This is a genomic window from Microbacterium sp. NPDC006705 (assembly GCF_044903545.1).
Classification (GTDB): Bacteria; Actinomycetota; Actinomycetes; order Actinomycetales; family Microbacteriaceae; genus Microbacterium; species Microbacterium plantarum.
Window position 1 is genome coordinate 57,672 of the sequence record NZ_JBJDQQ010000001.1, and the last position, 111,121, is coordinate 168,792.

Annotated in this window: 107 protein-coding genes, 2 tRNA genes, 1 pseudogene and 1 riboswitch (2 of these 111 only partly in view); of the genes and pseudogenes, 65 read left to right on the forward strand and 45 right to left on the reverse strand. The window is 70.3% G+C overall.

Going from position 1 to position 111,121, the window contains the following annotated elements; genetic code table 11:
• The 9 genes from ACI2K6_RS00210 to ACI2K6_RS00250 form a co-directional block, all read left to right on the forward strand.
• Positions 1 to 1,110 carry the 3' portion of an NAD(P)/FAD-dependent oxidoreductase gene (locus ACI2K6_RS00210; RefSeq protein WP_274179545.1) on the forward strand. Its footprint begins 297 nt before the window's first position, so 1,110 of the gene's 1,407 nt are visible here — the last part of the coding sequence; the start codon falls outside the window, past its left edge; its stop codon occupies positions 1,108 to 1,110.
• Positions 1,107 to 1,799, forward strand: a complete 693-nt coding sequence (gene hemQ, locus ACI2K6_RS00215; RefSeq protein ID WP_274179544.1) for a hydrogen peroxide-dependent heme synthase — start codon at positions 1,107 to 1,109, stop codon at positions 1,797 to 1,799. Before ACI2K6_RS00210 ends, hemQ begins: the two co-directional genes overlap by 4 nt.
• Entirely contained in the window at positions 1,799 to 3,013 is a 1,215-nt protein-coding gene (locus tag ACI2K6_RS00220; RefSeq protein WP_274179543.1) for a ferrochelatase, read from the forward strand. The genes hemQ and ACI2K6_RS00220 overlap by 1 nt, the downstream gene beginning before the upstream one ends.
• Positions 3,010 to 3,990, forward strand: coding sequence for a hydroxymethylbilane synthase (gene hemC / locus ACI2K6_RS00225; protein WP_274179542.1), 981 nt, complete (start codon positions 3,010 to 3,012; stop codon positions 3,988 to 3,990). Before ACI2K6_RS00220 ends, hemC begins: the two co-directional genes overlap by 4 nt.
• A complete protein-coding gene (locus tag ACI2K6_RS00230; protein ID WP_112617980.1) occupies positions 3,987 to 4,757 on the forward strand; it encodes a uroporphyrinogen-III synthase in 771 nt (256 codons plus the stop codon). The genes hemC and ACI2K6_RS00230 overlap by 4 nt, the downstream gene beginning before the upstream one ends.
• Positions 4,754 to 5,749: a porphobilinogen synthase gene (gene hemB / locus ACI2K6_RS00235; RefSeq protein ID WP_274179541.1), complete on the forward strand. Its 996-nt coding sequence runs from the start codon at positions 4,754 to 4,756 to the stop codon at positions 5,747 to 5,749. Before ACI2K6_RS00230 ends, hemB begins: the two co-directional genes overlap by 4 nt.
• Positions 5,746 to 7,065 (forward strand): glutamate-1-semialdehyde 2,1-aminomutase, encoded by a 1,320-nt coding sequence (gene hemL, locus ACI2K6_RS00240; protein WP_274179540.1) that lies wholly within the window; start codon positions 5,746 to 5,748, stop codon positions 7,063 to 7,065. The genes hemB and hemL overlap by 4 nt, the downstream gene beginning before the upstream one ends.
• 58 nt (positions 7,066 to 7,123) lie before the next feature.
• Positions 7,124 to 7,969 carry a 16S rRNA (adenine(1518)-N(6)/adenine(1519)-N(6))-dimethyltransferase RsmA gene (gene rsmA / locus ACI2K6_RS00245; RefSeq protein WP_274179539.1) on the forward strand — a complete coding sequence of 282 codons (846 nt, stop codon included), beginning with the start codon at positions 7,124 to 7,126 and terminating at the stop codon, positions 7,967 to 7,969.
• 100 nt (positions 7,970 to 8,069) lie between these two features.
• A complete protein-coding gene (locus ACI2K6_RS00250; protein ID WP_274179538.1) occupies positions 8,070 to 8,990 on the forward strand; it encodes a phosphodiesterase in 921 nt (306 codons plus the stop codon).
• Here the strand turns inward: ACI2K6_RS00250 and ACI2K6_RS00255 are convergent.
• On the reverse strand, positions 8,935 to 10,458 hold the full coding sequence (locus tag ACI2K6_RS00255) for a stealth conserved region 3 domain-containing protein (protein WP_323985806.1): 1,524 nt from the start codon (positions 10,456 to 10,458) through the stop codon (positions 8,935 to 8,937). The two genes, ACI2K6_RS00250 and ACI2K6_RS00255, sit on opposite strands and share 56 nt — an antisense overlap.
• A gap of 198 nt (positions 10,459 to 10,656) precedes the next feature.
• Here ACI2K6_RS00255 and ACI2K6_RS00260 point away from each other — a divergent pair, with 198 nt between their 5' ends.
• The 8 genes from ACI2K6_RS00260 (at position 10,657) to ACI2K6_RS00295 (ending at position 17,573) form a co-directional block, all read left to right on the forward strand.
• Complete coding sequence (locus ACI2K6_RS00260; protein WP_404567694.1) at positions 10,657 to 11,727, forward strand: aldo/keto reductase; 1,071 nt, start codon at positions 10,657 to 10,659, stop codon at positions 11,725 to 11,727.
• Positions 11,724 to 12,665, forward strand: a complete 942-nt coding sequence (locus ACI2K6_RS00265; RefSeq protein ID WP_404567695.1) for a 4-(cytidine 5'-diphospho)-2-C-methyl-D-erythritol kinase — start codon at positions 11,724 to 11,726, stop codon at positions 12,663 to 12,665. Before ACI2K6_RS00260 ends, ACI2K6_RS00265 begins: the two co-directional genes overlap by 4 nt.
• On the forward strand, positions 12,662 to 13,975 hold the full coding sequence (locus tag ACI2K6_RS00270; protein ID WP_404567696.1) for a GNAT family N-acetyltransferase: 1,314 nt from the start codon (positions 12,662 to 12,664) through the stop codon (positions 13,973 to 13,975). Before ACI2K6_RS00265 ends, ACI2K6_RS00270 begins: the two co-directional genes overlap by 4 nt.
• A gap of 114 nt (positions 13,976 to 14,089) precedes the next feature.
• Complete coding sequence (locus tag ACI2K6_RS00275) at positions 14,090 to 14,380, forward strand: DUF427 domain-containing protein (protein WP_112617988.1); 291 nt, start codon at positions 14,090 to 14,092, stop codon at positions 14,378 to 14,380.
• Between the two features lie 4 nt (positions 14,381 to 14,384).
• Entirely contained in the window at positions 14,385 to 15,206 is an 822-nt protein-coding gene (locus tag ACI2K6_RS00280) for an ABC transporter ATP-binding protein (RefSeq protein WP_114589291.1), read from the forward strand.
• Between the two features lies 1 nt (position 15,207).
• Positions 15,208 to 15,891 carry an ABC transporter permease gene (locus ACI2K6_RS00285; RefSeq protein WP_282501043.1) on the forward strand — a complete coding sequence of 228 codons (684 nt, stop codon included), beginning with the start codon at positions 15,208 to 15,210 and terminating at the stop codon, positions 15,889 to 15,891.
• On the forward strand, positions 15,888 to 16,601 hold the full coding sequence (locus ACI2K6_RS00290) for an ABC transporter permease (RefSeq protein ID WP_112618041.1): 714 nt from the start codon (positions 15,888 to 15,890) through the stop codon (positions 16,599 to 16,601). The genes ACI2K6_RS00285 and ACI2K6_RS00290 overlap by 4 nt, the downstream gene beginning before the upstream one ends.
• A 54-nt stretch (positions 16,602 to 16,655) precedes the next feature.
• Entirely contained in the window at positions 16,656 to 17,573 is a 918-nt protein-coding gene (locus ACI2K6_RS00295) for an ABC transporter substrate-binding protein (protein WP_404567698.1), read from the forward strand.
• A gap of 57 nt (positions 17,574 to 17,630) precedes the next feature.
• Here the strand turns inward: ACI2K6_RS00295 and ACI2K6_RS00300 are convergent, their stop codons facing one another.
• The gene (locus tag ACI2K6_RS00300; protein ID WP_404567699.1) at positions 17,631 to 19,448 is read right to left on the reverse strand and encodes an ABC-F family ATP-binding cassette domain-containing protein; all 1,818 of its coding nucleotides are present in this window, start codon (positions 19,446 to 19,448) and stop codon (positions 17,631 to 17,633) included.
• A gap of 59 nt (positions 19,449 to 19,507) precedes the next feature.
• Positions 19,508 to 20,026 carry a MarR family winged helix-turn-helix transcriptional regulator gene (locus ACI2K6_RS00305; RefSeq protein ID WP_269266079.1) on the reverse strand — a complete coding sequence of 173 codons (519 nt, stop codon included), beginning with the start codon at positions 20,024 to 20,026 and terminating at the stop codon, positions 19,508 to 19,510.
• Positions 20,027 to 20,125: 99 nt separating this feature from the next.
• Between ACI2K6_RS00305 and ACI2K6_RS00310 the strand changes: the two genes are divergently transcribed.
• The 7 genes from ACI2K6_RS00310 to ACI2K6_RS00340 all read left to right on the forward strand — a co-directional run bounded on the left by ACI2K6_RS00310 (position 20,126) and on the right by ACI2K6_RS00340 (position 28,511).
• Positions 20,126 to 20,197, forward strand: a tRNA-Gln gene (locus tag ACI2K6_RS00310).
• Between the two features lies 1 nt (position 20,198).
• Positions 20,199 to 21,671 (forward strand): bifunctional UDP-N-acetylglucosamine diphosphorylase/glucosamine-1-phosphate N-acetyltransferase GlmU, encoded by a 1,473-nt coding sequence (glmU, locus tag ACI2K6_RS00315; protein WP_274179528.1) that lies wholly within the window; start codon positions 20,199 to 20,201, stop codon positions 21,669 to 21,671.
• Positions 21,646 to 22,680, forward strand: coding sequence for a ribose-phosphate diphosphokinase (locus tag ACI2K6_RS00320; protein ID WP_112617994.1), 1,035 nt, complete (start codon positions 21,646 to 21,648; stop codon positions 22,678 to 22,680). The genes glmU and ACI2K6_RS00320 overlap by 26 nt, the downstream gene beginning before the upstream one ends.
• A gap of 126 nt (positions 22,681 to 22,806) precedes the next feature.
• Positions 22,807 to 25,515, forward strand: a complete 2,709-nt coding sequence (locus ACI2K6_RS00325) for an HAD-IC family P-type ATPase (RefSeq protein ID WP_404567700.1) — start codon at positions 22,807 to 22,809, stop codon at positions 25,513 to 25,515.
• A gap of 88 nt (positions 25,516 to 25,603) precedes the next feature.
• Positions 25,604 to 26,098 (forward strand): FMN-binding protein, encoded by a 495-nt coding sequence (locus ACI2K6_RS00330; protein ID WP_323985799.1) that lies wholly within the window; start codon positions 25,604 to 25,606, stop codon positions 26,096 to 26,098.
• Positions 26,095 to 26,967 carry an FAD:protein FMN transferase gene (locus tag ACI2K6_RS00335; RefSeq protein ID WP_404567701.1) on the forward strand — a complete coding sequence of 291 codons (873 nt, stop codon included), beginning with the start codon at positions 26,095 to 26,097 and terminating at the stop codon, positions 26,965 to 26,967. The genes ACI2K6_RS00330 and ACI2K6_RS00335 overlap by 4 nt, the downstream gene beginning before the upstream one ends.
• Complete coding sequence (locus ACI2K6_RS00340; protein ID WP_274179524.1) at positions 26,964 to 28,511, forward strand: FAD-dependent oxidoreductase; 1,548 nt, start codon at positions 26,964 to 26,966, stop codon at positions 28,509 to 28,511. Before ACI2K6_RS00335 ends, ACI2K6_RS00340 begins: the two co-directional genes overlap by 4 nt.
• Positions 28,512 to 28,562: 51 nt before the next feature.
• Here the strand turns inward: ACI2K6_RS00340 and ACI2K6_RS00345 are convergent, their stop codons facing one another.
• From ACI2K6_RS00345 to ACI2K6_RS00360, 4 genes are all read right to left on the reverse strand, one after another.
• Positions 28,563 to 29,927, reverse strand: coding sequence for an HNH endonuclease (locus ACI2K6_RS00345; protein WP_404567702.1), 1,365 nt, complete (start codon positions 29,925 to 29,927; stop codon positions 28,563 to 28,565).
• A gap of 99 nt (positions 29,928 to 30,026) precedes the next feature.
• Entirely contained in the window at positions 30,027 to 30,446 is a 420-nt protein-coding gene (locus ACI2K6_RS00350) for a hypothetical protein (protein WP_282501039.1), read from the reverse strand.
• Positions 30,443 to 32,026, reverse strand: coding sequence for an ATP-binding protein (locus ACI2K6_RS00355; protein WP_323985794.1), 1,584 nt, complete (start codon positions 32,024 to 32,026; stop codon positions 30,443 to 30,445). Before ACI2K6_RS00355 ends, ACI2K6_RS00350 begins: the two co-directional genes overlap by 4 nt.
• Positions 32,023 to 32,754: a response regulator transcription factor gene (locus tag ACI2K6_RS00360; protein ID WP_274178006.1), complete on the reverse strand. Its 732-nt coding sequence runs from the start codon at positions 32,752 to 32,754 to the stop codon at positions 32,023 to 32,025. Before ACI2K6_RS00360 ends, ACI2K6_RS00355 begins: the two co-directional genes overlap by 4 nt.
• Before the next feature lie 88 nt (positions 32,755 to 32,842).
• Between ACI2K6_RS00360 and ACI2K6_RS00365 the strand changes: the two genes are divergently transcribed.
• On the forward strand, positions 32,843 to 33,856 hold the full coding sequence (locus ACI2K6_RS00365; protein WP_274178005.1) for a magnesium and cobalt transport protein CorA: 1,014 nt from the start codon (positions 32,843 to 32,845) through the stop codon (positions 33,854 to 33,856).
• Positions 33,857 to 33,932: 76 nt separating this feature from the next.
• On the opposite strand, the gene gndA is transcribed toward ACI2K6_RS00365, so the two are convergent.
• Together gndA and eda are read right to left on the reverse strand one after the other, a co-directional pair.
• The gene (gene gndA, locus ACI2K6_RS00370) at positions 33,933 to 35,525 is read right to left on the reverse strand and encodes an NADP-dependent phosphogluconate dehydrogenase (protein WP_274178004.1); all 1,593 of its coding nucleotides are present in this window, start codon (positions 35,523 to 35,525) and stop codon (positions 33,933 to 33,935) included.
• Between the two features lie 69 nt (positions 35,526 to 35,594).
• A complete protein-coding gene (gene eda / locus ACI2K6_RS00375; protein WP_274178003.1) occupies positions 35,595 to 36,257 on the reverse strand; it encodes a bifunctional 4-hydroxy-2-oxoglutarate aldolase/2-dehydro-3-deoxy-phosphogluconate aldolase in 663 nt (220 codons plus the stop codon).
• Between the two features lie 96 nt (positions 36,258 to 36,353).
• Here eda and ACI2K6_RS00380 point away from each other — a divergent pair, with 96 nt between their 5' ends.
• Together ACI2K6_RS00380 and ACI2K6_RS00385 are read left to right on the forward strand one after the other, a co-directional pair.
• Positions 36,354 to 37,796, forward strand: coding sequence for a gluconokinase (locus ACI2K6_RS00380; protein WP_274178002.1), 1,443 nt, complete (start codon positions 36,354 to 36,356; stop codon positions 37,794 to 37,796).
• Between the two features lie 8 nt (positions 37,797 to 37,804).
• Positions 37,805 to 38,761, forward strand: coding sequence for a phosphoglycerate dehydrogenase (locus tag ACI2K6_RS00385; RefSeq protein WP_274178001.1), 957 nt, complete (start codon positions 37,805 to 37,807; stop codon positions 38,759 to 38,761).
• Here ACI2K6_RS00385 and ACI2K6_RS00390 read toward each other — a convergent pair.
• Positions 38,736 to 39,431 carry a FadR/GntR family transcriptional regulator gene (locus tag ACI2K6_RS00390; protein WP_114589581.1) on the reverse strand — a complete coding sequence of 232 codons (696 nt, stop codon included), beginning with the start codon at positions 39,429 to 39,431 and terminating at the stop codon, positions 38,736 to 38,738. The two genes, ACI2K6_RS00385 and ACI2K6_RS00390, sit on opposite strands and share 26 nt — an antisense overlap.
• Before the next feature lie 163 nt (positions 39,432 to 39,594).
• Between ACI2K6_RS00390 and ACI2K6_RS00395 the strand changes: the two genes are divergently transcribed.
• Genes ACI2K6_RS00395 through ACI2K6_RS00405 form a run of 3 tightly spaced genes read left to right on the forward strand, consistent with a single transcriptional unit; the run spans position 39,595 to position 42,820 of the window.
• On the forward strand, positions 39,595 to 40,983 hold the full coding sequence (locus ACI2K6_RS00395; RefSeq protein WP_274178000.1) for a GntP family permease: 1,389 nt from the start codon (positions 39,595 to 39,597) through the stop codon (positions 40,981 to 40,983).
• Between the two features lie 40 nt (positions 40,984 to 41,023).
• Positions 41,024 to 41,791, forward strand: coding sequence for a glucose 1-dehydrogenase (locus ACI2K6_RS00400; protein WP_112618007.1), 768 nt, complete (start codon positions 41,024 to 41,026; stop codon positions 41,789 to 41,791).
• A 15-nt stretch (positions 41,792 to 41,806) separates the two neighbouring features.
• Positions 41,807 to 42,820 (forward strand): zinc-binding dehydrogenase, encoded by a 1,014-nt coding sequence (locus ACI2K6_RS00405; RefSeq protein WP_274177999.1) that lies wholly within the window; start codon positions 41,807 to 41,809, stop codon positions 42,818 to 42,820.
• A gap of 93 nt (positions 42,821 to 42,913) precedes the next feature.
• Here the strand turns inward: ACI2K6_RS00405 and ACI2K6_RS00410 are convergent, their stop codons facing one another.
• The gene (locus tag ACI2K6_RS00410; protein ID WP_274177998.1) at positions 42,914 to 43,036 is read right to left on the reverse strand and encodes a hypothetical protein; all 123 of its coding nucleotides are present in this window, start codon (positions 43,034 to 43,036) and stop codon (positions 42,914 to 42,916) included.
• 213 nt (positions 43,037 to 43,249) lie between these two features.
• On the opposite strand from ACI2K6_RS00410, the gene ACI2K6_RS00415 reads away from it, so the two are divergent.
• From ACI2K6_RS00415 to mfd, 3 genes are all read left to right on the forward strand, one after another.
• On the forward strand, positions 43,250 to 43,888 hold the full coding sequence (locus ACI2K6_RS00415) for a 50S ribosomal protein L25/general stress protein Ctc (protein WP_404567704.1): 639 nt from the start codon (positions 43,250 to 43,252) through the stop codon (positions 43,886 to 43,888).
• Between the two features lie 65 nt (positions 43,889 to 43,953).
• The gene (gene pth / locus ACI2K6_RS00420) at positions 43,954 to 44,535 is read left to right on the forward strand and encodes an aminoacyl-tRNA hydrolase (protein ID WP_274177997.1); all 582 of its coding nucleotides are present in this window, start codon (positions 43,954 to 43,956) and stop codon (positions 44,533 to 44,535) included.
• 58 nt (positions 44,536 to 44,593) lie between these two features.
• Entirely contained in the window at positions 44,594 to 48,190 is a 3,597-nt protein-coding gene (gene mfd / locus ACI2K6_RS00425; protein ID WP_404567705.1) for a transcription-repair coupling factor, read from the forward strand.
• Positions 48,191 to 48,221: 31 nt separating this feature from the next.
• Here the strand turns inward: mfd and ACI2K6_RS00430 are convergent, their stop codons facing one another.
• The 3 genes from ACI2K6_RS00430 to ACI2K6_RS00440 form a co-directional block, all read right to left on the reverse strand.
• A complete protein-coding gene (locus tag ACI2K6_RS00430; protein ID WP_112618011.1) occupies positions 48,222 to 49,661 on the reverse strand; it encodes a basic amino acid/polyamine antiporter in 1,440 nt (479 codons plus the stop codon).
• Between the two features lie 73 nt (positions 49,662 to 49,734).
• Complete coding sequence (gene gdhA, locus ACI2K6_RS00435; RefSeq protein WP_404567706.1) at positions 49,735 to 51,093, reverse strand: NADP-specific glutamate dehydrogenase; 1,359 nt, start codon at positions 51,091 to 51,093, stop codon at positions 49,735 to 49,737.
• Positions 51,094 to 51,171: 78 nt separating this feature from the next.
• Positions 51,172 to 53,844, reverse strand: coding sequence for a phosphoenolpyruvate carboxylase (locus tag ACI2K6_RS00440; protein ID WP_404567707.1), 2,673 nt, complete (start codon positions 53,842 to 53,844; stop codon positions 51,172 to 51,174).
• A gap of 117 nt (positions 53,845 to 53,961) precedes the next feature.
• Between ACI2K6_RS00440 and ACI2K6_RS00445 the strand changes: the two genes are divergently transcribed.
• From ACI2K6_RS00445 to ACI2K6_RS00490, 10 genes and pseudogenes are all read left to right on the forward strand, one after another.
• The gene (locus tag ACI2K6_RS00445) at positions 53,962 to 54,621 is read left to right on the forward strand and encodes a MazG family protein (protein WP_114589577.1); all 660 of its coding nucleotides are present in this window, start codon (positions 53,962 to 53,964) and stop codon (positions 54,619 to 54,621) included.
• 31 nt (positions 54,622 to 54,652) lie between these two features.
• Complete coding sequence (locus ACI2K6_RS00450) at positions 54,653 to 55,909, forward strand: histidine--tRNA ligase (protein ID WP_404568560.1); 1,257 nt, start codon at positions 54,653 to 54,655, stop codon at positions 55,907 to 55,909.
• 280 nt (positions 55,910 to 56,189) lie between these two features.
• Positions 56,190 to 56,729: pseudogene (locus ACI2K6_RS00455) on the forward strand (SGNH/GDSL hydrolase family protein); the annotation flags it as partial.
• Positions 56,730 to 56,825: 96 nt separating this feature from the next.
• The gene (locus ACI2K6_RS00460) at positions 56,826 to 57,503 is read left to right on the forward strand and encodes an O-methyltransferase (RefSeq protein WP_112618045.1); all 678 of its coding nucleotides are present in this window, start codon (positions 56,826 to 56,828) and stop codon (positions 57,501 to 57,503) included.
• Positions 57,504 to 57,601: 98 nt separating this feature from the next.
• A complete protein-coding gene (gene eno / locus ACI2K6_RS00465) occupies positions 57,602 to 58,882 on the forward strand; it encodes a phosphopyruvate hydratase (RefSeq protein WP_274177992.1) in 1,281 nt (426 codons plus the stop codon).
• Positions 58,883 to 58,913: 31 nt separating this feature from the next.
• Complete coding sequence (locus ACI2K6_RS00470; protein WP_240309863.1) at positions 58,914 to 59,384, forward strand: septum formation initiator family protein; 471 nt, start codon at positions 58,914 to 58,916, stop codon at positions 59,382 to 59,384.
• 104 nt (positions 59,385 to 59,488) lie between these two features.
• Positions 59,489 to 59,959: a DUF501 domain-containing protein gene (locus ACI2K6_RS00475; RefSeq protein ID WP_274178046.1), complete on the forward strand. Its 471-nt coding sequence runs from the start codon at positions 59,489 to 59,491 to the stop codon at positions 59,957 to 59,959.
• The gene (locus ACI2K6_RS00480; protein WP_404567710.1) at positions 59,956 to 61,221 is read left to right on the forward strand and encodes a S8 family serine peptidase; all 1,266 of its coding nucleotides are present in this window, start codon (positions 59,956 to 59,958) and stop codon (positions 61,219 to 61,221) included. Before ACI2K6_RS00475 ends, ACI2K6_RS00480 begins: the two co-directional genes overlap by 4 nt.
• A gap of 43 nt (positions 61,222 to 61,264) precedes the next feature.
• Complete coding sequence (locus ACI2K6_RS00485; protein ID WP_112618016.1) at positions 61,265 to 62,701, forward strand: NAD(P)/FAD-dependent oxidoreductase; 1,437 nt, start codon at positions 61,265 to 61,267, stop codon at positions 62,699 to 62,701.
• A 180-nt stretch (positions 62,702 to 62,881) separates the two neighbouring features.
• Positions 62,882 to 62,954 (forward strand) — tRNA-Leu (locus ACI2K6_RS00490).
• Here ACI2K6_RS00490 and ACI2K6_RS00495 read toward each other — a convergent pair.
• Positions 62,914 to 63,822, reverse strand: a complete 909-nt coding sequence (locus ACI2K6_RS00495) for an EamA family transporter (protein WP_274178044.1) — start codon at positions 63,820 to 63,822, stop codon at positions 62,914 to 62,916. The two genes, ACI2K6_RS00490 and ACI2K6_RS00495, sit on opposite strands and share 41 nt — an antisense overlap.
• A gap of 42 nt (positions 63,823 to 63,864) precedes the next feature.
• Between ACI2K6_RS00495 and ACI2K6_RS00500 the strand changes: the two genes are divergently transcribed.
• The 4 genes from ACI2K6_RS00500 to ilvA all read left to right on the forward strand — a co-directional run bounded on the left by ACI2K6_RS00500 (position 63,865) and on the right by ilvA (position 67,458).
• Positions 63,865 to 64,344: a MarR family winged helix-turn-helix transcriptional regulator gene (locus ACI2K6_RS00500; RefSeq protein WP_274177990.1), complete on the forward strand. Its 480-nt coding sequence runs from the start codon at positions 63,865 to 63,867 to the stop codon at positions 64,342 to 64,344.
• Positions 64,345 to 64,422: 78 nt separating this feature from the next.
• A complete protein-coding gene (locus ACI2K6_RS00505) occupies positions 64,423 to 64,989 on the forward strand; it encodes a LemA family protein (protein WP_282501036.1) in 567 nt (188 codons plus the stop codon).
• Positions 64,990 to 65,053: 64 nt separating this feature from the next.
• The gene (locus ACI2K6_RS00510; RefSeq protein WP_112618019.1) at positions 65,054 to 66,235 is read left to right on the forward strand and encodes an AI-2E family transporter; all 1,182 of its coding nucleotides are present in this window, start codon (positions 65,054 to 65,056) and stop codon (positions 66,233 to 66,235) included.
• Positions 66,232 to 67,458, forward strand: a complete 1,227-nt coding sequence (gene ilvA, locus ACI2K6_RS00515; RefSeq protein ID WP_282501035.1) for a threonine ammonia-lyase — start codon at positions 66,232 to 66,234, stop codon at positions 67,456 to 67,458. The genes ACI2K6_RS00510 and ilvA overlap by 4 nt, the downstream gene beginning before the upstream one ends.
• Before the next feature lie 25 nt (positions 67,459 to 67,483).
• On the opposite strand, the gene greA is transcribed toward ilvA, so the two are convergent.
• Together greA and ACI2K6_RS00525 are read right to left on the reverse strand one after the other, a co-directional pair.
• Entirely contained in the window at positions 67,484 to 67,975 is a 492-nt protein-coding gene (gene greA / locus ACI2K6_RS00520) for a transcription elongation factor GreA (RefSeq protein WP_112618021.1), read from the reverse strand.
• Between the two features lie 84 nt (positions 67,976 to 68,059).
• The gene (locus ACI2K6_RS00525) at positions 68,060 to 68,455 is read right to left on the reverse strand and encodes a DUF4307 domain-containing protein (protein ID WP_112618022.1); all 396 of its coding nucleotides are present in this window, start codon (positions 68,453 to 68,455) and stop codon (positions 68,060 to 68,062) included.
• An 80-nt stretch (positions 68,456 to 68,535) separates the two neighbouring features.
• On the opposite strand from ACI2K6_RS00525, the gene ACI2K6_RS00530 reads away from it, so the two are divergent.
• Positions 68,536 to 68,781 (forward strand): hypothetical protein, encoded by a 246-nt coding sequence (locus tag ACI2K6_RS00530; protein ID WP_112618023.1) that lies wholly within the window; start codon positions 68,536 to 68,538, stop codon positions 68,779 to 68,781.
• A 34-nt stretch (positions 68,782 to 68,815) separates the two neighbouring features.
• On the opposite strand, the gene ACI2K6_RS00535 is transcribed toward ACI2K6_RS00530, so the two are convergent.
• Positions 68,816 to 69,508 carry a hemolysin III family protein gene (locus tag ACI2K6_RS00535; protein ID WP_274178043.1) on the reverse strand — a complete coding sequence of 231 codons (693 nt, stop codon included), beginning with the start codon at positions 69,506 to 69,508 and terminating at the stop codon, positions 68,816 to 68,818.
• A gap of 96 nt (positions 69,509 to 69,604) precedes the next feature.
• Here ACI2K6_RS00535 and ACI2K6_RS00540 point away from each other — a divergent pair, with 96 nt between their 5' ends.
• Together ACI2K6_RS00540 and ACI2K6_RS00545 are read left to right on the forward strand one after the other, a co-directional pair.
• The gene (locus ACI2K6_RS00540) at positions 69,605 to 70,381 is read left to right on the forward strand and encodes an isoprenyl transferase (RefSeq protein WP_112618024.1); all 777 of its coding nucleotides are present in this window, start codon (positions 69,605 to 69,607) and stop codon (positions 70,379 to 70,381) included.
• A 192-nt stretch (positions 70,382 to 70,573) separates the two neighbouring features.
• The gene (locus ACI2K6_RS00545) at positions 70,574 to 71,929 is read left to right on the forward strand and encodes a PhoH family protein (protein WP_378718814.1); all 1,356 of its coding nucleotides are present in this window, start codon (positions 70,574 to 70,576) and stop codon (positions 71,927 to 71,929) included.
• 39 nt (positions 71,930 to 71,968) lie between these two features.
• On the opposite strand, the gene ACI2K6_RS00550 is transcribed toward ACI2K6_RS00545, so the two are convergent.
• The 7 genes from ACI2K6_RS00550 to xseA are packed head-to-tail and all read right to left on the reverse strand — an operon-like array spanning position 71,969 to position 77,897.
• Positions 71,969 to 72,622, reverse strand: a complete 654-nt coding sequence (locus ACI2K6_RS00550; protein WP_274177987.1) for a response regulator transcription factor — start codon at positions 72,620 to 72,622, stop codon at positions 71,969 to 71,971.
• A complete protein-coding gene (locus tag ACI2K6_RS00555) occupies positions 72,619 to 73,593 on the reverse strand; it encodes a sensor histidine kinase KdpD (protein ID WP_181574278.1) in 975 nt (324 codons plus the stop codon). Before ACI2K6_RS00555 ends, ACI2K6_RS00550 begins: the two co-directional genes overlap by 4 nt.
• Before the next feature lie 10 nt (positions 73,594 to 73,603).
• A complete protein-coding gene (locus ACI2K6_RS00560) occupies positions 73,604 to 74,998 on the reverse strand; it encodes an aspartate ammonia-lyase (RefSeq protein WP_274177986.1) in 1,395 nt (464 codons plus the stop codon).
• A gap of 29 nt (positions 74,999 to 75,027) precedes the next feature.
• The gene (locus ACI2K6_RS00565; protein ID WP_269266110.1) at positions 75,028 to 75,705 is read right to left on the reverse strand and encodes a carbonic anhydrase; all 678 of its coding nucleotides are present in this window, start codon (positions 75,703 to 75,705) and stop codon (positions 75,028 to 75,030) included.
• Complete coding sequence (locus ACI2K6_RS00570; protein ID WP_282501033.1) at positions 75,702 to 76,343, reverse strand: DUF4245 family protein; 642 nt, start codon at positions 76,341 to 76,343, stop codon at positions 75,702 to 75,704. Before ACI2K6_RS00570 ends, ACI2K6_RS00565 begins: the two co-directional genes overlap by 4 nt.
• Positions 76,343 to 76,576: an exodeoxyribonuclease VII small subunit gene (locus tag ACI2K6_RS00575; protein WP_023950420.1), complete on the reverse strand. Its 234-nt coding sequence runs from the start codon at positions 76,574 to 76,576 to the stop codon at positions 76,343 to 76,345. The genes ACI2K6_RS00570 and ACI2K6_RS00575 overlap by 1 nt, the downstream gene beginning before the upstream one ends.
• 10 nt (positions 76,577 to 76,586) lie before the next feature.
• A complete protein-coding gene (gene xseA, locus ACI2K6_RS00580) occupies positions 76,587 to 77,897 on the reverse strand; it encodes an exodeoxyribonuclease VII large subunit (RefSeq protein WP_404567713.1) in 1,311 nt (436 codons plus the stop codon).
• 58 nt (positions 77,898 to 77,955) lie between these two features.
• Between xseA and ACI2K6_RS00585 the strand changes: the two genes are divergently transcribed.
• A complete protein-coding gene (locus tag ACI2K6_RS00585; protein WP_274177982.1) occupies positions 77,956 to 79,017 on the forward strand; it encodes a 4-hydroxy-3-methylbut-2-enyl diphosphate reductase in 1,062 nt (353 codons plus the stop codon).
• Complete coding sequence (locus ACI2K6_RS00590) at positions 79,014 to 79,595, forward strand: DUF6264 family protein (protein ID WP_112618031.1); 582 nt, start codon at positions 79,014 to 79,016, stop codon at positions 79,593 to 79,595. Before ACI2K6_RS00585 ends, ACI2K6_RS00590 begins: the two co-directional genes overlap by 4 nt.
• A gap of 71 nt (positions 79,596 to 79,666) precedes the next feature.
• On the opposite strand, the gene fbaA is transcribed toward ACI2K6_RS00590, so the two are convergent.
• Positions 79,667 to 80,695 (reverse strand): class II fructose-bisphosphate aldolase, encoded by a 1,029-nt coding sequence (gene fbaA / locus ACI2K6_RS00595; RefSeq protein WP_274177980.1) that lies wholly within the window; start codon positions 80,693 to 80,695, stop codon positions 79,667 to 79,669.
• 210 nt (positions 80,696 to 80,905) lie between these two features.
• Here fbaA and glpX point away from each other — a divergent pair, with 210 nt between their 5' ends.
• Together glpX and ACI2K6_RS00605 are read left to right on the forward strand one after the other, a co-directional pair.
• Complete coding sequence (gene glpX / locus ACI2K6_RS00600; RefSeq protein WP_404567715.1) at positions 80,906 to 81,895, forward strand: class II fructose-bisphosphatase; 990 nt, start codon at positions 80,906 to 80,908, stop codon at positions 81,893 to 81,895.
• Positions 81,896 to 82,025: 130 nt separating this feature from the next.
• Entirely contained in the window at positions 82,026 to 82,208 is a 183-nt protein-coding gene (locus ACI2K6_RS00605) for a UDP-N-acetylmuramyl pentapeptide phosphotransferase (RefSeq protein ID WP_240309861.1), read from the forward strand.
• A gap of 36 nt (positions 82,209 to 82,244) precedes the next feature.
• Here ACI2K6_RS00605 and ACI2K6_RS00610 read toward each other — a convergent pair whose 3' ends face one another.
• Positions 82,245 to 83,492: a DNA recombination protein RmuC gene (locus ACI2K6_RS00610; protein ID WP_282501031.1), complete on the reverse strand. Its 1,248-nt coding sequence runs from the start codon at positions 83,490 to 83,492 to the stop codon at positions 82,245 to 82,247.
• 98 nt (positions 83,493 to 83,590) lie between these two features.
• Here ACI2K6_RS00610 and ACI2K6_RS00615 point away from each other — a divergent pair, with 98 nt between their 5' ends.
• Positions 83,591 to 84,253 (forward strand): DUF6226 family protein, encoded by a 663-nt coding sequence (locus ACI2K6_RS00615; protein ID WP_404567716.1) that lies wholly within the window; start codon positions 83,591 to 83,593, stop codon positions 84,251 to 84,253.
• 252 nt (positions 84,254 to 84,505) lie between these two features.
• On the opposite strand, the gene ACI2K6_RS00620 is transcribed toward ACI2K6_RS00615, so the two are convergent.
• Together ACI2K6_RS00620 and ACI2K6_RS00625 are read right to left on the reverse strand one after the other, a co-directional pair.
• The gene (locus ACI2K6_RS00620) at positions 84,506 to 85,900 is read right to left on the reverse strand and encodes a DUF222 domain-containing protein (protein ID WP_404567717.1); all 1,395 of its coding nucleotides are present in this window, start codon (positions 85,898 to 85,900) and stop codon (positions 84,506 to 84,508) included.
• Between the two features lie 73 nt (positions 85,901 to 85,973).
• A complete protein-coding gene (locus tag ACI2K6_RS00625) occupies positions 85,974 to 86,570 on the reverse strand; it encodes an exonuclease domain-containing protein (RefSeq protein ID WP_404567719.1) in 597 nt (198 codons plus the stop codon).
• Between the two features lie 109 nt (positions 86,571 to 86,679).
• Here ACI2K6_RS00625 and ychF point away from each other — a divergent pair, with 109 nt between their 5' ends.
• The 3 genes from ychF (at position 86,680) to ACI2K6_RS00640 (ending at position 88,893) form a co-directional block, all read left to right on the forward strand.
• Positions 86,680 to 87,759 carry a redox-regulated ATPase YchF gene (gene ychF / locus ACI2K6_RS00630; protein WP_301114852.1) on the forward strand — a complete coding sequence of 360 codons (1,080 nt, stop codon included), beginning with the start codon at positions 86,680 to 86,682 and terminating at the stop codon, positions 87,757 to 87,759.
• Between the two features lie 52 nt (positions 87,760 to 87,811).
• Positions 87,812 to 88,255: a hypothetical protein gene (locus ACI2K6_RS00635; protein WP_323985770.1), complete on the forward strand. Its 444-nt coding sequence runs from the start codon at positions 87,812 to 87,814 to the stop codon at positions 88,253 to 88,255.
• Between the two features lie 98 nt (positions 88,256 to 88,353).
• Positions 88,354 to 88,893: a Dps family protein gene (locus ACI2K6_RS00640; protein ID WP_023950448.1), complete on the forward strand. Its 540-nt coding sequence runs from the start codon at positions 88,354 to 88,356 to the stop codon at positions 88,891 to 88,893.
• A gap of 100 nt (positions 88,894 to 88,993) precedes the next feature.
• Here ACI2K6_RS00640 and ACI2K6_RS00645 read toward each other — a convergent pair whose 3' ends face one another.
• On the reverse strand, positions 88,994 to 90,034 hold the full coding sequence (locus tag ACI2K6_RS00645) for a zinc-dependent alcohol dehydrogenase family protein (RefSeq protein WP_274177971.1): 1,041 nt from the start codon (positions 90,032 to 90,034) through the stop codon (positions 88,994 to 88,996).
• 66 nt (positions 90,035 to 90,100) lie between these two features.
• The gene (locus ACI2K6_RS00650; protein WP_404567721.1) at positions 90,101 to 90,463 is read right to left on the reverse strand and encodes a hypothetical protein; all 363 of its coding nucleotides are present in this window, start codon (positions 90,461 to 90,463) and stop codon (positions 90,101 to 90,103) included.
• 192 nt (positions 90,464 to 90,655) lie between these two features.
• Between ACI2K6_RS00650 and ACI2K6_RS00655 the strand changes: the two genes are divergently transcribed.
• A complete protein-coding gene (locus ACI2K6_RS00655; RefSeq protein WP_114589563.1) occupies positions 90,656 to 90,916 on the forward strand; it encodes a hypothetical protein in 261 nt (86 codons plus the stop codon).
• Between the two features lie 27 nt (positions 90,917 to 90,943).
• Here the strand turns inward: ACI2K6_RS00655 and ACI2K6_RS00660 are convergent, their stop codons facing one another.
• Both ACI2K6_RS00660 and ACI2K6_RS00665 read right to left on the reverse strand, forming a co-directional pair.
• Entirely contained in the window at positions 90,944 to 91,069 is a 126-nt protein-coding gene (locus tag ACI2K6_RS00660; RefSeq protein WP_258524558.1) for a hypothetical protein, read from the reverse strand.
• A gap of 238 nt (positions 91,070 to 91,307) precedes the next feature.
• Positions 91,308 to 91,706 carry a glucose-6-phosphate dehydrogenase gene (locus ACI2K6_RS00665; RefSeq protein ID WP_269266125.1) on the reverse strand — a complete coding sequence of 133 codons (399 nt, stop codon included), beginning with the start codon at positions 91,704 to 91,706 and terminating at the stop codon, positions 91,308 to 91,310.
• Positions 91,707 to 91,873: 167 nt separating this feature from the next.
• On the opposite strand from ACI2K6_RS00665, the gene ACI2K6_RS00670 reads away from it, so the two are divergent.
• Positions 91,874 to 92,788 carry an alcohol dehydrogenase catalytic domain-containing protein gene (locus ACI2K6_RS00670; RefSeq protein WP_282501025.1) on the forward strand — a complete coding sequence of 305 codons (915 nt, stop codon included), beginning with the start codon at positions 91,874 to 91,876 and terminating at the stop codon, positions 92,786 to 92,788.
• 50 nt (positions 92,789 to 92,838) lie between these two features.
• On the opposite strand, the gene ACI2K6_RS00675 is transcribed toward ACI2K6_RS00670, so the two are convergent.
• Positions 92,839 to 93,387, reverse strand: a complete 549-nt coding sequence (locus ACI2K6_RS00675) for a type 1 glutamine amidotransferase domain-containing protein (protein ID WP_112614984.1) — start codon at positions 93,385 to 93,387, stop codon at positions 92,839 to 92,841.
• A gap of 89 nt (positions 93,388 to 93,476) precedes the next feature.
• Here ACI2K6_RS00675 and ACI2K6_RS00680 point away from each other — a divergent pair, with 89 nt between their 5' ends.
• On the forward strand, positions 93,477 to 93,602 hold the full coding sequence (locus tag ACI2K6_RS00680; protein ID WP_258524557.1) for a hypothetical protein: 126 nt from the start codon (positions 93,477 to 93,479) through the stop codon (positions 93,600 to 93,602).
• Positions 93,603 to 93,689: 87 nt separating this feature from the next.
• On the opposite strand, the gene ACI2K6_RS00685 is transcribed toward ACI2K6_RS00680, so the two are convergent.
• The 7 genes from ACI2K6_RS00685 to ACI2K6_RS00715 form a co-directional block, all read right to left on the reverse strand.
• Entirely contained in the window at positions 93,690 to 95,198 is a 1,509-nt protein-coding gene (locus tag ACI2K6_RS00685; RefSeq protein WP_404567724.1) for a DHA2 family efflux MFS transporter permease subunit, read from the reverse strand.
• Positions 95,199 to 95,342: 144 nt separating this feature from the next.
• Positions 95,343 to 96,299: a glycosyltransferase family 2 protein gene (locus ACI2K6_RS00690; protein ID WP_404567726.1), complete on the reverse strand. Its 957-nt coding sequence runs from the start codon at positions 96,297 to 96,299 to the stop codon at positions 95,343 to 95,345.
• Entirely contained in the window at positions 96,296 to 97,426 is a 1,131-nt protein-coding gene (locus ACI2K6_RS00695) for a cysteine desulfurase family protein (protein ID WP_404567727.1), read from the reverse strand. The genes ACI2K6_RS00690 and ACI2K6_RS00695 overlap by 4 nt, the downstream gene beginning before the upstream one ends.
• Positions 97,426 to 98,283, reverse strand: coding sequence for a carboxylating nicotinate-nucleotide diphosphorylase (gene nadC / locus ACI2K6_RS00700; protein ID WP_282502579.1), 858 nt, complete (start codon positions 98,281 to 98,283; stop codon positions 97,426 to 97,428). Before nadC ends, ACI2K6_RS00695 begins: the two co-directional genes overlap by 1 nt.
• Positions 98,283 to 99,860 carry an L-aspartate oxidase gene (gene nadB, locus ACI2K6_RS00705; protein ID WP_404567728.1) on the reverse strand — a complete coding sequence of 526 codons (1,578 nt, stop codon included), beginning with the start codon at positions 99,858 to 99,860 and terminating at the stop codon, positions 98,283 to 98,285. The genes nadC and nadB overlap by 1 nt, the downstream gene beginning before the upstream one ends.
• A complete protein-coding gene (nadA, locus tag ACI2K6_RS00710) occupies positions 99,857 to 101,170 on the reverse strand; it encodes a quinolinate synthase NadA (protein WP_404567729.1) in 1,314 nt (437 codons plus the stop codon). Before nadA ends, nadB begins: the two co-directional genes overlap by 4 nt.
• Before the next feature lie 10 nt (positions 101,171 to 101,180).
• Positions 101,181 to 101,876, reverse strand: coding sequence for an NrtR DNA-binding winged helix domain-containing protein (locus tag ACI2K6_RS00715; RefSeq protein ID WP_323985756.1), 696 nt, complete (start codon positions 101,874 to 101,876; stop codon positions 101,181 to 101,183).
• A gap of 108 nt (positions 101,877 to 101,984) precedes the next feature.
• Here ACI2K6_RS00715 and ACI2K6_RS00720 point away from each other — a divergent pair, with 108 nt between their 5' ends.
• The 4 genes from ACI2K6_RS00720 (at position 101,985) to gcvP (ending at position 107,833) form a co-directional block, all read left to right on the forward strand.
• Positions 101,985 to 103,157 carry a MarP family serine protease gene (locus ACI2K6_RS00720; RefSeq protein ID WP_404567730.1) on the forward strand — a complete coding sequence of 391 codons (1,173 nt, stop codon included), beginning with the start codon at positions 101,985 to 101,987 and terminating at the stop codon, positions 103,155 to 103,157.
• A gap of 75 nt (positions 103,158 to 103,232) precedes the next feature.
• A riboswitch (glycine riboswitch) is annotated at positions 103,233 to 103,324 on the forward strand.
• A gap of 140 nt (positions 103,325 to 103,464) precedes the next feature.
• A complete protein-coding gene (gene gcvT / locus ACI2K6_RS00725) occupies positions 103,465 to 104,577 on the forward strand; it encodes a glycine cleavage system aminomethyltransferase GcvT (RefSeq protein WP_404567732.1) in 1,113 nt (370 codons plus the stop codon).
• Positions 104,574 to 104,957 carry a glycine cleavage system protein GcvH gene (gene gcvH, locus ACI2K6_RS00730; RefSeq protein ID WP_114589552.1) on the forward strand — a complete coding sequence of 128 codons (384 nt, stop codon included), beginning with the start codon at positions 104,574 to 104,576 and terminating at the stop codon, positions 104,955 to 104,957. Before gcvT ends, gcvH begins: the two co-directional genes overlap by 4 nt.
• Complete coding sequence (gene gcvP, locus ACI2K6_RS00735) at positions 104,954 to 107,833, forward strand: aminomethyl-transferring glycine dehydrogenase (RefSeq protein WP_404567733.1); 2,880 nt, start codon at positions 104,954 to 104,956, stop codon at positions 107,831 to 107,833. Before gcvH ends, gcvP begins: the two co-directional genes overlap by 4 nt.
• Positions 107,834 to 107,929: 96 nt before the next feature.
• On the opposite strand, the gene ACI2K6_RS00740 is transcribed toward gcvP, so the two are convergent.
• The 4 genes in view from ACI2K6_RS00740 to ACI2K6_RS00755 are tightly spaced (at most 39 nt apart) and all read right to left on the reverse strand, a layout consistent with a single transcriptional unit that may run on beyond the window.
• Positions 107,930 to 108,685 (reverse strand): CPBP family intramembrane glutamic endopeptidase, encoded by a 756-nt coding sequence (locus ACI2K6_RS00740; protein ID WP_404567734.1) that lies wholly within the window; start codon positions 108,683 to 108,685, stop codon positions 107,930 to 107,932.
• Positions 108,686 to 108,724: 39 nt separating this feature from the next.
• The gene (locus tag ACI2K6_RS00745) at positions 108,725 to 109,273 is read right to left on the reverse strand and encodes an Lrp/AsnC family transcriptional regulator (RefSeq protein ID WP_404567736.1); all 549 of its coding nucleotides are present in this window, start codon (positions 109,271 to 109,273) and stop codon (positions 108,725 to 108,727) included.
• On the reverse strand, positions 109,270 to 110,634 hold the full coding sequence (locus ACI2K6_RS00750; protein WP_404567737.1) for a M20/M25/M40 family metallo-hydrolase: 1,365 nt from the start codon (positions 110,632 to 110,634) through the stop codon (positions 109,270 to 109,272). The genes ACI2K6_RS00745 and ACI2K6_RS00750 overlap by 4 nt, the downstream gene beginning before the upstream one ends.
• Positions 110,635 to 110,636: 2 nt before the next feature.
• Positions 110,637 to 111,121 carry the 3' end of a Xaa-Pro peptidase family protein gene (locus ACI2K6_RS00755; protein WP_274177960.1) on the reverse strand. It continues 676 nt past the right edge of the window, so the window shows 485 of its 1,161 coding nt (coding positions 677-1,161); its start codon lies beyond the right edge, outside the window; the stop codon is at positions 110,637 to 110,639.

A 111,121-nucleotide genomic window follows, 5' to 3' on the forward strand; every position in this document is an offset into this window, starting at 1 on the left:
GGCACCCGGTGGAGCCGTCTGCCGTTGCCGCGACGCACGGTCATCGGCATCCCGGCCGACCCGCTCGCTTCGGATGTGGTCGCGATCATCGGCGACCGCGCGGCCGAGCGGGCCGCCGCCGAGGTGCTCGACGCCCCGATCGACCCGACCGCCTCGCTCGCCGACGTCGTCGAAGAACGCCTCGGCGAAGGCCTCCTCCGTGCTCTCGTGGATCCGCTCTGCCGCAGCATCTACTCGCAGCCGGCCGCGGCCGTTCCGCTCCCGCGTCTTCACCCGAAGATGTGGGCGGCGTTCGAGCGAACCGGATCGTTGCTGGCCGCGGCCGCGGAGGTCGCCCCGAACGCGCCCGGCGGAACCGCTGTGGGCGGGATCTCCGGGGGCATGTGGCGGCTCGCCGACGCCGTCGCGAGCCTCGCCGCCGAGCGAGGCGCGGTGATCCGCACCGGCACCGCGGTCGGCCGGGTCGATTCGGCGCGGGGCTCCGGCGTCACGGTGGCGCTCGCCGACGGCGGGACGATCCGTGCCGAGCACGTCGTCATCGCGACCGGCCCGCGAGGCGCCGCAGCCCTGCTCGGGCAGGACAGCGGCGCCATCGACGCAGCCGCCACGGCGCCGATCCAGCCCGCGGTTCGCCTGCTCACCGCGGCGGTCACCTCCGACGACCTGTCTGCGGAGCCGGTCGGCTCCGGCGTCATCGTCGCTCCTGACGCGCGCACCGCGGCCAAGGCTCTCACCCACATCGACGCGAAGTGGGCCTGGGCCCGGGAAGCGCTGCCCGAGGGAACGCATGTCGTGCGCCTCTCAGCGCGTGCCGACGACACCGCCGGCCTCGACTCCGCCGCAGCCGTTGCCCGCGAGATCTCGCATCTCACCGGTGCGCGCGTCGACCGAAGCGACGTCGGTGAGATCATCACCACCCGCTGGCGCGATGCCGTCGTCCCGGCCGAGTCCGAGGCGTGGACGGCGACGGTGATGGATGCCGCCGCCCGCGGCATCCACGTCACCGGCGCCGTCGCCGCCGGGACCGGACTCGCCTCGGTCATCCCGCACGCCCGCGCGCTGGCCCATGAGCTCTTCGCCGTTCCCTCCGTTCGAAAGGACTCCCGATGACCGAAGAACAGATCCCGCTCGGTTACACCCTCTTCGCGATCCTCGCGGGCCCGCGCCCGCGGCCGCAGACGCCCACCGACGCCGACCTCGCCGAACTCGAGCGCGTCGTCGCCGGACTGCCCGACGCAGGAGTGACGGTGCGTGGCCTGTACGACGTCACCGGCATGCGTGCCGGCGCCGATCTGATGGTCTGGCTGCACACCGCCCCCGGCTCCGACGACGACCCGGCGGCGCTGCAGCGCGCCCTGCGCGAACTTCGGCGGACGGCCGCGCTGGCCGCCTTCGACCTCGAGTGGAGCGCCATGGGCGTGCACCGCGAGGCGGAGTTCAACAAGCGGCACGTTCCCGGTTACCTTCGCGGCGAGCACGCCCGCGACTGGCTCTGCCTCTACCCGTTCGTGCGCAGCTACGAGTGGTACCTGCTGCCCGAGGAGGAGCGCTCGGCGATGCTCGCCCAGCACGGCCGCCGCGGCGCGAAGTTCTCGGACGTCATCGCCAACACCGTCTCGACCTTCGCCCTGAGCGACTACGAGTGGCTCCTGCCCCTCGAGAGCGACGAGCTGATCAGTCTCGTCGACCTCATGCGCGACCTGCGCGCCACCGATGCGCGGCGGCACGTCCGTGAAGAGGTGCCCTTCTACACCGGCCGACGCGTCGAGGTGTCCGAGCTGGCGGAGGTGCTGTCCTGATGAGCGCGAACGAGTTCCGCCCCAAGCCCCCGCGTGCCCAGAGCGCGCCGCCGTGCGCCCCCGGCTGCGCGGTTCCCGCCGCCGGTCCGGCGTCGTGCGGGGGAGCGCCCCACGTGAGCGAGCCCACGTCGTACGACGCGCTCCTCCTCCTCGGCTTCGGTGGCCCCGAGGGCCAGGACGACGTTCTGCCGTTCCTCCGCAACGTCACCGCCGGGCGCGGCATCCCCGACGAGCGCCTCGAAGAGGTCGCGCACCACTACCGCCACTTCGGCGGCGTGTCGCCGATCAACCAGCACAACCGCGAGCTCAAGGCCGCCCTCGAGGCGGAGATCGCCGCGCGCGGCCTCGGGCTGCCGGTGTACTGGGGCAACCGCAACTGGATGCCGTACGTCGACGATGCCCTGCGCGACCTGCACGCCGACGGGCATCGTCGCGTCATCGCGATCGCGACGAGCGCCTACAGCTCCTACTCGTCGTGCCGCCAGTACCGCGAAGACCTGGCCGACGCGATGGAGGCCACCGGACTGGCGGGCGAGGTCGAGATCGATAAGGTCCGGCAGTTCTTCGACCACCCCGGGTTCGTCGCTCCGTTCGTCGACGGCATCCGCGACGGCCTGGCGAAGGTGCGCGAGCGCGGCATCGCCGAGGAGGACATCGAGATCCTCTTCTCGACGCACTCGATCCCGAACTCCGACGCCGACCGTTCCGGCCCGCCCGAGCGCGGCTTCGGCCCCGGTGGCGCGTACGTCGCGCAGCACACCGCTGTCGCGGAGGCGATCGTGGCCGAGCTCGGCACGACGAGCCCGTGGCAGCTGGTGTTCCAGAGCCGGTCGGGCCCGCCGTCCGTGCCGTGGCTCGAGCCCGACATCAACGACGCGATCGCCGAGCTGCCCGCCGCGGGGCGCAAGGCCGTGCTGATCGTGCCGCTCGGGTTCGTCAGCGACCACATGGAGGTGCTCTGGGACCTCGACACCGAGGCGATGGAGACGGCCGAGGAGCACGGGCTGTTCGCGGTGCGCACCGCGTCGCCCAGCACGCACCCGGCCTACGTCGCGGGTCTGGTCGACCTCGTCGAGGAGCGGCTCGAGGGGACGCCCGTCGAGGAGCGTCCCGCGGTGACCTCACTGGGCCCCTGGTACGACGTGTGCCGTCCCGGATGCTGCGAGAACAAGCGCCTGGGCTTCCAGCCGGCGCTCGCGGGGGTGGCGCCGTGACAGCCGGTGCACACGACGTCGACAGGTCCGCGGCGCCGGTGCTCCGTCTCGGGACACGGGCGAGCCTGCTCGCCACGACCCAGTCGCGCCACGTCGCCGACGCGATCACGGATGCAACCGGGATCACCGTCGAGCTCGTCGAGATCACCACTGACGGCGATGTGCTGACCGGCTCGCTCGCGCAGATGGGCGGTACCGGTGTGTTCGCCACCGCCTTGCGCGAGGCGCTGCTGCGGGGCGACTGCGACCTCGTCGTGCACTCGATGAAGGACCTTCCCACCGCGCCCTACCCGGGATTGACCATCGGTGCCGTGCCGCCGCGGGCTCCGCAGCGCGACGTGCTGTGCGGTCCGAGCGAGGAGACGACTCTCGACGGTCTGCCCGAGGGGGCCGTCATCGGCACCGGGTCGCCGCGCCGCGTCGCGCAGGTCCTCCGGCGCCGGCCCGACCTGCGTGTGCGCGACATCCGCGGGAACATCGACACGCGCCTGCGCAAGATGCGCGACGGTGAGTACGACGCGATCGTCCTCGCCGAGGCGGGGCTGCGGCGCATCGAGCGCGACGCGGCGATCGGCGAGGTCTTCGGGCTCGACCAGTGGCCGACATCGGCCGGTCAGGGAGCCCTCGCGGTCGAGATCCGCACGGTCGACCTCGACGGACCGATCGGTCGCGCGGTCGCGCTGATCGACGACGCCGAGTCGTCGTCGCGCGCCCTCCTGGAGCGTGCGGTCCTCCGCCGCCTGGAGGCCGGGTGTGCCGCGCCGGTGGGGATCTCGGTCACCGGGCTCGCGGCCGAGTCCGTCTTCGTCGCCGAGGTCTACGCGCCCGGGGGCGACCGCACGGTGCGCGCCCAGCGTGCCCTGCGCGCCGACCTGACCTCCGAGGGCGAGCGTGAGTCGGTCGCCGCCGATGTCGTCGCCGAGCTGCTGGACGGCGGTGCCGCGGACATCGCCGATCTGCCGGGGACGAGCCGATGACGGGCGGCCTGAAGGGACGCCGCATCCTGATCCCCCGCGGGGGATCCTGGGGCGAGCGCGTGCGCGATGAACTCGAGCGCCGCGGCGCGACCGGCGTGATCGCGCCCCTCATCCAGTCGCGGCCCCCGCGCGATCTCGCCGCCCGCGACGCCGCCTTCACCGCTCTGGCTGCGGGGGAGTACGCCTGGGTCTTCATCACGAGCGCCGCGACCGTCGAGCAGCTCGTCGCCCAACGAGTGAGCATCCCGATCGGAACGCGCATCGCCGCGGTCGGCCGCCCGACTGCGCGCGCCGTGGCCGACGCCGGCTTCGAGGTCGAGTTCGTGCCGGTCGGCACCTCGTCGGCGACCAACATGATCGCGCAGTGGTGCGCCGGACGCTCGCCGCGATCGACGGGGCGCTGTCTCGTGCTCCGCTCCGACCTGGCGATGGCCGTCATCAGCGACGAGCTCGAGCTCCAGGGCTACGAGGTCGACGTCTGCATCGCGTACCGGACGGTCGGGGTCGACCTGACCCCCGAGATCGCCGAGGAGGTGCGCACCGGGAAGATCGACACCGTGCTCCTCACGTCGCTCAGCGTCGGGCGCGAGCTCCGCCGTCAGGTCGGCATCCCCGGGCCCGAGGTGTTCATCGCCTCGATCGGTCCCGGCACCACGCGCGACGCCGAGAAGCTCGGCTACACCGTGCACCACACCGCACACTCGCAGAGCGTCGACGCCCTCATCGCAGAGCTCGACGCGCGACCCGCACCAGAGGATTCCCCATGAGCACCTTCCCCGAGCGGCGCCTGCGCCGCACGCGCCGCACCCCCGCGATGCGCCGCCTGTCGACCGAGCACCACCTCGTCGCCGCGCAGCTGGTGCTGCCGGTCTTCGTGAAGGAGGGCATCGACGAGGCGCTGCCGATCGCCAGCATGCCGGGCGTCATGCAGCATCCGATCGAGGCCATCGCGAGCGTCGTGACGGATGCCGCGGACGCGGGCATCGGCGGGATCATGCTCTTCGGCGTTCCGGCCGTCCGCGACGCCGAGGGATCGGGGGCGGTCGCCGAGGACGGCATCCTCAATCGCGCGATCCGCGTCGCGCGAGACGCCGCTCAGGGACGCATCACGGTGCAGGCCGACCTGTGCCTCGACGAGTTCACCGACCACGGTCATTGCGGGCTGCTCGCGGCCGACGGGTCGGTCGACAACGACGCGACCCTCGAGGTCTACGCGCGGATGGCGCTCGCCCAGGCTCGGGCCGGTGCCGAGGTGCTGGGGCTGTCGGGGATGATGGACGGCCAGGTCGCCGTCATCCGAGCCGCGCTCGACGAGGCCGGTCACAGCGACGTCGCGCTGCTGGCGTACTCAGCGAAATACGCCTCGGCCTATTACGGGCCCTTCCGCGACGCCGTCGAATCGACTCTGCAGGGCGACCGCCGCACGTACCAGCTCGACCCCGCCAACGCGCGTGAGGGGCTGGCCGAGGCGATGCAGGACATCGCCGAGGGCGCCGACTACGTCATGGTCAAGCCCGCGGGCCCCTACCTCGATGTACTCGCGCGCGTCGCGGAAGCCGCCACAGTGCCGGTCTGGGCGTACCAGGTGTCGGGGGAGTACGCGATGATCGAGCTGGCCGCGCGGGCCGGCGCGATCGATCGTGACCGTACGATCGCCGAGTCGCTCGTCGGCATCCGGCGCGCGGGTGCCGATGTGATCCTCACGTACTGGGCCCGCGAGGTGGCGGACTGGATCCGCGCTGGAAAGGACTTCGCATGACCCGCAATGACGAACTGTTCGACCGTGCCCGGGCTGTCATCCCCGGAGGTGTGAACTCCCCGGTCCGCGCCTTCGGCTCGGTGGGGGGCACACCGCGCTTCTACGTTTCCGCGACCGGTCCCTACGTCACCGACGCGGAGGGACGCGACTACGTCGACCTCGTCGCGAGCTGGGGGCCGGCGCTGGTCGGACACGCTCATCCCGAGGTCATCGACGCCGTCGTCGACGCTGCCCGCCGCGGTCTGTCGTTCGGTGCGTCGACCCCCGCCGAGACCGAGCTGGCGGAGGAGATCCGCCGCCGCGTGCCGATCGCGGAGAAGATCCGTCTCGTCTCGACGGGCACGGAAGCGACCATGACCGCCATCCGGCTCGCGCGGGGTGCGACCGGACGTGACCTGCTGGTGAAGTTCTCGGGCCACTATCACGGTCACTCCGACGGGCTCCTCGCTCAGGCCGGCTCGGGACTCGCGACCCTCGCCCTGCCCGGATCGGCGGGCGTCCCCGCTCCGATCGCCGCGCAGACCCTCGTGGTGCCCTACAACGACCGGGTCGCCCTCGAGGCCGTCTTCGCCGAGCATGGCCCGAACATCGCCGCGGTGATCACCGAGGCCGCCGGCGCGAACATGGGGGTCGTCCCGCCCGTGCCCGGCTTCACGACGTTCCTCCGCGAGCTCACGACCCGGCACGGCGCGCTGCTCATCAGCGACGAGGTCCTGACCGGATTCCGCTCCGGACCCTCGGGCTACTGGGGAGTCCTGCGCGAGACGGGCGAAGACGTCGCTCCCGACCTGCTCACCTTCGGCAAGGTCGTCGGAGGTGGTCTTCCGGTCGCGGCGCTGGCGGGACGCGCTGAGATCATGGATCTGCTCGCGCCCCTCGGCCCCGTCTACCAGGCCGGCACGCTCTCGGGGAATCCCGTCGCGGTCGCGGCCGGTCTCGCCACCCTCCGGCTCGCCGACGCCGACGTCTACGCGCGCATCTCGCGAGCGGCCGACACGGTCTCCGTCGCGGCCTCGGCCGCCCTCGATGCGGCCGGTGTGCCGCACATCGTCCAGCGCGCGGGAACGCTCTTCAGCGTCTTCTTTGGCTCGGCGGTGGTCGCAGGCGTCCCCGACTACGAGACGGCGACGGGTCAGGATGCCGGCGCCTACGCGGCCTTCTTCCACGCGATGCTCGACGCGGGGGTGTCGCTTCCCCCCTCGGCGTTCGAGGCGTGGTTCCTCACCGCGGCGCACGACGACGTCGCCCTCGGCCGCATCCTCGAGGCGCTGCCGGGTGCCGCTCGGGCTGCCGCTGCCGCCTCCGCGGACGTATGACCTGCAGCGCCGCGCCGTCCGCCGGGCGACGCGGCGCCGCGCAACTAGGCTGGTCCTCATGCCTGTGACCCTGCTCGGTGCCGCCGAGATCCGCGCCCTCGCGGCCGAACTCGACGTGACGCCGACCAAGAAGCTCGGGCAGAACTTCGTCGTCGACGCCAACACCGTCCGCAAGATCGTGCACGCCGCCCGCGTCCAGCCCGGCGAGCGGGTCGTCGAGATCGGACCCGGTCTGGGGTCGCTGACGCTCGCGATCCTCGAGGCCGGAGCGAGCGTCACAGCGGTCGAGATCGACCACCGCCTCGCCGCGCACCTTCCGGTCACCGCGGCCCGGCACGGCGTCGCCGACGGCGCGCTGACGGTCGTCGACGCCGACGCGCTGCGCGTCACCGAGCTTCCGGGCGATCCGACCGTGCTCGTCGCGAACCTGCCGTACAACGTCAGCGTTCCCGTGCTGCTGCATTTCCTCGAGACCTTCCCGTATCTGCGGCGCGGTGTGGTGATGGTGCAGGCCGAGGTGGCCGAACGCCTCGCCGCTGCGCCCGGGTCGAAGATCTACGGCTCGCCGAGCGCGAAGGCCGCGTGGTACGGATCGTGGCGTCTCGCCGGCACGGTCTCGCGGCAGGTGTTCTGGCCCGTCCCGAACGTCGACAGCCTGCTGGTCGCCTTCGAGCGGGATGCCGAGGCGCGCGGCGACGAAGCCCTCCGCCGCCGCACATTCCAGATCATCGACGCGGCCTTCGGCCAGCGGCGCAAGATGCTCCGCCAGGCGGTCTCGCCGCTGTTCGGCGGAACCGCGGCGACGGCGTCGGCGGCTCTCGAGGCCGTCGGCATCGACCCGACCCTGCGCGGCGAGCAGCTCACGATCGACGATTTCGTGCGGCTCGGGGCATCTGTTCACTGAACGCTCATCAGCGCGTCATCGGGTTCTCCCGAAACATGCCGGTAACATTCGGGACGAGCCGCGAGCGTCGCGGCGAGCATCACCCGACCCGGAAGAGACGATGCGAACCGCCGAGTACCCGGCACCCGAAAGGGTGCTGCTGCACCTGAGCGACACCCACCTGCGAGCCGCCGGCTCCCAGCTCTTCGACCGCGTCGACGCGGCCGCGCACCTGCGCCGGGCCCTCGATGCGATCGAGACGGCCGCCCTTCGCCCCGACGGGATCGTCTTCACCGGCGACCTCGTCGATCTCGGCGAGCGCGGTGCGTACGCCGAGCTGCGCGACCTGGTCGAGCCGTTCGCCGAGCGTCTGGGGACCCGCGTCTTCTGGGTCATGGGCAACCACGACGACCGCGCAGGATTCCGCGAGACGCTGTGGCGCGAGCCCGGTACCGCTGATGCCGCCGATCGCGTCGACGAGATCGACGGGCTTCGGCTCATCACGCTCGACACCAGCGTCCCCGGCGCGCATCACGGCGAAGTGCGCCCCGCGCAGCTGGCGTGGCTGCGCGAGGTGCTGTCGACCCCCGCTCCGCTGGGGTCGATCCTCGCGATGCACCACCCGCCGGTCCCGAGCGTCCTGCCGCTGGCGGCCAGCGTCGAGCTCCGCGACCAGCGCTCGCTCGCGGCTGTGCTTGCGGGTTCGGACGTGCGGGCCATCATCGCGGGCCACCTGCACTATTCGACCTTCGCGACGTTCGCCGGCATCCCGGTCTCGGTGGCGTCCTCGACCTGTTACGCGCAGGACCTCACGGTTCCCGTAGGAGGCACGCGCCCGCAGGACGGCGCGCAGTCGTTCAACTTCGTCCACGTGTACGACGACACGGTCGTGCATTCGGTCGTGCCGGTCGATGCGCCGGCCACCCTCGAGTACACCGACGCGGGCGAGGCTCAGCGGCGGCTTGCCGAGGCCGGGATCGCGCCCGTCAGCGCTTCACGCCGGAGCGCGCCGCCGACGCGTCCCGTGCCCGTCCTTCGCTGACCGCCGGGATCTCCCAGGGCGCGCGGATCGGGAACATCCGCTCCAGCACATCGCGCAGCGATGCGACCCGGATCTCCTCCGGAACCTCGGTCTCGCCGCCGTCGTTCAGGCAGAACATGTCGATGTCGCGACGCTTCGCCAGCCGCTCCATTCCGGCGAGCGAGCGGGCGAGCGTCGTCTGCACGTACCGGGTGCGCGGCACCGATGTCGGCAGCGCGCGCCCCGTGAACATCGCGTAGTAGTGGTAGAGCGAGTTGGTCACGGAGATGTCGGTCGCAGCGCGGAAGCGGGATGCCGCGGTGCGGCGGAAGTCCTCGGGGAACGTCTCCTCGAGCTCCCGCATGACGCTGCGGCGCAGGGGAGCGGCGCAGTGCTCGAGGTCGCGGACGATGACGCGCCCGAAGCGCTCCTGCAACAGGGCTCGGTTGACGCGCAGGCCGTTGTCGTGGCCCGAGCGCTCCAGGCGCGGGTCGCCCGCGCCGATGCGCACGTCGCACTCGACGAACGACGAGATGCCGCCCGGCGAGAAGAAGAGCTCGGGATGCACGGGGCGACCGAAGAACATGTCGTCGTTCGAGTACAGGAAGTGCTCGGCCAGCCCGTCGATGCGGTGCAGCTGGGCCTCGACCGCGTGCGAGTTGTGCGTGGGCAGAGTGGAGGGGTCGGCGAAAAACTCCTCGCTGCGCACGATCGTCACCTTCGGGTGGTCGGCGAGCCATGCGGGCGCGGGGGAGTCCGTCGCGATGAAGATCCGCCGCACCCACGGCGCGTACATGTGCACGCTCCGCAGGGCGTAGCGGAGCTCGTCGACGTGCCGATAGCGGGCCGGACCGTCATCTCCCTCGCCGACGACGTACTCGGAGAGCTGGGCGGCGCGCTGCCGCTGGAACTCGCTCGCCGAGCCGTCGACCCACGAGAACACCATGTCGATGTCGTGGGTGACCTCGCGGGGGTGCGGGTCGAGCATTCCGACCACCGTCTGCCATTCGCGTCCGTACCGCGACCCGCTCACGATGTGCACGTCCTGCGCCGGCGTGATGCGCCGCATGAGCGCATTCGCCTGCGGAGCCTCGACGGCCGTCTCGCCGAACCGCCAGAACTCCACGCGCACGCCGTACTCGTGGTCGTACCGCCGGCCTCCGCCAGCGCTGACGCGGGGGCGGTAGGCCCGGAGCGCGTGGGGTGCGGAATCGGGGATGTCCGCATCGGCCGCGAAAACAGGGGCCGTGCCTTTCGCCTTGAGATACAGCGGCTCGCGCTGACCGAGACTGCGCAGGGTCGCCGCCGTCCTGTGCGCGTCCGCGAGGTCGATCGCGAGCGCGGGCGTGTGGAGATCGTGCCGGATGAGCAGCGTGCGGATGCCGGCGGACTCGAGCGCGTCGGCGATCAGCAGCAGGTCGGCGGTGCGGGCGCCGTCAGGCGTCGTGGTCTCGTGGACGAGGCGCAGGACGCCTTCGTCGAGGATCACGTCGTCGCGGCTCGCGGGCAGATCGATCCAGGGGTTCTCGCGGCGGGGCAGAGCGGAAAGGGCCAGGGTTTCCTCCTCGGGGGATGATGGTCTCGGTAGGCAGACTAGACATTCTCCGTTACATCGGTGTTTCCGCGCACCTCGGAGACTCTGCGCGAATGAGGACGCAGGCGGGTGCGCGCTCGATAGGCTCGGACGGTGACCGCCTCGCCCCGCTTCCCCGCCTCGCGCGGCGGAGACCTGCACCGTCCCTATACCGCAGCCCCCGATCGCTACGAGAGCAGCGGGTACCGCCAGGTCGGGGCCTCCGGGCTGTTCCTGCCGCCGATCTCGCTCGGGCTGTGGTGGAACTTCGGCGACAACATCCCCTTCGACCGTCAGCGCGAGGTGCTGCGCCACGCCTTCGACCGCGGCATCACGCACTTCGATCTCGCCAACAACTACGGGCCGCCCTACGGTTCGGCCGAGACGAACTTCGGACGCATGATGCGCGAGGATTTCGCGCCCTACCGCGACGAGCTGATCATCTCGTCGAAGGCGGGGTACGACATGTGGGACGGCCCCTACGGCAACCACGCTTCACGGAAGTACCTGATCGCGAGCGCCGAGCAGTCGCTGAAGCGGATGAGCGTCGACTACGTCGACATCTTCTACTCGCACCGCGAGGACGACACGACCCCGATCGAGGAGACGGTGGGAGCGCTCGACGCGCTCGTGCGTCAGGGCAAGGCGCTCTACGTCGGGATCTCGTCGTACTCGGCCGAGAACTCCGCTCGAGCCACCGCGGTGGCCCGCGACCTCGGCACGCCGCTGGTGATCCACCAGCCTTCGTACTCCATCCTCAACCGCTGGATCGAGGACGGCCTGACCGACCAGCTGCGCCGAGACGGGATGGGCGCCATCGGCTTCATGCCGCTGCAGCAGGGTCTGCTGACGGGGCGGTATCTCGACGACGGCACGTCCGAGCGGTCGATGCAGCGCTTCTCGCTGCCCGACGACGGGCGGCTGTCGGCGTCGGCACTGGCGGGCCTGCGCGAGCTCGGCGACCTCGCGCGCGATCGTGGGCAGACCCTCGCGCAGCTCGCCATCCGGTGGACGCTGCGTGACCCGGTGGTCGCTTCGGCTCTCATCGGCGCATCGCGCACCGCTCAGCTGGACGAGAACCTGGCGGCGCTCGACGGGCCCGACCTCACCGAGGACGAGCTCGAGCGGATCGACGACATCGCCTCCCGCATCGGCTCGATCTGGGACGGGCCGGACGGCTCATGAGCCTCAGCGCCGTCCCCGACCGCGTGCGTGTGCGGGCTCCCGGCAAGATCAACCTGTTCCTCGACGTCGGGTCCGTCCAGGACGACGGCTACCACGACGTCGCCTCGGTCTATCAAGCCGTCTCGCTGTCCGAGGACCTGGTCGCCACACCGGCGGACGACTTCACCGTGAGCGTCGTCGATGAGGCCGGTGCGCCCGTGCCCGGCGTTCCGCTCGATGATCGCAACCTCGCTCTGCGCGCCGCACGGATGGTGGCACGCGAGGTCGGGTATCTCGGCGGCGTGCACCTGGAGATCTGCAAGGCCGTCCCCGTGGCCGGCGGCATGGGCGGAGGCTCGGCGGATGCCGCCGCCGCCCTCGTGGCCTGCGACGCGTTGTGGGGCGCCGGGCTCACCTCCCCGGCACTGCAGGAGCTGGCAGCGCGACTGGGCGCCGATGTCCCCTTCTCTCTCATGGGCGGCAGTGCCGTCGGGACGGGACGCGGCGATCGCTTGAGCCCGGCGCTGGGGCGGGCCCGCTTCGACTGGGTCGTGGTGATCGACGAAGCCGGACTCTCCACCCCCGAGGTGTACGCGCAGCTCGATCGGCTGCGAGCCGAACGCCGTCCCGACATCGCGCCACGGCCCGAGCCGCCGGAGGTCGACCCGGTCGTCCTGCAGGCCCTGCGTTCGGGTTCCCCCGACCTGCTCGCGGGCGCGTTGCGCAACGATCTGCAGGATGCCGCGTGCGCGCTGCGCCCCGACCTGGGCGAGCTGCTCGATCGCGCCGTCGAGATCGGCGCGCTGGCCGGCCTCGTGTCGGGCTCCGGCCCCACGCTGGCCTTCCTCGCCGCCGACGCCGACGCGGCGCGCGGCATCGAGCAGAACCTGTCCGCGATGGGCCACCGTGCCCGTCACATCTCCGGCCCGGTGACGGGCGCGAAAGTGGTGACCCGATGACCGAGCCCCAGACCTCCTTGCTGAACCGTGACGTCGACGAGGCGTCGCATCGCGCGCTCGCCGAGCGCGGCTTGACGTACCGGACCGTGCCCGCCGGCGAACCGGCGTTCGAGGGCTGGATCCAGGCCGTCTCGCGCGGTTTCCAGGACGGCGAGCGCTCGCCCGAGCAGATCGCCGGCGCACGCGGCAGGAACAGCGGTCGGCGCCTGACCGGCGTGTTCGACGAGAGCGGGCCGATGTCGGAGGTGGCGGTCGGCACGATCGCGTCGTGGCCCTCCGAGCTCACCGTGCCGGGCGGAACGATCCCCGCCGGTGCGATCAGCGCCGTCACCGTCGCGCAGACGCACCGGCGCCGAGGCATCGCGCGGGCGCTCCTGGAGGGCGAGGTGCGCACCGTCGCGGCGGCCGGGCTTCCCATCGCCATGCTCACGGTGACCGAGTCGACGCTCTACGGCCGTTACGGCTTCGCCTCGGCGGCTTCCGCCGCGATCCTCGACATCGACACCCGCCGGGTGCGCTGGGCGGGTCCCACGCCCGACGGGCGCCTCGATTTCATCGATCGGACGGCCGCACGCGACCTCGTGGCGACGCTGCACGAGCGCACGCGTCACCGCACCCCCGGCGACATCGCGCTGCCGCCGGGACACGGCGACCGCTTCACCGGCACCGATCCCGACGAGAAGGACGGGGGAGCGATCCGCTGCGTGCAGTATCGCGACGCCGCGGGCGAGGTGCGCGGCATCCTGACCTACTCGCTCGCGCCTCATGAGCGGGACATCGTCAAGGGCACCGCGAAGGTGACGATCCTCATCGCCGAGACCGACGATGCGTACGCGGCGCTCTGGCGGTTCCTGCTGGAGCTCGACCTGGTGGCCCACGTCCGCGCGGAGCTGTGCTCGGTCGACGAGGCGGTGCTGTGGATGATCGGCGATCGGCGGGCCGCCTCGGTCTCGGTGTTCGACCACCAGTACCTGCGCATCCTCGACGTGCCGGCCGCTCTCCGCGCGCGCACCTACAGCTCCGCGGGGCGCGTGCTGCTGCGCGTGAGCGACCCGCTCGGGATCGCCACCGGCGAGTACCTCCTGACGGTCGATGACGACGGCGAGGGCACGGTGGCGACGGCGGCGGATGCCGATACGGCCGGCGCCGATGTGCTCGAGCTGTCGGTCGTCGAGCTCGCGGCCGTCTATCTCGGCGGTGTGTCGCCCGAGACTCTCGGGCGCGCTGGACGCCTGACCGGCACCGACCTCGCGGCATCCTCGCGCATGTTCGCATCGACGATCGTTCCCCGCGTCGGCCTCTGGTACTGATCGCTCCGCCCGGGCCGGGATGCGCTGTTCTAGTCCATTTCGCGACATGACGCAACACGGCCCGAGTGTCGGCTCCGAACGCTAGCGTGAGAGACCACAACGGAGGGCGGCGCCATGCGTGCACGACTGGGCGACACGATCATCGCCGAAGCCGACGAGAGCGATCTCGTGCGGATCGAGGGCAACTGGTACTTCCCGCCGCGGAGCATCGCTCCGGGCGTCCTGACCGAGAGCGACACCGCGTACACGTGCGCATGGAAGGGTGACGCTCAGTACTTCGACGTCGCCGGTTCCTCGGACAAGGCCTGGTCCTACCCCACGCCGTACCCGACTGCGATCGAGCGCGTCGGCACAGATTTCTCCGGCTACGTCGCATTCGACCGCTCGGTCGTCATCGAGAGCTGAACGCGTGATCGAGTTCCGCGACGTCGTCAAGGAGTTCCCCGACGGCACCCGCGCGGTGCAGGACTTCTCTCTGGTCATCCCCTCGCACAAGACGACCGTCTTCGTCGGATCGTCGGGATGCGGCAAGACGACGCTGCTCCGCATGATCAACCGCATGGTCGAGCCGACCTCCGGAGCCATCGAGATCGACGGCGAGAGCGTCGCGACCGGTTCGCCGGTGCATCTGCGCCGCCGTATCGGATACGTCATGCAGAACTCGGGGCTGCTGCCGCACTTCACCGTCGCCGACAACATCGCCACGGTGCCCGTGCTGACCGGCACGAGCCGGCGTGACGCGCGTCGCCGGGCGCTCGAGCTGATGGAGACGGTCGGTCTCGACACCCGGATGGCCGATCGCTACCCGAGTCAGCTGTCGGGTGGCCAGCAGCAGCGCGTGGGAGTTGCCCGGGGCCTCGCGAACGACCCCAACATCCTCTTGATGGACGAGCCGTTCGGCGCGGTCGACCCCATCGTGCGTGACGAGCTGCAGCAAGAGCTGCTGCGTCTGCAGCGCGAGCTCGGCAAGACCGTCGTCTTCGTCACCCACGACATCGACGAGGCGTTCCTCCTCGGCGACCAGGTCGTGATCCTCGCGGCCGGCGCCCGGAAGCTGCAGGTCGGCTCGCCCAGCGAGATCATCCGCGACCCGGCCGACGAGTTCGTCGCGAGCTTCATCGGCGTCGACCGGGGCAAGCGCGCCCTGCGCGTCGAGCGGACGGCCAACGGCGCGGTTCTCGTCGATTCCGAGGGGCGCACGCAGGGCACCCTGGTCGAAGGCGACGCCTGACGTGTCGTGGATCTGGTCGAATCTCGACCTCATCTTCTCGCTCGCTCTGGATCACATCCGGCAGAGCGTCATCGCGATCGTGCTCGGGTTCGTCCTCTCGGTGCCGCTCGGGTGGGTCGCGTGGCGCTATCGCCTGCTGCGCGGGTGGGTCATCACCCTGACGGGGCTTCTCTACACGATCCCCTCGCTCGCGCTGCTCGTTCTGCTGCCGAGCGCGCTCGGGTACGGCATCCGCACCGAGACGAACCTCATCGTCGGGCTGACGATCTACGCCATCGCGATCCAGACCCGCTCGGTCGCCGACGGCTTCGACTCGGTCGACCCCGGCGTCCGGCAGGCGGCCACGGCCATGGGATACGGCGGGTTCCGTCGTTTCTGGGCGGTCGACCTGCCGCTGTCCGGACCCGTGCTGCTCGCCGGCCTGCGGGTCATGGCCGTCTCGACGGTGTCGCTCGCGACCGTCGGCATCCTCGTCGGCGTCACCAACCTGGGGTATCTCTTCACCAACGGCATCCAGCGCCGCCTGCTCGAAGAGGTGTTCGCCGGCATCGTCGCCGTCGCGATCATCGCGCTCGTCATCGATGCGCTGCTCGTACTGATCGGACGACTCGTGATGCCTTGGGCGCACGCGGGCTCGGCCCGCCGCGATCGTCGCGCGCGCCGCCGACGGGAGGTGACCGCATGAACGTCTTCGTCGACGCGATCGCCTGGATCCTCGACCCCGCCCAGTACACGGGCAGCAACTCGGTGCCGTTCCTGATCGGCCAGCAGCTGTTCTACACCTTCGTCTCGGTCCTGATCGCCGCGCTCATCGCCGTACCGATCGGCTGGGCCATCGGCCACACGGGGAAGGGCCGCGAGTTCGCCGTGGCCGTCTCGGGAGCGGCCCGCGCCATCCCCTCGTTCGGACTGCTGATCCTGCTGATCCTGCTGCTGGGCGTCACCCAGAAGACCGAGGCGGCGTTCATCACGTTCGTCGTGCTGGCGATCCCGCCGCTGCTCGCGGGCGCCTACAGCGGACTGCAGGCGATCGATCGCCGCACGATCGACGCCGCCCGGGCCGTCGGCATGACGGAGTGGCAGATCCTCTGGCGCGTGGAGGTTCCTCTGGGCCTGCCGCTCCTGATCGGCGGACTGCGCTCCGCGGTGCTGCAGGTGGTGGCGACCGTGACGATCGCGGGGTACACCGACCTCGGGGGGCTCGGCTTCCGCATCATCCAGGGCATCGACCTCCGCGCGATCGACCAGGTGCTCGGCGCCGCACTGATCCTCGCGCTGCTCGCCCTCCTGCTCGACGCCGTCTTCGCCCTCCTGCAACGTCTCAGCGCGCCACGCGGTGTGCGCGCCGCCGACGCCCCGCAGCGGAACCGCCGGCCCGTCGCCGCGACCGCCTGACCGACCTTCCCGACCCACAGCACCGAACTCCCGCACCATCGAAAAGAGGAACCCATGTCCCGCTTCACCACCCGCCGCCTGCTGACGGCCGGTGTCGGCGTGCTCGCCGCCACCACCCTGTTCGCCGGATGCGCGAGCTCCGACCCGCTCGCGGAAGGCGGCGGCGAGTCGGCGGCCACCGCCGACGGCACCATCGTCATCGGCTCGCAGGACTACTACTCCAACGAGATCATCGCCGAGATCTACGCCCAGGCGCTCGAGGGCGCAGGCAAGACCGTCGACCGTCAGTTCACGACCGGCCAGCGCGAGGCGTACCTGCCCGAGCTCGAGAGCGGCTCGCTGACGCTGTTCCCGGAGTACACCGGCAACCTGCTGCAGTACTTCGACGAGGACACCACCGCCCGCACCTCCGAGGACGTGTATGCCGCTCTCGCCGACGCGCTCCCCGAGAACCTCACGGTGCTCGACCAGGCGACCGCGAGCGACCAGGACTCGTACACCGTGACGGCGGCGTTCGCCGAGCAGTGGAACCTGACCACGATCGCCGACCTCGCGAACGTCACCGAGCCGCTGACCCTCGGCGGCCCGGCCGAGCTCGAGCAGCGTCCCTACGGCCCGACGGGCCTCGCCGACACCTACGGCATCGAGGTCGGCTTCCAGGCGACCGGCGAGACCACGGTCGACGACCTCGTCGCCGGCACCGTCAACGTCGCGAACGTCTTCACGGCCGACCCGCGCATCCAGACCGACGACCTCGTCGTGCTCGAAGACCCCGAGGGGCTCTTCCTCGCGTCCAACGTCGTCCCGGTCGTCAACAAGGACCTCGCTGGCGAGGTCGAGGACACCATCAACGCCGTCAGCGCGAAGCTCACCCCCGAGGCCCTGGTCGCCCTGAACGTCCAGAGCACGGTCGACAAGCTCGAGCCGGCCGCGATCGCGAAGAAGTTCCTCGAGGACAACGGACTCGTCTGATCCGCAATGAAGCCCCCGGTGCGCACAGCGCCGGGGGCTTCGTCGTGCGGCGCGCACTCAGCCGTCGATGGCCTCGCCGAGCTCGAGCCAGCGTTCCTCGAGGGTCGTCGTCTCGGCGACGAGTTCATCGCGCCGGCGCTGCAGGCTCATGATCCGCTCGAAGTCGTCGTGAGCCTCCGCGAGCTGGGCGTCGACGGCCGCGATCTCGCCCTGGATCTTCTCGAGACGGCGGTCGATCGCCGAGATCTCCTTCTCGGCCGCTCGCCGCTCCGCGCCGCTCAGAGTGGGGGCCGCCGGGCTCGCCGCCCCGCCACCCGATGCCGGAGCGGATGCCGCTGAGGTCGACCCCGTGCGCCCGGGCTGCTCGCGTCGCAGCCGCAGGTACTCGTCGACACCGCCGGGAAGATGTCGCAGCCGCCCGCCGAGGATCGCGTACTGCTGATCGGTCACGCGCTCGAGGAAGTAACGGTCGTGCGAGACGACGATGAGTGTGCCGGCCCACGAGTCGAGCAGGTCCTCGATGGCCGCCAGCATGTCGGTGTCGAGGTCGTTGGTCGGCTCATCGAGGATCAGCACGTTCGGCTGGTCGAGAAGGATGAGCAGCAGCTGGAGACGCCGCTTCTGCCCGCCGGAGAGGTCCTTGACCGGCGTCGAGAGCTGCGCCGAGCTGAACCCCATGCGCTCGAGGAGCTGCCCCGGGGTCAGGTCCTGCGCCTTCGATCCCGAGCCGATCGTGTAGCTCGTCCGCAGATTCGAGATGACGACGCGGACCGGCTGTTCGAGGTGCTCGTCCAGTTCGCTCATGCGCTGGGAGAGGGTCGCGACCTTGACGGTCTTGCCGTGCTTGACGCGTCCCGCGGTCGGCTCGACGGTACCGGAGATGAGCCCGAGGAGCGTCGATTTGCCCGCGCCGTTCACGCCGAGGATGCCGGTGCGCTCGCCCGGCGCGATGCGCCACTCGACCTTCTCGAGCACGACGCGATCGCCGTAGCTGACACCGGCGTCGAGGACGTCGACGACATCCTTACCCAGTCGCGACACCGCGAGCGACTGCAGCGCGACCCGATCGCGGATCTCGGGAACGTCGGCGATCAGCTCGTTCGCCGCGTCGATGCGGAACTTCGGCTTCGATGTGCGGGCGGGGGCGTCGCGGCGCAGCCACGCCAGCTCCTTGCGGGCGAGGTTCTGCCGTCGGGCCTCGATGGCGGCCGCCTGCCGGTCGCGCTCGACCCGCTGCAGGATGTACGCCGCGTAGCCGCCCTCGAACGGTTCGACGATGCGGTCGTGGACCTCCCAGGTCGCGGTGCAGATCTCGTCGAGGAACCAGCGGTCGTGCGTCACGACGAGGAGCGCACCGGAACCGGCCGACCAGCGGCGCTTGAGGTGCTCGGCGAGCCACGAGATGCCCTCGACGTCGAGATGGTTCGTGGGCTCGTCGAGGAAGATGACGTCGTGATCGCCCGCGAGGAGCGCGGCGAGCGAGACGCGACGGCGCTGACCGCCGGAGAGCCCGCGGATCGGACCTTCCCAGTCGAGGTCGCCGAGAAGGCCCGCGATGACGTCGCGCACGCGGGCGTCGCCCGCCCACTCGTGATCGGCGAGGTCGCCGACGACGGCGTCGCGCACCCGGAGGTCGTCGTCGAGGTCGTCGGCCTGCGCCAGGACCCCCACGCGGATGCCACCGCGGACGGTCACCCGGCCGGAGTCGGGCTCGACGAGCCCCGCGAGCATGCGCAGAAGGCTCGACTTGCCGTCGCCGTTGCGGCCCACGATGCCGATGCGGTCGCCCTCGTCGACACCGAGGGAGACCCCGTCGAACACCACTTTGGTCGGATACTCGAGGCGAAGGCCCTCGGCTCCCAGAAGATGCGCCATATTGCTTCCAGGCTAGGCCACGCCCGCGGCGGGGCCGCTGTCAGTCGGAGCGGGATGCGTCAGGGGGACGCCGGCGGGGGAGAGCCGTCGAACCCCAGCGACAGCTTGCGCAGCAGCGACGCCAGGCGGTCCCGGTCGCCCTTCGACAGGCCCGACAGAAGCACGGCTTCCGCGTCGACGAGACGCGTGATGGCCGCATCCACGCGGATGCGTCCGTCGTCGGTGAGGGTCACCAGGACACTGCGCCCGTCGCCCGGATCGGCCTCGCGCCGAACGAGCCGGCGCGCGACGAGCCGGTCGATGCGGTTGGTCATCGTGCCGCTCGAGACGAGGGTCTGCTGCAGCAGCTGCTTCGGGCTCAGCTGGTAGGGCTCGCCCGCGCGGCGCAGGGCCGAGAGCACGTCCCACTCCCACGGCTCGAGATCGCTGCGGCGAAACGCCTCGCGCCGCGCCCGGTCGAGGTGACGCGACAGCCGGTCGACGCGCGAGAGCACCTCGAGGGGGGAGAAGTCGAGGTCGGGGCGCTGCAGCGACCACGCACCGACGATGCGGTCCACCTCGTCGGTCTCGTGTGCCATGGCACCATTATCCCGACCCGCGGGGCGGGACTCAGCCGCGGCGCAGACGCGACCCCGCGCGCTCTGGCAGACTTGTCGGGCTGCACCTGCGTGCGGCGTTCCGCCGTGGTGTAATGGCAGCACGACAGCCTTTGGAGCTGTGAGGTCTAGGTTCGAGTCCTGGCGGCGGAGCATGAGCGACACCCCACTCGACCCCCGTCTCGCTGTCGTGATCCTCGCCGCGGGGCAGGGGACGCGGATGAAGTCGTCCCTCCCGAAGGTGCTGCACCGCATCGGCGGTCGCCCCCTCGTCGGCCATGTGCTCGACACGGCACGCGACCTCGCACCCGCTCACGTGCTCGTCGTCGTCCGGCACGAGCGCGATCGCGTCGCCGAGGCCGTGCTCGGCGTCTCGCCCGAGGTCGTCGTCGTCGACCAGGACGAGATCCCCGGCACCGGCCGGGCCGTCGAGGTCGCTCTCGACCAGCTGCCGGACTTCGACGGTGACGTGCTCGTACTCAGCGCGGACGTTCCCCTTCTCGATGACGCGACGCTCGGCGAGATGCTGCGCACCCATCGTGCATCGGGCGCCGCCGCCACGATGCTGAGCGCACGCCTGAGCGACCCGACCGGTTACGGTCGCGTCATCCGTGACACCGCGGGCAGCGTCGACCGCATCGTCGAGCACAAGGACGCGTCGGATGCCGAGCGCGCCGTCGACGAGGTCAACGCCGGGGTCTACGTCTTCCAGGCAGCGCCGTTGCGCGAGCGGCTCGGCCGCATCAGCATCGCCAACGTGCAGGCCGAGAAGTACCTCACCGATGTCGTCGGCATGCTCCGCAACGACGCGCTCGCGGTCGCCGCGCAGCTCGTCGCGGACGCGAATCTCATCGTCGGCGTCAACGACCGGGTGCAGCTGGCCGAGGCCGCGCGCCTGCTCAACGCCCGCACCGTGCGCCGCTGGCAGCTCGAGGGGGTGACCGTGCAGGACCCCGCCACGACGTGGATCGACGTCACGGCGACGCTGGCCCCCGACGTGACCGTTCTGCCGAACACGCACATCCTGCGTGCCACGGTGATCGCGGAGGGTGCGACGATCGGGCCCGACACCAGCCTCTCGGACTGCGAGGTCGGCGCGGGCGCGACCGTCACGCGGAGCGACGCGACCCTCGCCGTCATCGGGGCCGACGCGACCGTGGGGCCCTTCTCGTACATCCGGCCGGGCACGCAGCTCGGCGAGCGCGGCAAGATCGGCACGTTCGTCGAGACGAAGAACGCCGTCATCGGGGAAGGCAGCAAGGTCCCGCACCTGTCGTACGTCGGCGACGCCGAGATCGGCCGCGGCGTGAACCTGGGGGCGGGTGCCATCACCGCGAACTACGACGACCTCGCCAAGCACCGCACCGTGATCGGCGACGAGGTCCACGCCGGCTCGCACAACGTCTTCGTCGCGCCGGTTAAGATCGGTGAGGGCGCCAAGACGGGCGCCGGAGCGGTCATCCGCAAGGACGTCCCGGCCGGTGCTCTCGCGCTCAGCGTCGCCCCCCAGCGCAATGTCGCAGGGTGGGTCGAGAAGAACAGACCCGGTACTGCAGCCGCCGCAGCAGCGGCACGCGTGCGGTCTTCACAGGAAGCGGACGATGGCTCGCAAGAAGAACACGGTTGACCTCGACGTCTCGCGGGGCATCGCCCCGGGACTGGTCGCCAAGACCAAGAAGCGTCTCGTCGTGGCATCCGGTGGCTCGCACCCCGCGCTGTCGGCCGATGTAGCAACGCAGCTCGGCACGGAGCTCGTCCCGACCGAGCACCGCACCTTCGCATCGGGCGAGATCCTCACCCGCTTCGAGGTGTCGATCCGCGGATGCGACTTCTTCCTGGTGCAATCGTTCGGACCGCCGGTCAACGAGTGGCTCATGGAGACGCTGATCATGCTGGATGCCGCCAAGCGCGCGTCCGCCAAGCGCATCACCGTCGTCGCGCCGTACTACCCCTACTCGCGGCAGGACAAGAAGGGTCGCGGCCGCGAGCCCATCAGCGCGCGTCTCGTCGCCGATCTGTTCAAGACGGCCGGCGCCGACCGCGTGATGAGCGTGGACCTTCACGCCGCGCAGATCCAGGGGTTCTTCGACGGTCCCGTCGACCACCTGTTCGCCAAGCCGGTCCTGCTCGAGCACTTCGAGCGCACGCTGAGCCCGGAGGACCGCGAGAAGCTCACCGTCGTGTCGCCGGACACCGGCCGCGTCCGCGTCGCCGACACCTGGTCCGACAGCCTCGGCGCTCCGCTCGCGATCATCCACAAGCGGCGCGACCCGAACGTCGCCAACCAGGTCACCGTCAACGAGATCGTCGGTGATGTCCGGGGTCGTGTCTGCCTGCTGGTCGACGACATGATCGACACGGGTGGCACGATCGTCAAGGCCGCGCAGGCCCTGAAGAACAACGGCGCCGAGCGCGTCATCGTCGCGGCGACGCACGCCGTCTTCAGTCACCCCGCGGTCGAGCGTCTGCAGGATGCCGCGATCGACGAGGTCGTCGTCACCGACACGATCCCGCTCGGTGACGACAAGCGCTTCCCCGGCCTCACCATCCTCCCGATCGCCCCGCTCCTGGCGCGCGCGATCAAGGAGGTCTTCGAGGACGGCTCTGTCACCAGCATGTTCGACGGCGCCGCCTGACTCGACCTGACCCCGGCAGGGTGACCCCGGCGCTGCATCGAGCGTCGGGCTCGGGACGGGGCCGCACCGGGATCTTCTCCGGCGGCCTCCGGTGTACCGCAAAGCCGCACGCCGTAGGATCGGCCCATGGCTGCCCCTGTCTCCGAGGCGGATCTCGAGTCGCCTCGCTCGTACGCCCGCCCCGTCGACGAGGTCGCCGCGGCGCTCAGAACCAGTGCCGACGGCCTGAGCTCGGATGAAGCAGGGCGGCGCCTCGACGCGGTGGGGCCGAACGTCCTTCCCGAGGCCAAGCGCACGCCCGCGTGGCTGCGGTTCCTCTCGCACTTCAACGACACGCTGATCTACATCCTGCTGGCCGCCGCCGCGATCAAGGCGGTCATGGCGGACTGGCTCGACGTGTGGGTCATCCTCGCCGTCGCCATCATCAACGCGGTGATCGGGTATGCCCAGGAGGGGCGCGCCGAGAAGGCTCTCGCGGGCATCCGCGGCATGCTGTCGTCGGATGCGAGCGTGCGCCGAGACGGCTCGTGGCGGAGTGTGCCCGCCGCCGAGCTCGTGCCCGGCGATGTCGTGCGCCTGTCACCGGGCGATAAGGTTCCGGCCGACCTCCGGCTCGTCCAGGCGAGCCAGCTGCGCATCGACGAGGCGGCGCTGACCGGAGAGTCGGTGCCCGCGTCGAAGCAGACCGACCCTGTCGATGCGGATGCCGGCGTCGGCGACCGCGCGTCGATGGCGTTTTCGGGCACCATCGTGGCTGCGGGTCAGGGGCGCGGCATCGTCACGGGCACCGGCGCACGCACCGAGATCGGCAGGATCCAGGAGCTCGTCGGGGGAGCGGGTTCGCTCGCCACGCCCCTGACCAAGCAGCTCGACGCCTTCGGCAGGATCCTGACCCTGGTCATTCTCGGGATGGCCGCGGCCATGATGCTCATCGGCCGGTTCGCGCACGGGATGCCGTTCGGTGAGCTCGTGTCGGCGACCATCGGCTTCGCGGTGGCGGCGATTCCCGAGGGCCTTCCGGCGCTCGTGACGATCACGCTGGCGATCGGCGTCCAGCAGATGGCCCGCCGTCGGGCCATCACGCGCAAGCTTCCCGCCGTCGAGACGCTGGGTTCGGTGACGACCGTGTGCTCGGACAAGACGGGCACCCTGACGAAGAACGAGATGACGGTTCGCCGCATCATCACCCCGATCGCTCGTTACGAGGTCTCGGGTCTCGGTTACGAGCCCGCGGGGGAGATCACGCGGGCCGACGGCGACGGCGTCTCGGGCACCGACCTCGCTGCCCTGCTGGCGGTCGCCGATCTGTGCAACGACGCCGATGTGGTGGCGGATGACGACGGCTGGAAGCTGGTCGGCGAGCCGACCGAGGGCGCGCTGCGCGTCGTGGCGATGAAGGGTGGACGCGTCGGCAATGCCGAGGGGGTCAAGCGCATCGACGTGTTGCCGTTCGACTCGGCGAACAAGTTCATGGCGACGCTGAACGAGGGCGCAGACGGCTCGCGTGCGCTGCTCGTCAAGGGGGCGCCCGACCGGCTGCTCGATCGTTCGACGCGCCAGCGCGGGGCAGCGGGGTCGGATGAGCTCGACCGCGACTTCTGGGAAGCCGCTGTCGCCGAGCTGAGCGCGGAGGGTCTGCGTGTGCTCGCTGCAGCGCGCAAGCCCTCGCGGCTCGACGAGGTCGCCATCGACGACGTCGACGAGCTCGAGTTCCTCGGGCTCTGGGGCATCGTCGATCCGCCGCGTCCCGAGGCCATCGAGGCCATCGCCGACTGCCACCATGCCGGCATCCGCGTGAAGATGATCACGGGCGACCACGCGGGGACGGCGGTGGCGATCGGCCGCGAGATGGGATTGGTCGCGGACGATGAGCCTCGTGTCCTGACCGGCAGCGAGCTCGAGTCGCTCAGCCAGGAGAAGCTGAAGGATGTCGTCCGCGACGTCGACGTCTACGCGCGCACGAGTCCCGAGCACAAGATCCGCATCGTTCGCGCACTCCAGTCGCATGGTGAAGTCGTCGCGATGACGGGAGACGGCGTCAACGACGCTCCGGCGCTGACGCGAGCCGATGTCGGGGTCGCGATGGGCATCAAGGGCACGGAGGCGACCAAGGAAGCAGCCGAGATCGTACTGGCCGATGACAACTTCGCCACGATCCGCTCGGCCATCCGCGAGGGGCGGCGGATCTACGACAACCTGCGGAAGTCGATCGTCTTCCTGCTTCCCACCAACGGCGCGCAGTCGCTCGTCATCCTCGTCGCGGTGGTGTTCGGGCTCGCTCTTCCCCTCTCGCCGGTGCAGGTGCTGTGGGTCAACATGGTGACCGCCGTGACGCTGTCGCTCGCGCTGGCGTACGAACCGGCGGAGCCGGGGATCATGTCCCGTGCGCCACGAGCGAGCGGAGGATCGATCATCTCGCTGCGCGAGCTGATGTTCGTCCTGGTCGTATCGGTGCTGATCGGGGGCGCGACGCTCGCCGCCTTCGCGATCAGCCGGGCGACGGGCGCAGACCTCGAGGTCGCACGCACCGTGTCGGTGTCCGTGCTGGCGCTCGGGCAGCTGGCGTTCCTCCTGAACTGCCGGTTCCTCACCCGGTCGAGCCTGACCGCGGACGTGCTGCGCGGGAACCGGGTGATCTGGTGGTCGGCTGCGGCCCTGATCGTGCTGCAGCTCATCTACACCTACGTGCCGTTCATGAACGCGCTGTTCGATTCGCGCCCGCTCGCGGTGCAGGACTGGCTGCTTCCGCTCGGATTCGCCATCGCGATCTTCCTGGCGGTGGAGGGGCTGAAGGCGCTGCGGCGATCGCGCGAGCAACTCGATGCAAACGCATAGGAACCGCAGAGGGGAGGCATGGCATCGGGCCGCTAGCGTGAGATCAGCCCACCTCCCCCCGGAGGGGCACGACACAGGAGGACCCGCCATGATCCGCGCCACTGCCGTACCCCGTTCGCTCCGCGTCACCGCTGCGGCGGCATCCGTCGCCGGCCTCGCTCTTCTCGCGGGCTGCGCCGGACAGGCCGACGCCGAGCAGACCGTTTCCGGCTCGACGCCGTCCGCCGACGCGACACCCGCGACCGGATCGACCGGCTCGGCCGGTGGGGCGGGCGCAACCGGCGGCACGTACACGGACGGCACCTACACGGCTGAGGGTACGTACCAGACGCCCGAGGGACCCGAGACGATCACCGTTGAGCTCACGATCGCGTCCGATGCCGTGACCGCTGTCGAGGTCACGGGCGAGCCGACCCGCCGCGAGAGCAAGCAGTACCAGTCGCAGTTCATCGGCGGCATCTCGGATGCGGTCGTCGGCAAGAGCCTCGACGAGGTGAAGGTCGATCGTGTCGCCGGCTCATCGCTCACGAGCGGTGGCTTCAACGCCGCCGTGGAGGAGATCCGTACCGACGCGGCGGCATGATCCCTGCGCCTGTCGCGCCCGGCCGGTGGGACTTCGAGGCCATCGGCACTGCGTGGCGCATCGACAGCGAGGCGCCGGTGCGAGACGCCGATCGTGCGGCCGTCCTGGCGCTGGTCGACGCGTTCGACCGGGACTGGTCGCGGTTCCGCGCGGACTCGACCGTGAGTCGGCTCGCGACGGGTGGGACGGTAGCGGCGCCGCGAGATGCTGAGGCCATGCTCGGGCTGTACGACGAGCTGGCGGATGCCACGGACGGCTCCATCAACCCGCTCGTCGGTGACGCGCTCGCCCGACGCGGCTACGATGCCTCGTACTCGATGCGCGACCGCGGCGCAGCGGCTGCGCCTCAGCGCTGGCGGGAGGTCGTCGACCTCTCCGGAGACAGCCTGACCCTGCACCGTCCCGCCACGATCGACGTCGGCGCCGTCGGAAAGGGGCGCCTCGTCGATCTCGTCCGGGCAGAACTGCGGCAGCGGACCACGGGGTGGCTCGTCGTCGATGCGAGCGGCGACCTCGCGATCGACGGGGTGCAGCAGCGTGTCGCGCTCGAGCACCCGTATGACGGGTCCCGGGCGGTCGGAGTCTGGACGCTTGACGCCGGGGCGCTGTGCGCCTCCGCGACCAACCGTCGAGCGTGGGGCGATGGTCTGCATCACGTTCTCGACGCGCGCACGGGCGAGCCGGTTCGGGAGTACGCAGCGACGTGGGCGGTCGCTTCGGACGCCATGACGGCGGATGCCGTCGCCACAGCCCTCTTCTTCGACGGCGGCCCTCGCTTCGCGGAGCGCAGTGAGGCCTCGTGGGTGCGGATGCGCACCGACGGTTCCGTCGAATGGTCACCCCACTGCGAAGCGGAGTTGTTCGTATGACATCCCTGACGGCCCTTCGAAACCGAGCCGTCGGCGCGCTCGGACGCGTGTCGATGTACCGATTCGTCCTCCTGGCCCTCTCCCTGCTCGCGGTCATCGCCTTCGTGCTGACCGTCGCCGGTCAGATCGCGGGCGATCCGCTGGCTCTCCCGGTGTCGCTCGTCGTCCTGGCCGGCGCGATCATCGTGGTGGATGCTGTAGCGCAGCGGCTGCTCGGCCGAACGTGGCGCATCGAATCGGCGGTCATCACCGCGCTCATCCTGCTGTTCGTGCTGCGTCCGACGCTCGATCCGGCGGGGATCGCGGGGCTCGCGGTCGCCGGGGTGGTCGCCTCCGCATCGAAGTACCTGCTGGCCTGGCGTGGGCGACACATCTTCAATCCCGCCGCCGCCGGAGCAACGGTGCTCACTGTGCTCAGCATCCCGTTCCCCGACCTGGGCGCGTCGGCGTGGTGGGTGGGGTCGCCCGTTCTCGCGGTGCCCGTCATCCTTCTCGGCGGTCTTGTGCTCGTGCGCACGGAGAAGGTGCGGGTGGTCGCGGTCTTCCTCGTCGTCGCGGTCGCTGTCGCGCTCGTGCGGACGTTCGTGCAGTACGCCCAGGTCTCGCTCCCCGTCGATGCGACCGTCATTGGGCAGGTGCTGTGGTCGTCGCCGTTCCTCTTCCTCGGTGCGTTCATGCTGTCCGAGCCGCTGACCCTTCCGCCGCGTCGGAGGCAGCAGTACGCGGTCGCTGCGCTGGTGGGCGCGCTGGCGGGCTGGCCGATCCTCATCGGTGACGTCAGTCTCGGACAGGAGCGCGCGCTGCTCATCGGCAACCTGCTCGCGTTCCTCTTCGCCTACCGCGCCGCGGTGCGCCTGACCTTCGTCGAACGCACAGCGCTGACCCCCTCCGTGCGGGAGCTGACCTTCCGCGCTCATCGCGGCTTCCGATTCCGTCCCGGACAGTACCTCGAGCTCGAAGTGCCGCATCGCCGTCCCGACGCGCGGGGCACGCGGCGCGAATTCTCGATCGTTTCGGCGCCCGCGGAGCTGCCGGAGGTGCGGATCGCCATCCGCGAGGGGTCGCAGTCGAGCTACAAGAAGGCGCTCGCGCTGGTCGAGCCCGGTCGCGATCTTCCCGTCACCGGCGTGTGGGGCGATTTCGTGCTCCCCGCACGGACCGATGCCAAGGTGTTGCTCGTCGCGGCCGGTATCGGGGTGACGCCCTTCGTCTCGCAGTTGCGCGAGATGCGTCTGGCGGGGGAGCGGCGGGATGTGGTCATGGTCTACGTGGCATCGGATGCCGACGAGCTGGCCTTCCGCGATGACATCATCGCTGCGGAGATCCCGGTGATGGTCGTGACGCGAGACGAGCCTCGGAACCTGCCCGACCACTGGACGTGGACGGGCGGGGCGCGGCTGACCGCGGCATCTCTCGCCACGCTCGTGCCGGACCTCACCGAACGGCACGCGTTCATCTCGGGACCGCCGCGGCTCATCGCCGACCTCGCCCCGGCGCTCTCGAAAGCGCGGTCGCTCACCACGGACGCCTTCGCCGGATACTGAATTCGCAGTGCGTGTCGAAATAGCGCGACGCATCAGAAGGGTCGCGACGCATCAGAAGAGTGGTGCGAGATCCGGCGGCGGCCCGCCGGTTCCGACGCGAGATCGCGGTGGGCCGGAGGTGTCGATGGTGAAGCACACCGCGGGTATGGGAACGTCTTCGCGGTAGACCCGGCCGAGGGGCGAGGTCCATTCCAGGACCCCGCCGCCGACCTGTCTGACCTCCCATTTGGTGAATTGCTTCATCGAGTGGTGCCGCTGGCAGAGGTGGGCGAGGTTGAAGATGTGGGTGTGGCCGCCGAGGGCGTAATCGATCGTGTGATCCAGTTCGCAGCGGATCGCGGCCCGTCGGCATCCGGGGAACCGGCAGTGCTGATCCCGCGCCATCAGGAGCTTCTTCATCGACGCGGTCGGCCGGTACGTGTCGATCTCAACCGGCGTCCGGGTGACCGGGTCGACGAACAACCGGTCCCACTCGCCGACCTGCCCCGCGAGCTCGCGCGCCGTATCAGCATCGATCAGCGCAGCGCCCACCGCTTCGGCGGGGTTCTCGTCACGCCCCATCAACGTCTCGGCGGTGACCGCCACCTGCACGCGTGCCCGGATCGCCCCCAGCCCACCAGCCCGATCGATCCCATACGTCGGGTCAACGACCGGCGCCCCGCCGAGCACCAGGTCGCCGAGGATGTCGGCCCGCAGCTGATCCATCGTCCGCGTATCGGCGGGCTCGCATGCGCCTGCGGCATCCGCCCCCGCACCCGCGGTCCGGGCGTCCTTGACGGACTGTCCCATCTGCGTGAGCCGGTCGAGCATGCCCACCGCGATCACGGTCGGGACGGTCGCGATGACATCCGACATCCCGTCCGTCCCGTGCGAGACCCGCACACACCGCCCGGCGGCGGCGTCGCGGTGCCGGTCGGTGAACGTGCGCTCGTGCAGCTTCTCCGCGAGGGCACGCAGGGCCGGTTTCACCCGGGTGGCGATGTCGCGCTCGCACACCGCGATCGCCGCGACCTCGAACTCGCCCCGCACCTCATCGGGCAGCCCGGTTCCCGCTTTGACGACCGCGTCGACGTGGTCGCGGGTGATCCGCCGCTCCTCCCACGCCGAGAAGACGGTCGGGTAATCGTCGACGATCGTCAGCGCATGGTCGATGTCGGCCTGCAGGCGCCTGTCGGTCCGCCGGGCCAGCCCCGCAGCTTCAGCCGCGACCGACCGCAGCTCCATGTCCGAGGCCATCCCACGCACTCCGTCACGGCGCGCCTCACGCAACGCGGACCGGCCCAGCTCGGCCAGAGCCCGCACCGAAGCGACATCCGCGTCATGCACCAGCGCGAGCGCCTCGCCGTAAGCCGCGATCGCGGGGCCGTGCGGCGAGACCTCGATCTCGTCCGAGCCGCCACCCCTGTTCGCTGACATGTTCCCATTGTGGCAGCCGGGTCAGACATTCACATCGAACATAGCTACGAAATGCAAAACTCGTCAGACCCCACCCCTGGGGAGGAATCGCCGACCGGCTCAGCCGCCCGCCCGACCGCGCCCGTCGATCTCGGAACAACGGTGTTCGACAGCACGTGCGATGTCATCCACCGCGCGCCACAGCGCCGTCGATGCATCCGTCGGCGACGGGCTGGCATCCCCGCGGAGACGGCGCTTGAGGAGGTCCTTCGCTTCAGCGCGTTCGATGTCGGCGGCGAGCTCGAAAGCGAGAACGTCGAAGTCGCGCTCCGCATATCCGTCTACGGTCGCTCGTACTCTGCCCAGCTGCGCATCGTCGCTCTCGAGGTGCAGGTGAGTGCGGAGCGCTGGGTCGTACGGTGTCGCACCGACGTAGGCGATGTCGCCTGTCGCCGCGTCGACCCAGACGTAGATCCATGAGCTGGACGGCTGCACCCGCCCGCGGCGGACCGCCACGATCCGCGGCTCACCGAGCGTCACGGCATGTCCTGCGTTCCGCTCGCCTGCTCATTCGTGGTCGGTCCCGTCCCGGCATCCGACGGCTCGCCCGTCTCCGGGGCGGCCGGTCTCGCGGTCAGGCGCAGTTCGAAGGTGGTCGAGCCGGGCTCGCTCTGCACGGTGAGCGAGCCTCCGTGCGCGGCAACGATCGCGCGCGCGATCGACAGGCCCAGCCCTGTGCCGCCGGTCTGACGCGCGCGGGAGCGATCACCGCGTGAGAAGCGTTCGAAGATTTCGTCAGCCACGGCGGGGTCGATACCCGGGCCGTCGTCGTGCACCGACAGGATCGCCGTGCCGTCCGCAACGCGCACGGAGGTGGTGACGGTGGTCCCCGCCGGGGTGTGCACGCGGGCGTTCGCCAAGAGGTTCGCGACGACTTGCGTGATGCGGGTGGCATCCGCGGCGACGATGACCGGATCGTCGCCGACGTCCAAGCGCCATTCGTGGTCCTGGCCCGCGGCACGCGCGTCGGCGACGGCATCGACCGCGAGCGCCGTCAGGTCGACGGTGCCGTAGACGAGCTCCTGGCCCTCGTCGAGGCGGGCGAGGAGCAGCAGGTCTTCGACGAGCCTGGTCATGCGCAGCGACTGCGCCTGGATGCGCTCGAGGGCGGCCGTCGTCGTCTCTTCGACCCCGGGCACGCCCTGGCGCATCGCGCGCAACGAGAGCTCCGAGTATCCGCGGATCGAGGCGAGCGGGGTGCGCAGCTCGTGGCTGGCGTCGGCGACGAACGACCGCATGCGCTCCTCGTTGCGCTGGCGTGCGATGAGGGATGCGTCGACATGGTCGAGCAGCGTGTTGAGGGCGGCGCCCACGCGGCCGATCTCATCATGGTCGTCGGTCTCCTCTGCGGGCACGCGCTCGGTGATGGAGACAGCGCCCTGCGCGAGGGGGAGCGACGCGACCCTCGTCGCGGTGTCAGCCACAACGCGCAACGGCCGGAGTGAGCGCTGGATGACAACCGCGATCGCCGCGCTGAGGAGGAGCAGGCCGCCGACGGTCACGATCGTGATCGTGGTGACGACGATTGCGACAGTCGTATCGACCTGTGCGAGCGGAAGAGCACCCAGCCCGGTGATGTCGCCCGCTTTGAACGACACGACGCGGAACGCGCCGAGATCGCCGATCTCGATCGTCGCCGGAAGGGCGCTGAGGTCGGTCGAAGCCAGATCGTTGAGCTCCGCGGTCGTGAGGCTGCGCACTCCCTCGTCGCCGTCGAAGGTCGCGCCGGTGACGGGACCGCGCGGGTCCTGCACCAGCAGCGTGTAACCATACGGGAGACCCGTCGTGCCGGCGATCGTCTCCTCCGCGGAGCGCACACGCACGACGTAGCCGCTGCTGTCGAAGAGTTTGAGCCCGCGCGTGAGCGATTCGGCGTTGGTGGTGACGGTTGAGACCAGCACAGTTCCGATCGTGGTCGCGAGCCCGACGGCGCTCGAGATGAGCGTCAGCGCGACGACACCGACCACCGTGACCATCAGCCGCGTCTGCAGCGTCCAGCGCTTGCGGGCGCGCCGGTCCGTGCGCCCGTGCGCGCCGGCGCCATCCGGGGCGGACGTCACTGCGGAGCTTTGATCATGTAGCCCACACCCCGGACGGTGTGGATGAGCGGCTCGCGACCCGCATCGATCTTCTTGCGCAGGTACGAGATGTAGAGCTCGACGACCGAGGATCGCCCGCCGAAGTCGTAGTTCCACACGCGGTCGAGGATCTGGGCCTTCGACACCACGCGGCGCTGGTTTCGCATGAGGTAGCGCAGGAGCTCGAACTCGGTGGCGGTGAGCTCGATGCTCGTCCCGCTGCGTTCGATCTCGTGCGAGTCCTCGTTGAGCGTGAGGTCCCCGACGCGTAGCACGGGGTCGGCGCCACCGGCTGTCGCGGTTCCGGCGCGCCGCATGAGACCCCGCAGCCGTGCGACGACCTCCTCGAGACTGAAGGGCTTCGTGACGTAATCGTCGCCGCCCGCTGTGAGCCCAGCGACGCGGTCGCCCACGGAATCCTTCGCGGTGAGGAACAGCACGGGAACATCGTCGCCGGACTGACGAAGGCGCTGCAGCACCGACATCCCGTCGAGGTCGGGCATCATGATGTCGAGCACCATGGCGTCCGGCTCGAATTCCCGGGCGAGCGAGAGCGCCTCGAAGCCGGATGCCGCGGAGCGGACCTCCCAGCCCTCCATCTTCAGTGCCATCGAGAGCAGATCGGTGAGCATCTGCTCGTCGTCGACGACGAGGATGCGCAGCGGGGAGCCGTCGGGACGCTGCAGTGCCGTGGGAGCGGGAGTGGTCATGAGCCCATTGTGAGGCGTTCGCTATGGAGAAGCTATGGACGATGCTATGTGCGCGCTGTGAGCTCGGGATGTGGCATACGGTGACGTCATGACGAACGTTGAGGCGGCGGTGTATGTCGACGGGTCGCGGATCGGCGACGGTCTGGCGCCGCGCGACGCCGCGGTGCTCGCGCGCGAACGGGGCGGCTTCGCGTGGGTCGCGTTGATCGACGTCGACGACGCGCAGATCGAGTCTCACGCGGCCGAGCTGGGGGTACCTCCCATCGCGGTCAAGGAAGCCCTCCGCCCGCATCAGCGGTCGATCTTCGAGCGGTACGGCGACCACGCCTTCGTGGTGCTGCAGCCCGCGCATTACGACGATGCCTCCGAGACGGTCCGCTGCGACGAGATCGACGTGTTCCTCGCACCGCACCTCATCGTGACCGTGACGCGCTCGGATCGCATCGACCTCAGCGAGCTCCAGGGTCGTCTCGACAGCCACCCGGACCTGCTCCGCCGCGGCCCGGCATCCGTCATGTGGGTACTCGCGGAACTCGTCACGACCGGTTACCGCGTCGTGCTCGACGGCGTCGAGAACGACATCGACGAGATCGAGGATCAGCTGTTCGGCGACGACCCCGGAGTGTCGAGGCGCATCTTCGACCTGCAGCGGGAGGTGATCGACCTCGCTCACGCCACGACGCCGCTGCCGGACGTCCTGACGCGGCTCGCTTCGACCCTCACGGATGCCGCGGCCGGCGCCGAACCGGCCGGATGGGACGACGTCCGCGGCCGCGCGCAGTACGTGGCGGAGCGCGTGCAGTCGATGCGACACACGCTCGACGACGCGTTGACGATCCACGCGACCCTCGTCAACCAGCGGCTGGACGAGAAGATGGCCGACCTCACCGTCGTCCAGGTGCGCCAGAACGAACAGGTCAAGAAGATCTCGTCGTGGGCGGCGATCGGATTCGCCCCGACGTTCGTCGCGAGCGTTTATGGCATGAACTTCAGATTCATGCCCGAGCTGGACCAACCGTGGGGCTACCCGATGGCGCTCGGGCTGATGGTGCTCCTGAGCGCCGGTCTCTACGGGATCTTCAAGCGCAACGACTGGCTCTGACGTCTCGTCGTCGCGTACAGCGAAGGCCCCGCCGAGCGGAGATGCTCGACGGGGCCTCGTGACCTCAGGAGTGGGGTCAGTGCGTGTCTTCGGCCTCGACCTCGGAACGGTCTCCCGACCACAGCGTGTGGAAGGTGCCGTCCTTGTCGATGCGCTTGTAGGTGTGCGCACCGAAGAAGTCGCGCTGGCCCTGGATGAGGGCTGCCGGCAGGCGCTCCGCACGCAGGCCGTCGTAGTACGACAGCGACGAGCTGAAGGCGGGAGCGGGGATGCCGGCGCCGGCCGCGGCCTGCACGACGTGGCGCCACGCGTCCTGGGCGCGGCCGAGCGCCTCGACGAAGTACGGCGCGGTCAGCAGGACGGGGAGCTCGTCGCCGGTCGCGTACGCGTCGGCGATGCGGTTGAGGAACTGCGCGCGGATGATGCAGCCGCCGCGCCAGATCTTCGACACCGCGCCGAGGTCGATGTTCCAGCCGTACTGGGCAGCGCCGGCACGGATCTCGTCGAAGCCCTGCGAGTAGGCGACGATCTTGGAGGCGTAGAGCGCGAGGCGCACCTGCTCGATGAAGGCGTCGGCGTCCTCGACCGTGAACGACGCGTCGTCAGGGCCGGGCAGCGAGCCGGACACGTCGCGCTGCTCGCGGTGGCTCGAGAGCGAACGCGCGAAGACGGCCTCCGCGATGCCCGAGACGGGCACGCCGAGGTCGAGCGCGGTCTGCACGGTCCACGCGCCGGTGCCCTTGGCACCGGCCTGGTCGACGATCACGTCGACGAGGGGCTGACCGGTGGCGGCATCCGTCTGACGCAGCACCTCGGCGGTGATCTCGATGAGGTACGACTCGAGCTCGCCGCGGTTCCACTCGGCGAAGATGTCGGCGATCTCGGCGGGCGATTTGCCGGTGCCGCGGCGGATGAGGTCGTAGGCCTCGGCGATGAGCTGCATGTCGGCGTACTCGATGCCGTTGTGCACCATCTTCACGAAGTGGCCGGCGCCGTCGTGGCCGACGTGCGTCACGCACGGCTCGCCCTCGGCGACCGCGGCGATCGACTTCAGGATGGGGCCGAGGGTCACCCACGACTCGTCGGGGCCTCCGGGCATGAGCGAGGGCCCGAGGAGGGCACCCTCCTCACCACCGGAGACGCCCATGCCGACGAAGTTGAAGCCGGCCTCGCGGACCGCCTTCTCACGACGGATGGTGTCGGTGAACAGCGAGTTGCCGCCGTCGACGATGATGTCGCCCGGCTCGAACACCCGCATGAGCTCGTCGATGACGGCGTCGGTGGGGCGACCCGCCTTGACCATGATGATCGCGGTGCGCGGCTTCTGCAGGTTCGCTGCGAACTCCTCGTAGGAGAAGGCGGGGATGAAGTCCGCCTCGGGGTGAGTCTCGATGAGCTCGTCGGTCTTCGAACGCGACCGGTTGAACACGGCGACCGTGTTCCCTTCGCGGCTCGCGAGGTTGCGGGCGAGGTTCGAGCCCATGACGGCGAGTCCGACCACACCGATGTTCGCGGAGCCGGACCCGGCCTCGGCGGGAGCGCTGCTCTCGTCGGGGGTCGGGCGGTCGACCTCCTCGGGACGCGGGGCGCCCTCGTGGACCGTGGCCGCTTCGTGCGGCGCCTGATCCTGATCGGTCGAGGGTCCTGTCGGTGAGGGGGTCGACGCCATGCGTAGCTCCAGGTTCGCGTGCGGGTGGGGTGGCCAGGTGCTGCGAGAGAGCCCGGCTCTCTCGCCACTTTATCCGTTCGGCAGGCCGGCCGGAGCGGCTTGCGACAAGGCGTCGACACGTGCGACCGCGTCGGATGCGGCGCGGGTGATGGCGGCGGCATCGCGTGCTCGGACGGCGGTCCGCGGCAGCATCCACGAACCGCCGACGGCGGTCACCTGCGGGTGCGCGAGATAGGCGTCGAGGTTCGTGGCGTCGATGCCGCCGGTCGGCACGAACCGCAGGTCGCCGAAGGGGCCGGCGAGAGCACGCAGGGCGGGGAGGCCGCCCGAGGTCTCGGCGGGGAAGAACTTGACCGTGGTGATCCCGGCCGCGAGCGCCCCCATGATCTCGCTCGCGCTGACGGCTCCGGGAATGAGGGGAACCCCGAGGTCGGCGGCGCGGTCGGCGACCGCGGGGTGGAAGCCGGGGGAGACGAGGAAGCGGGCACCGGCGGCGACGGCGGTGTCGACCTGGGCGGGCGAGACGATCGTGCCCGCGCCGACGAGCACGTCGCCTCGTTCGGCGATGGCTTCGATGGCGGCCGGTGCTGCGGGGGTGCGGAAAGTGATCTCGGCCACCGGGAGCCCGCCCTCGGCGAGCGCAGCGGCGATGAACAGGCCCTCGTCGGCGGTGTCGGCCACGACGACCGGAACGAGGCGGTGGCGGGCGATCTGATCGAGAACAGCGACCATGATGTTTCTCCTCGGGGTGTCCATCGTCGGCCGAATGATCATATCATTGAGTCTCGGCGACGCTGCTGCCCGCCGGACACCCGACGATGGGCCCCTATGAAGATCCTCGCTCTCGAAGCCAGCACCACCTCGGCGAAGACCATGCTCTTCGACACGGACACCGGCGCGGTCGCCGTTCGCAGCCGCCGGTTCGAAGTCGATGGGCCCGATTCGGCCGTCCGAGATGCCGACGCGATCTACATCCAGCTCATGGCCCTCGGTCGCGAGGCCGCAGCCGGCCAGCGGATCGACCTCATCGTGCTGAGCGGCACGTGGCACGGCCTCACCCTTCGCTCCGACGACCTCTCGGCGGTCACCCCGGTGATGGAGTGGCCCTACACCGGCGCGCAGGACCTCAGCGCCGCCCTCCGTGCGGACGACGACTTCACGTGGTGGTTCTACGAGCGCACGGGCTGCATGGTCAATGCCATCTATCCCGTGTTCAAACTTCAGCACCTCCGTGCGCAGGGGCTCGACATCGACGGGCTGCTGGCCCTCGACCAGGCCAGCCTCATCTTCGCTCGGATGACGGGTGAGGTCTGGACGAACGATTCCCTGGCCTCAGGCAGCGGGCTGCTCTCCGCCACCGATGCGACGTGGGACAGCGAGGTCATCGACCGGTTCGATCTCGGTCGCGTCCGGCTGCCCGAGCTGCACGAGACCACTGCCACGGCGCCCCTGTCGGCCGAGGCCGCGGTGCTCCTCGGACTCGCCGCGGGCATCCCGGTGCTCACCCCCGGCCCGGACGGCGGCTTGAACCAGATCGGCGACCTCGCGACCGAGCCCGGCGAGATGACCTTCTCGATGGGGACGAGCGGCGCCCTCCGCGTCGCGTCGCGTCATCCGGCGTTCTCGCCCACGCTGAGCACCTGGTCGTACCGCTCGCCGCTCGGTGCGCTGAGCGGCGCAGCGACCTCGGGATGCGGCAACTGCGTCGACTGGGCGCGCGACCGCCTGTTCGGGGCTTCGACCGACTACCTCGACATCGAGCCGTCGCTGTCGACCGACCGGGTCGACCTGCCCGTCTTCCTGCCCTTCCTGTTCGGCGAGCGGAGCCCGGGCTGGCAGGACCAGCGCCGCGGCGGCTTCGTCGATCTCGCGCCGGCACACTCGCGCGTGGACATGTACCAGTCGGTGCTCGAGGGCATCGTGTACTCGCTCTACCACTGCTACAAGGAGCTCACCGCCCTCGGTGGGACGCCTCGTCGCATCGTCCTCTCCGGCGGCGTCCTGTCGTCGCCGTTCTGGACGCAGCTCACGGCCGACGTGTTCGGGGTCGAGATGCAGGTCTCGGCGCAGCAGCACACCTCGATCGTCGGTGCGGTGCGGATGGGGATGCTCGCGAGCGGGCTCGACCTGCGGCATCCGGCCTTCGACGACGTCGAGGTGCGGACGATCACGCCTCGTGAGCAGCACCGAGATCGATACGACGAGGGGTTCGCCCGGTACCTCGATCAGTATCAGCGCACTGTGCCCGGATCGTTCGAGGCAGTCCGATGAAGGTCCTGGTGACGCCGACGTCTCTGTGCCGCGACCCGCACGGCGCATCGCTCCGCCGCCTCCGCGAGCAGGTCGGCGAGGTTATCCTCAATCCTCACGGGCGGCCACTCACGGCGGCGGAGCTCATCCCGCTCGTCGCCGATGTCGACGGCATCATCGCCGGGCTCGACGAATACGACGGGGCCGTCTTCGCGGCCGCGCCCCGATTGCGTGTTCTCGCTCGCTACGGGGTGGGTGTCGACCGGGTCGACCTGGACGCCGCCGCGTCGAGAGGCGTCATGGTCACTCGGACTCCCGGCGCGAACGCGATCGCGGTCGCCGAGCTCGCGATCGGCCTCGTGCTCGCCGCAGCGCGGGGCATCCCGCGGCTCGACGAGGCGGTGCGTGCGGGGGAGTGGCCGCGCCTCGAGGGCAAGGAGCTCACGGGCACCACCGCGGGGGTCGTGGGCTTCGGCGCCATCGGCCGCCTGGTCGCCGAGCGTGCGCGAGGGCTCGGTATGGAGGTGGTCGCGTACGACCCGATGCTGCCCGACGAGGCGTTCGCGCAGGCCGGGGTCGAGCGGGTCGGCATCGACGAGCTGTGCCGCCGCAGCGATGTGGTGAGCCTGCACGTCCCGCTGCTGCCCGAGACCCGTCATCTGCTCGATGCGCGCCGACTGAGCCTGCTGCCGCCGGGAGCGATCGTCGTCAACACCGCGCGAGGCGGCCTGCTCGACGAGGCCGCGGCGCGCCGCGCACTCGACGAGGGGCGCCTCCACGGGGTCGCCGTGGATGTCTACGAGACCGAGCCGCCGTCCAGTTCGCCGCTCGTCGGGCATCCCGGCGTGGTGGCGACGCCGCATGCGGGAGGGCACACGAGCGGTGCCGTGCAGCGAATGACGGATCAGTCGATCGATGCGCTGCTGGCGGCGCTGCGCGGCGAGCAGCCCGACGGCCTGGTCACACCAGCGCCCGGACCTCGCTGAGGACCGCGTCGACGTAGCCACGGGTGTGGCGCTCCGCACCGTCGGCGTCGCCGCGCGCGATCGCCGCGGCGGTGCGCACGTGGTTGTCGAGCGCCGCTTCGTAGGGGATCGCGGGAGTGAGTCCCACGTCGGAGCGCCCGGCGATGACGGCGGCGATCGCCGCCTTGTTCGCGGCGAGCATGAGGTTGCCGCTCATGTCGAGGATGAGGTCGTGGAACTGGATGTCGACCTCGAGGTACTCCGGCGATGCGCCCTTGCCGCTGCGACCGAGCTCCTCGAGACGCGCCGCGAGGCCGAGGAGCTGCGAGCGCTGCACGTCGGTGCCGCGCTGGGCGGCCAGTCGTGCGGCGATCGGCTCAACGGCGGACCGCAGCTCGTTCACCACGACGATCTGGTGGTCGCGGCGCGGTGATGCGAGCTGCCAGCCGATGAGGCGGGTATCGAGCGCGCTCCACTCGTTCGTCGGCGTCACGGTGAGACCGACGCGCCGGCGCGACGAGAGCATCCCCATCGCCTCCAGCACCCGAACCGCTTCGCGGATGACGGTGCGAGAGACCCCGAACTCGGCTTCGAGATCGGCGAGGGTGCATACCGACCCGGGTGCGAGCTCACCCGACGCGATACGCAGCCCGAGGGCGTCGAGCACGGATCCGTGGGATGCCTGCGCCATGACGCCTCCGATAAATACGATCAGTGGTTGTAAAAGATACGATCATTGTGCGAGGATCGCTCTGCTCCGCTGCCGTGGCACGGGGCAGCTCGAATCCTAACGCGGGACGATCCGCGGGGCTCAGCCCTCGGTCGTCCGCTTCCCGACATCAACGGAGATACCGATGGAAGACTGGACCCAGACCCTGGGTGCCGGACCGCTGCTGCTCATCGCAGTCGGCGCGATCGCCCTCATCCTGTTCCTGATCATCGTCTGCAAGGTCCACGCCTTCCTGACGCTGATCATCGTCTCGCTGCTCACCGCGTTCGTCGCGCAGGTGCCGGTCTCGGCGATCGCGAAGACGCTCACCGATGGATTCGGTGGGACACTCGCCGGAGTCGCCCTCCTCGTCGCCCTCGGCGCGATGCTGGGCAGGCTCATCGAGCACTCCGGCGGCGCCAAGGCGCTCGCCGACAAGTTCGTCGAGGTCTTCGGCGAGAAGCGAGCACCCTTCGCGCTCGGCATCGCCTCGCTCATCCTCGGCTTCCCGATGTTCTTCGACGCGGGCCTGGTGATGATGCTCCCGATCATCTTCGCGATCGCCCGCCGCGTCTCGAAGGCGAACGTCCTGCTCTTCGGCATCCCCGCCGCCGCGGCGTTCTCCGTCATGCACGTCTTCCTGCCGCCGCACCCCGGCCCCGTCACGGCGACCGAGGCGTACGGAGCCAACCTCGGTCTCGTCCTTCTCCTCGGCCTCGTCGTCGTCTTCCCCGTCTGGTACGTCTCCGGTTACCTGTGGGGCAAGTTCATCGCCGCGCGCATCCCGCTGCCGGTGCCGGCTCTCTTCGGCGAGAAGGATGACGACCAGCCGGCGAACCCGCCGCGTCCGCTGACGATCGTCCTGCTCCTGCTCCTGCCGATGTTCCTCATCTTCATGAACACGGGGCTCACGACCCTCGCCTCCGCCGGCGCCGTGTCGACGGACGACCTGTGGGTCCAGGTGCTGGTGCTCCTCGGCAACTCCTTCGTGGCTCTGCTCATCACCGTCATCGTCGCGACCTTCGTGCTGGGCACGCGCCGCGGCGAGAACGGCACGGCGCTCGAGAAGGTCGTCGACTCGGCTCTCGGTCCTGTCGCCTCGGTCATCCTCATCACCGGCGCCGGCGGCATGTTCGGCGGCGTCCTGCGCGCCTCGGGCATCGGCGACGCGCTCGCCGACACGCTGTCCGACCTCGGCCTGCCGATCATCGTGGCCGCATACGTCATCGCCGTCATCATCCGCCTCGCGCAGGGGTCGGCCACCGTTGCTCTGGTGACGGCAGCAGGCCTCGCGGCGCCGGCTGTCGCTGCGGGTGACTTCAACCCGCTCCAGGTGGCCGCCATCGTCCTGGCCACCGCGGCCGGCTCGGTGTTCGCCGGACACGTCAACGACTCGGGCTTCTGGCTCGTGGGCCGCCTCATGGGCATGGACGTGAAGACGACCCTGAAGACGTGGACCGTGCAGCAGGCCATCGAGTCCGTGACCGCGTTCGTGCTCGTGCTCGGTCTGTTCGGGCTCGCGTCCCTCATCTGAGCCGCTGCTGACGGCTCTGCCCTGACGTTAAGGAGTTCCGATGTCCTCTCTGTTCGATGTGACCGGACGCGTCGCCCTCGTGACGGGCTCGTCGCGCGGGCTCGGGCGCTCCCTCGCGCTCGCGCTCGCCCGCGAAGGCGCACGTGTCGTCGTGCACGGCCGTGATGCCGAGGCGGTCGAGCGCACGCGGCGTGAGGCCGCCGAAGCCGGTTCGCCGGAACCGGTGGCGGCGGTCTTCGACGTCACGGATGCCGCTGCCGTCGAGGCGGGGGTCGCGGCCATCGTCGCCGAGGTCGGGGTGCCCGACATCCTCGTCAATAACGCGGGGATCCAGCGGCGGGCCCCCTTCGCGGAGTTCTCGGTGTCCGACTGGGACGAGATCGTCGCGGCCAACCTCAACGGCGTCTTCTACGTCGCGCGCTTCGTGGCCCCGGGAATGGTCGAGCGCGGGTCGGGGAAGATCGTCAACATCGCCTCGGTGCAGTCGGCGCTGGCGCGCCAGACGATCGCGCCGTACTCGGCGACCAAGGGCGCGGTAGCGCAGCTCACGAAGGGGATGGCGGCCGACCTCGCTCGACACAACGTGCAGGTGAACGCGCTGTCGCCCGGCTACTTCGCGACCGAGATGAACCGCGCCCTCGTCGACGACGCCGATTTCAGCGCGTGGCTCACGCAGCGCACCCCGGCACAGCGCTGGGGCGACTTCAGCGAGCTCGATGGGGCCCTGCTCTTCCTCTGCTCGGATGCCTCGAGCTTCGTGTCGGGGCAGAACATCTTCGTCGACGGCGGCATGACCGCCGTCGTCTGATCCGGAAGGACCGCCATGCGCGCAGCGCACATCCATGGAAAACAGCACATCGAGATCTCGGACGTCCCCGAGCCGTCGCCCGGCGAGGGAGAGGTGCGGATCCGGGTGGACTTCGTCGGCATCTGCGGGTCCGACCTCCACTACTACTACGAGGGTGCCAACGGGGCTTTCGTCGTGAGGGAGCCGCTGATCCCGGGGCATGAGCTCAGCGGCCGCATCGATCTCGATCCGACCGGGGAGTGGGAGTCCGGCACGCCCGTGACGCTTCACCCCGCCACCTTCGGCCGCAAGGTCGAGGCGATCGCCGACGACCCGCACCTCTGGCCGGGCGGAGCGTATCTGGGCAGCGCCTCGACGACGCCGCACACCCAGGGCGCCCTCGCCGAGCTCATCGTCGCCGATCGGTCCATGGTGCGACCCCTCCCGCCGACGCTGCCGGTCCGTCGTGCCGTGCTGGCCGAGCCGCTCGCGGTCGCCCTGCACGGGCTGAGCAAAGTAGGCGACGTCGCGGGTGCGCGGGTCCTCGTGACCGGTGCCGGGCCGATCGGACTGCTCGCGGTGGCAGCGGCGACCGCTGCCGGGGCGGCGGAGGTGCACGCCACCGATGTGCTGGCCGGACCCCTCGACCGTGCGAGCCGACTCGGCGCGACCCGAACGTTCGACGTCACCACGGAGCAGCCCCCCGCCGACGCCTACGACGTCGTGCTGGAGTGCTCGGGCGTCGCGGCGTCGGTGTCCGCCGCGTTGCGCGCCGTGCGGCCGGCGGGGCGCGTCGTACAGGTGGGCATGGTCCCCAACGAGCCGCGACCGGTCAACCTGGCGCCCTTCATCTCCAAGGAGGTCGTCTACGTCGGCACGTTCCGCTTCAAGGACGAGATCGACGAGGCGGTGCGCCTCCTCGACGAGCGACCCGAGATCGAGCAGGTGATCACCCACGTCGTCGACGCCGCCGACATCGTCGAGGCGTTCGCGACGGCGAGGGACTCGGAGGCGTCCGGCAAGGTCGTCGTCGCGGTCTGGCCCGCCTGAACTCGACACGAAAGCGCGAGGCGCGCCACCTCACCCGGTGGCGCGCCTCGCGCTTTCGTCGATCGGGCCGTCGCGGCGACGCCCGCGGGCGGGTCAGCCCTTGCGGTAGCCCTGTCGTCCCATCGCGAACAGCGCGAGGCTGACGGAGACGATCGACCCGAGCGTCATCGCTCCGATGACCCACAGAAGCACGTGAGAGAACCAGCCGTATTCCATTTTTCCTCCGGGCGTAGACGACGTCTCACCCACCCTACCCAGCGCTGGTAGAGTAGGGGTGTACTTCGGCGAGGGATGCCGCGTGCCCGCTGTGCGGGAACCGGGATCCGTGATCGACGAGGGTGTGTGCAGGACGTTTCCTCTCCACGCGCTCGCGTTCGCGTCGAACCCGCATACCGCTGAGCAGGGCCCCGGGCCCACAAGGAGAAACGCATGTCCACCGAGACCGACACCAAGGTCGTTGCAGAGACGCGCACCAACTTCGGCAAGGGCTTCGCCCGCCGTCTGCGTGCCGCCGGTCAGATCCCCGCCGTCATCTACGGGCACGGCACCGACCCCGTGCACGTCGCCCTGCCGGGCCACCAGATGCTGCTGCTCGTCCGCCGCGCTAACGCCGTCATCGAGCTGACCATCGACGGCAAGGAGCAGCTGGTCCTCGTCAAGGACGTCCAGCGCGACCCCGTGCGCCAGATCATCGAGCACATCGACCTCCTCGTCGTGAAGAAGGGCGAGAAGGTCCAGGTCGACGTTCCCGTCGTCGTCACCGGCGAGCCGTTCTCGGGCACCATCGCGACGCAGGACGCGTCGTCGATCACGCTCGAGGTCGAGGCCACCCACATCCCCACCAACGTCGAGGTCGACGTCGAAGGCCTCGAGGACGGCGCGCGCATCACGGCCGCCGACCTGACGCTGCCCCGCGGCGCCACGCTGGTGACCGACCCCGAGACGCTCGTCGTCGCCGTGTCGGTCCCCGCAGCGACGCTCGCCGCCGTCGACGAGATCGAGGCCGCCGACGAGGCGACCGCCGCCGAGCAGTCCGACGAGGCTGAGAGCGACGAGAAGTCCGAGTAATACTCACCCCTGCGGAGCCCGTTCTCACCTCGTGAGGACGGGCTCCGTCGTTCGAAAGGCGCGCCATGGCGGATACCTGGCTCATCATCGGTCTCGGCAATCCGGGGCCGCGCTACGAGGCGACCCGGCACAACATCGGCCAGATGGTCATCGACGAACTGGCGAGCCGGCGCGGTGAGACGCTTCGTTCGCACAAGGCCAACGCCTGGGCAGCCGAGTCCTGGCTCCGGCCCGGTGCTGCCAAGATGGTGCTGGCCAAGCCGAAGACGTTCATGAACGTCTCGGGAGGCCCCGCGGCTGCGCTGGCCTCCTTCTACGGCGTCGACCCGGACCACGTCGTCGTGGTCCATGACGAGCTCGACATCCCCTTCGACACCATCAAGCTCAAGACGGGCGGCGGCCACGGCGGCCACAACGGCGTCCGTGACATCGCCAAGGCGCTCGGCACCCCCGAGTTCGCGCGTGTCCGCGTCGGGATCGGGCGGCCCACGGGGTCCCAGGATCCGGCCGACTGGGTGCTCGACCCCTTCTCGGCGACCGAGCGCAAGACGCTCGGCATCCTTGTCTCGGATGCTGCGGACGCGGTCGAGGCGGTCGTGGGTGATGGTCTCCTCGCCGCGCAGCAGCGCTTTCACGCACCGCGCTGAGCACGCTGCCCGGGCACGGCGAGGCGCCCGTGTCGGCGGCCGGCGGTAGGCTTCTGTGGTGACAGTTCCCGGGATCGTGCGCGCCCTTTCGCAGGCTGACTCCTTCCGGGAGGCGGTGACATCCGGTGCGGTCGGCAGCGTCGACTACTCGCTGGCCGACGGCCTCGACGCCCCGCTCCTCGCCGCGCTGCTCGAGCAGCGCCGGAGCGAGGGCCGACCCGCTGTCGTCCTCGCCGTCGCGCCCACCGGTCGTCGCGCCGAAACGCTCGGTGCTGCGCTGCAGTGTCTCGTCCCCGAGACCGAGATCGTTCACTTCCCTGCCTGGGAGACCCTGCCGCACGAACGTCTGAGCCCGAGCCCCGAGACGGTGGGGCGTCGGCTCGCCGTGCTCCGCCGTGCAGCGGCCCATGATGGCGGCACGCCGTTGATCATCACCGCCTCGGTGCGCGCCGCTCTGCAGCCGCTTGCCGCGGGCCTGACCGACGCCGAGCCGATCTCGCTCAGGGTGGGCACGCGCGGGAGCGACCTCGAGCAGGTCGTCCGCCGTCTCGTCGAACTCGCCTATCACCGTGTCGACATGGTCTCCCGCCGCGGCGAGTTCGCCGTGCGCGGCGGCATCCTCGACGTCTTTCCGGCCGCGGCCGACCACCCGCTGCGCATCGACTTCTTCGGTGACGAGGTCGACCAGATCCGCGCGTTCTCCATCGCCGACCAGCGGTCGCTCCCGGGCGAGGTCGAGAAGGCCGAGCTGCTTCCGGCCCGCGAGCTGCTCCTGACGCCGGCCGTCCGCGAGCGCGCTGCGGCGATGGCGCCGACGTTCCCCAGCCTGACCGGCATGCTCGAGAAGATGTCGCAGGGCATCCCCGTCGAGGGGATGGAGTCGCTCCTGCCCGCGCTGGCGGAGGGGGTCGTGCCGCTCATCGACTACCTGCCCCGAGGCTCCGCGATCGCGCTGGTCGATCCCGAGCGCTCGCGCACTCGGGCGCGCACGCTCGGCGAGACGAACCGTGAGTTCCTCGAGGCGGCGTGGAGCGCGGCCACCGCCGGGGCGGACAGCCCGGTCGATCTCGGCGCGGGCGACTTCCTGACGCTCCCCGCGCTGCGCGAGGCGATGCGTGAACGCTCCGGCGTGTGGTGGACGCTCAGTGCGTTCGACTCGGGAGCAGCGGATGCCGCGGACGAGGGGCTGACCGACACGGGCGACGACCTGCGCATCGACGGCAGTGCGGTGCCGTCTTTCCAGGGCAACGTCGACGGCGCCACTGCTCATATCGGTGACCTCCTCTCGCGCGGCTGGCGCGTCGTGGTGTGCGCGTCCGGTCCCGGGCTCGTCGACCGTGCCCGCGACGTGCTCGCCGAGCGCGGCATCGCCGCACGCACGAGCGATGGGGTCGCCGAATTGGCCGACGAGGCCGTCGCGGTCTGCGTCGTCGCGTCGCTCGAGCGCGGCTTCGAGTCGGCGGAGGCGAAGCTCGCCGTCCTGACCGAGAGCGAGTTCTACGGGCGCACGATCGGCAGTGACGGCCGCGTGGTGAAGAAGCTCGCGACACGACGGCGCAACGTCGTCGATCCGTTGCAGCTCAAGCCCGGTGACGTCGTCGTCCACTCGACCCACGGCATCGGAAAGTTCGTCGAGCTCGTGCAGCGCGAGGTATCGAGTGGCGGACGCAACGCGGTGAAGACGCAGCGCGAGTACCTCGTGCTCGAGTACGCGCCCGCCAAACGCGGCTATCCCGGCGACAAGCTCTTCGTGCCGACCGATCAGCTCGACCAGCTCTCGCGCTATGTCGGTGGTGAGGCGCCGGTGCTCTCGAAGATGGGCGGCAGCGACTGGGCGGCCGCGAAGGGCAAGGCGCGCAAGGCCGTTCGTGACATCGCCGTCGAGCTCGTCAAGCTGTACTCGGCCCGCATGGCGTCGAAGGGTCACGCGTTCGGGCCCGACACCCCGTGGCAGCGCGAGCTCGAAGAGGCGTTCCCGTTCGCGGAGACGCCCGACCAGCTGCAGACGATCGACGAGATCAAGGCCGACATGGAGAAGCCGATCCCGATGGATCGCCTGCTCTCGGGCGACGTCGGGTTCGGCAAGACAGAGGTCGCCGTCCGCGCCGCGTTCAAGGCGATCCAGGAGGGGAAGCAGGTCGCGATGCTGGTCCCGACCACGCTTCTCGCGAAGCAGCATCTCGAGACGTTCACCGAGCGCTTCGCCGGATTCCCGGTCAAGGTGCGCCCCCTGTCACGGTTCCAGACCGCGAAGCAGGCCCGCGAGACGGTCGACGGGCTCGCCGACGGCACCGTCGACATGGTCATCGGCACCCACCGCATCCTGACCGAGAAGGTCGCCTTCAAGGATCTCGGGCTCCTCATCATCGACGAGGAGCAGCGGTTCGGCGTCGAACACAAGGACTCGCTGAAGAAGCTGAAGACCGGCGTCGACATCCTCGCGATGAGCGCGACGCCGATCCCACGCACGCTCGAGATGGCCGTGACCGGCATCCGCGAGATGTCGACCCTGGCGACCCCGCCCGAGGAGCGGCATCCGATCCTGACCTATGTCGGACCCCGCAGCGACAAGCAGATCGCGGCGGCCATCCGACGTGAGCTGCTGCGCGAGGGCCAGGTGTTCTTCGTGCACAATCGCGTGCAGTCGATCCAGCGGGTCGCGGCGCAGCTCGGTGAGCTGGTGCCCGAGGCGCGCATCGCCGTCGCGCACGGCCAGATGGGGGAGCACCAGCTCGAGCAGGTCGTGGACGATTTCTGGGAGCGGCGTGCCGACGTCCTCGTCTCGACGACGATCGTCGAGACCGGACTCGACATCTCGAACGCCAACACCATCATCATCGACCGTGCCGACAAGTACGGACTGAGCCAGCTGCACCAGCTGCGCGGCCGGGTCGGGCGCGGGCGCGAGCGCGCTTACGCGTACTTCCTGTACGACGAGAACAAGCCGCTGAGCGAGACCGCCGCCGACCGGCTCGAGACGATCGCGGTCAACAACGACCTCGGCTCGGGCATGCAGGTCGCGCTGAAAGACCTCGAGCTGCGTGGCGCGGGAAACCTGCTGGGCGCCGAGCAAGCCGGTCACATCGCCGGTGTCGGATTCGACCTCTACCTGCGGATGATCGGCGAGGCCGTCTCGACCTTCCGGGGCGAGGAGGTCGACGGGCCGGCCGAGCTGCGGCTCGAGCTCCCCGTGGCGGCGCGCATCCCCGAGGACTACATCGACAGCGAGCGCCTGCGCCTCGAGGCCTATCAGAAGCTGTCGGCTGCGGCAGCCGTCAGCGCGAAGGATGACGCGATCGATCTCGTCGTCGAGGAGCTGACCGACCGGTACGGCCGCCCGCCGGCCGAAGTGGAGGGACTGTTCGCGGTCGCTCGTCTGCGTCGTCGGGCCGCCCAGTCGGGGCTCACCGACGTCGTCGCGATGGGGCCGAACCTGCGGGTCGCGCCGGCGCGCCTGCCCGAGTCGATGCGCATCCGACTGCAGCGGCTGTACCCCAAGGCCAAGCTCCTCGCCGGCGGCGAAGCCCTCGTGGTCCCGCTGCCGACGGCAGGCGGCACCGTGCTCGGCGATGCGGATCTCATCGCCTGGACGGGTCAGCTGCTCGAGCAGCTCTTCCCCGTCGCCGCGCCGACGACGCCCGCCGCGACGTCCTGACGCGTCTCGGCCTCCTCGTCGGGGGCGCGCGTCAGAGGGTGATGCGACCGGTCGCCAGCAGCACGACGGCGCACACGGCACCGAGCACCGACGCGCCGAAGATCACCCATTCGATGCGCGTGAAGACGCGGGCTCCGGCGCGCCGACGCGCCGCGGCGAAGAGTGCTGTGCCCGGCACGATGATCAGCAGCGAGAGCAGGAGGTAGTGCGCTCCGGCAGCGATCAGGAGGAACGTCGTGTACGCCGTCGCGATCACGGCGACGACGAGGTCGCGCATCCGCGCACGATCGCCCGGGCGATAGGTCTCGCCGGTGACGGTGAGCTTGAGCGCGTACCCGGCCGAGAGGACGAACGGGATCAGCACGAGGACACTCGTCAGATCGAGTGCCACCGAGAACGCGTTCTCGGCGAAGAGGACCACGACCAGCAGCACCTGCACCAGCGTCGTCGACAGGAGGAGCGCACCGACCGGCGTGTCGTCGGCATTGGTCCGCGAGAGGAATCTCGGGAGATCGCCCGACCGCGACGCCTCCAGCAGGACCTCCGCGGCCATCAGGGTCCACGACAGGTACGCGCCGAGCACGGCGACGATGAGGGATGCGCCGATGAAGACTGCACCGGCCGGGCCGACGATCGTCTCCAGGACTCCGCCCAGCGACGGCTCGGGCAGAGCGGCGATCTCCTCCCGCGGCAGCACGCCGAACGAGACGATGGTCACCGACGCGAACACCGCAAGCACGCTGAGGAAGCCGAGGAGGGTCGCGCGGCCCACGTCGCGGCGCGACCGGGCGTGCCGCGAGTTGACGCTCGCGCCCTCGAGACCGATGAAGACGAAGACGGTGACGAGCATCGTGGCGCGGATCTGGTCCCACAGCGGAGCGCCCGACGGGCCCGCCCAGTTGGCGGCGAACACCGCGGGATCGAAGACGGTGGCGCAGAGGATGACGAACACGACGATCGGCAGCGTCTTCGCGATGCTGACGACGCGGTTGACGGCGGCCGCCGATCGCACTCCGCGGCGGATCAGGATGAAGAACAGCCAGAGCCCCGCCGAGGACACGGCCACGGCTGCCACCGTGTCGCCTGCGCCGAGGGCCGGGAACACCGCTCCGAGGGTGGAGGTGATGAACACCCAGTAGAAGACGTTGCCCGCGCACGCGCTGGCCCAGTAGCCGAACGCCGAGAAGTATCCGAGGTACCTCCCGAAACCGGCTCGCGCGTAGCTGTAGACACCCGCGTCGAGATCCGGCCGACGATTGGCCAGAAGCTGGAACGCGAAGGCGAGCGCGAGCATGCCCCCGCCCGCGACCGCCCACGCGATGAGCGTCCCGGCGACCCCGGTCTCGGCCGCGAAACCAGCGGGGAGCGAGAACACGCCCGCTCCCACCATCGACCCGATGACGAAGGTCGACAAGGTGAGCATCGACACGGTCGCCGGGCGGGCTCCGGGGCGCGTGAGAGCGGACTCCATGGGGGAGGAGGGGTCGGAAGGCACGGGGTGAAAGCCTAACCCGGCTCGCACCCCGCCCGGCCCCGCGGCAGCGTCAGATGACGCCCTGGGCGAGCATCGCGCGTGCCACGCGCTCGAACCCGGCCGCATTCGCCCCGACGACGTAGTCGCCCGGGTGGCCGTAGCGCTCCGCGGCCGCGAATGCGGCGTCATGGACGTTCTTCATGATCTCGCGGAGCTTGTTCTCGCTGTCGGCGAAGCCCCACCGCTGGCGCGACGCATTCTGGCTCATCTCCAGCGCGGATGTCGCGACACCGCCCGCGTTCGCCGCCTTGCCGGGGCCGAAGAGCACTCCGGCCGCACGGAACGCGTCGACAGCCTCGGGGGTCGAGGGCATGTTGGCTCCCTCGACGACGACCCGGACGCCGCTGTCGACGAGCGCGCGGGCGTCGTCTCCGTCGAGCTCGTTCTGCGTCGCGGACGGGATGGCGACGTCGACCGCGGTGCGCCACGGGCGGCCACCTTCGATGAACGTCGCGCGGGGCCGGTGATCCAGGTACGCCGAAATGCGTCGGCGGTCGATCTCCTTGACCTGCTTGAGCACGGCGAGGTCGATCCCGTCCTCGTCGACGATGGTGCCCGACGAGTCGGATGCCGTGATCGGGGTCGCACCGAGCTGGTACGCCTTCTCGATGGCGTACGTCGCGACGTTGCCCGAACCCGACACCGCGACGCGCTTGCCCTCGAGCGAGTCGCCCGCGACGGCGAGCATCTCCTGCGCGAAGAAGACCGCGCCGTAGCCCGTCGCCTCGGTGCGGACCTCGGCCCCGCCCCACTGCACGCCCTTGCCCGTGAACATGCCCGACTCGTGGCGGTTGGTGATCTTGCGGTACTGCCCGAAGAGGTACCCGATCTCGCGCGCACCGACGCCGATGTCGCCGGCCGGGACGTCGGTGTGCTCGCCGAGGTGGCGGTACAGCTCGTTCATGAACGACTGGCAGAAGCGCATGATCTCGGCATCCGAGCGACCGTGCGGGTCGAAGTCGCTGCCGCCCTTGGCGCCACCGATGCCCTGACCGGTGAGGGCGTTCTTGAAGATCTGCTCGAAGCCGAGGAACTTCACGATCGACAGGTTCACGGTCGGGTGGAAGCGCAGCCCGCCCTTGTACGGTCCGAGCACTGAGGAGAACTGCACGCGATAGCCGCGGTTGACGCGAACGGTGCCGGCGTCGTCGAGCCACGGCACGCGGAACATGATCTGTCGCTCGGGCTCGACCAGACGTTCGAGGACGCCGTCGCGCGCGAGCTCGGGCTGGACCTCCACGACCGGCGCGATCGCCTCGAGCACCTCGTGCACGGCCTGCTGGAACTCGGGCTCGTGCGGATTGCGCTGGAGGACGGTGTCGAAGACCGGCTGAACGGAGGAGGGCAGGGGAGCGTGGTGTTCGGTCATGGTGGAGCTTTCTGGCCGAGCGGGCGGGACCCGATCCACGCTAGCGGGCACGACGGTGCGCGCCCGGCCATATGACGATCACCCGGTGTTCTGGAGGCCCGCCGCGACGCCGTTGACGGTGATGAGCAGCAGGCGCTGCCACTCGGGCGGGGTGGGTGCGTCCTGCTCGGTCGAGCGGAGCACACGCAGCGCCCGCAGCTGCAGGAGCGAGAGGGCGTCGACGTACGGGCTGCGCATCTTCACGGCGCGCTGGAGCACGGGCTTGTTGGCGAGCAGACCGTCGCCTCCCGCGATGCGCACGACCCAGTCGCGGGTGAGCAGCATCTCGTCGACGACGAGCTGTGCGAGATCATCGCGGTCGGCGAGCGCGAGGTGCCGACGAGCCATGCGCGGGTCGGCCTTCGCGAGGCTCATCGCCACGTTGTCGATGACCGTGCGCAGCAGGGGCCACTGCTGGTACGCCTCACGCAACAGCGCTTCGTCCCCGACCGCCTCGAGTGCGGTTCCGAGCCCGAACCAGCCCGCGAGGTTGATACGCGCCTGCGTCCAGGCGAAGACCCACGGGATCGCGCGCAGGTCTTCGAGCGACTCGACGGACAACCCGCGGCGCGCCGGGCGCGAGCCCAGGGCGAGGAGGCCGATCTCCTCCATCGGCGTGACGGCGGCGAACCACGGGGCGAACCCGGGTGCCTTCACGAGGGAGAAGAAGCGCTGGCGCGAGGCGGCATCCATCGTCGCCGCCACGTCGGCATACCGCTCGGCGGCTCGGCTGTTGCGCTCTTCGATCGACGGCGCGGAAGCGAGCAGGATCGCGGCGGCCACCTGATCGATGTGGCGCAGGGCGATGTCGGGGTCGCCGTAGCGGGCGAAGATGACCTCGCCCTGTTCGGTGAGCTTGAAGCGACCGTCGACCGAGTGCGGGGGCTGGGCGAGGATGGCGGAGTTGGCGGGCCCGCCGCCGCGGCCGAGAGCGCCGCCGCGGCCGTGGAACAGAGTGAGCTCGATGCGCTGCTCCTGCGCCCATGCGGCGATGCGTGCCTGCGCCTCGTAGAGGGCGAGGTTGGCTGCGACCGGTCCGACGTCCTTCGACGAGTCGGAGTAGCCGAGCATGACCTCCAGGCGCCGGCCGGTGGCTTCGAGGCGCGCGGCGAACGCCGGGTGGTCGACGATCTCGGCGAGGATTCCGGGAGCTGCCTGCAGATCGGCGAAGGTCTCGAACAGCGGGATGACGTCGAGGACCGGCGGGGTCCCGTCGGGACCGACGGCGTGACGCGCGAGGGCGTGCACGTTCGCGAGGTCGTCCGCCGACTGCGTGAACGACACGATGTAGCGGCCCGCGGCCCGCGGGCCGAAGCGCTTCTGCACCTGCGAGATGGTGCGGAAGACCTCCAGGACCTCGTTCGCGAGATCGCTCAGCTCGCCGCCCGCCTCGCACTCGGCGAGAACCTTGGCGTGGACGGCGGAGTGCTGCCGGACCTCGAGCTCCGCGAGGTGGAAGCCGAAGGTCTCGACGGCCCAGATCAGCTGCTGGAGCGCGCCGAAGGCCTGGCGCTTGGCGCCGGCCTCGTCGAGCGAGCTCTGCACGACACGCAGGTCGGCGAGGAACTCCTCGGGGTCGCTGTAGGCGAGGTCGGCGTTGCGCGCACGGGTGGCGCGGATGCGGCGTGCGAGCAGCATCATGACGCGCTTGTGGTGCTCCCCGGGGGCGCGCTTCACGGCGTCGGCGGCGCCCTCGTCGTCGGACGCGGCGAGGCGATCCCACAGTGCTCGCAGCGCGGGACTCGGGGGCGTCGTGTCTCCCGACATGGTCAATCCGCGGCCGACGCGCTCGGTGCTGCGCTCAAGGCCGAGGAGCACGTGCTCGGCGGCGATGCCGGCGGCCTTCTTCGTGACCGACGCGGTGACGAAGGGGTTCCCGTCACGGTCGCCGCCGACCCATGTACCCAGACGCACGAACGGCGCCACCACCGGGGGACGGCTGCCGGCGACCTCGCCCTGCAGGGCGTCGTCGAGACGACGGTAGACCAGCGGGATCGTCGTGTAGAGGGTGTCGTCGAACACGGCCATGACGGCGCGGACCTCGTCGGTCGGCGTCGGCTTCTCGGCGCGCAGCGGCGACGTGCGCCAGAGCGTGTCGATCTCCTCGAGCATGCGGCGGCGGGCCCGTCGGTGCTCGGCGCCACCGGCAGCGGAGTTCTCGAGCGTCTCGAGCAGGGTCACGAGCCTCCGGATGCTCTGCGAGACCGCGCGGCGACGTGCCTCCGTGGGGTGCGCCGTGAAGACGGGGTGGAAGCGCAGTTCGCGCAGCCGGCGCGCCGCTTCGTCCTCGCCCACCTCGGACGACAGCTGCGCGTATGCGGCGGGGATGGAGTCGCTCGCGCTGTCCTGGTCGGAGATGCCCGCGCGCTCGCGCAGCAGACGGACACGCTGGTGCTCCTCGGCGAGGTTCACGAGGTGGAAGTACACGGTGAAGGCGCGCGCGACTTCGTCCGCACGCGAGACACTGAACGACTCGGCGATCGCCGCCGCGCGCTCGAACGCTTCGGGCGAGTCGTCGGTGTACGCCTGGATCGTGGCGCCTCGCAGGCGCTCGACGTCGTCGAAGAGGCCGGGCGAGCCGCTCTCTCGCAGCACCTGGCCCAGCATCGAGCCGAGCATCCGGACATCGGCGCGCATCGCCTCGGGAATCTCTTGCTCGGCCTCGTATCGGCCGACGAGATCGATGGCCTCGGTTCGGGTCAGCTCGCGCATGCCTCCAAAGTACTGGCACGCGCGACCGCGCTTTGACACGGGCGTCATACACGCGGCGTCGGGCGCCGCTGTGTTACGGCGGGGCTAGCCTGGGACCGCCCCGTACGAAGGAGCCCGATGTCCGATCCGCTGCGTGACGCCGCCGAGACGATGCGCGCCGTGCGCGAGCGATGCGTGTGGACGGCGCAGATCTCTCATCGCGATCTCGTCCCGTACCTGATCGAGGAGTCGGCAGAGGTGGTGGATGCCGTCGAAGCGGGCACCGCGGCTGACCTTCGCGAAGAGCTCGGCGACCTTCTGTGGCAGGTGCTCTTCCACGCTGAGATCGCGTCGCGGTCGGCATCCGACCCGTTCGACATCGACGACGTCGCCCGGGGTCTGACCGAGAAGATGGTGCGGCGGCATCCCCACGTTTTCGGCGACGCGACGGCCGAGACTCCCGAGCAGGTGCTCGTGCTCTGGAACGCCGCGAAGTCGGCCGAGAAGCGCGCGCGCACGAGTGTGCTCGACGGAGTGTCCGCCCACATGCCGACGCTCGCCCTGGCCCAGAAGATGCTCGCCAAGTCGGAATCCGTCCTGTCGGCCGCACCGGCGCCACCCGCGGAACCGCCCGCCGACGAAGCCGGGCTCGGTGACGCGCTGCTCGCGCTCGTCGCTCACGGCCGCGCCCAGGGCTGGGATGCCGAGCGCGCCCTGCGCGAACGACTGCGCACCCTGGGCGCCGACATCCGCGAGGCCGAGGGCACCAGTGGCGCCGCCGCCGACCTGGAAGGATAGGACGGTGCCCACCGTGAACCCGCCGCGCGGCATGCGCGACTTCCTTCCCGCCGACAAAGCCCGCCGCGAGCGCGTTCTCGCCGTCGTCCGCGAGCGCTACCGAGCGCACGGCTTCGACGAGATCGAGACACCCGTCATGGAGGAGTACGGACGTCTGCACGCCGGAATCGGCGGCGACAACGAGAAGCTCGCTTACAACGTGCTCGCGCGCGGACTCGACGCCGACGGCATCCGTGCCGCGGCGGACGACCCTGCCGCGCTCACCGATCTGGGGCTGCGCTACGACCTGACGGTGCCGCTCGCCCGCTTCTACGCCTCGCACCGTGCCGAGCTGCCCACGGTGTTCCGCGCGATCCAGATCGCGCCGGTGTGGCGCGCCGAGAGGCCGCAGAAGGGTCGCTACCGGCAGTTCGTGCAGTGCGACATCGACATCATCGGCGACGCGACCTCGCGAGCGGAGACCGAGCTGATGACGGCGAGCCTCGACGCTCTCGACGCGCTCGGGCTGACCGGTGCGTCGGTGCGCATCAACGACCGGCGCGTGCTCGATGCGATGCTCGCGACGTTCGGGTTCGCCGAGTCCGAGCGCCCGGGAGTGCTCATCACGATCGACAAGCTCGACAAGCTCGGGACGGACGGCGTCGTAGCCGAGCTGCGCGAGCGTGGTGCGACCCCGGCCGCCGCGGACGCGTTCGAGGCGTTCCTTCGCCGCCCGCAGTCGGATGCCGCGGCCTTCGACGCCGACGGCATCCGCTCGCGACTTCCCGAGGGCGTGGGCGACCACGTGATCTCGCACCTCGTCGGCATCGGCGAGGCCGTGCGGTCGGCGCGGGGCGGGTCGACCGAGGTGCCGCTCGTCTTCGACCCGTTCCTCGTGCGGGGCATGGGCTATTACACCGGCACGATCTTCGAGCTGGCGCACCCCTCGGTGTCGTATTCGCTCGGCGGGGGCGGCCGCTACGACGGCATGATCGGCCGGTTCCTCGGCTCGGACGTGCCGGCCGTGGGCTTCTCGCTGGGGTTCGAGCGGCTCGTCGACCTGCTGGGCTCGTCGGCGGGCGATGACCGCACCGGCGTCGTGCTCGTCCACGATCGTGACGTGCCGCTGCCCGAACTCCTCGCCGCGAAGGCACACCTTCTGGCGACCGGTTCGCGGGTGCGGCTCGAGCAGCGCCCGAAGAACCTCAAGGCGCTGCTCGAGCGCGCCGCTGCCGACGGCTATGCCGCCTTCGTCACGCTGCGTGCGGGGGAGGACGTCAGGGGCGTCGAACCGCGCCCTATCGGCTGAGGGACTCCCGACGTCGTTCGCGCGAGCGTCGGACACTCTTCCGCGCCCGTTCACTCGACGGTGTTGTGCTGGCGTCATGACCACACCTGTCGTGCGCATCGCCGCGGCCGTCGGCGGCGCCGTTCTCTCGGCTGGAGCCGTCGCGCTGGCCTCGGGCGTCGTGCTGGCACGGCAGGCCGCGCTCGCGCGAGAGCGAATCGGCAAGCCCCTGGGTGAGCTCGCCCTCGACGCCGACCGGCTGTGGCGCCGCTCCTATGCGGGCGAGCCGGTGCGTCTGGTCATGCTCGGCGACTCGCTCGCCGCGGGCCTCGGGGCCGAGCGTCGGAAAGACACTCTCGGCGGACGGCTCGCGCGCGGACTGGCGAAGCGGGCGCGCCGCCCCGTGCGGCTCCGGACCGGCGCCGTCGTGGGCGCGGAGTCATCGACGCTGCCGGACCAGATCGCAGCCCTCGGCGACGATGCCGCAGCCGATGTCGCGGTGATCGTGGTCGGCGGCAACGACGTCACGCACCGCATCCCCGCCGCTGACGCGGCTCGCAGCCTCGCCGACGCCGTCGAGACGTTGCGCGCTCGGGGGTGTGCGGTCGTGGTGGGCACCTGTCCGGACCTCGGGGCCCTCCGACCGGTCCCGCAGCCGCTGCGGAGCTTCGCATCGCGGGCGTCGCGGGCGCTCGCGGAGGCTCAGGAGACCGCGGCGCGGGCAGCCGGCGCGCGGGTCGTCTCACTCCGCCGCGCTGTGGGACCGGTGTTCGTCGACAATCCGGACGAGATGTTCTCCCTCGACCGATTCCACCCGAGCGCACTCGGGTACCGGCGCACCGCTGACGCGCTGCTCCCGGCGGTCGCCGCCGCCCTCGACGAGGTGATGGCGGAGCGGATGCTGGCGCGCGCGGACGCCGTGCGGTTGGCTGAGAGCATGACGACCGACCCCACTCCCGACAGCTGGCGGCGTACCGACGCGTACCTGACGGCGACTCTCGTGACGCCCGATCCGGATCTGGATGCCGCCCTCACCGATCAACGCGAGGCCGGGCTTCCCGCCATCGAGGTCTCACCGCTCAGTGCCAAGCTCCTGCAGCTGCTCATCCGGATCGGTGGCGTTCGCCGGGTCCTCGAGATCGGCACGCTCGGCGGCTTCTCGACGATCGCGATGGCGCGCGTCCTGCCGGCGGACGGACGGCTGCTGACCATCGAGGCCGAGCCCCGGAACGCGGAGGTCGCCCGAGCGAGCATCGCGCGCGCCGGGGTCGACGACCGCGTCGAGGTGCGCGTCGGACGCGGCGCGGACGTGCTCCCCGACGTCGACGAGGAGTTCGATCTGGTCTTCATCGACGCCGACAAGGAATCCAACACGATCTACCTCGATCACGCCGCGCGGCTGACCCGGCCCGGCGCGATCGTCGTCGTCGACAACGTCGTGCGTGCGGGCCGCGTCAGCGACCCGGCGACGGAGGACGAGCAGGTGGCCGGCACCCGCCGAGGACTCGAGATGCTCGCCCGTGATCCGCGCTTCGAGGCGACCGCGCTGCAGACGCTCGATCTCAAGGGCTGGGACGGGCTCGCGATCGCGCTGCGAGTCGACCCCGCGTCATAGTCCCGGCAGACCCGGTGGCGGCGGCTCCGGTCATCACTAGACTCAGAGTGGACCGACGACGCTCCACGACTCACCCTCCACAAGCAAGGAGTACCCCTGTGGCACTGATCGAGGCTGTAGGCGCACGCGAGATTCTGGATTCGCGTGGCAACCCGACCGTCGAAGTGGAGGTGCTCCTCGACGACGGCATCGTCCAGCGCGCGGCCGTCCCCTCCGGCGCATCCACCGGCGCGTTCGAGGCGTACGAGCTCCGCGACGGCGACAAGAGCCGCTACGGCGGCAAGGGCGTGCTCAAGGCCGTCACCGCCGTCATCGACGAGCTCGGCCCCGCCATCGAGGGCGTCGACGCGAGCGAGCAGCGCATCATCGACGAGATCCTCATCGAGACCGACGGCACCGAGAACAAGTCGCGCACGGGCGCGAACGCCATCCTCGGCGTCTCGCTCGCCGTGGCCAAGGCGGCCGCCGATTCGGCCGACCTGCCGCTGTTCCGCTACCTCGGTGGCCCGAACGCGCACGTCCTACCCGTGCCGCTGTTCAACGTCATCAACGGCGGCGAGCACGCCGACAACGGCATCGACATGCAGGAGTTCTTCCTCGCGCCGATCGGCGCCGAGACCTTCAGCGAGTCGCTGCGCTGGGGTACCGAGGTCTACCACGTCCTCAAGGGCGAGCTGAAGGCCGCCGGCTACGCCACCGGTCTCGGCGACGAGGGCGGCTTCGCGCCCGACCTGCCCAGCAACCGCGAGGGCCTCGAGTTCCTCGTCAAGGCGATCGAGAAGGCCGGTTTCAAGCCCGGCTCCGAGATCGCCCTCGGCCTCGATGTCGCGGCGACCGAGTTCTTCAACGACGGCGTCTACCGCCTCGACAACAAGGACTGGAACGCCGAGCAGCTGACGGACTACTACGTGCAGCTCGTCAACGACTTCCCGATCGTCACGATCGAGGACGCCCTCGCCGAGGACGACTGGGACAACTGGACCGCCCTCACCGAGAAGCTCGGCGACAAGGTGCAGCTGGTCGGCGACGACCTCTTCGTCACCAACCCGGCGCGCCTGGCCGACGGCATCCGCCGCCAGGCCGCCAACTCGCTGCTGGTGAAGGTCAACCAGATCGGCACGCTGTCCGAGACGCTCGACGCGATCGCGGTCGCTCACCGTGCGGGCTACACGACGATGCTCTCGCACCGTTCGGGTGAGACCGAGGACACGACCATCGCCGACCTGTCGGTGGCGGTCAACGCCGGTCAGATCAAGAGCGGCGCGCCCGCGCGATCGGAGCGTGTGGCGAAGTACAATCAGCTTCTGCGCATCGAGGAGGAGCTGGGTGACGCCGCGGAGTTCATCGGCCGCGCTGCGTTCCCGCGATTCCAGGGCTGATCTGCGCTGAAACGTGACGAGAGGGGGAGCCGTGGTCAAGACGACGGCTCCCTCTCCTCGTTCCCGGCGGCGGGTGGACGTCCGCGAGTGGATGGGCGGCATCCGCGTGTCGGGCTTCGCCTTCATCATGCTCGGGCTCGTCGTGCTGGCCGCGTGCGTGCTCGTCCCCTCGGTCAGCACCTACCTCGATCAGCGCGCTCAGATCGCAGCGCTGGAGGAATCGGTCCGTGTCAGCCAGGAAGAGGTCGACGCCCTCTCCGCGGAGCGCGAGCAGTGGCGTGATCCGGCCTTCATCATGACGCAGGCGCGCGAGCGCCTGTACTACGTCCGTCCCGGCGAGGTCGTCTACCTCATCGACGACGATCTGCCGGCATCCGCCCTGCCCGATGATCCGGCCGCTGTCTCGAGCGACGTCGAACGCACCCGCACCGACTGGATGTCGCAGTTCGTGCGCTCGGTCGTGACCAGCGGATCCGCTCGAACGGCAGCCACCGGCCCCTGAGCACCGCTGCCGTGCCGCCCCAGGAGTCGGCCAGCGGCGGACGGTAGCCTGTCAGAGTGACTGCTCCCGCTCTGACGCCCGCGACCGACGCCGACCTCGAGGTCATGCGCGAGCAGCTGGGACGCCCGATGCGCGGCGTGGTCGGGATCGCGGCGCGTTGCGTGTGCGGCAACCCGACGGTCGTGTCGACCGAGCCGCGGCTGCCCGACGGCACGCCGTTCCCGACGTTCTACTACCTGACCCACCCCGGTGCCACCGCCGCGATGTCGGCCCTCGAGGCGACCCACGTCATGCGCGAGCTCTCCGACCTGCTGGCCGACGACTCCGACATCGCCGCGGCCTATCGGAGCGCCCACGAGAAGTACCTCGCCGACCGCGCCGCGTACGGTGAGGTCGAAGAGATCGCGGGGATCTCCGCCGGGGGCATGCCGACGCGCGTCAAGTGCCTGCACGCCGTCGCGGCCCACGCCCTCGCGGCGGGGCCGGGGGTCAACCCCATCGGCGACCTCGCGCTGGAGCGATCCACCTGGTCGCCCGAGCGGTGCACGTGCGCGAACCCCCGGGTGGCCGCGTGACGCGGCGCGTCGGGCGGCTTCTGCGCGCGGCCGTCGTCGGCGTGCTCGTCGTCACCACGACGACGGCCGGTGCGGTGGTGCCTCCGACAGACCCCGCGCGTCAGGCGGAGTACTGGCTCGACGACTACGGCATCCGCACGGCGTGGCAGACCACGCGCGGTGCAGGTACGACGATCGCGGTCATCGACACCGGCATCGGACGCGGACCGGCCGAGTTCGAGGGGGCGGTCACCGCCGGAGCGGACTTCTCGGGCTCGGGCAGCGCCGACGGCCGCACTCCTGTGGGAGGCGACGACCGCGACCACGGCAGCTGGGTCGCCTCGCTCGCGGCATCCCGCGGCACCGGCCCGGACACCGGGATGATCGGCGTGGCTCCCGAGGCGAAGCTGCTGTCGCTCTCGATCGGCTTCGGCGGCAGCTCCGACATCCCGTTCGCCACGCAGGTCGCCGATGCCATGACGTGGGCTGTGGACCACGGGGCCGACGTCATCAACCTCTCGTTCACGACGAACCTGCTCGAATGGGACCCGTCGTGGGACACGGCCTTCCAGTACGCCTACGACCACGACGTCGTGGTCGTCGTGGCCGCGGGCAACCGGGGGACCGGAACCGACCGCGTCGGAGCGCCGGCGACGATTCCGGGTGTGCTCACGGTGGGCGGCGTCGACCGAGGCGGGCTCGCGAGCCAGGAGGCCTCGACGCAGGGCATCACGATCGGCATCTCCGCGCCGAGCGAGGGGCTGCTCGGGGTTTCCGCCGACGGACGCATCGTCGTATGGGACGGCACGAGTGGCGCAGCCCCCATCGTCGCGGGCGTCGCGGCCCTGGTGCGCTCGGCGCACCCCGGGCTCGACGCGAACAACGTCATCAACCGCATCATCAAGACCGCGCGCGCGGTGCCCGGCGTCTCGGCGAAGCCCGACCCGCTCTACGGCTACGGACTGTTGGATGCCGCTGCCGCGGTGAACACCGCCGTTCCGGCGGTTTCGGAGAACCCGATGGGTGATCTCGCCGAGTGGGTGCGCATCTACCGTCGGGCAGAGCAAGCGCCGGCGCCGCAACCCTCGACATCGCCGGTCGCGCTTCCGGAGCTCCCGGCCGCGGATCCGCCGTCCGAGGCTGGTTCGCCGCTGCTGCCGAGCCTGAACACGCTCCTGTACGGGACCGTCCCGCTCGTGGGTGTGACCATCGCCGCTATACTGGTGGCGCTCGGCGTCACTGCTGCTGTCCGGCGCATCCGATCGGCCCGCGCGTCGCGCTAGCCGAGCCCCCGATCAAGGAGTTCTTCCGAACGTGTCCACATCTGTGCCCCAGATCCTCGTCGTCGGTGGCGGCTACGCCGGCTTCTACACTGCGTGGAAGCTCGAGAAGCACCTCCGCAAGGGTGAGGCCGAGGTCACCATCGTCGACCCGCTGCCGTACATGACCTACCAGCCGTTCCTCCCCGAGGTCGCGGCCGGTGAGATCGAAGGCCGCCACGTCGTCGTCGGCCTCCGTCGTCATCTCAAGCGCACGAACGTCGTCAACGCGAAGGTCACCAAGATCGACCACGCGAACAAGGTCGCCACGATCACCCCCGCTCAGGGCGAGCCGTGGGAGCACCGTTACGACCAGATCGTCGTGACCGCGGGTGCTGTCTCGCGCACGTTCCCGATCCCGGGCATTGCGGACAACGCGATCGGCCTGAAGACGGTCGAAGAGGCCATGGCCATCCGCGACCGCATCCTCACGAACTTCGACCGCGCGGCGAACCTGCCGGCCGGTCCCGAGCGCGACCGCCTGCTGACCGTCGTCGTGGTCGGCGGCGGCTTCGCGGGCATCGAGGTGTTCGCCGAGCTGCGCGCGATGGCGTCGTCGCTCCTCAAGAGCTACCCCCAGCTCCGTTTCGAGGACACGCACTTCCACCTCATCGAGGCGATGGGCCGCATCATGCCCGAGGTCTCCCTCGAGACCAGCCAGTGGGTCCTCAAGGACCTCGCGAAGAAGGGTGCCAACGTGCACCTCGACACGCAGGTGCAGGGCGCCGAGGGCGGCAACGTCGCGCTGTCGACGGGTGAGGTCATTCCCACCGACGTCATCATCTGGACCGCCGGCGTCATGGCGAACCCGACGGTCGTCCGCGGCAGCGACCTGCCCGTCGAGGAGCGCGGCCGCATCCGCACGCGCGCCGACCTGCGCGTCGGGACGCCCGAGGAGATCGTCGAGGGCGCCTGGGCTGCCGGTGACATCTCGGCCGTTCCCGACCTCACCGGCGGCGGCGTGGGCGGGTACTGCGTGCCCAACGCGCAGCACGCCGTACGCCAGGCAAAGCTGCTCGCGAAGAACCTCGTCGCGGTTCTCCGCGGTGAGACGCCTCGCGAGTACTTCCACAAGAACCTCGGCGCAGTCGCCGGTCTCGGCCTCGGCAACGGTGTCTTCCAGTCCGGCAAGATCGCGATCAAGGGCTTCTTCGCCTGGGTCGCGCACCGCGGCTACCACGGCCTCGCGATGCCGTCTTGGGAGCGCAAGTGGCGCGTCGTCGGCGACTGGTGGATGAACTTCTGGCTCGGCCGCGACAACGTCGCGCTCCAGGGCACGCTCACCCCGCGCGCCGCGTTCGAGGAGTTCGCCGCGCGTCCGCGTCCCGCTCAGCCGGCCGCGGAGAACCCGCAGCCGCCGATCGACCCGAAGAGCGTCGCGAAGGACGAGGGCGCCGCAGCGGTCGCTCCCGCCGAGAAGGACAACAAGGTCGACGCGAACTGATTTCGCCCGTCACGACGAGGCCCCCCGCACCGCACGGTGACGGGGGCCTCGTCGTTTCTGCGCAGTGCGCTCAGTTGGCAGGTTGCGCCGCTTCGTGGGGTGCGAGTGGGCGTGTGCTGCCAGGTGAAGGGTCACCCCTGGGCCCGAGCGGCCACCCGGGGGCCGGTAACGTGGGACCGGGCCCCCGTAGCCCAATGGCAGAGGCAGGCGACTTAAAATCGCTTCAGTGTGGGTTCGAGTCCCACCGGGGGTACGTCGGGGATCTTCGGGCCCCGCTGTGCGACGGCGGCGGTCACCGACGCGAGCACCGTGACGAGGCCGGCGGTTTGGAGGGCGCTCAGCGTCTCGCCGGCGACGAGCAGCCCGAGCAGGACCGCCACGACGGGGCTCAACAGCCCCAGGAACGCCGGAAGGCGCGTCGGCAGCGCCCGCACGCCGCGGAACCACAGCAGGTAGGCGAGCGCCGTGCCGATGAGCGTGAGGTACGCGTAGGCCCCGAGTTCGGGCGCGGTGGGAAGCGCGTCCGGCAGCGGCTCGAGGAACGCCGTGAGCACCGCGAGCAGGATCCCGCCCGTGACGAGCTGCCACGCTGTGATCGTGAGCGGCGGCTGCCCCGCGCCCCAGCGCTTCGTCAGGACTGTGCCGACGGCCATCGAGACTGCGCCGCCGAGCGCCGCGGCGATACCGATCGGGTCGAGGTCGGCGCCTCCGGGCGCGACGATCATCCCGACGCCGATGACACCGGCGACTCCGGCGATCGACGTCAGCACGGTCAGCCGCTCGGAGAGGATCCACCAGCCGAGCATTGCGACGATGAGCGGCTGGATCCCGCCGACGACGGCTGCCACGCCGCCGGGTAGCCGGTCGGCGGCGACGAAGAGGCACCCGAAGAAGACCGTGAAGTTGAGGGCGCCGAGGATCCAGGCGCGCCACCACCACGACCCGGTGGGCAGACGTCGGGCCACGAGAAGCAGGATCAGCCCGGCCGGCAGCGCGCGCACGGTCGCGATGAGCAGCGGATGCCCCGGCGGAAGGAACGTCGTCGTGGTCAGGTACGTGGTTCCCCAGACCAGGGGCGCGATGGCGGTCAGGGGAACGAATGCGGTCCGATTGCTAAGCACTTAGTGACTATAGCTCAGTGCTTAGCCAGTAGGATCGAGGACATGGACCGCGTCGACCGGATTCTGGAACAGTGGGCGCGTGAGAGGCCCGGCCTCGACGTGACCCCGATGGCGGTCATCGGGCGGCTCGGGCGGGCGGCGGCCGCCGTCGATGCGCGCCTCGCGGCCACGTTCGTGCGTCACGGTATCGACGCGGCGACCTTCGATGTGCTTGCGACGCTCACCCGGCAGGGGAAGCCCTATGAGCTGACGCCCGCTGAGCTCGCGGCGGATGCCATGATCACCTCGAGCGCCGTCGCCCAGCGGCTGAACCGGCTCGAGGGCCTGGGCTACGTCAGCCGCCATCCTGACCCCGCGGACGGACGGGGGAAGATCGTGCGCCTGACCCCGAAGGGGCTCCGGGTGGTCGACCGCGTCCTCCCGGACCATCTGGAGAGCGAGCGTGCGGTGCTCGCGCCGCTCACCGAGAGCGAACGGTCTCAACTCGCCGTGCTCCTGTCCCGGCTCGCCCCGGGTGGGTAAGACCTGCGAGTTCGCGTGCGTGGCCGGTTCGGCCGGATACGCCCTGGTTAGACTGGTCGCGGAGAAGGGGGACATGCAATGGAGTGGCTGATCCCGGTCATCGTCATCGTCGCACTGCTTGCCGTGATCGGCATCTACCTGTGGGCGACCTACAACTCGCTCGTGGCGTTGAACGTCCGCGTCGACGAGGCCTGGAGCGACATCACCGTGCAACTGAAGCGGCGCGCGGACCTTCTCCCGAACCTCATCGACACGGTGCGCGGCTATGCCGCACACGAGAAGGCGGTCTTCGAGAACGTCACCCGTGCTCGTGCCGAGATCCTTTCTGCGAACGGGCCGGCCGAGGCGGGAGTAGCCGAGGGGCACGTCCAGCAGGCGTTGAAGTCGCTGTTCGCGGTCGCCGAGGCGTATCCACAGCTCCAGGCGAGCCAGAACTTCCTGCAGCTGCAGCAGGCGATCGTCGACACCGAGGACAAGATCCAGGCGTCGCGTCGCTTCTACAACGGCGGCGTGCGAGAAATGAACACGAAGATCAAGGTGTTCCCCAACAACCTCTTCGCGCGCAGCCTCGGGTTCTCCGAACGAGAGTTCTTCGAGGTTCAGAACGGCGCGGCGATCGCGGAGCCGCCGCGCGTGCAGTTCTGAGCGGACGCTCTGAGACCGCCCCCGACGGTCGGACGCGCCCGCGGCGCAGTCTTAGACTGGCCGGATGAGCGACGACAAGGTCGGGCGGTCCTTCTTCGACGCCCTGCGCACCCGAACCGTTGCCACCGAGACGTCGACGGGAATTCCCCGGGGCCTGCGTTTGGCCACGGCGTACTCCTGGCGGCTGCTCGTGGTCGCTGCCGCCGCGGGCGTGGCCATCTGGATCATCATCCAGCTCAAGCTGCTCGTCATCCCGCTGCTCATCGCGATCCTGATCGCGGCGCTGCTCTGGCCGGGTCTGCTCTGGATGCTGGAGCACCGTGTGCCGCGCTGGGCGGCGATCGTGGTGAGCGTGCTCGCGACCATCGCCGTCATCTCGGGCCTCCTCTGGCTCGCGATCTGGCAGATCAGCCGGCAGTGGTCTTCGGTTCAGGCGAGAACGGTCGAAGCCGTCGGCCAACTTCGTCAGTACCTCATCGACGGTCCGCTCCATCTCACTTCGACGGAGATCGACGGTCTGCTCCAGCAGGGCTGGGGCTTCCTCGAACAGCAGGCGTCACTCCTGTGGTCGGGCGCCCTCGCCATCGGCTCCACCGTGGGGCACGTCGCGACCGGAGCGCTGCTCGTGCTCTTCATCCTGCTGTGCATCCTCGCCGACGGCGGGCGCATCTGGCGTTGGGTCGTCCGGCTCTTTCCCCGTCAGGCTCGTCCGGCGGTCGACGGCGCCGGCCGGACGGGGTGGCGCACCGTCGTGACCTACGCGCGCACCCAGCTGCTCGTCGCGACGATCGACGCAACCGGTATCGGTCTGGGCGCCCTCTTCCTCGGCGTGCCGCTCGCGGCCCCGATCGCTGTGCTCGTGTTCCTCGGTGCCTTCATCCCCTTCGTGGGGGCCGTGGTCACGGGGGCCCTCGCCGTCTTCCTCGCGCTCGTCTACAACGGCCCCTGGATCGCGCTGTGGATGCTCGTCATCGTACTCGGCGTGCAGCAGCTCGAGGGGCACATCCTGCAGCCGCTCCTCATGGGCTCGGCGGTGAAGGTCCACCCGCTCGCCGTCGTCATCGTCGTCGCCGGCGGTGCGATGATCGCCGGCATTCCCGGGGCCCTGTTCGCGGTTCCGCTGGCCGCATTCGTCAACGTCGTCGTGCTCTACGTGTCGCGACGTTCGTGGGAGACCGGGGTCGCCCCGCGGCCCGATGAGATGATCTGGAGCACCGTGCCCCGAGACCGGAGGAAGAACGCATGACCGGACCCACTCCGGCCGACCTCGACGCCGCAGCGGCCGTGCTCGACGGCGTCGTCACCCGCACGCCGATGGAGTACTCCGAGCACCTCTCGGATCTCCTGGGCGTGCCCGTGCACCTGAAGCTCGAAAACCTGCAGCGCACCGGCTCGTTCAAGATCCGCGGAGCGACCTACCGCCTCTCCCGCCTCACCGAGGAAGAACGCGCGCGCGGCGTCGTCGCGGCGTCGGCCGGCAACCACGCCCAGGGCGTCGCGCTCGCAGCGCAGAAGCTCGGTATCCGGGCGACGATCTTCATGCCGCTCGGCGTCCCCGTCCCCAAGCTCCTCGCCACCCGCGGTTACGGCGCCGATGTCGTGCTCGAGGGCGCGACGGTCGAGACGCCCCTGCGCCTGGCCGCCGAATTCGCCGAGCGCACCGGTGCCGTGCTGATCCATCCGTTCGACCACCCCGACGTCATCACGGGCCAGGGGACTCTCGGACTCGAGCTCGTCGACCAGGTGCCCGACATCGAAACACTCCTGATCCCGATCGGGGGAGGCGGTCTCATCGCCGGCGTCGCCGCCGCAGTGAAGGGCCGCGCTGCCGCCGAGGGGCGCCGCGTGCGCGTGATCGGGGTGCAGGCGGAGAACGCGGCTGCGTATCCATCGTCGCTGGCTGCAGGGATGCCGCTCGCGGTCGAGACGACCCCGACGATCGCCGACGGCATCGCGGTCGCCCGCCCCGGCGACGAGACGTTCGCGGTCATCCGCGAGCTCGTCGACGAGGTCGTCACGGTCTCGGACGACGACATCGCCCGTGCGCTTCTGGTGCTGCTCGAGCGCGCGAAGCAGGTCGTCGAGCCCGCCGGCGCAGTGGGTGTCGCAGCCATCCTCGCGGGCAAGGTGACGGCGTCGGGCCCAACGGTCGCGGTGCTCTCGGGCGGCAACATCGACCCTCTGCTGCTGCAGCGCGTCGTCGCCCACGGCCTCGCGGCATCCGGTCGGTACATGACGCTGCAGATCCCGCTTCCCGATCGGCCCGGCCAGCTGGCTCGCGTCTCGGAGCTCCTGTCGGTCGCGGGCGCGAACGTCATCGAGGTGCTGCACACCCGCCACGGGCAGGGGCTGCAGATCAGCGAGGTGATCCTCCAGCTGAGCGTCGAGACGCGGGGTGAGGAGCACCGCGCTCAGGTCATCGCGATCCTCGAGGATGCCGGCTTCGCGCCGACGGTCGTCGCCGATTGACGGACGCCGGCGCGAAGCTCGCGGGTCACTGGCCCGAGTAGGTCTCGACCTTGACGATCTCGACGGAGATGTCGCGCCCGTTCGGCGCGGTGTACGAGGTCTTGTCGCCCTCCTTGAGGCCGAGGATGGCCTCGCCGAGCGGTGACGCCTCGCTGTAGACATCGAGCTCTGAGCCGGCCGCGATCTCGCGGCTGCCGAGGAGGAAGACCTCCTCGCCGCCGGCGACGAGCGCGGTGACGACGGTGCCCGAGAGCACGGTGCCGTCGGATTCGGGAGCCTCTCCGACGGTCGCGTCCTTGAGCAGCTGCTGCAGCGTGCGGATGCGCGCCTCCTGCTTGCCCTGCTCGTCCTTCGCGGCATGGTAGCCGCCGTTCTCCTTCAGGTCGCCCTCCTCGCGCGCGGCCTCGATGCGCTTGGCGATCTCCTCGCGGCCCGTCGTCGAGAGGTGTTCGAGCTCCGCGACGAGACGGTCGTAGGCGTCCTGCGTGAGGAAGGTGACGGGAGCGTCGTTCGACATGTGATCTCCTTGGACTGGCGCGGCGCACAGCCGCCTATGGCGAACGCCCCGGCATCCGACCGGGGCGCACAAGAAATGCCTAGACTACGGGATCCAGCAAGAGGTCACCAAACCATTGGTCGCCAGCGCCACGGTCGGGATGGTCTCGGTGAACGCTCGTGAGACACCGTCAGCGGCCGGATACTCGACGACCCGCCACCCGACGACGCCGTGCTCGGTGTCCTGGGCCTCGAGGGCGCACGCGAGCGGCTTGTCTCGCGCGCCGCTGACCTGGAACGAGACGACCACCGAGTGCTCGTCGATCACCTGGAATCCGGTCGCGTCGGTGTCGACGGAGTCGATGGCGCCGGTCACGGTCGTCCAGGCGACGAGTCCGAGAACGCTTGCCCCCACCACCGCAGCGGCACCGATCAGAATCCGCCGGGACCGCTTCTCACGCGTCCGACCGTAGCGCTGGTCGAGCTTGAGCTGCGTGGTCATGATGACGGTCTCCGGGGTGGTTCTGACGGGATTAGGCTGGTGGTTCCAGGCTAAGCGCTTCTCGCGCAGATCGAGGAACCATGAACTCCCTCCTGTGGCTCACGTCGGCGGCGACACCGCTCCCCGAGATCACGGTCGACCCCACGTCGGTCACGCCCGGCCCGTGGGGCTTCGGAGCGATCGTGATCCTGACGATCGCCGTCGTGCTCCTCCTGCTCGACATGCTGCGACGGGTACGTCGGGGCCGATACCGTGCCGAGGTGCGCGAGCAGCTCGACGAAGAGGATGCCGCAGCTCGCGGCGAACGGGACGCCGACACGCGCTGACCTACGGGGCCGTCGGCCTCGTCCCTCCGCGACCTCAGCCCGCGTGATACGCGGGCTCGAGCGCGATGAGGAGGCACGCCGTCCAGTGGCAGAGGAATGCCAGGACCGTGCAGACGTGGAAGATCTCGTGGAAGCCGAAGTGGCCCGGCCACGGGTTCGGCTTCTTCAGCGCGTAGACCACCGCGCCGCCGCTGTAGAGCAGGCCGCCGATGATCACCAGGATCATCATGGCGGCGTTGGCCTGGAACAGCGGAACGATGTACATCACCGCGGCCCAGCCCAGCGCGAGATAGAGCGCGACATAGAGCCAGCGCGGTGCGTGTATCCAGAACACGCGGAAGAAGATGCCCGCGATCGCTCCGCCCCACACCAGCGACAGCAGCAGCACCGTCTGCTCGGTGGGAAGGGCCAGCACCGCCAGCGGCGTGTACGTTCCGGCGATCAGGAGAAGGATGTTCGCGTGGTCGATCCGCTTGAGGATCGCCTTGGTGCGCGGCTTCCAGTCGAACCGGTGGTAGAGCGCGGAGTTGCCGAACAGCAGCAGCGAGGTGGTCATGAACACGGCGCTCGCCCACTTGGCCGGCGCGCCCTGTGCGAGCACGATCAGAACGATGCCTGCGGCGATCGCGACGGGGAAGGTCGCCGCGTGGATCCAGCCCCGCCACGACGGGCGCAGCTCGACCTGAGCGCTGACGGCAGCGGCGTCCAATAGGGGAAGCTGGGGCATCTCGACGCCCTCATCGGGTGCGGGTCGGGTCACAACACGAGCGTACGCTCTGGCATATGCCAGCGTTCACATGAGGGCGAGGAGTAACGTAGGGGAGTGGCTGCGAACCGCGGACGAGGACCCCTCTATCGCCTGTATGCGTCCCGGCTGCGCCGGCACCTGACGCCGGAGACCGTTCCGCATCACGTCGCGATGATGATCGACGGCAACCGTCGGTGGGCGCGCCAGGCGGGTTACCCCACGCCCGCCGAGGGCCACCGCGCCGGGGCCGCGAAGATGCACGAGTTCCTGCGCTGGTGCGACGAGCTCGGCATCCGCGTCGTCTCGCTCTATCTGCTCTCGCACGACAACCTCGCCAAGCGCGACTCGCGCGAACTCGCCGACCTGCTCGAGATCATCGCCGAGCTGGCCGAGACGCTCTCGAGCGAGCCGGGGTGGCGCGTGCAGCACGTGGGCCGCGCGGGCCAGCTGCCCGAGGATCTCGCCCGCGTGCTCGCCAAGGCGGAGGACCGCACGCGCGAGAACACCGGTCTGCACGTCAACCTCGCCGTGGGTTACGGCGGGCGGGGCGAGATCGTGGATGCGGTGCGGAGCATCATCACGAGCCACCACGAGCGCGGCGGATCTATGGAGGAGCTCGCGGAGAGTCTGACGCCCGAGCAGATCGGCGAGCACCTCTACACCGGTGGCCAGGCCGACCCCGATCTCGTCATCCGCACCTCCGGCGAGCAGCGCCTCAGCGACTTCCTGCTCTGGCAGTCGGCGCACAGCGAGTTCTACTTCGTCGAGGCGCTCGGACCCGACCTGCGTGAAGTGGACTTCCTGCGCGCGATTCGCGACTTCGCGACGCGCGACCGCCGCTTCGGCGGCTGACGCGCCAAGCACGGCACGCAGAGTTCACGTTCGCGAAACCTCCGCGGGCGTGTCGCGCTGGCGGGCTGCCGGTCGCCCACCGTACTGTCATCGCAACGGGCACGGCGCCCGTTCGAGTCGGCCTTCTCACGACTCGTGACCCCTGGTCGACTCGTGTGAATCGGGTGAGACACCCGAGGCGGGGAGTGGGTTGTGGCCGCACGAGCAACAGAGCAGCAGCGTCGCGTCATCCACGGCGGAGGTGACGAGCTCGACCAGGAGCTGCGCACCTACGTGCTGGACACGTCGGTCCTGCTGAGTGATCCGCGAGCATTGTTCCGCTTCGCCGAGCATTCGGTCGTCGTCCCCGTCGTGGTTGTCACCGAGCTCGAGGGCAAGCGGCACGATCCCGAGATCGGCTATTTCGCCCGCCAGGCGCTGCGCCACCTCGACGACCTGCGGGTCGAGCACGGCCGGCTCGACTTCCCCGTTCCCGTCGGCGAGGGCGGCACCCTGCGGGTGGAGCTGACGAACACCGACCCCTCGGTGCTCCCCGCCGGGATGCGGCTGGGTGACAACGACACGCGCATCCTCGCCGTCGCGATGCACCTCGCTCAGGAGGGGCAGCCGGTCACGGTCGTCTCGAAAGACCTGCCGATGCGGGTCAAGGCGGCTTCGCTGGGCATCAGCGCGGAGGAGTACCTCGCCGAGCAGGCCGTGGACTCCGGATGGACCGGCATCGCGAACATCGACCTCTCCGGCGACGAGATGAGTGATCTCTACGAGAGCGAGGTCGCCACGAGCGACGAGGTGCGCGGCGTCCCGGTCAACACCGGGCTCGTCATCCACTCCGAGCGGGGGTCTGCCCTCGGGCGCGTGACGGGCCCGGGCTCGTTCCGCCTCGTGCGGGGCGATCGTGACGTCTTTGGACTGCACGGACGCTCGGCGGAGCAGCGGATCGCGATCGATCTCCTGCTCGACCCGGATGTCGGCATCGTCTCGCTCGGCGGTCGCGCGGGCACGGGCAAGTCAGCGCTCGCGCTGTGCGCTGCCCTCGAGTCGGTGCTCGAACGGCAGCAGCAGCGCAAGATCATCGTCTTCCGTCCGCTTTTCGCCGTCGGCGGTCAGGAGCTCGGCTACCTTCCCGGCGACGCCCAGGAGAAGATGAACCCCTGGGGTCAGGCCATCTTCGACACCCTGGGGTCGGTCGTCTCGGGCAACGTGGTCGAGGAGATCATCGCGCGCGGGCTGCTCGAGGTGCTGCCGCTGACGCACATCCGCGGTCGCTCGCTGCACGATGCCTTCGTCATCGTCGACGAGGCTCAGTCGCTCGAGCGCAATGTGCTGCTGACGGTCCTCAGTCGCATCGGTCAGAACTCCCGCGTCGTCCTCACCCACGACGTCGGCCAGCGCGACAACCTGCGCGTCGGACGGCACGACGGCATCGCCTCCGTGATCGAGACGCTCAAAGGCCACGACCTGTTCGGCCACGTGACGCTCACGCGCTCGGAGCGGTCGGCGATCGCGGCGCTCGTGACGGATCTGCTCGAGGCGGGCGAACTCAGCTGATCCCGGATGAGGTCGGCCTCGGGAAGACCGGGGCCGACCTCAATCCCAGCGGTACCCCTCACCGCGTACCGTGACGATGCGCGAGGCGCCGACCTTGCCCCGCAGATAGCGCACGTAGACGTCGACCACGTTCGATCCGGGGTCGAAGTCGAGCTCCCAGACGCGGCTCAGCAGCGTCTCGCGGCTGAGCACCTCGCCGGCATGGCGGAGGAACTGCTCGGCGAGCGCGAACTCCCGTGCGGAGAGATCGATGTCGCGGCCGTCGACGGTGGCACGCCGGGTCAGCATGTCGAGGCTGACGCCGTCGCGGGTGATCATGGTCGTCGGGCCCGCGCTCTCGCGCAGCCGCGAGCGTACCCGGGCGAGGAGTTCGGCGACGACGAACGGCTTGGACACGTAGTCGCTCGCCCCCGCATCCAACCCTTCGACGGTGTCGTTCGTTCCGCTCCGAGCGGTGAGCATGATGACGGGCACGGCCGATCCGGACGCGCGGAGGCGGCGCAGTACCTCGAACCCGTCGATTCCCGGAAGCCCGACGTCGAGGATGACGAGGTCGATATCCTCGCCCTCGAGCAGGTCGAGCGCCGTCTCACCGTCCTCGGCGACGAGCGGCTCCATGTCGGCGGTGCGTACCGCACGCTCCAGGAGGCCGATGATGTGGGGCTCGTCGTCGACGAGCAGGATGCGGGTCATCCGATCTCCTTGCGCTGGAGGACGACCTCGTCGGCCCGCACCGGCGCAGGGAGGCGCCGGGCCGAGCGGAGCGGGATCGTGATGGTGAAGGTAGCGCCGCCGCCCGCGGTCTCCGTGACCGTGCAGGAACCGCCGTGGCCCTTGGCGATCGCATCGACGATGGCGAGGCCGAGACCCGAGCCGCCGACCGACCGCCGGCGACCGCCGCGATCGAATCTGCGGAAGATGCGATGCCGGGCCGCGGGCGGGATGCCGGGGCCGTGGTCGCGCACCCAGAGGTGGAAGGCGCCCGCGTAAATGCCGCTGCCGAGCTCGATCGCGGTTCCCACCGGGGTGTGCTTGGCGGCGTTGTCGGCCAGCTGCAGCCATGCCTGGAGCAGGCGGTCGGCGTCGCCGTGGATGATCCCGCGCTGCGTCGATTCGACGGCCCAATCGTGCCCGGGGATGACGGTGACGAGGTCGACCACGCGCTGGGTCAGGCTCTCGATGTCGACCTCGTCGAGGGCGAACCGCTCGCCCTCGACCGAAGCCAAGAGATCGATGTCACCGATGAGGCGGGTCATGCGATCGAGTTCGCCGATCGAGATCTCGCGGACGGCGTCGACATCCGCCGGGTCATCGGCATCGACGAGTTCGAGGTGCCCCCTCACGATGGCGATCGGTGTCTTGAGCTCGTGACGCACGTCGTCGAGCAGACGTCGTTGGGCCTCGACCGCCGCGTCGAAGGCGTCCTGAGCCGCCGCCTCGCGCGGCGGGGTGGCCAGGAGCGGCCAGCCGACGAGCCATACCGTCACAAGAGTGCCGGCGCCGGCGACGGCGAAGACCAGAACAGCCGCCCAGGGGAGCTCGACTCCGAGCAGCAGGAACACCAGCAGCGAGCCGATCGCGGCGACGACGAAGCCGGCGCACACGATCGCGAGGACGATCCCCAGGATGCGTGCGCGCCGGGCTTCCGACCGCGACGGGTTCACCCTCCGATTATCAACCAGGGTGCGTCATCGAGAGCAGGTCGAGCTTCTCGTCGAGCTGCGCCTCGGTCAGCTCGCCCCGCTCGACGTATCCGAGGTCGATCACGGCCTCGCGGACCGTGATGCCCTTGGCGACGGAGTGCTTGGCGATCTTCGCCGCGGCCTCGTACCCGATGAGCTTGTTCAGCGGGGTGACGATCGACGGCGACATGCCTGCGAACGCGGCGGCGCGTTCGACGTTGGCCTGCAGACCGGCCACCGTCTTGTCGGCGAGCACGCGCACGGCGTTCGAGAGCAGGCGGATCGACTCGAGCAGCGCCGTGCCCATCACCGGGATGGCGACGTTCAGCTCGAACGAGCCGGATGCCCCGGCCCACGCGACCGTCGCGTCGTTGCCGATGACCCGGGCCGACACCATCAGCACGGCTTCGGGAACGACCGGGTTGACCTTGCCGGGCATGATGGACGAGCCGGGCTGGAGGTCGGGGATGTGGAGCTCACCGAGACCGGTGTTCGGGCCCGAGCCCATCCAGCGGATGTCGTTGTTGATCTTCGTCAGCGATACCGCGATCGTGCGCAGGGCGCCGGACGCCTCGACGAGGCCGTCTCGGTTGGCCTGCGCCTCGAAGTGGTCCTTCGCCTCGGTGATCGGAAGCTCGGTCTCGGCCGCGAGCAGCTCGATGACCTTCTGCGGGAAGCCGAGGGGCGTGTTGATGCCCGTCCCGACGGCGGTGCCGCCGAGGGGGACCTCGCCGACGCGGGGCAGCACGGCCTGGACGCGCTCGATGCCGAGGCGCATCTGGCGTGCGTAGCCGCCGAACTCCTGACCGAGGGTCACGGGCGTGGCATCCATGAGGTGCGTACGACCTGACTTCACGACGTCCTTCCACTCCTCGGCCTTCGTCTCGAAGGCGACCGCCAGGTGGTCGAGGGAGGGGATGAGGTCGTCGATGAGCGCCTGGGTCACGGCGATGTGCACCGACGTCGGGAAGACGTCGTTCGACGACTGCGACGCGTTGACGTGGTCGTTCGGGTGCACCGTGCTGCCGAGCGCGCGGGTCGCGAGGGTGGCCAGCACCTCGTTCATGTTCATGTTCGACGACGTGCCGGAACCGGTCTGGTACGTGTCGACGGGGAAGTGCGCGTCGTAGCGCCCGGTGACGACCTCATCGGCTGCTCCGGCGATCGCATCGGCGATGGCGGGGTCGAGCGTGCCGAGCTCCTTGTTGGCGAGCGCGGCGGCCTTCTTGATCCGCGCGAGTGCGGCGATCTGGCTCGACTCGAGCCCCGAGCCCGAGATCGGGAAGTTCTCGACCGCGCGCTGGGTCTGCGCGGCGTAGAGGGCGTCCTTCGGGACGCGGACCTCTCCCATGGTGTCGTGCTCGATGCGGTACTCGATGTCGGTCACGTCGTTGTTCCTCTCTCGGTGGGATGTCGTCAGGATGCGGCGTCGTCGTGGACGTCGCCGAGGATGATGGAAGCCTCAGCGGCGCCTTCGCCGAGGCGGTAGTTCGCTCCGATGATGGCCAGTCGGCCCTCGGCGACGGCGGTGCTGATGAGCTCGGACGCGTGGAGCAGCTGACCGACCGTGTCGCGCAGGTGCTCCCGGCCCACGACCTCGGCGTCCACGTTCTCGGCGGTGACGCCGGCGTCGGCTCCTGCCCGCAGGACGCGGCGCACGGCGGGCACGATGGGGGAGATCTGACGCCAGATGAGCGGCGGCAGCGGGGGAGCGTCGATGCCCGTGCTGTCGATCGCGGCACGCACGGCGCCGCAGGCGTCGTGCGCGAGGACGACGATCAGCGGCACGTTCAGCACGGCGACGGCGTACTCGAGGCTGCCGACGACCGAGTCGGAGATGACCTGACCGGCGTTGCGGATCACGAAGAGGTCGCCGAGGCCCTCGTCGAAGATGATCTCGGCCGCGAGGCGCGAGTCGGAGCAGCCGAAGAGCGCGGCGCGCGGAGTCTGCGAGCCGGCGATCTCGTGGCGGCGCTCGACGTCCTGCCGGGGGTGGCGCGGAGTGCCTTCGACGAATCGGATGTTTCCCGCGCGCATCTCGTCCCAGGCTTCCTGGGGCGTGGGGGATGCCGGAGCGGCCGCGGTCGACGTCATGGTGTCTCCTCCTGCAGTTCGACGATCTGGGTCGCGAGGCCGCGCGCAGCGGTGCGCACGGTCTCGGCGTCGATGGCCCCGCCGCCGTAGACGAGGATGGTGTCGGCTCCCGCCTGGGTCGTCAGGGCAAACGAGATGTTCCCGGCGCGCGCGGGATCGGGGATCTCGAAGACCTCCCACGACACGCCGTCGATGGTCTCGGTCGACGTCGTGCGCGAGCCGCTGACCTGCCGCGACGCCCAGCCGGCATCGGCGTCGAACGCCTGCTGCACGTTGACGTATCCGCTGGCGGGCGCGTAGACGATCTCCCAGGTCTGGACGTCGTCGCCGGCGAGCTCCGCCTTGTTCACGCGCCACGCTTCCGGCACCTCGGGAGCCACGAGCTGGCGACCGATGCCGGAGCCGACATCCGTCGCGACCGCGGCGACGTCGATGCCGGGCTGTTCGGGGACCGAGCCGCGCGGCACGGCGAACACGATGACCGCGACGACGGCCACCGTGACGATGAGGGCGGCGAGCAGGTTCCGCACGTTCTGGCTCGAGCGGTAGACCTGCGACGACGCCGCCTTGCGGGCGGCGGTCTCGTCGGGCGTCTCGGGGCGGCCGAGCTCCGCGACGACGCGGGGCCCCTTGGCCATCACGCGTCGTCCGCGCGCGTGGCGCGCGCTTCGTCGAGCCGGCGCTTGGCGCCGAGCAGCCATTCCTCGCATCGTGCGGCGAGCTGCTCGCCGCGCGTCCACAGGGCGAGCGACTGCTCGAGAGTCGGCGCACCTTGTTCGAGCTCGGCAACGACGCGCACGAGCTCGTCGCGCGCCTGTTCGAAGCTGAGGGTCTCGACGTCGGCGGAGAGCCCTTCGGCCGGCGGAGTCATGTCAGCCATTCTAGGACGGGTCCGCCGGTGCGCCCGCCGCCTCAGCGGGCGCGGCCCCGTCGTCGACGACGCCTTCGGAGCGCGCCGCGAACGCGCCGCGGCCGACGGTGACGGTGACGTGCGAGCCCGCCGGGGCCTGCGCGGCGTCTCGGATGATGACTCCCGCATCGAGATGAGCGATGGCGTAGCCACGGTCGAGTGTGGCGCCCGGCGAGAGCGCCCGGAGTGTGGCGCGGAGCCGGGCGATGTCGTGGCCCGCGGCATCCATGCGGCGCGTCACGACGTCTCGACCGCGCGCCGTGAGGACGTGCAATTCGTGCGCGCGGGTCGTCATGAGCGACTCCGGATTGCGCAGCACCGGCCGCGATCGCAGTTGCTCGAGCTGCGCGAGATCGTGCGAGACGCGCTGCGTGAGGCGCGTACGGGCGCGGCTGCGCAGCTGCTCGACGAGCGCGCGCTGCTCCACGACGTCGGGCACGACCCGCTTGGCGGCATCCGTCGGCGTCGACGCGCGGAGGTCGGCGACGTCGTCGAGGAGCGGATGGTCGTTCTCGTGGCCGATCGCCGACACCACCGGCGTCGTCGCCGCGGCCACGGCCCGCAGCAGCCTCTCGTCGCTGAAACCGAGGAGCGTCTGCGGGTCGCCGCCGCCGCGCGCGATGACGATCACATCGACCTCCGGGTCGGCGTCGAGGGCGCGCAGAGCCGCGATCGTCTCGGGAACGCACCGATCGCCCTGCACCGCCGCGTGCACCGTGCGGAAGGCGACGTGCGGCCAGCGCAGCTCGGCGTTGCGGTGCACGTCGCGTTCCGCGTCGCTGCGCTCACCCGTGATCAGGCCGATCATGTGGGGGAGGAACGGCAGGCTCTGCTTGCGGGACGGATCGAACAGACCTTCCGCCCGCAGCTTCGCGCGTAGACGCTCGAGCTGGACGAGCTGATCGCCGAGACCTGTCGGTCGCATGGCCGACACCGTGAACGAGAAGTCGCCAGACTTCACGAAGTAGTCGCTCTTGACGCACGCGACGACGCGGTCGCCGACCTGCGGGCTCGAGCCGAGGCGCTGCAGGGTGCTCGACCAGAGGCGGAACGAGAGCGCGGCATCCGCTTCGGCGTCCTTCAGGCGGCCGAAGACATGACCGCCGCGGAGGTTCCAGGAGGTGATCTCGCCCTCGACCCACACGGCGTTCCACCGCTGCACGAAGTCGCGGATGGTCTCGTTGAGCCGCGAGATCGAGGTCGGCGTCTGCGGCGACGAATCGCGAGGATGGACGGCATCCGGCGGCGGCGTCTGATCGGGCGCGGTCTCGAACGACGGCATGGGGCTCCTCACGGCCGGTTCCGAGCGGCTGGCAGGATGCGCCTCGTAGAATCGAGGAGTGAGCACTCCCGCCGTCCGGCTGCCCGTTCCCCGCGTGCCGGGGCGTCACGGCCGTCTCCAGGATATCCCTGTGGGCGCCGCCAAGCGGGTGCTCCTGGCAGCTCCGCGAGGATACTGCGCCGGAGTCGACCGCGCCGTCGTCGCGGTCGAGAAGGCGCTGGAACGCTTCGGTGCGCCCGTCTACGTGCGCAAGCAGATCGTGCACAACATCCACGTCGTGCGCGAGCTCGAGGAGCGCGGCGCCGTCTTCGTCGACGAGGTCGACGCGGTGCCCGAGGGCGCGCACGTCGTCTTCAGCGCGCACGGGGTGTCTCCCGCGGTGGTCTCGGCGGCGTCCGATCGGGGGCTGCAGGCGATCGACGCGACCTGCCCGCTCGTGACCAAGGTGCACCGTGAGGCCGTGAGGTTCGCGCGCGACGACCGCGAGATCCTGCTGATCGGCCACGAGGGGCACGAGGAGGTCGAGGGGACCGCCGGCGAGGCGCCCGAGCACATCACGATCGTGACGTCGCCCGAACACGCAGACACCGTCGAGGTGCGCGACCCGTCGCGGGTCGTCTGGCTCTCGCAGACCACGCTCTCCGTCGACGAGACGATGGAGACCGTTCGGCGGCTGCGCGTGCGGTTCCCCGAACTGCAGGATCCGCCCTCGGACGACATCTGCTACGCGACCCAGAACCGCCAGGTCGCCATCAAGAAGATCGCCGCCGAAACCGACCTGGTGATCGTCGTGGGGTCGGCGAACTCGTCCAACAGTGTGAGGCTCGTCGAGGTCGCGCTCGAGTACGGCGCTCGCGCCGCGTACCGCGTCGACTATGCCGATGAGATCCGGCAGGAGTGGCTCGACGGCGTCCGGACGGTCGGGGTCACGAGCGGCGCTTCGGTACCCGAGGTGCTCGTGCAGCAGGTGCTCTCCAGTCTCGCGGATGCCGGTTACGCCGATGTCGACGAGATCCGAACGGCCGAGGAAGACCTCATGTTCTCCCTGCCGAAGGAGCTGCGCACGGATGCCGCCGGGAAGCAGGACGCCCGCGCACGCGGCGGACGGGGGCGGTCATGAGCGAGCAGGAACGTCCGCGCCCGCAGTACGGCGAGTACGCCACCCCCGAGGAGCAACGCGCCCGCATCGCGGCACTGGGCGGGGAAGCACCGCACCCCGATGTGGTCGAGACGGCGCAGGTGCCGGCCGGCTCAGCGGCACCCCGTCCCCATGAGTCCGCACGACAGCAGCTTCCCTCGCCGCGCCCGACCACGTCGGCTGCGCGCCCCACGCGGCTCGCCGACCGGATCATCACGGTCGCGCTGCTCGCGTACGGCCTGGTGACGGTGCTCGGAGCCATCCCGCAGCTGGTCGACTTCACGGGCTTCGCGCAGACGTGGATGGACATGGCTGGTATCGACGGGACGCTCGCGGACCCGGCGGGCGGACGGGCGTGGGGCATCGCCGCCGCCGTCGTCTACGGCGCGGGGTGGCTGCTGACCGCGGTGCTGTCGTGGTGGTCGCTGTCGCTGCGGCGGCTGTCGTGGTGGATCCCGCTCGTCGGCGCGATCGTGACATTCATCATCGTGAGCCTGCTGCTGGCGGTGCCGCTGCTGTCCGACCCGGCTGTGCTCGACGGGTTCTCGACCAGCCGCTGACGCGCACCCGAGAACGACAGAACGGCGCCCCGCGAACGAATCCGCGGGGCGCCGTTCCGTGTGGCCGGCGGTCAGCTCTGGGACTGGCCGAACGAGCCGAGCTGGCGGGTCGCCTCGACGACGCGAGCGGCCATCGCCGACTCGGCCTTCTTGCCCCAGGCGCGCGGGTCGTAAGCCTTCTTGTTGCCGACCTCGCCGTCGACCTTCAGGACGCCGTCGTAGTTCTGGAACATGAACCCGGCCACCGAGCGCGTGAACGCGTACTGCGTGTCGGTGTCGATGTTCATCTTCACGACACCGTTCGCGACGGCGAGGGCGATCTCCTCGTCGGTCGAGCCGCTGCCGCCGTGGAAGACGAGGTCGAGGGGCTTCTCGCCGGTGCCGAACTTCGACGCGATGCCGGCCTGGATCTCGCCGAGCAGCTCGGGCTTGAGCTTGACGTTGCCCGGCTTGTAGACGCCGTGGACGTTGCCGAAGGTGAGAGCGGCGATCCAGCGGCCCTGGTCACCGAGCCCGAGAGCCTCGACGACCTGCGAGACGTCACCGGTCGTGGTGTAGAGGGCGTCGTTCGAGCCCTCGTGCTGCACGCCGTCCTCTTCGCCGCCGACGACGCCGATCTCGACCTCGAGGATCGCGCGGATCGCCTTGATGCGGGGAAGCAGCTCCTTGGCGATCTCGATGTTCTCGGCGAGCGGCACGGCCGAGCCGTCCCACATGTGCGACTGGAAGATCGGCTGACCGCCGTCGGCGACGGCCTCCTCCGATGCCGAGATGAGTGGCAGCAGGAAGTCGTCGAGGGCGGGCTTCGGGCAGTGGTCGGTGTGGAGCGCGACCGTGACGGGGTAGTTCTTGGCGACCTCGTGGGCGAACTTCGCGAAGGCGAGCGCACCGGTCGCGCGGCCCTTGACGGTGTGTCCGGCGAAGTAGTCGGCGCCACCGGTCGTGACCTGGATGATGCCGTCGGAGCCGGCCTCGGTCAGGCCCTGAAGAACGGCGTTGATGGACTGCGAGCTGGCGGCGTTGATGGCGGGGTAGGCGAAACCACCGGCCTTCGCGCGATCCAGCATCTCTGCGTACTGTTCGGGGGTGGCGATGGGCATGAGAGCTCCTCAAATCGGCGGTGTTACCGAGCCCACTTTATCGAAGGCCGCTCTCGCCGTCCGCGGGGCGGCCGGAGAAACGACGCTGCTTGTTGTCACGTGTTCGCGACGCGGCTGGATGTACGGATTCGTTAAGAATCCCGATTCCTTCGTGGGCGCGCGGCCGAAAGCGGCGGATCCCCGCGCCTGCCCGCACCTATGCTGTGGCGCATGGTGAGTTTGACCGCCGACATGAGTCCGCTGCATCCCGATCGAAACCTCGCGCTCGAGCTCGTGCGCGCGACAGAGGCGGCGGCGATCCGTTCGGTGCCGTTCATCGGCCGCGGGCAGAAGGAACTCGCCGACGGGGCGGCCGTCGACGCCATGCGCGCGTTCCTCACGACGGTCAACTTCGACGGCGTGATCGTCATCGGCGAGGGTGAGAAGGATGCCGCACCCATGCTCTTCAACGGCGAGAAGGTCGGCACCGGTCGCGGGCCCCAGGCCGACATCGCCGTGGATCCGATCGACGGCACGACCCTCACCGCGGAGGGGCGCAACAACGCGCTCTCGGTCATCGCGGTCGCCGACCGGGGAGCGATGCTCGACGCCTCGTCGGTGTTCTACATGGACAAGCTCGTCACCGGCCCTGCGGGTGTCGGCGTCGTCGACATCCGACTGCCCATCGCCGAGAACATCCGGCGGCTCGCGAAGGCTCTCGGCAAGCCTGTCGATGAACTGGTGGTCTCGGTCCTGAACCGTCCGCGTCACGCGCAGCTGATCCAGGAGATCCGGGATGCCGGCGCGGGCACGCGGCTGATGAGCGACGGCGACGTCGCGGGTGGGATCAACGCGGCCCGGCACAACGCGCGCACGGACATGTGCGTGGGTGTCGGCGGCAGCCCGGAGGGCATCGTCACCGCGTGCGCCATCAAGGCCCTCGGCGGTCACATCCAGGGCCGGTTGTGGGCGCGCGACGACGACGAGAAGCAGCGCGGCATCGACGCCGGGCTCAACCTCGACGGTCACGTCTACGAGGCCGACGATCTCGTCCGCGGCAAGAACGCGATCTTCGTGGCGACCGGTGTGACCAACGGCGAGCTCGTCGGGGGCGTTCGGCGCGAAGGCGACTACGTGTACACCGAGAGCGTGGTGCTGCGCGGCGCGTCGGGGACGCTGCGTCGGATCACCTCGGAGCACCTCACATCCAAGTGGCTCTGAACTCGGGCGGGTAACTATCACGACACGACTGCGTGTCAACCACTGATGCTCCCAGCAAGGCTCTGTCAGAATGGCAGCGGTATCAACGGCGATGACCACCCTTACGTCAGCACCCGGGAGAACCATGTCGATGACAGCAAACAACCCGCCGACCGGCCAGGTCGCGGTGACGATCGACCCCGCTCGACGTCCGGACGTGCTGCTGCGTCGGCGCCACCCCGAGGGACATCAGATGAGTGCCTGGTGGATGATCGGCGCCTTCCTCGCCGTCTCCGTCGCCGTCGTCGGCCTCGTCAACATGTTCCCGGCCTGACCGGACAGCTCGCCTCCCTTCCCCTCCGCCGACGCGTCACAGCCGTTCGCGAAGCTCGCCGACGTCCGCGCTGAGCAGCTCGGGAGCCGTCGTCATCCGCGTCGACGTCTCGATCGGGCTCGGCGCGCTCGTTGCCTCGAGCCGTGTCTCGTCGATGCCCGGGAACTTCCGCGCCGTCACGAGCACCCTGCTCTCGAGCGTCCCCACGAACTTGTTGTAGGACTCGACCGTCCGCTCGATCGCACGGCGCAGGTCGCCGGCGTGGGAGGCAAGCCCTCCGAGACGCTGGTACAGCTCGTTGCCGAGGTCGAACAGGCGCCGGGCCTCGTCGGAGACGTCTTGCTGGGTCCACGTGTATGCCACGGTCTTCAGCACCGCCCACAGGTTGACCGGTGACGCGAGTGCGACGCGCCGGCTGAAGGCGTAGTCGAGCAGCGCGGGGTCTTCGTCGAGCGCCGCCGCGAGAAGCGATTCGCTCGGGATGAAGCAGACGACGAACTCGGGACTCGAGCTCAGGCCCTGCCAGTAGGCCTTCTTCGCGAGGGCGTCCACGTGGGCGCGCACCGCCTTGACGTGCGCCGTCAGCAACGCTTTGCGGCGTCGCGCCTCCTCACCCTGCGCGGTGACGGGTATCGCGCTCGCCTCGAGATACGAGTCGAGCGGCACCTTCGCGTCGACCGCGAGCGCCTTGTCGCCGGGGAGACGGACGATCAGGTCGGGGCGCCCCGCGCCGCTGTCGGACGAGATGCTGGACTGCAGCTCGAAGTCGACGTAGCGGGTGAGGCCGGCGGACTCGACGATGCGTCGCAGCTGCGTCTCGCCCCAGACGCCACGGGCCGCGCTCGAGCGCAGGGCGCCGGCGAGCGACTCCGTCGTCGAACGCAGCGCCTCGTCGGTCTCGCGTCCGAGTCGCAGCTGCTCCGCGACCGAACCGAACTGCTCGCTGCGTTCGCGTTCGAGGAGCTCGACCTTGGCCTGCATCGCCTGCAGCGACTCCTGGACGGGGGCGAGCGCTCGCAAGACCGCCTGCTCGCGGCGTTCGCGTTCGTCGCGAGCGGCCTGGTCGAGCCGCGCCTGGGTTCCCAGCTCGCGCTGCAGCTCGCGCTGTCGTTCCAGTTGCTCGGCGTGGGCGTCGCGCTCGGCCTCAGCGACGGCCGCGCGAGCCTCGAGACGGACTCGGTCGGCTGCTCCCTCGCGTGAGGCGCGCGCGGAGCCCGCGAACCAGCCACCCGCGGCGGCGATCGCGGCGACGACGATGAGGATGAAGACGAGAGCGGCGTCCATGTGTCCAGGATGCCGGGTGGCTCCGACATCGCCCGGAGGCAGGGCGTCCGGCGCGGCTCTCTCCGCGCCCGGAGCGGACGGTGCGGCAGGATGTCGGCATGAGAGGCTACGTGCGCCCGACTATCGACACGCCGGCGTTCCGCGATGCCGACGGCGCGGTCATCGAGTACGGCAGACGTTGGCCGGTATCGCCTCCAGAAGACGCCTATTCGGTCGACACGCACCCGGAGCGCTTCGCGCCGCTGCATGCTGTCGGCGATGCGCTCATCGCTCACCTAAGCGAGACATTCGAGGTCGACGTCGAGGAGGGTGTTGAGGTCGCCTCAGATCTGAACAGACCGAGCTCTTTCGCTGTGCTCCGTGCGGTGCGCCTGCAGCCCGCCGACCCGCAGTGCGCATCGGTGACTTTCGTTTTCGATGCGTATCCGGGTCTCTCGGTGCACTCGGGACTGCTGCATGACGCTCACTACCCCCATTGCGGGTGCGACGCATGTGACGAGGAATGGCGGTCTGTCGCAGACGAACTCGAGGAGCAGGTCTTCGCGGTCGTGACGGGGAACTTCCGCGAGGCTATCGTGCCCGGCGCCGAGCTTCCGGTGGAGCACGCGTTCACATTCCCCGAGGGCAGCCGATCCGGCCAATCGCGCGTGGAGGACTTTCCGGTGCAGCGGCTGTCGAGCGCCGCGGAGGTGCTCCGCACCGCGGCGGACGGGTGGGCACCGTGGCCGCGCACGCAGGCGTCGCCGGGTGATGGCGCGTAGTCCCGCACTCCCGCGCGCGGCGCTGACATGGAATCATCAATCGGCCGCGCTGAGCAGGCGACCAGGGCGAACCGAACGATGGACTCGTCAGAACCGTGGAAGCCGGGGTCGGGTGGGTCTGTGCACGCTCAATCGGTGACCGGTACCGGCGAAACGGCGAGCTGCGTACGCGCGAGTGCGCCAGCGAGCGCAGGCCGAACCCGGTCCGTGCACGCCGAACCCACGACCAGCGCCAACCGAAGGGCGAACTCGTCAGAACGGTGGAAGCCCCGGTCCGGGTGGAGCCGCGACGGTGAATGCGACGAGTGGTGGTGGTGCGTCTTCGCGGTAGACCCGTCCGGTGGGTGAGGTCCAGATCAGCCTCCCGCCCGGGAGCTGTTGGACTCGCCATCGGGTGTGGTGTTTGACGTCGTGATGGCGTTTGCAGAGGTTCGCGAGGTTGCACACGTGTGTCGCTCCACCGTCGGATGCGGCGATCGTGTGGTCGAGTTCGCACCGGATCGTGGGTTGCCGGCATCCGGGGAACCGGCAGTGCCGATCGCGGGCCCGCAGCAGTCGCACCATCGCGGCGGTGGGCCGGTAGCTGTCGCACTCGAGCACCGTCCCGGTGACCGGATCGGTCAGCAGCCGGTCCCACGAGGTTGCGTTGCCGGCGAGTTCGCGTGCGGTGGCGGCGTCGATGGGCGAGCGTCCCGCCAGATCCGCGGGCCCTTCATCTTGACCCATCAGCGTGAGTGCCGACAGGGCCACCTGCACGTGTGCCCGGATCGCGCCCAGTGTTCCGCCGCCGTCGCCGGTGCCGGTGGGATCGAGGGCCGGTGTCCCGGCGAGGAGCAGGTCGGAGAACACGTCGGCGCGAACCTGGTCGATCGTGCGGGCATCGTCGATGAACGACGACCCGTCGCGAATCGTCGTGTCGGCATCGGGTAAAGCGCCGTTCGCGTCGGCTCGAGTGTCAGGCGTGCCAGGCGCATCAGCCTGGGCTCGCGCGGTGATGATCTCCCGCGCCTGCCGCGTCAGCCGGTCCACGATCCCGTCCGCGATCACCGTCGGCAAGGTCGCGATCAGGTCGGACATCCCATCCGCCCCGGGCTGCACCCACACGCCCCGCCCCGCCGCTGCTTCCTCGTGCCGCTCGGTGAACGTCCGCGGGTGAATGCGCTCGGCGATCATCCGCAGCGCGTCCCGCACCCGGTTGGGTCTCTCGCCCTCGCAGCGCTCGATCGCGACGCGTTCGAACTCCGCGCGATCTCCCGCGGGCACGATGCATCCGATCTCGTGGATCACCCGCACGTGCCCGCGGACGATGCGTCCGGCCTCCCAGGCCGCCATCGTCACGGGGTAGTTCTCGACCAGATCGCGGGCTTCGTCGATGCGACGCTGCAGGGTCCGGTCGGTCGCCACGAACACTCCGGCCAGCTCCGCCGCGATGCCGCGCAGAGCCATCTCGCGCGCCTTGACCTTCTCCGGTGCTCCCGCGGACTGGGACTCGGCCAGCTGGCCGGCGGCAGCGAGGAGACGAACCTCCCGGACCTGTGCCGCGCGCGCGGCATCCGCTATGCCCTCGGCATCCGCGACCAGCTGAGCGAGTGTGTCGACGTCTGCGTCGCTGCCCATCCCGCTACCAAGCCCGCCATTCGAATGCATGTTCGAATCATGTCATGGACCTCCGACATCGTGCCGGAACCTTCCACAGACCCGCGGACGACCAGCGACCCCGTCAGGCCGGGCTGAGCAGCGAACCCCCGATCGGCTCGTGCTCGGGCACGCGCACCCCCAGCAGCATCGCTAGTTCGACGAGGTCGTGCGCGCCGGCCCGGCGAGCCGCGTCGATGGTGATGTGTGCGCAGGCGAGCGCGTCCGCGAGGGCATCGTGATGCGCGAAGTCGAGGAACCCGACGGCAGCAGCAACGAGCGGCAGCCGGTAGGAATCGAGCTGATACGTCTTCCGCGCCAGCTGCACGCTGCACACCGAGCGGATCGCCGGGAGCGCGGTATCCGTGGCCTCGCACGCGCGGCGCAGCACTGCCATGTCGAAACCCGCGTTGTGGGCCACGAGCACGTCGTCACCGATGAACTCGAGAAGCCGGGGGAGTTGCGCTACCCAGCCGGGGGCATGGTGCACCGCGTCGGCGGTGATGCCGTGGATGGAGACGTTGATGTCGAAGAAGCGGTCGTGGCCCGAGGGCGGGCGAATCAACCAGCCGTCGGAGGCGACGACCTCACCGTCGCGGACGCGAACCAGGCCGACAGAGCATGCGGATGCACTGGAGGAGTTCGCCGTCTCGAAGTCGATCGCGGTGAAGTCCAGTGCCACGGGACAAGCGTCACCCGTGTCCGGAGGACGAGAAGGGAGGCGCGCCGCCGAGCCGGGCGATCCGGATCGGTCGGAGGCGATGTCGGTGGGCCACGTAGACTGGATGCCCGTGGCTCTCACCATCGGAATCGTAGGACTGCCCAACGTCGGCAAGTCGACCCTCTTCAACGCCCTGACCAAGAACCAGGTTCTCGCGGCGAACTACCCGTTCGCGACGATCGAGCCGAACGTCGGCGTGGTGAACCTCCCCGACCCGCGCCTGAAGGTGCTGGCCGAGATCTTCCACTCCGAGCGCATCCTTCCCGCCGCGGTGTCGTTCGTCGACATCGCCGGCATCGTGCGCGGTGCGTCGGAGGGTGAGGGGCTGGGCAACCAGTTCCTCGCGAACATCCGCGAGGCCGACGCCATCGCGCAGGTTGTCCGCGGCTTCGCCGACGACGACGTCGTGCACGTCGAGGGTGCCGTGAACCCGCAGAACGACATGGAGACGATCAACGCCGAGCTGCAGCTCGCCGATCTCCAGACCCTCGAGAAGGCGATCACGCGCTACGAGAAGGAGGTTCGCGGCAAGAAGCTCGATCCCTCCGTGCTCGAGGCTGCAAAGGCTGCGCAGGATGCGCTTCAGCGCGGCGAACTGCTGTCGGGAGCCGACTCCAAGATCGACCTCGCACCCATCAAGGAGCTCGGCCTGCTGACGGCCAAGCCCTTCATCTTCGTCTTCAACGTCGACGAGGCCGTTCTCACGGATGACGCGCGCAAGGCGGAACTCGCCGCGCTCGTCGCTCCTGCCCAGGCGGTGTTCCTCGACGCGAAGATCGAGTCGGAGCTCATCGACCTCGACCCCGAGGAAGCCGCAGAACTGCTCGCGTCGACCGGTCAGGACGAGTCGGGCCTCGACCAGCTCGCGCGCATCGGGTTCGACACGCTGGGCCTGCAGACCTACCTGACCGCGGGTCCGAAGGAAGCGCGCGCCTGGACGATCGGCAAGGGCTGGAAGGCTCCGCAGGCTGCCGGCGTCATCCACACCGATTTCGAGAAGGGCTTCATCAAGGCCGAGGTCATCTCGTTCGAGGACCTCGTCGCGACCGGCTCGGTCGCCGAGGCCCGCGCGAAGGGCAAGGCGCGCCTCGAGGGCAAGGACTACGTCATGCAGGACGGCGACGTCGTGGAGTTCCGCTTCAACGTCTGACGCCCTGCGGCTATCGGTGAAGCCCACCGCCCACGGCTGGCACAATCGAGGCATGCCACGCGAGCGCGCCGGAGATCCGCAGTATGACGGGTCGCCCGGTGTCGACACGCCCACAGATGACACTCTGCAGGCGTACGACCGACGAATCGGAGCGCTCGTGATCGAAGACCAGGTCGTCGGTCATGTGGCGAGCGTCGTCCGCGAGATGCGATTTCCGTCGAGGCAGCGCTGGTTGTGGTTCACCGTCGTGTGGCCCGATGGATCGCGTGAGCTCCCCTTCGAGGACTACGGTCCTGGATGGCACACGGTTCGCGAGCTCGAGGCCGGGTACCTTGCTTACCACCTGCAAAGCACGGTGCACGAGCGGCGTCTGTTGGGCCGCCACTGGCTCTCGGCGAGGTGGGGTGCGTCGCAGACGTTCGGCGTGCGATGGCTCGAGGGAGACGTCGCCGCTCGTCGTTGGCTCGAACTCGGTCTTCGTGACGAAGACTTCTGAACACCCGTTACCAGCCCCCGCACGTTCCATCAACCGGTGGGCGCCGCGCCCTCGCCCTGCCTAGCGTGGATGTCATCTCGACTCGAGGAGGCAACACTATGGCCACGAACACCACCACCACGCGTAACAAGCGCCGCGCCGCCGGCGCCGGTCTGACGAACGAGCAGAACGCCGAGAGCGGCTTCCGCGCTTCGCAGAAGCTCAGCGAGAACACCCAGAAGGTGCTCGTCGACCTCATCGAGCTGTCGCTCCAGGGCAAGCAGGCGCACTGGAACGTCGTCGGACGCAACTTCCGCGACACCCACCTCCAGCTCGACGAGATCATCGACGCCGCCCGCGAGTTCGCCGACACCGTCGCCGAGCGCATGCGTGCGCTTCACGCCCTCCCGGATGGCCGCAGCGACACCGTCGCCGAGACCACGACGCTGCCCGAGTTCCCGCAGGGCGAGATCGACACCGCCGAGGTCATCGACCTGATCACCGAGCGCCTCGAGGCGACGATCGGCACGTGCCGTGATGTGCACGACGAGGTCGACGAGGAAGACCCGACGACCGCCGACATCCTGCACTCGATCCTCGAGCGTCTCGAGCAGCTCGCCTGGATGGTCAGCGCCGAGAACCGCAAGCCCCAGGGCTGATATGCCCCAGGGCTGACCAAGTCCCGGCCGGGTAGTCCCGGCGACGAAGACCCCGCTCGTGACCACTGCGTCCGGGCGGGGTCTTCGCGTATCGCGTGTGTCAGACCAGCCGCGGATCGATCATCGTCATGCCCGCCGCTGCCGCGGTGTCCATGGCCGGCAACAGTCGCGCACCTTCCTCCAGTCCGACGACCCGCTGCACGAGGTCCTGCGGGCGCAGGCTGCCGTCGCCGATCAGCGCCATCATTCCGGGGTAGTCCACCGCTGCCATGCCGTGGCTGCCGAGCAGGTCGAGCTCCCACGCGATGACGCGGGCCAGGGGAGCGGCGCTACGACCGGATGCCGAGGGCAGCAGCCCGATCTGCACATGACGTCCTCGACGACGAAGGCTCAGAATCGCATCGGATGCGGTCTGCTCGCTGCCCACCGCATCGACCGAGACGTGGCTGCCCCCGCCCGTCAGCTCGTGAACGACGGCGGGGACGTCCTGCCCGTCAGCGGCGACGACGTGTTCGGCGCCGAGCTCCGAGGCGGTCTGCAAAGCGCCAGGCGACCGGTCGACCGCGATGACCCGCGCTCCCAGAGCACGTGCGATCATCACGGCGCTGAGGCCGACACCGCCTGCGCCGACGATCGTGATCCACTCGCCGCCGCTCAGGGTCGCCCGGGCGATCAGCGCGCGGTACGCCGTGGCGAAGCGGCATCCGAGCGCCGCCGCGGCTTCGAACGAGACGCCGTCGGGGATGCCGACGAGGTTGACGTCGGCCGCCGGCACGACGACCCGCTCGGCGAACGAGCCGGCGTAGGTGAAGCCGGGCTGCTGCTGGTGCGGGCAGACCTGGGCGTCCCCGCGTGCGCACCACTCGCATCGACCGCAGCCGATCACGAACGGCGTCGTGACGCGATCACCCACCTGCCAGCCCGCGACTTCCGCACCGACCTCGGAGATGACACCTGAGAACTCATGCCCGGGGGTGTGGGGGAGTGCGATGTCGTCGTGGCCGGCCCAGGCGTGCCAGTCGCTTCGACAGAGCCCGGTGGCGCGCACCGACACCACCACCCCGTCGGCGGGGACGCTCGGATCGGCCACCTCGCGAACCGTCACCGGCCCGCGGATGCTGTCCATGACCATCGCTCGCACGTTCGGCCACGCTACGCCATCGAGCGAGTCAGCGCCGCACGGTCGACGGCAGTGTGACGCGAAAGGTCAGGCGTCGCGGAAGCCCTCGAGGTCGGGGTCCCACTGTGCGGGTGCCTCTTCGTCGAGGGCATAGAGGTGAGCGCCCTCGGAACGGCGCTGAGGGTAGCTCTCGTGTGCTCGAAGGTCTTCCGCCCCCTCGGAGAAGTCCGGTTCATCGGCGTCCCAGTCGATGGGGGCGGACAGCACGTCGTTGCCGACCCCGATGACAAGTTCGGCCTCATCGACACGCCCGCTCGGTTCGAGCACGATCGGAATCCGCACGGCTTCGGCGCGGCCGTAATTGGCGACCGCCGCCGTGAGCTCCACCAGTGCCTCCGCAACGTCATCCGTCGTGATCACCGTGTCGCCCGCGTACGTGATTCGTCTCATGACAACACTGTGTCGGCTAGCGCCGCCGGGCACCTCGCACTTGCGCTGACGATCGTCATCGGATACGGCTCGCATCGGCCGAGGATCATTGCACGAGGCTCCCGGCTGGTCAACGCGCCTGACGCGATCGGCGGCGCTGCCTAGCGTGGTCGCGAGCGTCGGAATCGGCGCGCCGACAGCGAGGGAGACGTGATGAGCCAGCAGGACCCGGCGACCGACCAGGAACCGCTCTCCGAGCCGGAGGCGGTCCGCAAGGACATGCGCTACAGCCCGGCCAGCGACACCGAGACCCGTGAGAAGCAGGACGAGGCCCCGACCAGCCCCGACGAGGACGTCGATGACGAGCTCGTGCGTGCGCGTCCGGGAACCGGCGGTCCCGACGATGTCGGCGACGTCGATGTGCCCGCCGAAGACCTCAATCTGCCGTGGCGCGACGACGAAGCGGGCGCCTGACAGTCCACCGTCTGTTGGCGCGGGCGGTCAGTTCCACCCGACGGTGTTGAACCACTGAGCCCGGGCCTCGGCCTCGGCGGCATCCGTCGTGCCGCGGAAGGCGTCGTGGCGGTCGATGCGACCCTCGCTCAATTCGACGAAGGCCGTGCACACGGGGCACAGTCCCCGTCCGAAGGGAAAACCGCCGGGCAGTGTCGGCGACGGCTGCGCAGGCTCACCGCTGCCCGAGCATCGTGGCGGATCGGCCTGCGCCTCTGACCACATCTGCGACGTTCCGAGCCGGTTATGCAGCCCCGCGTGTCCCCTCGGGCGGGTGCACAATGCCGATCCGCGGCGGGACCGGCACCACAGCGCGGTCGGATAGTTCGCGGCGGCCGGTTCGCTCACGCGGTCAGATCCGGATGCCGCAGACGCCGCACTCGCCCGCGGCGGACACCTCGACGAAGCAGTCCGGGCACATCGCGCGGACGACATCCGAGGGTGCGGGCGCCTTCGGAGTGCGCGGCGCTGCAGCTCGGGGCGCGGCACGTCGCGCGGGTGCCGAACGTGTCGCGACCGCGACGGGTTGCTTGCGCTCCGGAACGTGCGACTCGCAGTAGAACCGGACGAAGCCGCCGTGGTTGGTCGGGTGGCGGTGCTTGACCGCCCACAGGTGGTCGCGATCATGGGCACCGGCGTCGGCGGGGCAGGCAGCGCATCTCGCGGGATCACCCGGCATGACGTCGGCGACGCGGTAGGGCGTCTCGTAGGTGAGGCGATCGCGCCAGTCGGCCGAGTCGACGATTCTCATGGTGGTCCTCTCCGGCACGCGCGCGCCGGATTCCAGCGTACCCGCGGCGCCGGGGAGGCGGTCCGACCACCATCCGGTGAACATTCGCGAAACGGCGTGCGCCGCCGCGCCGCGGGCCCGGCGGCCTTTGCGACAGTGAGGGGGTCACCACGGGCGAGAGGGCGCGAATGGAACTGGCGACCCCGGCACCGATGGACGTGCTGCTGCGTCCTGCTGCACTGGCGCGCGCATGGATGGGGCCGGGCCGCGACCAGGAGACGATCGCCGTGCCCGGCGTCGTGCTCGGGCCGGGCGAGGTGCTCGTCCGTGTCGAGCTCGTCACGATCACCGAGGACGACATCGCGATCACGGACGGTGAGGAGCAATGCCCGGTGCCGACGGTCCTCGGCCGTGAGTTCGTCGGCAGGGTCGCGGCGCTCGGCGGCGCGGTCGCGGCGGCGGACGGCATTCCGCTCGAGCTCGGGGAGCGCGTCGTGAGCGCCGTGGGACCGCATGAGCGCATCGGAGCCCATCGCGAACTCGTGGGCGGCTTCGCGACGCACGTGCATCTGGTCACGGGCACGCCGATCGTCCGTGTGGGCGAGGCGCTCCCCGCCTGCATCCTGGCCCCCGTGTCGGGCGCGGTCGCGCGAGCGGCCGGGCTCGTGCGACGGCTGGAAGAGATCGCCGATCCGGAGGACCTCCTCGTGACCATCGCCGGCACCGGCGCCGATCCGCTCGTGCTGTCCGCCATGATCGCCGAGCGGGGTGGACGAGCGCGGCTCGCCTCAGCCGATCCGCGGGTCCGCGCGCGGGCCGAGCGCTTCGGCGCTGCGCTGGCCCCCGAGCACGTGCCCGAGACGGATCTGAGCGCGCGCTTCCGTACCGCGAGCGAAGCCTCACCGGAAACGACCCTGCGGGTCGGCGTGCCGACATCCGCCGACCTCGAGGCTGCCGTCGCCTTCATGCGCGCCCCGGGCACCCGCCGCTACCCGTTCGCCGACCTCGTCTCGACGCCCTTGCCGCTCGACCGGCTCGACGACGCGATCGAGCTTGCCCGGTCGGGTCGCCACCTGCGCGTGGCGATCGCCCCCGGAGCCTGAGCTCGCGGGGGCGATCGGAAGCCGTGTCGGCGGCGTTCAGGACCGACGGGTCACGCGGTCTGGCCGGCGTGCTCGCCTTCTTCGATCTCCTCGATGACCTTCGCGTTGAAGGCCGGGAGGTCATCGGGCGTTCGGCTCGAGACGAGGCCCTGGTCCACGACGACCTCCTCGTCGACCCAGGTGGCACCGGCGTTCATCAGATCGGTGCGCAGGCTCGGGAAGCTCGTCAGGGTGCGGCCCGAGAGGACGTCGGCCTCGGTCAGGATCCACGCCGCGTGGCAGATCGCGCCAACGGGCTTGTGCTGTTCGAAGAACGCGCGCGCGAAGTCGACCGCGTTCGCGTCGAGTCGCAGGTTGTCGGCGTTGACGACGCCGCCCGGAAGCACGAGCGCGTCGTACTCGTCGGCCTCGGCATCCGCCGTGACGACGTCGACCTTCTGGGTGTGGCCGTTCTTGCCGGTGATCTCGCCCGATTCGGGGGCGATCATGACGACGGTCGCGCCCGCGTCGGAGACGGCCTGCCACGGCGAGGTCAGCTCGCTGTCCTCGAAGCCGTCGGTTGCCAGGAATGCGATCTTCTTGCCATCGAGAGTGCTCATGTCGCCGACGCTACGCGCGGCCGACGGCGGCTGCGACGCGCTTGACACGCTCCGCGACGCATGGTCCCCTGCGGGGTTACGATGGCGATATGTCCACAGCATCCACGCCCCAGCCTCAGACACTGCAGCCGGTTCCCGATGAGAAGAACCTGCTGGTCACCGCGAACGACGACGCAGGTTCCTGCTGCGGCGGAGGGTGCTGCTCGACCTCTTGAACCTCGCCTCGAGGCGTACGACGAAGCCGCCGGTGCATGACGCATCCGGCGGCTTCGTCGTTCTCGCGCGATGGCGGCGAGGCCGGCTCAGTGCGCCGCGGGCACGCCTTCGGGGCTGTCGGCCGGCTTGCGGATGAGCAGCGCCCCGATGATCAGCGGCGACGCGATGATCGCGGCCACGAAGAAGGCCGCCCGCGCGCCCGCGGCGCCGGCCGCCGTCGTCCCCGGATCGGCGGCGCCGGCCTCGGCAGCGGCCATCACCGTGATGAGCAGAGCGATGCCCGCGGCGCCCGCGACCTGCTGGATGGTCGAGACGATCGCGCTGCCGTACGAGTAGAACCGCGGCTGCAGAGAGCCGAGGGATGCCGTGAACAGCGGCGTGAACGACATCGCCAGGCCGAGCGAGAGACACGTCTGCAGCGTGAGCAGCAGCCATACCGACGTGTTCTCGGTGAGGGTGGTGAAGCTCCACAGGATGCCGGTGACGATGACGGCTCCGGGGACGAGGAGCACGCGCGTGCCCCAGCGGTCGTAGATGCGCCCGATGAACGGGCCGGCGATGCCCATCGCGAGAGAGCCCGGCAGGACGATCAGCCCGGACTCGAGCGCGGAGAGCCCGAGGACGTTCTGCATGTACAGCGGCAGCAGGGTGATCGCGCCGAAGAACGCCATGGACATGACGCCCAGCTGGGCCACCGAGAGCGAGAAGTTGGCCGAGCGGAACACGCGCAGGTCGAGCAGCGCCTCGTCGTTGCGCTGCAGCACGAGCTGACGCCACACGAACGCGCCGAGCGCCACGACCCCGACCGACAGGGAGATGATGAGCGGCAGGTTCGACGCGGGCGCCGCGGCCGCGGCATCCCCGCCGCCGTGGCCTCCGGCGCCGATCTGGCTGAGCCCGAACACGAGGCCTCCGAAACCGAAGGCCGAGAGCACGACGGAGAAGACGTCGAGTGGCGCGCGCCGGGTCTCGCCGAGGTTGTGGATCCAGCGGACGCCGATCGCGAGCGAGACCAGGGCGATCGGGAGGACGACGCCGAAGATCCAGCGCCAGCTGAGGGTGTCGAGGAGGAACCCGGACAGCGTCGGCCCGATCGCGGGAGCGAGCGACATCACGATGCTGACCCGGCCCATCATGCGGCCCCGAGCGTGCGGCGGGACGACCGTCATCAGCGTCGTCATCAGCAGCGGCATCATGATCGCGGTTCCCGAAGCCTGCACGACACGCGCGACGAGGAGGAAACCGAAGCTCGGCGCCAGGACGGCGATGAGCGTTCCCGTCGAGAACAGGCTCATCGCAGCGGTGAAGACAGCCCGCGTCGTCAGACGTTGCAGCAGGAAGCCGGTGATCGGGATCACCACCGCCATCGTGAGCATGAACGCGGTCGTGAGCCACTGCGCCGCCACCGCCGTGATGCGGAAGTCGGTGATCAGGTGCGGGATCGCGACGCCCATGGTCGTCTCGTTCAGGATCGCGACGAAGGCGGCGACGAGCAGGAGCCAGATCACCCGGTTCGCCTCGGCGGTCACGACGGTGGGCACGGCGGGCGATGCGGCGGATGCGGGGGCGTTCGTGGACGACGGCGCGACGGCCATGGGCAACTCCTCGGTCGGAAGATCGGTCGTCACCCGAGGGCGGACTCCGCAGGGCCAACGCCCCGACGGATCGATTATTCCCGGGGCCGACGACACGGCGCCAGCATCAGCTTCCGGTCGGTCGACGCGGATGCGCGCGGCGGATCACCAGAGGCGGGCGATGTCCCACAACTCGGCGGCTGCCGGCTCGGCGGCCCGGTGACCCGGTGCTCGTTCCCGGAAGTCGCGGACCAGCCCGCCGATCCGCCGACGGTACTCGGGATCGGGATGGGTCGCGGCGATGCGCACGAGCGGGGGAACGTCCATGTCGAGCACGAGCCGGACCCGGGCCGTGGCCGCGGCACGGGCATCGGCGGCGTCGAGCACCGCCAGGCCCGACCGCAGCGCATCGAGATAGTCGATGAGCACGGGCAGCTGTGCACGGTGCTGCGTGATCGACGACCCGTCCGCCCGCTCGCGCCAGTGCACGACGACGTCCGGAATCACGTCGAACGCTCGGGCGCGGGTGTACATCTGCTGTGCGACCAGCTGGTCCTCGTACAGCCGGTTCTCGGGGAAGCGCAGTCGGTGACGTCGCCAGAACTCGATGCGGCTCGCTTTCGACCACGCGACGATGTTCCCCGATGCCTCGGGATGGTCGGCGAGGGTGGTCCCGATGCGGGCAGGCCGAGTGGATGCCGCGACCCAGGGTTGCACGGGGCCCGGGACGTAGCCCTCATCGGTCGGACGCAGTCGCACGTAGGCCCCGGCGACGAAGTCGGAGCCCGAAGCGTCGAGCGTTCCGATCCAGCGCTCCAGGGCCGACGGGGTGAGGACGTCGTCCGCGTCGAGGAAGGCGACGAACGGGGTGTCGACCCGATCGAGCCCCGCGTTCCGTGCGGCACCCAGCCCGACGGCGCGATCGTGTGCGATCACGCGGAACCGCTCGTCCGACGCGGCCGCTTCCGCGAAGATGCGTCCGGTCGTGTCGCGCGATCCGTCGTCGATGAGGATCGCGGTCCACTCGCCGAGGGTCTGGGCCTTCAGGGAAGCCAGCGCTTCCTCGGCGTAGGGGGCGACGTCGCGGCCGGGGACGATGACGGTGACGACGGGCGAGCTCACGACCCCGATCGTACTGCCGAGACGGCGTCGGCCACCGCGCCCGCGAGCGCTCCCGCATCCGGCGCCGTCGCGCGATCGAAGCTGAACCGCACCGCGGTGCGGGCGTCATCGGCGTCGAGACCCATCGCCGTCAAGACGTGCGACGGCTCGTCGCTGCCCGCGGCGCATGCCGACCCGCTGCTCGTGACTATTCCACGCCGTTCCAGTTCGAGGAGCACGGCCTCGCCCGAGGTCGCGGCGAACGTGAACGAGGCGAGGCCCGGAAGCCTCCGATCAGGGTCGCCGGTCGCGCGCGATCCGGGGACGGTGCCGAGCACGCGGCTCGTGAATGCGTCGCGCGCCGCCGCGGCCCGCGCAGCGGCCTCGGGGCGCTCGCGCTCGGCCAGCTCGAGCGCGAGCGCGAGGCCCACCGCCCCCGCGACGTTCTGCGTGCCCGAGCGCCGGCCGCGCTCCTGGCCGCCGCCGTGGATCACGGGCTCGAGGGGGAGCCGGCCGCGGACCGCCAGCACACCGATGCCCTGCGGCGCGCCGATCTTGTGGCCCGCGACCGACAGAGCCGAGGCGCCCGTGCCGGTGAGGGGAAGCCACCCGGCCGCCTGCACGGCATCGGTGTGCACCGGGACCGAACCCGCTGCTCGCGCGATCGCCGCGACATCCTGAACGGTTCCGACCTCGTTGTTGGCGTAGCCGATGCTCACGACGGCGGTGTCATCGCGCACGGCTCGGGCGACGGCGTCGGGGTCGACGCGTCCGAGCGAGTCCACGGGCAGGACGTCGACGTCGTATCGATGCATGCGCTGGAGGTAACGACAGACCGCCAATACCGAATCGTGCTCCACCGCCGTCGTGACGATGTGGCCGGGAGCGCGTCCGCGGGCCCCGAGGGCGATGCCCGCGATCGCGAGGTTGTTCGCCTCGGTTCCTCCGGACGTGAAGACGATGTCGCCGGCGCGCATGCCGAGCACCGCCGCCACCCGCCGCCGCGCGTCGTCGAGGGCGCCGGCGACGTCTTCACCGACCGTGTGGATGCTCGACGGGTTGCCGAATCGCCCGGTGAGGAATGGTGCCATCGCCTCGAGCACCTCACGACGCACCGGACCGCCCGCGGCGTGGTCGAGGTACAGCATCAGCGCGCGTCGACGACGAGGTCGAGCCCGAGGTCGAGCGAGGGCGCGGAGTGCGTGAGCGCTCCGACGGAGATCACGTCGACACCGGTCTCGGCGATCGCACGCACGCTCTCGAGCGACACTCCGCCCGACGCCTCGACGACCGCGCGACCGGAGACGATGGCGACCCCGCGGCGCAGATCGTCCAGCGAGAAGTTGTCGAGCATGATCGTGTCCACGCCGGCGGCGAGCACGGGCTCGATCTGATCGATGCGGTCGACTTCCACCTCGACGTGGGTCGTGTGAGGAAGGTCATCCATCGCGCGTCGCAGCGCTTCGGTCAGCCCCGTCCCATCGGCGGTGATGACACCGAGGTGGTTGTCCTTGAGCATGACCGCATCCGACAGGGAGAACCGGTGGTTGTGGCCGCCGCCGTCCCGGACGGCCTGCCGCTCGATCAGACGCAGCCCCGGTGTCGTCTTGCGGGTGTCGACGATGCGGGCACCGGTCCCCGCGACTTCGTCGACGTAGCGACGGGTCAGCGTGGCGATCCCCGACATCCGCTGGGTGAGGTTCAATCCGACGCGTTCGGCGGTCAGCACGGCGCGCGCCGGACCGCGGACGGTGGCCAGCGTGTCACCGGGGCGGATGCGCGAGCCGTCGGGCACGTCGATCACGACGTCGCAGCTCGGATCGGTGAGCGCGAAAGCCGCGGCGAAAACTGCCCCGCCGCTGAGGATGCCGTCGACGCGCGAGACGAGCGCGGCCGTGGCGCGCGCCGCCCCGGGGATGAAGGCGGTGCTGGTGAGATCGCCCCATGGGGCGTCCTCATCGAGTGCGGGGCCGACGAGGGCAGCGATCTGTCGGGGTGTGAGCATCATGCGACCTTCTCGGGAGCGGCGGCGGGTCGGACGGATTCGTCGGCGGTCAGCGGACGAGCGGTGGTGTCGTCGCTGCGGTGGTGTGCGCCGATCGATCGGGTGCGTGCGAGCGCGGCGGTGGTCATCGAGCTCGCGACGAGGAGCAGGTTGGCGTCCTCGTGTTCGCGCCGGGAGCGGGGTGCGACTGCGGCGCGCGACCACTCATCGAGGATGTCGAGCGCGAGAGCGAGCCCGGAGGCGTCCCGCTCGAGTCCGACGTGCCGCCACATGAGCGACTGCAGGGCCGCTCGGCTGAACGGTCCGTTCGCCGGTATCCGTCGCGGCGCACGGGACCGGCTCGCCACGGCGCGAGGTGACGACGAGACGCTCGGAGACGCCGTTGCGACCCGCGGGTCGCCGTCGACGACGGCATCCGCGGTGCGCAGGCCGAACACGACGGCTTCGAGCAGCGAGTTGGAGGCCAGCCGATTGGCACCGTGCACGCCCGTGCGCGCGACCTCGCCGACCGCGAACAGCCCGTCGACGTCGGTCCGACCGTCGAGATCGGTCACGACGCCGCCCATGAGGTAGTGCGCGGCGGGAGTGACGGGAACCGGATGCCGCGACCAATCCCATCCGCGCGCCCGCACGGACTCGTCGATCGTCGGGAACCGGTGGGCGAGGAAGGCAGCCGTCGCCGACGGAGTCTCGCGCAGGCCGGTCGCGTCGAGCAGCACCGGCCGGCCGCCCTGACGCGCCATCGCCGCCGCGATCGCGCGCGCCACGACGTCTCGTGGAGCGAGTTCCGCATCGGGATGTGCATCGACGCAGAAGCGGCGCCCGCGCTCGTCGATCAACACAGCACCCTCGCCGCGCACGGCCTCCGACACGAGCGTCCCATCGGTCAGGGCGGTGGGGTGGAACTGCACGAACTCCAGGTCGGCGACGGTCGCGCCGGCGCGCAGGGCGAGCGCGATCCCGTCGGCGGTCGCCACCGCGGGATTCGTCGTGTGGGCGTACAGCTGTCCCGCCCCACCCGTCGCGAGGACCACGGCATCCGCGGCCAGCGTCTCGGTGCGGCCCTCCGAGAGCACCCGCACACCCCGCGCCGCCCCGTCGGAGACCACGACGTCGGTGACGAGAGCGTCGGAGCGGATCTGGACGGGCGCGAGAGCCAGCGCGCGGTTCAGAGCGCGCTGGATCGCGGCTCCGGTCGCATCGCCGCCGGCGTGCAGGATTCGCGGAACCCGGTGCGCACCTTCCAGGCCGAGTCGCAGCGCGCCGCTGTCGTCGCGGTCGAACGCGACCGCGATCGCCTCGAGCGTCGCGACGGCGTCCGGCCCCGCCGATGCGAGCGTGTGCACGGCGTCGCGCTCGCCGAGGCCCGCGCCGGCGCGCAGAGTGTCGTCGACGTGGGCGAGAACCGAGTCGCCCGTGGCCGTCACGGCGGCGATGCCGCCCTGCGCGTAGGCGGTGTTGCCGTCGCCGAGCGCTCTCTTCGTGACCAGGACGACCTCGCAGCCGGCGTCGGCGGCGCGCAGGGCGCACATGCCGCCGGCAAGACCGGAGCCCACGACCACGACACGCCGGGTCATGGCCGCGCCGCCAGCATCCGTTCGAGGGCGGCCCGTGCCGGCACGGCGACGTCGTCGGAGACCCGGATGCGGTTGGGGGTCCGTCCCGCGCAGAGCTCGTCGAGGACCCACGCCAGGTAGCCCGGGTGGATGCGGTACATCGTCGAGCACGGGCAGACGACGGGATCGAGGCAGAAGATGCGGTGCTGCGGGTATTGCGCGGCGAGCCGCTGGACGAGGTTGATCTCTGTGCCGACCGCGAAGATTGTGGGCTCGGTCGCGCCGTCGATCGCGCGGCGGATGTACTCCGTCGATCCCGCCTCGTCCGCGGCGTCCACGACCGGCATCGGGCACTCGGGGTGGACGATGACGCGGACGCCCGGGTGTTCCGCACGCGCCTGCGCGATCTGCTCGACGGTGAAGCGGCGGTGCACCGAGCAGAAGCCATGCCAGAGGATGACCCGAGCATCGCGCAGGGACGCCTCGTCGTTGCCGCCGAGCGGGCGGCGGGGGTTCCACATCGGCATGCGGTCGAGCGTGACCCCCATCGCCTTGGCGGTGTTGCGTCCGAGGTGCTGGTCGGGGAAGAACAGCACCCGGCGGCCGCGTGCGAAGGCCCACTCGAGCACGGTGCGGGCGTTCGAGGAGGTGCACACGATTCCGCCGTGCCGGCCGACGAAGCCCTTGATGGCGGCGGAGGAGTTCATGTACGTGACGGGGATGACGGGGAGAAGTCCTTCGGCGTCGGGGCTGCCGAGGTCGCCGTAGATCTCGCCGAGCTGCTCCCAGCACTCCTCGACCTCGTCGATCGACGCCATGTCGGCCATCGAGCATCCGGCGGCGAGGTTGGGCAGGATGACGGACTGCTCGGGCCGCGACAGCAGGTCGGCGGTCTCGGCCATGAAGTGGACGCCGCAGAAGACGATGGCCTCGGCCTCGGGGTGGGCCTTCGTCGCTTCCGCGAGCTGGAACGAGTCGCCCACGTAGTCCGCGTGCCGCACGACCTCTTCGCGCTGGTAGAAGTGCCCCAGGACGACGACCCGGTCGCCGAGGGCGGCCTCGGCGGCGGAGATGCGGTCGTGCAGCTCGTCCTCGTCCGCGGTCCGGTAGTACTCCGGGAGCTCGCCCTGGCGCGGCGCCCCGGTCGGGATGACGTCGCCCATCGACGAGCCCGGGCCGTACCCCGGCCGTGCGTCGAAGCTCCACGGTCCCGCGGCGAGATCGGTGTTGCATGTCTCGGCGTTCGACGCGCCGGCGACGATCGCCTGGATCCCGTGATCGACGCTCGGGTCGATCGGTCGCGGCGACAGCGTGAGCGGAGAAGTGGTCATGCGCGTTCCTTCATCGGGGGAGCGGCCCGCGGTCGGCGAGCTCGACGTCGTGGTTGTAGCGGTAGAGCCGGGCGGGGCGGTGGCTGCCGGTGCGGAACTCGCGTGTCGGGATGAGGGTGCCCGACCCCTCGACCTGGCGGCGGAAGTTCGCCGGATCGAGGCGCTTGCCGCCGATGGCCTCGTACACCTCGCGAAGCTCGGCGAGGGTGAACAGGTCAGGCAGAAGCCCATGCGCGATACGGCTGTAGCCGACCTTGTTGCGCAGCCGCCAGAGCGCGTACTCGATGATGCTCCGGTGGTCGAACGCCAGCTCCGGCAGATCGGCGGCGTCGAACCAGGCGACGTTCTCGTCCTCGGGCAGCGGCGTCGATGCGACGTCCTCGCGCACCAGCGCCCAGTAGACGATCGACACCACTCGCGAGGGAGAGCGGCCGACGTCGCCGAAGACGTAGAGCTGCTCGAGATAGCTCGGAGCCAGCGCGGTCGTCTCGGCCAGGGTCCGGGATGCCGCAGCCTCGAGGTTCTCAGACACATCGAGCCATCCGCCAGGGAGCGCCCACTGTCCGGCGTGGGGATCGCGTGTGCGACGCACCAGGGGGAGCACGACGGAGGGAAGCTCGCCGCCGTCGTGGCGCAGGCTGAAGATGACCGTCGAGACGGCGACCCGGATGTCGTCCTGCGGCCCATCCGTGGTGGTTCGTGTCATTGTGACCCTAACTGTCGCACCGATCTTATAGTCATCGCGACACGAAGCGCAAAATGGGGGACTCACAGCGGGACGCCGTACGCTGGCCTCCGTTCCCGAGGAGGTCCTGTGCTGCTGGTCGACGTCATCGTCGTGATACTCCTCGTCGGCTTCTTCGCCATCGGCGTGACACGAGGCCTCGTCGCGATCGCGGGCTCGCTCGCCGGGCTCGTCATCGGCTCGCTCCTCGCCGTATGGGGTGTGCCCCTCATCGCGCCCGGCGTCGCCGACTGGGAGTACCGGTCGCTCGTGCTCGCCATCTGCGCCATCGCGATCATCATCCTGTGCACCGCGCTCGGCACCGCTGTCGGTGCGGCGCTGCGCCGCGGCGTCGACCGAGCCAAGCTGCGCATCCTCGACCGCATCCTGGGTGCCGGCGGGGCGACGATCGCCGGCGGACTCGTCCTCCTCCTCGGCGCCGGCGCGGTCACGGCGAGCGGCATGCCGCTCGTATCCACCGCCGTGGCCTCATCGCGCGTGCTCTCGTTCATCGACGGTCTCACCCCCGACCCCGTCGACAGCGCGCTCGCCGAGGTGCGCGGATTCGTCGTCGACGAGGGGATCCCCCGCATCGGCGAGCTTCTCCGGCCCGAGGTCGCGCCGACCGCGCCCGCCGTCGCGCTCGATGATCCCGAGCTGCAGCGCGCGGCGGCATCCGTCGCCCGCATCAGCGGCACGGCCTACGCCTGCGGTGTGTCGATGACCGGGTCCGGATTCGTCGCCGCCGACGACCTCATCGTGACCAACGCCCACGTCGTGGCGGGCGTCGACACCCCCGTCGTCGAGCTGCCGGGCCGCGACGCGCGTGAAGGGCGCGTGGTGTACTTCGACCCGATCGACGACCTCGCCGTCATCGCGGTCTCGGACCTGGGCGTGGCGCCCCTGCCGGTCGTTCCGCCGGTCGCCGCGGGAGCAGCGGTCGCGGTCCAGGGATACCCGCTCGGCGGGCCCTTCACGAGCGGAGCCGCCTTCGTCCTCTCGGTGGGCTCGGCCCCCGTCCCCGACATCTACGACGAGTCCAGCGCTCCGCGTGAGATCTACGCGCTCGATGCCGACGTCCGCCCGGGCAACTCCGGCGGGCCGCTGTTGACCGACGCCGGTGAGGTCGCCGGCGTCGTGTTCGCGCGCGGCGCCGAGGACGAGCGGCGGGGCTACGCGATGACGACGACGGAGCTGCTGCCGGTGCTCGCGGGCGCCTCTGCGGACGCTCCGGCCGTGACCGCGGGGAGCTGCACGCGCTGAGCGGCCCAGTACAGCGGCGCCTGCGCGGTCTCGCGCGGTGACGCTATGCTGATCGCGCAACTGAAGACAGGCCGCATGACGCACGCGGGAGAGCCCCGGAGAATTCCGGGCACCGAAGGAGCAAGCCTCCCCGCCAATCTCTCAGGTCCGCGTACCGCGCGCGTCCGGCCGCTCTGGAAAGCGATCCCCTCGGGGATCCGCCGACGGTGAAAGCCGGGTTCGCCCGGTGAAACTCTCAGGCCCAAGACAGAGGGGGAGTTCCGGATGCCGCAGCCGTGGCAGCCGCCCGCCCGCAAAGGGAGAACTCATGTCAGATCCCCGCTCCACCGTCCTGCACCATCGTCACGCTGCGCTCGGCGCATCGTTCACCGACTTCGGCGGCTGGCTCATGCCGGTCCGCTACACGTCCGACCTCGCCGAGCACCACGCGGTGCGCTCCGCCGCCGGATTGTTCGACATCTCGCACATGGCGGAGTTCGAGGTGACCGGCTCGGTCGCCGGGGACTGCCTCGACGCCGCCCTCGCCGGCAGGATCTCGACGATGGCCGTCGGGAAGGCGAAGTACTCGCTCGTCCTCGCCGACGACGGCGGGATCATCGACGATGTCATCGTCTACCGCCTCGGCGACGACCGCTTCCTCATCATCGCGAACGCGGGCAACCGCGAGCCCGTGTGGGCGGCGTTGCAGGAGCGTGCCGAAGGCTGGGACGTCGAGGTGCGAGACCTCACCGATGACTACGCGCTCCTGGCCGTCCAGGGCCCGGCGGCGCTGGCGGTCCTCGAGTCCACCTCGGGCCTGTCGACGCCCGACGTCGCGCTCGCGGACACGCGGTACTACGCGTGGACCGCCGGCGAGTTCGCGGACGAGCCGCTGCTCCTCGCACGCACCGGGTACACCGGCGAAGACGGATTCGAGCTGATGATCCCGGCCCGCGCGGCCGAAGCCCTCTGGGATGCCGTGCTCGCGGCCGGGTCACCGCTCGGGCTCGCTCCGGCGGGCCTCGCGTCGCGCGATACGTTGCGGCTCGAAGCCGGGATGCCGCTGTACGGACACGAGCTCTCGCGCGACGTCGCTCCTGCGCAGGCGGGTCTCGGCCGCGTCGTCGCCACGGACAAGGGCGCCTTCGTGGGCCGCGAGGGCCTCCAGTCCCGTGACTCCTCCGGTGGGCCGGTGCTCGTCGGTCTCGTCTCGGAGGGCCGCCGCGCCGGCCGCGCCGGCTACGCCGTGCTCGGCCCCGACGGCGAGCGCGTCGGTGAAATCACGAGCGGCGCCCTGAGCCCGACCCTCGGGCATCCCATCGCCATGGCCTACGTCGCACCCGGACACGCCGCACTCGGCACCGAGCTGGCGCTCGATGTCCGCGGTACCCGCATTCCCGCCACCGTCACCACGCTGCCGTTCTACCGGAGGAAGAAATGACCGATCTCGACGCCCTGAAGTACACCGCCGAGCACGAGTGGGTCGCCCTCTCGGGCACCACCGCGACGGTGGGCATCACCGACTACGCCGCCGAGAAGCTGGGTGACGTGGTGTTCGTCGATCTCCCTGCCGTCGGAACCGCGGTGACCGCCGATGCCGTCTGCGGCGAGATCGAATCGACCAAGTCGGTCGGCGAGCTCTACGCGCCGCTGAGCGGAACTGTCGTCGAGGTCAACGAGGCCGTCGTCGACGACCCGTCGCTCGTGAACGCCGGGCCGTTCGGCGACGGGTGGCTCGTTCGCATCGAGATCGATCCCGCCGACGCGGACGGTTTGCTCGACCGCGCCGCCTACGTCGAGCTCACCGGCGGAGACCGATGACCTCCGCTTTCGTCGCCCGTCACATCGGCACCGACGGCGCCGCGCAGCAGCGCATGCTCGAGGTCCTCGGTTATCCGGACGTCGACGCTCTGCTCGCCCGAGCCGTGCCCGCGGCCATCCAGGTCGATGCGGTGCCCGACAGCGTGATCCCGGCCGCGGCCGCCGAGCACGAGGCGCTCGCGGAGCTGCGCGAGCTGGCATCGCGCAACCGTCCGGCACGGGCGATGATCGGCCTGGGGTACTACGACACGCTCACGCCTGCCGTCATCCAGCGCAACGTCCTCGAGAACCCGTCCTGGTACACCGCGTACACGCCGTACCAGCCGGAGATCTCGCAGGGCCGCCTCGAAGCGCTCATCAACTTCCAGACGATGGTCACCGACCTGACCGGGCTCGCGACGGCGAATGCGTCCATGCTCGACGAGGCCACCGCCGTCGTCGAGGGCATGCTCGTCGCACGGCGGGCCTCGAAGTCGCGCAGCAACGTGTTCCTCGTCGACGCGGATGCGCTGCCGCAGACGAAGGCGCTGCTCGGCCATCGAGCGGCGGCGCTCGGCATCGAACTGCGCGAGATCGACTTCGCCGGCGGCGCGGGCACGACCCCGTCCGACGAGCCGGTCTTCGGTGCATTCGTGCAGTATCCCGGTGCGTCCGGCCGTGTGTGGGATCCGAGCACGGTCATCGCGGAGGTGCAGGCTGCGGGCGGTCTCGTCGTCGTGGCGGCGGATCTCCTCGCGCTGACCCTGCTGCGATCGCCCGGCTCGCTCGGGGCGGACGTGGCCGTCGGCACCACCCAGCGGTTCGGCGTGCCGATGGGCTTCGGCGGACCCCACGCCGGGTACATGGCGGTGCGTGCCGGCCTCGAGCGCCAGCTGCCCGGACGGCTCGTCGGCGTCTCGGTCGACGCGGCGGGCGATCCCGCCTACCGGCTCTCGCTCCAGACGCGCGAGCAGCACATCCGTCGCGAGAAGGCGACGTCGAACATCTGCACCGCACAGGTCCTGCTGGCGGTCATGGCGTCGATGTACGCCGTGTACCACGGCCCGGACGGGCTCCGGCGCATCGCCGAGTCCGTCGCCGGTCACGCGGCCCTTCTCGCGGAGTGGCTGGCCGATGCGGGGGTCGAGGTCGAGCATGATGCGTTCTTCGACACGCTCGTGGTGCGCGCGCCGGGCCGGGCAGCAGGCGTCGTCGCGGCGGCCCGCGAATCCGGTTACCAGCTGTGGCACCGCGACGACGACACGGTCGGTGTCGCCGTCGACGAGACGACGACCGTCAGCGATCTGCACGCGATCGTCCGAGCATTCGGCGGTCCCGAGCAGCGCGCATTCGCATTCATCGGCGGATCGACGTGGGCTGACCGGCACGCGCCGGCGTCGCTTCGGCGCGAGGACGAGTACCTCACCCATCCGGTGTTCAACAGCCACCACTCCGAGACGGCGATGATGCGCTACCTCAAGCGCCTCGCCGACCGCGACTACGCGCTCGACCGTGGCATGATCCCGCTCGGGTCGTGCACGATGAAGCTGAACGCCGCGACCGAGATGGCCGCCGTGACCTGGCCGGAGTTCGCCCGCGTGCACCCGTTCGCACCCGCCGACGACGTGCGCGGCTATCTCGAGCTCATCGAGCAGCTCGAGGGGTGGCTCGCCGAGGTGACCGGTTACGACGCCGTGTCGCTGCAGCCCAATGCCGGCTCGCAGGGCGAGCTCGCGGGGCTGCTCGCGATCCGCGGCTATCACCGGTCGCGAGGCGACGACGACCGGACCGTCTGCCTCATCCCGTCGTCGGCGCACGGCACCAACGCCGCGTCTGCCGTGCTCGCCGGTATGCGCGTCGTGGTCGTGGCCTGCGACGAAGCGGGAAACGTCGACCTCGACGATCTCCGCGCCAAGATCGACGAGCATGCTGCGGCGCTCTCCGCTCTCATGATCACCTACCCCTCGACTCACGGGGTGTACGAGCACGAGGTGCTCGCGATCACCGATGCGGTGCACGCGGCGGGCGGTCAGGTCTACGTCGACGGCGCCAACCTCAACGCCCTCCTCGGTTTCGCTCGCTTCGGCGACCTCGGTGGCGACGTCTCGCATCTCAACCTCCACAAGACGTTCGCCATCCCGCACGGGGGCGGCGGACCGGGCGTGGGCCCCGTGGCTGCCAAGGCGCACCTGGCGCCGTTCCTGCCGTCGCACCCGCACGCCCAGCGGGCCGAGCACGCGGGCGGGTTCGTCTTCGAGGGCGGTCCGGTCTCGGCCGCGCCCTACGGCTCGGCATCCATCCTTCCGATCTCGTGGGCGTACGTGCGCATGCTGGGGGCAGCCGGGCTGCGGGCGGCCACGGGAGCTGCGGTGCTCGCGGCGAACTACATCGCGGCGCGGCTACGCGAGCACTATCCGGTGCTCTACGCCGGCGAAGGCGGACTCGTCGCGCACGAGTGCATCCTGGATCTGCGTCCTCTGCGGGAGCGCACCGGCATCACCGTGGACGACGTCGCGAAGCGGCTGATCGACTACGGCTTCCACGCGCCGACGATGTCGTTCCCGGTGGCGGGGACGCTCATGGTCGAGCCGACGGAGTCGGAGGACCTCGCCGAGATCGATCGTTTCGTCGAGGCGATGATCGCGATCCGCGCCGAAGCCGACCGGGTCGCCGCGGGGGAGTGGCCGGCCGATGACAACCCGCTCGTCGGCGCGCCGCACACGGCTGAAGCGGCGGTCGCGTCGGCCTGGTCGCACGCTTACTCGCGCGAAGAGGCCGTCTATCCCGTGCGGTCCCTCGTCCGCGGCAAGTACTGGCCACCGGTGCGTCGTATCGACCAGGCCTACGGCGACCGCAACCTCGTGTGCGCCTGCCCGCCGCCGGAGGCCTTCGCCTGACGCCCCCGGCGTCGCGAGAACGCACCGTCCCGTCGAGCTCGCACCGTTGAGCGTGCGTGCTCGACGCGGGGGTGCGTTCTCGGCAAGCGCGACGTGTCAGAAGAGCCCGGGCCACCACGATGCGGCCAGCGGGTAGCCGATGAACGCGATGAGGTCGATCACGACGTGCGCGACAACGAGCGGCATGACCCGGCCCCAACGGCGGTAGACCCACCCGAAGACCACGCCCATCGCGATGTTCCCGAAGATCGGGCCGACGCCCTGGTACGCGTGGTACATCCCGCGGAGCGCGGCGGTCGACAGGATGATCGTCCACGTGCTCCAGCCGAGACGGCGAAGCCGGTCGAACAGGTAACCGATGAAGATGACCTCCTCGGTGAGTCCCGCCCGCAGGGCGGCCAGCGCGAGGAGCATGACGGCGGTCCAGCCGCCGTCGAGCGGTGCGGCCCCCACCTGGACGGTGATCCCGAGCGCCCGTCCGAGTGCGTACAGCCCGAGGCCCGGCCCGCCGATGAGAACGACGAGCAGGATGCCGGCGCCGGCATCCTTTCCGAACACCCGGAAGTCCAGACCGATCCGGCGCAGCGCCGAGCGGCCGGGCTCCCAGAGAAAGTAGATCGCCAACGCGACGGGCGCGAGGTTGAAGAGGTTCGAGAAGACCTGCGACACCACCTGCCACGGGTCGATGGTCGCTGCACCGGGATTGAGCGAGGTCGACTGGTCGCCGAGGCTCACCGGGCTCGTCACCGCCTCGAGGAACGACAGCACCGAGAAGAACGCCGACCGGCCGACCGAGAGCGCCAGAACGAGGGCGATCTCCCACCACAGTCGGGTCCGTGACACGTGCGTCATTCTTCCTCCCGGGTCGATGTTAAGCCGGGGGATGGCGGGTCACGGGCGGCGGCGTTTGCGCGCGGGGGTCTCGGTCGCCAGGACGTGCTGCAACGGCTCGGGATCGGCGAGGCGGCCGATGGCGAGCATGGTCTCGACGCGGTCGATGCCCGGGATCGGCCAGACCTGCTCGACGAGCAGTCGCTGCAGATCGGCGTGGTCGCGGACGCGGAACCGCGCCATCAGGTCGTACCCGGCCGCCAGGATGATGACCTCGGTCATGGCGTCGATCGCCTTGAGCGCGGTCAGCACTGCGGCAGCGTCGGCGTTCCCGGTCAGCCGTAACGGCATCACGACGAGCATCGGATAGCCCAGCGCCGCCCAGTCGAGCTCGATCGTGTGCCGGCGGATGACGTGCCCGCGTTCCATCCGCGCGATGCGTTCCGCGACAGCCGGAGCCGACATCCCGACGTCCGCCGCGATGCTGCGCATCGACGCACGGGCGTCCTCGTGCAGGCGATGCAGGATCCGCCGATCGACGTCGTCGATCTCGAGGACCTCGCGCTCGGGTTCGAGCAGCGAGCGCAGGTGCGCTGGATCGGTCGTCATGCCCCTCCCCGGGGTGTGTCGGCGAAGCCGCTGCGTTCGAGCTCCCGGAGGACGTCGAGGGTGAACTGGACGTGGTCGAGGAAGTCTTCGACGTAGCCGTGCTCATCGTAGCCGTGCATGTTCCCGGCCGGTCGCAGGGTGCCCGTGGGGGAGATGATGGGGGCTCCGAGGTGCTCGAGGAACAGGGCGCCGGGACCCGCTCCCGTCATCACGTCGTAGACGACCGCGTCGGCGCCGAAGGCATGCCCGGCGGCGCGCACGACGGCCTCGCCGAAGGCGGACTCGACCGGTGAGTACGCGGGCGCGAGGGCGCGGATGACGGATACCGAGATGTCCGGATGCCGTGCGGAGAGGTGGGCGCGGACAGCATCCACCACGCGCTCCGGCTGCATCCCGGGGACGAGCCCGAAGCGCACGCGTGCGGACGCCGACGCCGGAATGCTCTGCCGCACGCCGTCGTCGAGGTCGAACCCGGAGAGACTCATCGACGGCTCGAAGACGAACCGCGTCGAGAGCTCCGCGTCCGTCCCCGGCAGATAGGGCGACACGCCGTCACGCGCGATCGAGGGTCCGGGCAGGGTGATGTCCGCCGTGCGGCGACGCGCGCGCTCGTCGGGGACGAGAGCCTCATCCCGCACACCGGCGACGGCGATCCGGCCGTCGTCGGTGCGCATCGACGAGATCGCCTTCATCAGCTCGAGCGGTGCGGAGCGCAGGATCGAGGAGTACGACGGATGCTGCGCCGCGGCGAGGATGTCGAGCGACAGCTCGATCTCGAGCGAGCCCCGGCATCCGAACCCGACGGCGGGGCGCCCGTCTTCCTCGCGGAGGTAGCTCTCCCACAGGCACGCATCGGCGCGCAGCTCGGCCGCGTGCGCGGCGAGGACAGCGTCCAGGCCCGGGCTGCCGATCTCCTCGCACGGGTCCGCGAGGTAGATGACGCCGAACGGAGTCTGCCCGTCGTGGTCCTCGATCCAGAGGCGGAGCGAGGCGAGACGGCCCGCCACGTCGGCCTTGTCGTCGCACGCGCCGCGCGCGTACATCGCACCCTCCCGGATCTCCGCGGCGTACGGCGGCGAGGTCCAGCGCGACGGATCGCCCTCGGGCTGAACGTCGTAGTGGTTGTACAGCAGCAGCGACGCATCGCTCGCCCCGGCTCGGAAACCGACGACGACGGGTCCATAACCGGGGATGTCGTAGCGCACGACGCGATCCATCAGCGGCGCGAGGCGCTCCTCGATCCAGTCGGCGGCCGCTGCGATCGCGTCGAGTCGACCGGCGACTGTCGGGAACCGGCACAGTTCCCGCCAGCTCGCGACGATCTCGTCGGCGCGGTCGTCGATCCGGGGGTCGCGCGCCATCCTCACTTTCCCCGGGGGAGCGAGACGGGCACGAGGTCGTAGGGGTAGTCCGAGATGAGCTCGTAGCCGTCCTCGGTCACCAGCACGATGTCCTCGAGGCGAACGCCGCCGAAGCCCTGGCGGTAGCAGCCCGGCTCGATGGCGATGACGTCACCGGCCACGAGGACGGCATCGTTCTGGTTGAGGCTCGGCGGTTCGTGCACCTCGAGGCCCACGCCGTGTCCGAGCGAGTGGAAGTACCCCTCGTCGAGCACCTCGCCCGGCTTCTTCGTCAGCTGGGTCGGCTGGCCGGCGGCCTCGATGGGCTCGCACGAGATGCGGTGCAGCTCCGCCACGGGCAGCCCCGGACGGATCGCCGCGAGCGTCGCGTCGAACGACTTCTTGACGATGTCGTAGTAGAAGGCGAGCTCGTCGTCGATGTCGCCCTTGACGAAGGTCCGGGTCATGTCCGAATTGCCGCCCGAGGCGATGTCGCGCGGGCAGATGT

Excerpts from the sequence above, each read along its gene's own strand:
- hemQ (WP_274179544.1), top strand. The coding sequence starts at position 1,107 with ATGACCGAAGAACAGATCCCGCTCGGTTACACCCTCTTCGCGATCCTC.
- ACI2K6_RS00570 (WP_282501033.1), bottom strand. The coding sequence starts at position 76,343 with ATGGCCAAGGGGCCCCGCGTCGTCGCGGAGCTCGGCCGCCCCGAGACG.
- ACI2K6_RS00415 (WP_404567704.1), top strand. The coding sequence starts at position 43,250 with ATGTCCACCGAGACCGACACCAAGGTCGTTGCAGAGACGCGCACCAAC.
- gcvP (WP_404567733.1), top strand. The coding sequence starts at position 104,954 with ATGACCTCCGCTTTCGTCGCCCGTCACATCGGCACCGACGGCGCCGCG.
- pth (WP_274177997.1), top strand. The coding sequence starts at position 43,954 with ATGGCGGATACCTGGCTCATCATCGGTCTCGGCAATCCGGGGCCGCGC.
- ACI2K6_RS00475 (WP_274178046.1), top strand. The coding sequence starts at position 59,489 with ATGCGCGAGCAGCTGGGACGCCCGATGCGCGGCGTGGTCGGGATCGCG.
- ACI2K6_RS00550 (WP_274177987.1), bottom strand. The coding sequence starts at position 72,622 with ATGACCCGCATCCTGCTCGTCGACGACGAGCCCCACATCATCGGCCTC.
- ACI2K6_RS00610 (WP_282501031.1), bottom strand. The coding sequence starts at position 83,492 with ATGGACGCCGCTCTCGTCTTCATCCTCATCGTCGTCGCCGCGATCGCC.
- glmU (WP_274179528.1), top strand. The coding sequence starts at position 20,199 with ATGAGCGACACCCCACTCGACCCCCGTCTCGCTGTCGTGATCCTCGCC.
- ACI2K6_RS00715 (WP_323985756.1), bottom strand. The coding sequence starts at position 101,876 with ATGACACGAACCACCACGGATGGGCCGCAGGACGACATCCGGGTCGCC.
- ACI2K6_RS00695 (WP_404567727.1), bottom strand. The coding sequence starts at position 97,426 with ATGCTGTACCTCGACCACGCCGCGGGCGGTCCGGTGCGTCGTGAGGTG.
- ACI2K6_RS00290 (WP_112618041.1), top strand. The coding sequence starts at position 15,888 with ATGAACGTCTTCGTCGACGCGATCGCCTGGATCCTCGACCCCGCCCAG.
- ACI2K6_RS00675 (WP_112614984.1), bottom strand. The coding sequence starts at position 93,387 with ATGAGCACTCTCGATGGCAAGAAGATCGCATTCCTGGCAACCGACGGC.
- ACI2K6_RS00525 (WP_112618022.1), bottom strand. The coding sequence starts at position 68,455 with ATGACCACGCAGCTCAAGCTCGACCAGCGCTACGGTCGGACGCGTGAG.
- ACI2K6_RS00325 (WP_404567700.1), top strand. The coding sequence starts at position 22,807 with ATGGCTGCCCCTGTCTCCGAGGCGGATCTCGAGTCGCCTCGCTCGTAC.
- ACI2K6_RS00330 (WP_323985799.1), top strand. The coding sequence starts at position 25,604 with ATGATCCGCGCCACTGCCGTACCCCGTTCGCTCCGCGTCACCGCTGCG.
- ACI2K6_RS00745 (WP_404567736.1), bottom strand. The coding sequence starts at position 109,273 with ATGACGACCGATCCAGCGCACCTGCGCTCGCTGCTCGAACCCGAGCGC.
- ACI2K6_RS00450 (WP_404568560.1), top strand. The coding sequence starts at position 54,653 with ATGCGCGACTTCCTTCCCGCCGACAAAGCCCGCCGCGAGCGCGTTCTC.
- ACI2K6_RS00535 (WP_274178043.1), bottom strand. The coding sequence starts at position 69,508 with ATGCCCCAGCTTCCCCTATTGGACGCCGCTGCCGTCAGCGCTCAGGTC.
- ACI2K6_RS00270 (WP_404567696.1), top strand. The coding sequence starts at position 12,662 with ATGACCGAGCCCCAGACCTCCTTGCTGAACCGTGACGTCGACGAGGCG.
- ACI2K6_RS00590 (WP_112618031.1), top strand. The coding sequence starts at position 79,014 with ATGAGCGAGCAGGAACGTCCGCGCCCGCAGTACGGCGAGTACGCCACC.
- gcvH (WP_114589552.1), top strand. The coding sequence starts at position 104,574 with ATGACCGATCTCGACGCCCTGAAGTACACCGCCGAGCACGAGTGGGTC.
- ACI2K6_RS00440 (WP_404567707.1), bottom strand. The coding sequence starts at position 53,844 with ATGCGCGAGCTGACCCGAACCGAGGCCATCGATCTCGTCGGCCGATAC.
- ACI2K6_RS00685 (WP_404567724.1), bottom strand. The coding sequence starts at position 95,198 with ATGGCCGTCGCGCCGTCGTCCACGAACGCCCCCGCATCCGCCGCATCG.
- ACI2K6_RS00335 (WP_404567701.1), top strand. The coding sequence starts at position 26,095 with ATGATCCCTGCGCCTGTCGCGCCCGGCCGGTGGGACTTCGAGGCCATC.
- rsmA (WP_274179539.1), top strand. The coding sequence starts at position 7,124 with ATGCCTGTGACCCTGCTCGGTGCCGCCGAGATCCGCGCCCTCGCGGCC.
- ACI2K6_RS00445 (WP_114589577.1), top strand. The coding sequence starts at position 53,962 with ATGTCCGATCCGCTGCGTGACGCCGCCGAGACGATGCGCGCCGTGCGC.
- ACI2K6_RS00635 (WP_323985770.1), top strand. The coding sequence starts at position 87,812 with ATGCCACGCGAGCGCGCCGGAGATCCGCAGTATGACGGGTCGCCCGGT.
- ACI2K6_RS00400 (WP_112618007.1), top strand. The coding sequence starts at position 41,024 with ATGTCCTCTCTGTTCGATGTGACCGGACGCGTCGCCCTCGTGACGGGC.
- ACI2K6_RS00510 (WP_112618019.1), top strand. The coding sequence starts at position 65,054 with ATGAGCGACGACAAGGTCGGGCGGTCCTTCTTCGACGCCCTGCGCACC.
- ACI2K6_RS00345 (WP_404567702.1), bottom strand. The coding sequence starts at position 29,927 with ATGTCAGCGAACAGGGGTGGCGGCTCGGACGAGATCGAGGTCTCGCCG.
- gcvT (WP_404567732.1), top strand. The coding sequence starts at position 103,465 with ATGTCAGATCCCCGCTCCACCGTCCTGCACCATCGTCACGCTGCGCTC.
- ACI2K6_RS00220 (WP_274179543.1), top strand. The coding sequence starts at position 1,799 with ATGAGCGCGAACGAGTTCCGCCCCAAGCCCCCGCGTGCCCAGAGCGCG.
- ACI2K6_RS00250 (WP_274179538.1), top strand. The coding sequence starts at position 8,070 with ATGCGAACCGCCGAGTACCCGGCACCCGAAAGGGTGCTGCTGCACCTG.
- ACI2K6_RS00395 (WP_274178000.1), top strand. The coding sequence starts at position 39,595 with ATGGAAGACTGGACCCAGACCCTGGGTGCCGGACCGCTGCTGCTCATC.
- ACI2K6_RS00650 (WP_404567721.1), bottom strand. The coding sequence starts at position 90,463 with ATGAGACGAATCACGTACGCGGGCGACACGGTGATCACGACGGATGAC.
- ACI2K6_RS00605 (WP_240309861.1), top strand. The coding sequence starts at position 82,026 with ATGACAGCAAACAACCCGCCGACCGGCCAGGTCGCGGTGACGATCGAC.
- ACI2K6_RS00460 (WP_112618045.1), top strand. The coding sequence starts at position 56,826 with ATGACGACCGACCCCACTCCCGACAGCTGGCGGCGTACCGACGCGTAC.
- nadC (WP_282502579.1), bottom strand. The coding sequence starts at position 98,283 with ATGCTCACACCCCGACAGATCGCTGCCCTCGTCGGCCCCGCACTCGAT.
- hemL (WP_274179540.1), top strand. The coding sequence starts at position 5,746 with ATGACCCGCAATGACGAACTGTTCGACCGTGCCCGGGCTGTCATCCCC.
- ACI2K6_RS00620 (WP_404567717.1), bottom strand. The coding sequence starts at position 85,900 with ATGCATTCGAATGGCGGGCTTGGTAGCGGGATGGGCAGCGACGCAGAC.
- ACI2K6_RS00655 (WP_114589563.1), top strand. The coding sequence starts at position 90,656 with ATGAGCCAGCAGGACCCGGCGACCGACCAGGAACCGCTCTCCGAGCCG.
- ACI2K6_RS00405 (WP_274177999.1), top strand. The coding sequence starts at position 41,807 with ATGCGCGCAGCGCACATCCATGGAAAACAGCACATCGAGATCTCGGAC.
- ACI2K6_RS00615 (WP_404567716.1), top strand. The coding sequence starts at position 83,591 with ATGAGAGGCTACGTGCGCCCGACTATCGACACGCCGGCGTTCCGCGAT.
- ACI2K6_RS00530 (WP_112618023.1), top strand. The coding sequence starts at position 68,536 with ATGAACTCCCTCCTGTGGCTCACGTCGGCGGCGACACCGCTCCCCGAG.
- ACI2K6_RS00680 (WP_258524557.1), top strand. The coding sequence starts at position 93,477 with ATGTCCACAGCATCCACGCCCCAGCCTCAGACACTGCAGCCGGTTCCC.
- ilvA (WP_282501035.1), top strand. The coding sequence starts at position 66,232 with ATGACCGGACCCACTCCGGCCGACCTCGACGCCGCAGCGGCCGTGCTC.
- fbaA (WP_274177980.1), bottom strand. The coding sequence starts at position 80,695 with ATGCCCATCGCCACCCCCGAACAGTACGCAGAGATGCTGGATCGCGCG.
- gdhA (WP_404567706.1), bottom strand. The coding sequence starts at position 51,093 with ATGACCGAACACCACGCTCCCCTGCCCTCCTCCGTTCAGCCGGTCTTC.
- ACI2K6_RS00360 (WP_274178006.1), bottom strand. The coding sequence starts at position 32,754 with ATGACCACTCCCGCTCCCACGGCACTGCAGCGTCCCGACGGCTCCCCG.
- ACI2K6_RS00320 (WP_112617994.1), top strand. The coding sequence starts at position 21,646 with ATGGCTCGCAAGAAGAACACGGTTGACCTCGACGTCTCGCGGGGCATC.
- ACI2K6_RS00305 (WP_269266079.1), bottom strand. The coding sequence starts at position 20,026 with ATGGCACACGAGACCGACGAGGTGGACCGCATCGTCGGTGCGTGGTCG.
- ACI2K6_RS00390 (WP_114589581.1), bottom strand. The coding sequence starts at position 39,431 with ATGGCGCAGGCATCCCACGGATCCGTGCTCGACGCCCTCGGGCTGCGT.
- ACI2K6_RS00340 (WP_274179524.1), top strand. The coding sequence starts at position 26,964 with ATGACATCCCTGACGGCCCTTCGAAACCGAGCCGTCGGCGCGCTCGGA.
- ACI2K6_RS00565 (WP_269266110.1), bottom strand. The coding sequence starts at position 75,705 with ATGACGTCGACCGCGGCCGCTCCGGCATCCCCCACGCCCCAGGAAGCC.
- ACI2K6_RS00500 (WP_274177990.1), top strand. The coding sequence starts at position 63,865 with ATGGACCGCGTCGACCGGATTCTGGAACAGTGGGCGCGTGAGAGGCCC.
- ACI2K6_RS00275 (WP_112617988.1), top strand. The coding sequence starts at position 14,090 with ATGCGTGCACGACTGGGCGACACGATCATCGCCGAAGCCGACGAGAGC.
- ACI2K6_RS00505 (WP_282501036.1), top strand. The coding sequence starts at position 64,423 with ATGGAGTGGCTGATCCCGGTCATCGTCATCGTCGCACTGCTTGCCGTG.
- ACI2K6_RS00365 (WP_274178005.1), top strand. The coding sequence starts at position 32,843 with ATGACGAACGTTGAGGCGGCGGTGTATGTCGACGGGTCGCGGATCGGC.
- glpX (WP_404567715.1), top strand. The coding sequence starts at position 80,906 with ATGGTGAGTTTGACCGCCGACATGAGTCCGCTGCATCCCGATCGAAAC.
- hemB (WP_274179541.1), top strand. The coding sequence starts at position 4,754 with ATGAGCACCTTCCCCGAGCGGCGCCTGCGCCGCACGCGCCGCACCCCC.
- ACI2K6_RS00230 (WP_112617980.1), top strand. The coding sequence starts at position 3,987 with ATGACGGGCGGCCTGAAGGGACGCCGCATCCTGATCCCCCGCGGGGGA.
- ACI2K6_RS00575 (WP_023950420.1), bottom strand. The coding sequence starts at position 76,576 with ATGACTCCGCCGGCCGAAGGGCTCTCCGCCGACGTCGAGACCCTCAGC.
- ACI2K6_RS00295 (WP_404567698.1), top strand. The coding sequence starts at position 16,656 with ATGTCCCGCTTCACCACCCGCCGCCTGCTGACGGCCGGTGTCGGCGTG.
- ACI2K6_RS00670 (WP_282501025.1), top strand. The coding sequence starts at position 91,874 with ATGGAACTGGCGACCCCGGCACCGATGGACGTGCTGCTGCGTCCTGCT.
- nadA (WP_404567729.1), bottom strand. The coding sequence starts at position 101,170 with ATGACCACTTCTCCGCTCACGCTGTCGCCGCGACCGATCGACCCGAGC.
- ACI2K6_RS00430 (WP_112618011.1), bottom strand. The coding sequence starts at position 49,661 with ATGGAGTCCGCTCTCACGCGCCCCGGAGCCCGCCCGGCGACCGTGTCG.
- ACI2K6_RS00300 (WP_404567699.1), bottom strand. The coding sequence starts at position 19,448 with ATGGCGCATCTTCTGGGAGCCGAGGGCCTTCGCCTCGAGTATCCGACC.
- ACI2K6_RS00640 (WP_023950448.1), top strand. The coding sequence starts at position 88,354 with ATGGCCACGAACACCACCACCACGCGTAACAAGCGCCGCGCCGCCGGC.
- ACI2K6_RS00410 (WP_274177998.1), bottom strand. The coding sequence starts at position 43,036 with ATGGAATACGGCTGGTTCTCTCACGTGCTTCTGTGGGTCATCGGAGCG.
- gndA (WP_274178004.1), bottom strand. The coding sequence starts at position 35,525 with ATGGCGTCGACCCCCTCACCGACAGGACCCTCGACCGATCAGGATCAG.
- eda (WP_274178003.1), bottom strand. The coding sequence starts at position 36,257 with ATGGTCGCTGTTCTCGATCAGATCGCCCGCCACCGCCTCGTTCCGGTC.
- ACI2K6_RS00265 (WP_404567695.1), top strand. The coding sequence starts at position 11,724 with ATGAGCCTCAGCGCCGTCCCCGACCGCGTGCGTGTGCGGGCTCCCGGC.
- ACI2K6_RS00750 (WP_404567737.1), bottom strand. The coding sequence starts at position 110,634 with ATGGCGCGCGACCCCCGGATCGACGACCGCGCCGACGAGATCGTCGCG.
- ACI2K6_RS00665 (WP_269266125.1), bottom strand. The coding sequence starts at position 91,706 with ATGAGAATCGTCGACTCGGCCGACTGGCGCGATCGCCTCACCTACGAG.
- xseA (WP_404567713.1), bottom strand. The coding sequence starts at position 77,897 with ATGCCGTCGTTCGAGACCGCGCCCGATCAGACGCCGCCGCCGGATGCC.
- greA (WP_112618021.1), bottom strand. The coding sequence starts at position 67,975 with ATGTCGAACGACGCTCCCGTCACCTTCCTCACGCAGGACGCCTACGAC.
- ACI2K6_RS00740 (WP_404567734.1), bottom strand. The coding sequence starts at position 108,685 with ATGACGCACGTGTCACGGACCCGACTGTGGTGGGAGATCGCCCTCGTT.
- nadB (WP_404567728.1), bottom strand. The coding sequence starts at position 99,860 with ATGACCCGGCGTGTCGTGGTCGTGGGCTCCGGTCTTGCCGGCGGCATG.
- ACI2K6_RS00380 (WP_274178002.1), top strand. The coding sequence starts at position 36,354 with ATGAAGATCCTCGCTCTCGAAGCCAGCACCACCTCGGCGAAGACCATG.